Genomic DNA, 115,343 nt, shown 5'->3' with positions numbered 1-115,343 from the left:
AGTTGAAATATTGGTTATATCTGAAACTTCTTTTGTTTTTGCAATGGTTACACAATCATTTGATAAATTTGGTGTACCATAATCATCGCCATTAACACAACTCAATAAGGTTGCAAAAACAGCTGTTGTTAATACTAATTTTAAATTTTTCATAGCTATTTAGTTTTTAGTGATCTTAACATTGTCTAATTGTAAAGTAGTTGTAACACCCGCTTTACTTCCAGTATATTTGAATGCAATTCTTACATTATCGCTTTCATAAGAACTAAGGTCAATATTTCCACTACTTACAAAAACATCATTTACTGTTGGTGCAGTAAACACTAGAGGAGCCCATGTTGCAGTTGCAATTCCACCAGTTGTTCCATCATAATCAGTTGAAATTAAAACCGTTAAAGGATATCCATTTGCAAATCTTGTTTTTGTTGTAAAAGATAAAACTTCACCTGTTGTAGCTGTTAAATCTAGTTCTGGAGTAATTAACCAAGCTACATCATTTGTACCTGTTACAGAATAAAACGAAGAAAATTCTGCGTAAATGTTGTTGCTAAATGTTCTAGCATGCCATAAGCGAACTGATGCTGGAGTTGATGTTGATCCATTATAGTTTACCCATCCTTCCAAAGTAATTGGCACTTCAACTGAACCACTTCCAGTTGTAGAAGTTTCAAATCCTTCGTTAAAAGCATAAGTATATACAGTAGGAATTACATAATCATCATCTCCTACACAACTTGTTAAAACACTTGATGAAAGTGCTAACAAGAACATTGTTTTTAAAAATTTTATTTTCATAGTATTTTTTTTAGAAGTTTATGTAGAAGTTAACAAAGAATGTTCTTCCGTACCCGTAAAAATATTTAGATCCAAAAGAAGGTGTTCCATTAGCTTGATCGGCTTGTAAATCTGGGAAAGTTGCTTTTCTAGATTGTTCAAAACCACCTGTTTTGTATGTAATATCAAAAACATTGTTTACAGAAGCAAAGAAACCAACTGTATTACGATTTGCTTTACTAATTCTCCAAGATTTCCCTCCCGTTAAGTTAACTAATGTAAAGCTATCAAATTTTTCTTGTTTTAAAATATCTCTTACTGTTTCAGGAGTAGCGCCAGAGTAATTGTCTCCAGTTGCTCCATCAATACTAAAATTGTCAGTTCTTAAGATGCTAGCAACATCAATGTAACTATTAGCTAAATAATTCACATTAGCACCAATCCACCAAAAATGAGGGTCACGATACTCTAAACCAAATGAAGCTGCCGTTTGTGGCATACCTGGTTGGTGATAGTTTTTAATATATACTGTTCCAAAATCAGTTAAAGAGTTATTTCCAGTAGCTGCTAATGCGTCATCATTTGTTTTTAAATTTGCATTATCAGAATAAATATACTGACCATAAGAAGCAGCAACAGTTGCTTTAATAGTAGAAGTAATTTGGTATTCTAAACCAAGTTCTGCACCCATATTTTGTTTTTGAATTCCAGTAACTATTTCACTTACAAAAGTGTCTTCGTCTCCACCAGTATCACTTCCAATTCCTTCTCCGTAGAAGAAAGATATTTCAGTTGCATTTTGTACTTTAGAGTAAAAACCTGTTAAACGTGCTTTAAATTTAGGCGCTCTTAAGATATAACTTGCATCAGCACTTGTGATACTTTCGCTTTCTAAATCTGGAGTAATAACATTGTTTAATCTTGCATTTGAAAAAGTACTTCTTAAACTAGGAGCTTTTGTTTGGTATAAACCGTTGAAATCTAAATAATTTCTTCCGTTTAATTTATAAGTTAATCCTCCTTTAAAACCAAAGTTTTCGAAAGTAACGCTTTCTCCTTTTCCAAAAGAATTATCTGCATATATTCCGTTTCTATACAAACCTTCTCTTTGATATTCTGTTCTAGAGAACGATTGTGCTAAATAAAAATCAGCTTTATCATAGGTGAATTTAAACTGCGTAAACCCATCAAAAGTTAATGCGTGTAATAAATAATTATACCCATAAGTTTCATTTTCTCCTATTTGTCTGTTCGGGTTATTTAAATCTGATTGACTAGCATTTCCTGAATAAAAAGGATCGATGTCAAGAAAATATTGACCACCCATTAAATCTAATAGGTTTTGATGATTGTGAGAACGAAGCTTTCTGAAATTTGCTCCAGCAGTTAAACTAATGTTTTCAGAAATACTTGAATTTAAAATACTGTTAGCACTTAATTGGTTATCATCTGTTCTGTCTTCGTATAATACATAAACACTTCTACCAGGAAAAGCACTATTTTGATTAGCTATATACATAGCATTCCAATTGATCTGACTGTTATTTAAGAAATACGTTTCAGCAGATGCAGCACCAGCAGCATCTCCTAAGTTATTGTAGTAACTTGGTAAATTTTTGTAATATGTTGGATCTGGATTGTTACCTAATTGGAAATCTAATCTAGAGTTTCCAATTGAACCTGTTTGAAAAGCAACATTTGTATTTAATGTAGTTCTTTCAGTAATTTTCCAATAGTGAGATAACATTGCAATTGGTTCTTCAACGTCTTTATCTCTTGAATTACGTTTTTTCCCATTTTGCCATCCCCAATATGAATTGTATTTGATTCCCATTAAATCATTTACTTCTTGCGTATTTGGAGACGATTTCCCTCTACTATTTTGAGCGTAAACAGCAGTTAAATTTAAACTGTGTTTGTCATTAATTTTTTTCTCAACACTTGCAAATAATGAATTTGCTCCATAATCAGTTCCTTCAAAGTAACCTTCTTGCGCCCATCTTCTTGAAGCAGAAACTACAAATGCCCATCCGTCTTTGTCCATTCCAGATGCGTGAGTTCCCATCATTCTCCAGCTGTAATTTGTGTTCGTTCCAGACATCGAAATTCTAGATCCTGGACGATAAAAAGAAGCTCTTGTGTTTATTTCTTGAGTTCCTAAAGCACTACCAAATGTATAATCTGATGGTCCAGAACCCATTGTAAATTCTTGATTTCTTGTTGCGTCATTTAAACCACCCCAGTTACTCCATTGTGGTCTACCATCATACAATTTATTCATAGAAATACCATTAATCATGGTAACTCCATATTCATTATCTAAACCTCTAATTCTAAAACGAGCTAAACCCCAATTAAAGGCAGCAGCTTGTTGATAAACATCTCTAGTTGCCTGTAACAGTCCAGAAGTACTTTCTGAACCACTGTTGTCGTCACCTAAATCATTTTCAGTAATGGTTACTAAACTTAATTGTTGTTCTGAAGTAATATCTTCCTCTAAAACAACAACACCTAAATCTAAAGCTTCCCCTAAAGTTGGCTCTAAAACAAATGTTTGTTGAAGATAACCTCCTGTTTTAATCACTAAAACTTGTTCTCCCTCAGGTAGTGTTTCAAATTTGAAATTTCCATCAAAATCAGTTAAAGCAGATTGGTTGGTGCTTTGAATTGTTGCCACAACATTTTGTAAAGGTTTTTGACTTTTAGAATCGATAACCTTACCTTTTAAGGCTGGACTCTGCTGTGCAAAAACAAAAACGGCTTGCAGTACTAGTAAAGTACTTAATACAAGTTTTTTCATAAAGAATATTATTATTAATACTTATTTAACGTTAAGTGGTTAAAAACTTAACAGCCTGCAAATGTATAACTTTTAATAATATTATTTACCTTTGGCACCCAATTTGTAATAAACTTGATATTAATATAACATTTAATTTATGAAAATTAAACACCTTTTGGCTGGATTTATAGTGATTTTGTCAGTAAATAGTGCTTTTTCACAGGATAAAAAATTTAAAGTGCATACTGTAGCATTTTATAACTTTGAAAATTTATTTGACACAATTAACGATCCAGATACGTATGATGAAGAATATACTCCTGTTAAAGGGTGGACATCTAAAAATTACAAAAAGAAATTAGATAACTTAAGTAGGGTACTAGTTGAATTAGGAACTAGCGAAAATCAAAAAAATTCTCCAGTAATAATTGGAGCTTGTGAGATTGAAAACCGAAGAGTTCTTGAAGATTTAGTAAAACAACCTAGACTTATTGATAAAGGGTATAAAATTGTTCACTTCGATTCTCCCGATAAAAGAGGAATTGATGTTGGGTTTTTATATCAAGAAAAACATTTTCAGCCTACAAGTTATATTAATGTTCCTTTATATATATATGATAACGAAACTTCAGCAGACAAAAAAGATAAAAAATCTGACGAGGAAACTGATGATAAAGGAAGTGTTGATGCAAAAACTAAACGAATTTATACTCGTGACCAGCTTTTAGTAACAGGTTTGTTAGATGGAGAAGAAATTAATATCATTGTAAATCACTGGCCTTCTCGTTCAGGAGGAGAGAAAAAAAGCAGCCCATTTAGAGAAGCCGCTGGAAGATTAAATAGAAAAATAATGGATTCAATCATTAAAATTAACCCAAAGGCAAAATTCATTACTATGGGAGATTTAAATGATGGTGCCTATAACAAAAGTGTAAAACAAGGTATTGGTGCAAAATTAAATAAATCAGAATTAAAAGAACCAAGAGATGTTTACAACCCTTTTGAGCAAATGGCGAAAGACGGACATTCTTCTTTATTTTACAGAGACTCAGGTGATATTTTTGATCAAATTATGGTAAGTCAACAATTCATACCAGCAGATAAAAACGATTATAGCACTTTTAAATATTGGAAAGCAGGTATTTATAACAAGCCTTTCCTGATTCAAAAAACAGGTCAGTATAAAGGATATCCATTACGAAATCAAAATGGAGTTCCAGGATTTTCCGATCACTTTCCGGTATACATTTATTTGTTAAAAGAAGTAAAGTAGTTTTTTCTTAAAAATTTAATAAGGTTAGTTTGTAATAAAAAGTACAGCTAACCTTTTTTCTTTTTAGTAACTTTACATTTTAAATGGAAAAAAAAATGGCAATAGGCAAACCTTTTAATTTACAAAAGTGGATTCAGGAAAATAGAGAATTATTGAAACCGCCCGTTAGTAATAAGAATTTATATGTGGAATCGGAAGATTACATTGTAATGATTGTGGGTGGACCCAATGCTCGAAAAGACTATCACTACAACGAAACCGAAGAATTGTTTTACCAATTAGAAGGTGAAATCACAGTTTACATCCAAGAAGAAGGTAAAAAGAAAGCCATGAAACTTTCGGCAGGCGACATGTATTTACATCCTGCTAAAGTGCCACATTCTCCTTCTAGAACTGCCGGATCTATAGGATTAGTTATAGAAAGAAAAAGAGAAGGTAAAGGTTTTAATGATGGATTACTTTGGTTTTGCGACAATTGCAATCATAAATTGCACGAAGTGTATTTCGAGTTACACGACATAGAAAAAGACTTCCTACCTCATTTTAATACGTTCTATAGTTCAGAACAAAAAAGAACCTGTAAACAATGTGGTACAGTAATGGAGAGTAATGCAAAATTTACATCCAAAAAGTAAATAAACCTTCTAATCACATAAAAGCATAGTTTTTAGCATAAGGGAACAATCAACTTACATAATTTTAGGTCTTATAAGTTTAGATTTCTAAAAATTATGTAAATTTGTAAAAATTTAACAAAAATCGATAAAAAAGTTATATAATGTCAACAACAACACAATCATCTGTTGCTCAACAATTTGGAATGCAAGAGGCTTTAGAAATTTTAGGTGTAAAAGCAATAAATGAAGGAACTTCTACAGGAAATGAGTGGTTTTCTAATGGTGAATTAATTGAAAGTTATTCTCCGGTTGATGGTCAATTAATTGGAAAAGTAAAAGCAACTACAGCTGCAGATTACGAAAAAGTAATGCAATCTGCTACAGCAGCATTTAAAACGTTTAGAGCAATGCCAGCTCCACAAAGAGGAGAAATTGTTCGTCAGTTTGGAAATAAATTAAGAGAATTAAAAGAACCGCTTGGTAAATTAGTTTCTTATGAAATGGGTAAATCGTTGCAAGAAGGTTACGGAGAAGTTCAGGAAATGATCGATATCTGTGATTTTGCAGTAGGATTATCACGTCAGTTAAACGGACAAACTATTCCGTCTGAGCGCCCAGGACACGTAATGCGTGAACAATGGCATCCAATAGGAGTTGTTGGAATTATTTCTGCTTTCAATTTTCCAGTAGCCGTTTGGTCTTGGAACACAGCATTAGCTTGGATTTGTGGCGATGTGTGTGTATGGAAAGCGTCTGAAAAAGCACCTTTATGTTCTATTGCATGTCAAAATATTATTGCAGACATTTTAAAAGCTAATAATTTACCAGAAGGAATTTCTTGTATTATTAATGGTGATTACAGAGTAGGAGAAATGATGACAAATGATACACGTATTCCATTAGTATCGGCAACAGGTTCTACAAGAATGGGACGAATTGTTGGTGCTAAAGTGGCAGAACGTTTTGGAAAATCGTTATTAGAATTAGGCGGAAACAATGCCATTATTATTACTCCAACTGCCGATTTAAAAGTTGTGGTTCCAGGGGCTGTTTTTGGCGCTGTAGGAACTGCCGGACAACGTTGTACTTCTACAAGACGTTTAATTATTCATGAAAGTGTGTACGATAAAGTAAGAGATGCTATTGTAGGTGCTTATGGTCAATTAACGATTGGAAATCCGTTAGATCAAAAAAATCACATCGGACCACTTATTGATAAAGATGCTGTAAACACGTATTTAGCTGCAATTGAAAAAGCAAAAGCAGAAGGTGGTAAAGTATTAGTTGATGGTGGTGTTCTTTCGGGAGAAGGATTTGAAAGCGGTTGTTATGTAAAACCAGCCATTATTGAGGCAGAAAATCATTTCGAAATTGTACAACACGAAACATTTGCTCCTGTTTTATACTTAATGAAATATAGTGGCGAAGTTGAAAACGCTATCGAGTTACAAAATGGAGTAGCACAAGGATTATCTTCTGCAATTATGACGAATAGCATGAAAGAAGCAGAAAAATTCTTATCGTTCTCTGGTTCAGATTGTGGAATTGCTAACGTAAACATTGGAACTTCTGGAGCAGAAATTGGTGGTGCTTTTGGTGGTGAAAAAGAAACGGGTGGCGGACGTGAATCAGGTTCTGATGCATGGAAAGTATACATGAGAAGACAAACCAATACGGTAAACTATTCAGATCAATTGCCTTTAGCACAAGGTATTAAGTTTGATTTGTAATATTAAGTGATTAGTGAAAAGTAATTAGTGATTAGTTACTTTTTGGATATAGAGAAACCCTGCAAAATTTAATTTTTGCAGGGTTTTGTTTTATTTTGATGGCACGGAATGCAATTCCGCGCTATCGGGATTAGTGAAAAGTAATAAGGGATTAGTTACTTTTTGGATATAGAGAAACCTTGTAAAATTTAATTTTTGCAGGGTTTTTTGTTTGTAATTTAGTATTTTTGATTCTGTAAACAATAAGAATAGATTCGCATGCGAACTTTTATAAATATTATTTTTTACAATATATAGTACTAGTTATAAAATCCAGCAAGTTAAATATTAATATGATAATTAAGTTTAGTAATAATAAGATGGCAGTTTTTTTATTATTATCATTTATTTTTATAAAGTGCAATACTTATAAAAAGGAAATGCTTGTAAAAGGAGGAGAATCACAAGCCATTGAAAATTGTATTATAGACTATTATCATACTAATAAAAAATACATAAAAGAGTATGATAATTTTTATATTCGATTTATTGATGATGAAAAGTCTAATTATTATCATATAAATGTCTTACCACAAAGAAATAAGATTTCAATAAGAATGAGACACGTTATCGATTCTATTGTTACAGATGAATTTTTTCCTACTAATTATAAGTTATATAATAAAAAACTCTTCATGTGGTATGATAAAGATAAAACTCTACAAAAGGATATTCTAGATGAATTAGATAAAAATAAATTGTTAGATTCTATTTGGTTACGTTATGATTTAGGTATTTATAAGGATGATTGGGATAATCCAAGTAAATATCCTTCTCCTCCAACAATCACTATTGATGAAACTATTGAAGGAGTAGATTATATTGTGTGTAAAGAAAAAATACAAATTTTTACAAGAGTTAAATCGAATAGATATATATCTTATAAAGTTTTACCAAAACCGAAATGTAATTAATTCAGTAAATATTAAACTTAATGTAAACTTATATTAGAAAAAGAAAAGTTGTCAAAAACCAAAAACTCCACAAATCAAATTTGCAAGGTTGGTTACGAAATGAAATTTAGTGCTAATAGGTTTATTTAGGTTAAATAGTTCTTGTAAATATCTTAATCGTTATCTTTCTCAAATGTCCCAGTTTTTTTGTTGAAATAATATTTTTCGATAAGTTTTTGAGGTTTAATACTTAAACTATAACTTTTTGGTTTATTAGTAAATTTACCTTTGTATATTTTAATTGTATCTGTGCATTTATTTTCCTTATTGTAAAGAATATCAATATAGAATACAAAATCCAATTTTTCTTCATCTTTTACCCAACTAAATGATGATATTTCATGCTCAAAAATTGAACTTATCTTTTGGGTTTTAGTATTATATCGCATTATATCCATATAATGATAATTTCCCATTGTACCGCCTCCAGCTGATTCTACGATAAATTCTTTTTGATTGTCATTACAATTAATATCAATAAATTTTAAGTTGCCGCTTCCAGCTAGTTTTGGACCACTTGGGTTAATATATTCTATTTCCTTTTTAGTTTTCCCATCAAAAAAAATATAAAAACCCATTTCAGAAAATATGTATTCAGGAATATTATCAGTATTTAAATTTATCCTTTGTAGGTTGTTTGATTTGATGTAATCTTTAAATAATTTTTGCTTATTTTCTGTAATTTCATTTTTCTTTTCTGTTAACTTTTCTTGGTTTATTTCTTTTTTGCAACCAATGAGAAAGATTATAGATAAGATTAAAGTCGTTTTTTTTAGTTTTTTCATAAAAATGTACGCTAATATTAACCTCTGCTATCGTTCAAATTCTTTTGCTTGAATTTTAATTCTAACAAATATTCCGACCGCGCGAATTTCTCACCGCATAGATAGTGCGGAATTGCATTCCGTGCCCACAACCCACTTCAAAACAAAGCTACTGAAATAATTTTATCTATTTAAATACTTAATTATTTATACCTACAAGGTTAAAAGAATCCGATATCCGAAAATGCTTTCTGTGCTCACAAAGTAAATAAAATAGGATTAGTTAACAGTTTGCAAAAAAATTAAACGGCATTGCTATATAATTCAGAAATGCCGTTTCTTTAGTAGTATAAACAAGAAAACTTAACCTTTACAAGTTTGGATTCTTTTTATGTGAAAAGGTTTTTATATTTTAAGTTATAATTTCTCTATTTTATCAGGGTTTTGATGGCTATTAAAAACTGCATTTAAGAAAACGGTTTTTGAAGATTCATCTACTAAAAAGAAAGCAATAAAAGGAAATTTTTTAAAAGGCAAATACCTGTAATTGTTATCATGAAAAGGATAAAATGGATTTTTTTGTAAGTCTTTATAGGTTTTCTTATAATCATTTAAAAAGTCAAAAGCTACTTTTTTATTAACTTCTTCAGTATAATAAGCCACAGCATTATCAATATTTTGGATTGCTATGGGCGAAATAATAATCTTATAAGCCATATTTGTTTTTTAAATTGGCATATACAGTATCAGCATCAGTGTAGTCTTTTTTATCTAACCCTATTTGACTATCTAATACTTTTTGTTGTTCACTAGATAAAACAAATGTTTTCTCTTTAGAAATTTCAAACTTAATCTTCAAGGCTTTCATAAATGCTTTAACGGCTTCAACTTGAGCATCGTCATTAGGATGAAGAGTGATATTAATTGTTGACATAATCATTTGTTGTTGAAAGGTTCTTTTTTTGTGAAAGATATTTTCTAGCTGTAGAATAACAATGTAAAAATACTAAAAAATTACCTTTGAATTTTTTTGAAGAGTAAAAAATAACAAAATTTACCTTCGTAAATAAAGATGAGAGTCGTTTTACGCATTGTTTATCTTAGTTCACTTTTAATAAATATAATTTTCTACTGCTTTTTAATTATTAAAGTAATCTTGATTAAAAGACAAAAACCCCACAAATCAAATTTGTAGGGTTTTGTATTGTTGCATTGCCGCATCGGCACATTGAAAACTACTTCGTTTTCTTCACGTATTGCGTTAAAATATAAATGTTTTGGTTTTCCACTCTACCTTCAATCAAGTTAGCGTCGTCCCAAACTAATTTAATGTTGTGAACAGCAGCTCCACGTTTTGCAGTAAAAGTAGCGCCTTTTACATCTAAATCTTTAATTAGTACAACTGAGTCCCCATCTAATAAGGTTACACCGTTGCTGTCTTTATGTATAATTTTGTTTTCGTCTTCCTCTTCGCCTTCACCCGTTGCTTTTGCCCATTCTAACGCTTCTTCATCCAGATACATCATCTCTAATAAATCGGTATTTTTTAAACGCGCTAACATTCTCCATGATACAATTTGAACAGGTAAATGCTCACTCCACATACTTTCCGATAAACCTCTCCAGTCTTTTTCATCGGTAGTTTCTGGGTTTTCAATTTGGTCTTTTAGGTGTTTTGCAATTAACACACTATTTTCAACCGTTCTTTCATTTGTTGGTGGCAATACATATACAACTAAGTCATGTTCCGTACCACTAATTTCGCAAACTGAACCACTACGGTCTTTCAGTTTTCTTTCTATTACACTCATTTTGAATGGATTTTACGTAAATAAATAATTTGGAGCAAAGGTATAAATAGTATTAAGATGACATAAAAAAAAGCAATTAATTTCTTCCTTTTTCATTTGGGTATAAATCAGGTAAGGCATCACTTTGCCAAAATTCTTTGGTGTCCACATCCATAATAGATAATTTTCCTTTGAAAGCAGCGCCTGTATCTACATTCCAAACACAAGCTTTATTTACAGGAATGGTTTCGTCAATTTTAGTAACAGGCGTATGACCAATGTAAATTTCTTTATATAATTTTAATCGGTTAGGATAGGAAATGGCGTCTTTCGAAAGTTCATTATCCATAGCCAAAACCATTTCCCATAAAGTTCTATCCCAATAAAATAAAGGTTTAAAAAACTCATGTGTAACACCTCTTAAGTTGGTAAATCCAGCATGAATAAAAAGTCGATTTTCATCATCTAAATAATAATTTTGCAACGATTTTAAGAATTGAATGTGCTTGTTTTTTGTAGCTTCATCTTTATTTTGATAGGATAAAGCTGTTGCTTCACCGCCATGTAAAAACCACATTTTTTCATCAAAACCTTCATGATCTCCGCACAACCATTTTAGTAATAAATCATCATGATTTCCTCTAATAAAAATGCAATTTTGTTGTTGTTTTAGGTGTATCAAAAAATCTAAAACCGCTGGCGATTCGCTCCAACCATCAACAAAATCTCCTAAAAAAATTAAGGTATCTTTTTCGGAAACTTTAGCTCTTTCTAGTACTTGAACTAATGCTTTTAATCCTCCATGAATGTCGCCAATTACTAATTTTCTATTCATTCTTTTTATTATATTTCATTTTTCTTAAAATTCGCATTACTTCTTTGAACGACAAATATACTAACGGATTATCAAATGCTTTCATATTTGCTTTTGCATCAATTAATTTTTGTTTGGCTTCGTCAAATCCATTCAAATAACAAATCATTAAAGTATGAGATACATTTACCAAATCTTTTTTTTCTATGTCTTGTAGTGGTGTTCCTTTATTAAGTTTATTAAGCAAGGTAATGTTTGAATTGTAAATGTGATGCAACATTTTTTTATTGTATTGCGGAGGTTCAAATAACATTTGAGAATCCATTTTATAATATCCATTATCAAAAAAAGTTAAAATTACCTTTTCAAGAGGATAGAAACTCGTTTTATCATTTAGTCCTAAACAAACGTATTCTGTAATAGAAAAAGATTCATTATCATATTCAATACTTACTTCATCTAACGCAGAATAAAATAGTTTTACTTGTTCATTTACCAATTCAATATCCACTCTTGAAAAATAGGTTTTATCACGCACTTTTTTCTTGTTTCCGGCCCAGCAAACCACAAAAAGTTCTTTAAAAACCTTATAATTTGATTCTAAATCTTTGTGCCGGTTATTCATAAAATCCAATACACTTTCTAACGTATACGAAATACTATTTCGCGAATTGTTTTCTAAACTTATAACTGTTTCAATATTTTGTTTGGAATACGGAATTTTATCTTTTGTAGGCGTTGTATTACTTCCTTTTCTAATAAAGGTACTTTTGGCTTCAATAGTGTGAATTCCTTTTTTAAAATAAGAAGTTTTAGATTTTGGTTTTATGGTAACCAACCCCACTACTTTTTCTTTTGGTAAATTAGGAAAAGGCACGTTTTCATATTGAATTTTTGGCGGATTTTCTAAATAGGCATTTACTAAATTTTGAATTTGACTATCATCAAAAAAATCGTCACCCACAATTTCATTGGTTTCATCTTCCACACCAACAACAATATAGGAATTGTTACTCGGATTTGAATTAGAAAGCGCACAAATGTGTTTTAAAAATTTTGCTTTTCCTTCTTTTGTATGTAAATTTAACTGGCGTTTTTTATCATAAAAACTGTTCTCATCGTTGTGAGCTAGTAGATTTTTGATAAGTAGACGTTTGTTTATCATGTTTTTAGTGATGAGTAAATAGTAACTAGTGAATAGCAAAAACTAATTACTAATCACTAGTTACTAATTACTATTTTAAGGCACTTTATTCCCCATACTCTCTGTCCAAATAGCAAACCAATCTTGTTTATCTAAAACCAATGATTTTGCTTTCATTAATTGTTGAATGCGACTTACATTAATGGTTCCGGCTACTGGTAAAATATTGGCAGGATGTTGTAAAATCCAAGCTAATAAAATTAAGTCAGCACCCACATGATACTTATCTACTAATTTAGAAAAGAGTAATTTTAAAGGTTGTGTTTGTTCGGTATTTTCTCTAAAAACAACTCCTAACGGATTCCAAGCCATTGGTGTAATTTTATGCAATTGCATATAATCTAAACTTCCATCTAACATGGCTTCATGGTTGGTTGCAGAAAACTGAATTTGGTTAAACGAGACTTCTGTTTTTTGACGTAATAATTCGGTTTGTGAAGATGTAAAGTTAGAAACCCCAAAAGAAAGAATTTTTCCTGCTGCTTTTAATTTTTCAACCGCCTCAGCAACTTCATCCGCTTGCATTAATGGGCTTGGTCTGTGCAGTAAAAAAACATCTAAATAATCGGTTTGTAAATTTTTTAGTGAATTTTCTACCGACCAAATGATGTATTCCTTAGAATAATCATAATGTTTAATTACATTTTTAGGTCTATTTTCAGAAACATATTGAATACCGCATTTGGTTATCAGTTGAATTTTTTCTCGATCCATTTTACTTGAAGCTAAAGCTTTTCCAAAAGCTGCTTCAGTGGTATAACCACCATATAAATCGGCATGATCAAAAGTAGTTATTCCGTTTTCTAAAAAGAGATGAATTAAATGATTCATTTCGTTTGTATTCAGGTTTTTATCCCAAACACCCCAATTCATAACTCCTGCAATAATAGGTGATAATTTTACTGACATATTGTATCTAATTTCTAAAATTTTCTTAAAATTATAAAATTGAATCATAAAACACTCACAAAACCTACTTTTTTTATTGTTTTTTAACGCAATGTTAACAACTAAAATCTAAAAAAAATTACAATTTGCAGCGTTAAAAAATGTTGTTAATTTCACAGCGCCAAATTAAAACCAAAATGGAAGAAAATACATCGACTTTAGACATTAGAGCTATTAATGAAATGATAGAAAGAGAAAGTGCTTTTATTGATCTACTTACCATGGAAATGAACAAGGTAATTGTAGGACAAAAGCAAATGGTAGAACGATTACTGATTGGATTATTAGGACAAGGACATATTTTATTAGAAGGTGTTCCTGGATTAGCAAAAACCTTAGCAATTAACACGCTATCACAAGCAGTTCATGGTTCTTTTAGCAGAATTCAGTTTACGCCAGATTTATTACCTGCAGATGTTGTAGGTACAATGATTTATAACATCAAACAAAACGATTTTACCATTCGTAAAGGACCTATTTTTGCCAACTTCGTATTAGCGGATGAAATTAACCGTGCTCCTGCAAAAGTGCAATCGGCCTTGTTAGAAGCCATGCAGGAAAAGCAAGTTACAATTGGAGACGAAACGTTTAAATTAGATAAACCATTCTTAGTAATGGCAACTCAAAACCCGGTTGATCAAGAAGGAACCTATCCGTTACCGGAAGCTCAGGTTGACCGTTTTATGTTAAAAGTGGTTATTGATTATCCAAAAATGGAAGATGAACGCTTGGTTATTCGTCAAAATTTAAAAGGCGCATTCGAAAAAGTGAATGAGGTGGTTTCGTTAGAGCAAATTTTAAGAGCTCAAGAAGCCGTTCGTGAAGTGTACATGGACGAAAAAATCGAAAAATACATTTTAGATATTATTTTCGCAACACGTTATCCTGAAAAATACAAATTAGAAAGTTTAAAAGGTTTAATTAGTTTTGGGGCGTCGCCACGTGGAAGTATTAATTTGGCAACTGCTGCTAAATGTTATGCTTTCATCAAACGTAGAGGATATGTAATTCCAGAAGATGTTCGTGCAGTGGTTTATGATGTATTACGTCACAGAATAGGAATTACCTATGAAGCAGAAGCTGAAAATGTAACTACAGAAGACATTATTAGCAAAATCGTTAACGAAATTGAAGTGCCTTAATTTAGTTATCAGTGTTCAGTCTCAGTTTTCAGATACTACTGATTTAATACTGCGACTGTCAACTGCGACTGCCAACTAATAAAAATGGATACCAAAGAAATTCTAAAAAAAGTTCGAAAAATTGAAATTAAAACCCGAAGATTGAGTGATCATATCTTTTCGGGAGAATATCATACGTCTTTTAAAGGTCGCGGAATGACGTTTTCAGAAGTGCGTCAATACCAATATGGAGATGATGTAAGAGCTATTGATTGGAATGTTACCGCACGTTATAACGAACCATTTGTAAAAGTTTTTGAAGAAGAGCGTGAATTAACGATGATGTTGGTTGTTGATATTTCGGGTTCTGAAAGCTTTGGAACTAAAAACCAACAAAAACGCGATATGGTTACTGAAATTGCTGCAACATTAGCTTTTTCGGCAACGCAAAATAATGACAAAATAGGATTGTTATTGTTTTCAGACCAAATTGAATTATTTATTCCGCCTAAGAAAGGAAAATCGCACGTGTTGCGAATTATTCGGGAGTTAATTGAGTTTCAACCTAAAAGTAATAAAACCGATTTAGCTCAGGCGTTAAAATATTTGTCAGGAGTTTTAAAAAAGAAAGCCATTGTGTTTATGATTTCCGATTTTATGGTGAAAGATTATCAACAAACCTTAAAAATTGCAGCTAAAAAACACGATGTTACAGGAATTAGAGTTTATGATCAAAGAGAAGAGAGTCTTCCAAATATTGGAATTGTAAACATGATGGATGCTGAAACAGGAGAAACTTTATTAGTAGACACTAATTCTAAACAAGTTAGAACTAATTATGAAAAGTATTATCAAGAAAATGTAACTTATTTTAAAGATATATTTTCTAAATGTGGCGCCGGAACCATAAGTTCAAGAGTAGATGAAAGCTATGTAACCAAATTATTAGGTTATTTTAAAGCGAGAAATTAAGAAGAAGGAAAAAATGAAAAAGATTTTTTACGTTTATATTTTATTGTGTTTTGGTTTCTTGGGTACTGCTCAAAAAATCACAACTTCTATCGATTCTACACAAATTAAAATTGGTTCACAATTTAATTTAACCATTAAGGCAAAAGTAAACGCTAAAGATAAAGTGGTTTTTCCAAATGCTAAAAATTTTGGAGCTTTAGAAGTGTTAGAATCATATCCAATAGACACGATTAAAAACAATACTGAATTCGAATTAATTAAGAAATATGGTTTAACTCAATTTGATTCAGGAAGATACGTTATTCCAAAACTTTTAGTAAAAATCAATAAAGCAGATTTTAAAACAGATTCTCTATCAATCATTGTTAATGATGTTAAAGTAGATACTACAAAACAACAAATGTATGATATTAGAGATATTATTGCTACAGAAGAAAAACCAAGTAACGAATGGTGGAAGTTGTTGGTTTTGCTTGCTTTAATAGTTGCTTCAGGCTTTGGATCTTATTTTATTATTAAAAGACTTCAAAAAGGTAAAGTTCAAAAAGAAGAATTTTTTGCCTCACCTATTGAAAAAGCTATCGCATACCTTCAAAATTTAGATAAAAAGCAATTGCCTCAAAAAGGAGAAGTAAAAGAATACTATTCCGAAATGACAGATATTGCAAGAACTTATATAGAAGAATCGGTACATATTCCTGCAATGGAAAGCACATCGAGTGAGTTACTAGACTCATTAAAGAAGGCAATTTCTGAAAAGAAAATGTTTGTAAATCGTGAAGAATTAGAAAGGTTTAAAAGTGTTTTAGAGAATTCAGATTTGGTAAAATTTGCAAAATCACAACCACTTCTTTTTGAAATTGAAAAAGACAAAAACACAATTGATAAATTTTTATTAATAATAGATAAAGCGTTACCAAGAACAGAAGAAGAATCAGTAGCTCTTTTTGCAGAAGAAGTGCGTAAAAAAGAATTAAAAAAACAGAAATTCTTTAGAACAATGGCGGCTGTTGGTTTATCATTAGGATTGTTTCTAATATCCGTAATTATATTTATGTACACCATTGGGTTTGATTATTTAAAAGAAAATTATATCGGTTATACAACAGAAGAATTACTTGAAAAAGAATGGATAACTTCTGAATACGGAGAACCAGCTATAATTATTTCAACGCCAAAAGTGTTAAAAAGATTTAACGACGAAAAAATTCAGAACAATCTTCCAGAAAATGTAAAATCTAATAATCGATTTATTAACGGAAGTATTGTAGATGATTTTTCAACTATATTAATTTCAACTGCTTTTAAAGACACTACTCGTTTAGATTTAGACGTAGCTTTAGAAACAAATTTAAAAGAGTTAGAGCGTTTAGGTGCAAAAAACATAGTGGTTAAAACAGCTGATTTTGAAAACGCTAAAGGACTTTCGGGCAAAAAAGCATACGGATCATTTACCGCTTTTAATGAAGTAGAGAAAGAAGATCAAAAAATGTCTTATGAAATCATGGTGTTATCACAAGCAGGTGGTGCTCAAGAATTTTTCTTAATTTATAGAGAAGAAGATGATTATGCTAAAAAAATTATCGAAAAAATTCAGAATTCAATAGAACTAAGAAAAGCTAAGAAATAATGGGAAAAGTAACTTTTTTAAATCCAGAATTTTTGTGGCTATTTGTATTGTTGCCATTTGCAATTGCATGGCTATTTATTAAAAGAAATCAGCTATCGGCAACACTTAAAATGAGTTCGATTACACCTTTTAAAGGAAATCGTACTTTTTTATCTAAAGCAAAACCATTTTTATATGTTTTAAGATTGCTTGCATTAAGCGCAATTATAATTGCAATGGCTCGTCCTAGAAGCGTAGATGTAACTTCAAAATCTAAAACTACCAGAGGAATTGATATTGTAATGGCAATTGACGTTTCTAGTAGTATGTTAGCCAATGATTTAAAACCAAATCGTTTAGAAGCTTTAAAAAAAGTAGCAGCTACATTTGTACAAGATAGAATAAACGACCGAATAGGTTTAGTAGTTTATGCTGGAGAAAGTTATACGCGAACCCCTGTAACTTCTGATAAAACAATTATTTTACAATCGCTTAAATCAGTAGAATTTGACGATTCTATAATTGCAGATGGAACAGGAATTGGAGTTGGTTTAGCAACAGCTATTAATCGAATAAAAGATAGTAAAGCTAAAAGCCGAATTATTATTTTATTAACCGATGGTGTAAATAATTCAGGAACAATTGATCCTAGAACAGCAGCTAGTATAGCAAAAGAATACGGTATTAAAGTGTACACTATTGGAATTGGAACTAACGGAAAAGCTATGTTTCCTGTTGCAAAAGACGCAAACGGAAAATTAGTTTTTAAAATGATGCCAGTGGAAATAGATGAAAAATTAATGCAAGAAATTGCAAAAAACACTGATGCTAAATATTTTAGAGCTACGTCAAATAAAAAATTACAAGCCATTTACGACGAAATAAACAAATTAGAAACCACTGAAATAGATGAGAAAAAATTCTACAACTATGATGAAAAATATAAGCCATTTGTGTTAATTGCTTTTGTTTTATTAGGAGTTGAAATGTTATTGAGAAATTCAGTTTTTAGAGGAATCGTTTAGAAAGAGAGAAAATGTTTGAGTTAGAAAATCCAAAATACTTTTATTTATTACTACTAATACCGGTTATAGTAGCACTTTTTGTATTCAATTTAATTTGGAAAAAACAAAAGCAAGCTGCGTTTTCAGACTTAGAATTATTTCAAAAATTAAGCCCAGAAAAATCGACTTTTAAACCTGTTTTAAAAATCATTATTCTATTATTAGCATTAGTTTGTGTTATAATTGCTATTGTAAACCCAAAAATGGGAACAAAAATGGAAACGGTTAAACGACAAGGTATCGACATTGTTTTTGCAGTTGATATTTCAAAAAGTATGTTGGCAGAAGACATTAAACCAAACCGTTTAGAAAAAACAAAACAACTCGTATCGCAAATTATTAATCAATTAGGGAATGATAGAGTTGGAATTGTAGGCTATGCCGGAAGTGCTTATCCTATTTTACCTATGACAACCGATTATAGTATTGCTAAAATGTATTTGCAAAGCATGAATACGAATATGGTTTCTTCTCAAGGAACGGCATTTAATGATGCTATAAAATTAGCTGTAGATTACTTTGATGTAAAAGATACAAGCAAGCTAATTATATTGGTTTCAGACGGAGAAGATCATGGCGAAGGAGCTTCTGAGGCTATAGATTTAGCCAAAGAAAAAGGAGTTCGCATTTTAACTATTGGTGTAGGAACAGAAAAAGGTGCATTAATTCCTTTAAAAGATAACAAAGGAACTATTTCATCATATAAAAAAGATCAAAATGGTGAAAATGTTATAACAAAATTATATCCCGACGTTTTAAAAAATATCGCAACCAAAACAAAGTCAAAATACATTTTTGGTTCTTCTACAAAAGAGGTAGTTGAAGAAGTAAAAAAACAATTAGATAAAATTGAAAAAACAGAATTCGAATCGCAACAAATAGCCGATTATGAATCGCAATATCAATGGTTTTTAGGTTTAGGATTTTTATTACTTCTTGTAGATGTTTTTCTATTAGAGAAAAAAACAAATTGGGTACAAAAGTTAAACTTATTTAATGAAAAAAAACATGCATAAGATAGTTTATTTAGTAGTTTTATTAGTTAGCGGAATGCTTTTTAGTCAAGAAAGCGATAAAAATTTGTATAATGGAAATCAATCATTTGAACAAAAAAAGTATACAGATGCAGAAGCTGATTATCGAGTAACTGAATCTAAAAAATCTCCCAAAAAAGCAACTGCAGGATATAATTTAGGAAATAGTATTTACAGACAAAATCAGCAAGGCGAAGCGCAAATTAAATACATTCAAGCACTAGAAACGGCAAAAACAAAAACAGAAAAGCACCGAATATATCATAATTTAGGCAATACATTTATGTTAGATAAAAATTATGATGCTGCGGTTGATGCCTACAAAAATGCTTTGCGAAATAATCCATTTGACGAAGAAACGCGTTATAATTATGCTTTAGCTAAAAGAAAGAAAAAAGAAAATCCGCCACCAAAAGGAGGTGATAATGATAAAAACAAAGGTGGTAACGACAAAAAACCACAACCAGAAAACAATAAAAACGACAAAGGAAATTCTGATAAAGACAATAAAAAAGATCAGAATAAAGATAAAGACAAGGGCGACGGAGAGAAAAAAGAAGATGAAAAAGAAAATCCAAAACCTAGTGGTGCCGACAAACAACGTATCGATAATATTTTAGATGCAGTTAACAATGCAGAAAAGAAAGTGCAGGACAAAGTAAATGCTAAAAAAGTAAAAGCGCGTCCGGTTTCAAATGAAAAAGATTGGTAATTCATGAAAAAAACAATTTTAATTTTATTATTCTCATTATTATATAATGCTGTTTCCGCACAAGTAAAATTTGAAGCGCAAACAGAAAGATCTTCTTATGGTTTAAATGAACGAATTCAGTTGGTTTTTTCTATAAATAATGAAGGAGATAATTTTGAACCACCAAAAATTTCAGGTTTCAAAACCGAAGGTCCTTTTATTAACCGAGGAAACCAAACATCTATAACCGTAGTAAACGGAAAAGTGTCTCAAAAAAGAGAAATTTCTACACAAGTAATCTATTATTTAACTCCAATAAAAAAAGGCGTTTTTACAATTGGTGCAGCATCAATTCAATATAACGAAACTACATATAAATCGGCACCCATTAAGATTACCATTACTGATCCTATTCAAATGCCAACTTATCCTGGCCAGCAAAACAATGCAAATTTTGGAGAAGGAATTCATTTAGTAGCCGAGATGTCTACTAAGAATCCGTTTGTAAACGAGCCTGTAACCGTAATTTATAAATTGTATTTTGAGCCAAGATCTACTGTTGGTAATTTTAGAAATTTTATTGCGCCAAAATATGAAGATTTTTGGAGTCAGTATATCGATATGAAACAACTTACGGCTGAACGCGGAAAATTCAACGGGAAAGACTTTAGTATGGTGGTCTTGAGAAAAGTTATACTGTATCCTTTAGAAGCGGGAGCCAAAAAAATAGAGCCTTTTAAAATTGATATTGATGCCGAAGTACCAACAGGTAGAAGAGATTTTTTCGGACAATATGAAATGAGTGTAGTTCAAAAATCACTTTCAACAGGAGTACAAACTATCAACGTAAAACCACTTCCCGAAAACGGAAAACCAGAAGGATTTACCGGTGCAGTTGGAAAATTTGATTTTGTTGTTAAACCATCAAAAACTACTTTAAAAGCCGGAGAATCTCTAGATTTGGAAATAAGTGTTTCTGGAAAAGGAAATTTAAAATTATTCACATTGCCTAAACCGGTTGTGCCAAGTGCTATTGAAATGTACGAACCTGCACATACTGAAAATGTGGAAACACCTGTTACCGGAATGGCAGGAAAAATTTCAGACAAGTATACCATAATACCACAATTTAAAGGAAAATACACGATTAAACCTATTGTTTTTTCGTATTATGACTTAACAACTAAGTCTTATAAAACGATTACATCAAATGAAATAACAATTGATGTTTTAGAAGGTGACGGAACAATCGTTTCCAATCAAAAAGCAACTAATAAGCAAGAAGTTATCAAAAAAGATGTATTTCAATACAATAAATTAAAATCTGAGTTTGCTTCGGTTCATAAAAAAGATTTCTTAGGTTCGGGCTTATTTTATTCATTGTTGTTAGCGCCTTTGTTTTTGATTCCAATTGTAATGATTGCTAGAAAACAAAAAGAAGCTAAAGATGCCGATGCTTTTGGAAACAGAGTTCGAAGAAACAACAAATTAGTTAAGAAATATTTATCAGAAGCTAAAAAACAAATGGGAGATAAAGTACCATTTTATATGGCAATGGAAAAAGCATTACACAATTTCTTAAAAGCCAAATTGCATATTGAAACGGTTGAAATGAGTAAAGAAAATATTATTGAAATATTACAAAATAAAAATGCATCTGAAATCAGTGTCAATCAGTTTATGGAATTAATGAACGATTGCGAATTTGCAAGATATGCACCTGCAACCGACACTGCCATGAACAATGATTTTGATAGAGCTATCGAAATAATTACGGAACTTGAAAAACAAATTTAACCACAAAATAGGAACTTGTCCTGCTGAACTCGTTTCAGCATCTCAAAAAGGATTAATTTAGATACAAGATTGGTTTAACAAATAAATTATGAAAAAATACATTCTCCTTTTCATACTAACATTTCAATTCGCTTTAGCAAACGAATCAATCGACGCTACTTTTAAAAAAGCAAACGATTTGTACAACAAAGGCGATTACGAACAAGCAGTACAATCTTTCGAAAGCATTGTAAATCAAGGCAACGAATCGGCCGATTTGTATTTTAACATGGCCAATTGCTATTACAAATTAGGAAAAGTAGCGCCATCGATTTACAATTACGAAAAAGCATTGCTTTTAAACCCAGATGACGAAGCGATTCTAACCAATCTGTCTTTTGCGCAAAAAATGGCTATTGATGATGTTAAAATTGTTCCAGAAGTCGGTTTTAAGAAAATGGTAAAAGAATTTGTCTCTAAATTGCATTATGATACTTGGGCTTGGACAGCTGTTTTTATTGCGTTTTTGAGTTTACTATCCTTTTTAGGCTATTATTTCGGAAATACCGTGTTTTTAAAACGTACTTTTTTTACTTTTTTTCTGTTGTTTTTAATCGGAATTGGTGTAACCGTTTTTTCTGCTTTTTTACAAAAGAAATACGATTCCAATTACAACCCAGCCATCATTTTTGCAGAAGTTACTACTTTAAAAGCTGAACCAAAAAACAGTTCCGAAGACGTAGTAACCCTTCATGAAGGCACAAAAGTCTTCGTTTTAGAAACGTTAGGCAACTGGAAACAAGTAGAACTTACTGACAAAACAAAAGCGTGGATTGACAAAGATGCAATTAAAGAAGTAAAGAAGTAGTTTTCAGTGTTCAGTTTTTTAGTAATCAGAATTTAGGTTTGTTAGGATGAACTTATAGAAGCTTTTACTCCTCACTTGCAACTTCCGACTTCAAACTATCATACCAACCTTCAATCGTAGGATAAATCGCTTTTGAAATATTCTGAATTGGATTATAAAATATCGAATTCTCTTGTGTTTCTTTAGAAAGCAGCATGTTGTCAATATTAATTTTCTCAAAAATGAAAAGCACAACACTTAATGCTAAAATCGTTTTTAACAAACTAAAAATCACACCAGCCAATTTGTTAATCCAACCTAAAAAAGCAAAATCAGCTAATTTGGTTAAAATTTTTGCACTTAAATGAATACCAATCACCACCAGTAAAAACGTAATGATAAAAGCCGTTATTTCTATGTATTTCGGATTCCAGCTTGGCACATAATCACTAAAGACCCCGCCAATTAAGCTCGAAAATTTAATTGCGACATAAATTCCTAAAATCAAAGCTACAAACGAAGCCACTTCAACAAAAAGTCCGTTTTTTAATCCTTTATAAACCGAAAAACCTAATAAAACTGCAAATACAATATCAATAAAATTCATATAAAAAGAAAATAGAATAAAGAACAAAGATAAAAGAATTGTTGAAACTCGTTTTCTGTTGTTATCTTTGCATGAAATTTGGTAATTGGTTATCAGTAATTGGTCAAAGAAACCCATTGCCCATCACCCATTACCCAAAACCATAGAAAATGTCAAGAGACGAACAATTAAAACAACGCTGGGAAAGCGTTATCAACATATTATCTACTCGATTTTCGAGTGGAGAAGACCTTGATTTAGAAGGAATTATTTATCTAATAGGCGTTCAAGAATTAGGAAAAATTAATGTAGCCTTTAAAAAAGACGAGAAAGTAAACCTGATGCATATTGCTATTTGTAGGTTACTAGAACCTTACGGATATTATGAATTTGATTATTTTGATAATGATGGTTGGCCACATTACAAAATAAAAGAAGAATTACCACCGTTAAAAGCGGGTGAGCAATCTGTTTTAATGAAAGAAGCCATCGTAAGCTACTTTTTAGAGAAAGAGTTGATAGATTAGTTTTCAGTCGCAGTTAGCAAATTTGTAAATTCTGAAAACTGTGACCGAGATTGCTAACTTAAAAAACTCCTAACTTCCAACTTCCAACTCCCAACTTTTTACTAAATTTGCACCTTTATACAACGAGCGATGACAGAAACGATTAAAGCCCATATTGAAGAAGTAAAAGCTTTTCAAACCGATAATAAAGAACAATTAGAAGCCTTCCGAATTAAATATTTAGGAAGTAAAGGCTTGTTGAAAGATTTTTTTGCCGAATTCAAAAATGTTCCAAACGAACAAAAGAAAGAATTTGGTCAAGTAATTAACGAATTGAAAACTTCGGCGGAAGAAAAGGTAAAAGCCATTCAAGACGCTTTAGAAAATAAAGAAGAAGCAAAAGGAATTTACGGCGATACTACGCGCCCGGGAGAAGCTATGAACATTGGTTCGCGCCACCCAATTTCTATTGTAAAAAACCAAATGATTGATATTTTTTCAACCATTGGTTTCAACGTGTCTGAAGGTCCAGAAATAGAAGACGATTGGCACAATTTTACTGCATTAAATTTACCAGAATACCATCCAGCAAGAGATATGCAGGATACGTTTTTCATTCAAACCAATCCTGATGTTTTGTTGAGAACACACACTTCATCAGTGCAAGTGCGTTATATGGAAAACAACAAACCGCCAATTCGTACGATTTCTCCAGGAAGAGTATTTCGTAACGAGGCAGTTTCTTCGCGTTCGCACTGTATTTTCCATCAAGTGGAAGGTTTGTATATTGACAAAGACGTTTCGTTTGCCGACTTAAAACAGACGTTATTGTACTTTACGAAAGAAATGTTCGGAAAATCGAAAATTCGTTTACGTCCATCGTATTTCCCATTTACAGAACCAAGTGCTGAAATCGATATTTATTGGGGATTAAAAACCGAAACCGATTACAGAATTACCAAAGGAACGGGTTGGTTAGAAATTGGTGGTTGCGGAATGGTAGATCCAAACGTATTGAAAAACTGCGGTATCAATCCAGACGAACACACCGGTTTTGCTTTCGGAATGGGAGTAGAACGTATTGCCATGTTGTTGTACCAAATTGGTGATATCCGTATGTTTTATGAAAACGACGTGCGTTTCTTAGAGCAATTCAAATCGAGTATATAATCAATATTCCAACTTTATTAGGAATCACATTAAGAGAATAAAAACTTTGAGCCTTTGTGGCTTCGTGGCAAAATGAAAAAAGACATTATCATCCCAAAAGTAGCAAACGTTCACATTGTTGCTTTTCAAGAATGGAACGACGATTTTATGGAAAATTCTTGGTATGCTTATTTAATAAACGATACCGATGATTTGCTAGAAATGGCTATGGTAGTTTCACGAGCTTATGGTTTAATCAGTGGCGAAGAACGAAAAACAGGAACATTTCGTCATGCGTTTGCCAAAGTTGAACCAAGAACCGCCGTTAAAGTTGAATTGTTAGAAAACAACGTTTTACAATTGAATAACGAATTCATGTTATCGTATTTCTCAAACGGTCAATTATTCGATAAAACCTTCGTTTTTAGAACCAATTCCATCAACGAGAAAGCCACTGCCGATTTACCAATTATCAACAAAAGAGGCGTTTTCGCGAATTAGATTTTAAAAATTTACCGCAGATTCGCAGATTAAATACTAAATCTGCGAATCTGCGGTTTTGATTTTATATAATCTATAAAATGTGAGTTTACTCTCTCTAAAAAAGAAAATATTTTTACCTTTAAGAAATTTTTTCAACAATACAACATGAAACCATTTCTTATTATTTTAGCCTTTTTATCAATTACTTTTTCCCAAGCACAAGATTTTGCCAGACACGTCAACCCATTTATTGGAACAGGCGGTCACGGACATACATTTCCTGGCGCTACCGTGCCTTACGGAATGGTACAACTTTCTCCTGATACGCGTATTGATGGGAGTTGGGATGGCTGTGGCGGGTATCATTATTCAGATAATTTGATTTACGGATTTTCGCACACGCATTTGAACGGAACTGGTGTTTCGGATTATGGTGATATCATGTTGATGCCTACTATGGGTGAGCCTTCGTTTGATAATAAAGTGTATTCTTCTACTTTTTCGCATGCCAATGAAAAAGCTTCCGCTGGATTTTATTCTGTGAAATTAGACAAACATAATATCGATGTGCGTTTAACCACTTCAACTCGCGTAGGTTTTCATGAATATACGTTTAACAAAGAAGGTCAAGCGAATATTATTTTAGATTTGAATCATCGTGATAAATTATTATTTGGTGAAGTCCGAATTGTAAATCCAACAACCATTGAAATTTTGAGAAGAAGCGAAGCTTGGGCAAGAGATCAATATGTTTACGCTCGAATAGAATTTAATATTCCTTTGAAAGTCAATCTGGTTAAAGAAGAAAACAAGGAAAACACAAAGTTAGAAGGAATATACAAAGGAACTGAATTGGCTTTAATTTTCTCAAAACAAGTCAAAAAAGGCGAAAAAATTCTCGTAAAAGTGTCGCTTTCACCAACGAGTTATGAAGGAGCCAAATTAAACAGTTCCGAAATCAAACATTGGGATTTCGATAAAGCACATAAAGCAGCTATCGCACTTTGGAACAAAGAATTATCAAAAATTGAAGTCACTTCCGATGATAAAGATAAGTTAGCGATTTTCTACACGGCTTTGTATCACACGATGATGCAACCGAATATTGCACAAGATTTAGATGGAAAATATCGCGGTAGAGACAATAAAATTCATGTTGCCGAAGGATTTGATTATTACACGGTTTTTTCGTTGTGGGACACGTTTAGAGGCGCACATCCGTTGTACACGTTGATTGATAAAAAACGAACTTCCGATTACATCAATACCTTTATCAAACAATACGAACAAGGTGGCAGATTACCGGTTTGGGAATTAGCTTCCAATGAAACCGATTGTATGATTGGCTACCATTCCGTTTCTGTAATTGCGGATGCGATGGTAAAAGGGATAAAAGGTTTTGATTACGAAAAAGCCTTTGAAGCGAGTAAAGCTTCAGCCATGCGTGATGTTTTAGGTTTGGATGCTTATAAGAAAAACGGCTTCATTTCGATAGATGACGAACACGAAAGTGTTTCCAAAACCTTAGAATATGCTTATGACGATTGGTGTATTGCTCAAATGGCGCAACTTTTAAACAAGCAAGAAGATTACCAATATTTCATGAAACGTTCTCAAAATTGGAAAAACATTTTCGATTGGGAAACCGGTTTCATGCGTCCAAAGAAAAACGGAGGTTGGGACAAACCTTTTGATCCAAGAGAAGTCAACAACAATTTTACCGAAGGGAATTCATGGCAATACTCGTTTTTCGTTCCACAGGATGTTTACGGCATGATTCAAGCTTATGGTGGCCCTGAAAATTTTGAAGCTAAACTCGACGAAATGTTCAACAGCGAAAGCAAAACCACAGGTAGAGAACAAGTCGATGTAACCGGTTTAATTGGGCAATATGCACACGGAAACGAACCAAGTCATCACATGGCTTATTTGTATAATTATATTGGAAAACCAGAAAAAACAAATAAAAAAGTAAAATACATTTTAGATAATTTTTACACCAATACGCCAGATGGTTTAATTGGAAATGAAGACTGTGGTCAAATGAGCGCTTGGTATGTGTTGAGTGTTTTAGGAGAATATCCAGTTTGTCCTGGAAGTATTATTCATCATTATGAAAACGATTTATATTTTGATAAAATAGTATTAAATCTTGAAGGTTTTGAAAAGGTTGAAATTTCAGAAGAACAAAGAATAATCGACAAACAAAAAGCGATTCAACAAGAGAAAGAAATTGAATCTTCTGAAGATATTGATTGGAATCAAATTCTCACATATGAGAGTATTACCCCAGTTCCAGTAATTCAAGCAGAAAGCAAAGCTTTTAAAGATAAATTTAAGATAGAAATGAAATCTCAAAATTCAAATGATGAGATATATTTCATGATTAATGATAAAGATGACCATTTGGCAAAGAAAATGTTCGTTAAATACACAAAATCTTTTGAAATATCGCAAACTTCAACTGTTGAAGCTTATGTAAAAACAAAAGAAGGACAAAGCAACACTATTTCCGCTACCTTCTTTAAAAAACTAAACAACTACAGCATCAACATCAAATCAGTTTATAATCCGCAATATCATGCAGGTGGTCCAGAAGGGTTGTTAGATGGTATTTTAGGAACAGAAAACTGGAGAAAAGGCGATTGGCAAGGCTACCAAAGTCAGGATTTTGAAGCGGTTGTCGATTTAAAAGAAGTGAAAAATATTACTGAAATTTCAGCCCGTTTTTTACAAGACCAACGTTCTTGGATTTTAATGCCAACGAAAGTTGATTATTATATTTCGGAAGATAATGTGAATTTTACGTATTTCGGTTCGGTAAACAATACGTTAGATCCAAAATTAGAAGAAAATACGATTCTAAATTTTACCTCAAACGAAAACAAAGGAAAAAAAGCGCGTTACGTAAAAGTAATCGCCAAAAATTTCGGTAAATTACCCGATTGGCATCAAGGTTTTGGTGGCGATGCGTTTATTTTTGTAGATGAGATTACTATCAAGTAAAAGCTAAAAAGTGACCGCAGATTCGCAGATTTATTAAACTATTTCTGCGAATCTGCGGTTTAATATTGAGTTCAAATATTTAATCCTTATCAGGAAATAACAAAGAAGCGATTACAGACAATAAAAGCGCACAACCTACCACCATTAAAGAAAATGATGTTTCAATATGATAAAAAGGCGCTACAATCATTTTTATTCCTATAAAAGCCAATATAAAAGCCAATCCGTATTTCAATTTGCTGAACATGTACATAAAGTTCGCCAACAAAAAATACAACGAACGCAATCCTAAAATCGCAAAAATATTAGAGGTGTATAAAATAAACGGATCATCTGGTGCGATTGCAAAAATCGCAGGAATACTGTCTACCGCAAATAATAAATCGGTAAGTTCTACAATTGCTACAACAACAAACAAAGGAGTTGCCAATTTAATTCCGTTTTTAACAGTGAAAAATTTATCGCCATCAAAATTTGGGCTTACTTTAAAAAACTTATGTACAAATTTAGAACCAGCACTTTTACTAAAATCTTTACTTCCATCGTCTTCTTCATTACTAAAGCCCGATTTTATTCCGGCAACAATTAGAATAATTCCGAAAATAAATAACAAATAGTTGATTTTAACGACTTGTCCAAAAAGTTCCATTTCGGGTAAATAGGTGTAATTTAGCAACCAAACACCTGTAAAAATAAAAATGGCTCTAAATACCAAAGCACCAATTACACCCCAAAACAATACTTTGTGTTGGGCTTCTTTAGCCACATTGAAATAGCCAAAAACCAAGATAAATACGAATAAATTATCTACTGAAAGTGCTTTTTCAATCCAATAAGCGCCTTGAAACTGCATGAATTTTTCAGCTCCCATGTAGTGGTAGATAATTCCACTGAATCCCATGGAAAGTGAAATCCATATTAGGGACCAAATAGTCGCCTCACGATTAGAAACCACATGACTTTTTTTATTTAAAACCCCTAAATCAAGAATTAGCATTGCTAAAATCACGATAGTAAAAGCAGCAATAATTCCAGGGTGATTTATTAAGTTGTCCATTGTTTTATCCTAATATTCTAATAATATGACGAGTAAAATGAATTAGTTAAAAAAAAATGTAAACAAATAAAAAGCAATTGTTTACATTTTTAAGCAACCTAAAAAGGTAATTTAATTTAATTTATCTGTTAAAGCTTTAAAAACAGTTTTAGCGTCTTTATTTTCGTATAATATTTTATAAACAGCATCAATAATTGGTGTATCGGCACCATATTCTTGGTTTAATTTATAAGCACTTTTTACCGCATAATATCCTTCTGCAATCATACTCATTTCCATTTGAGCCGATTTTACGGTATAGCCTTTTCCAATCATGTTTCCAAACATTCTATTTCTTGAAAATACCGAATATCCTGTCACCAATAAATCGCCCAAATAAGCCGAATTATTAATGTTTCGTTTCATTTTATGCACTTTACGAATGAATTTCTTCATTTCGCGAATACCATTACTCATCAAAACCGCTTGAAAGTTATCGCCATAACCTAAACCATGTGCCATTCCCGCTGCAATAGCATAAATGTTCTTTAAAACGGCAGCATATTCTGTTCCAATAATATCATCCGTAGTTTTTGCTTTGATGTAGTGTGAGCTTAGATTTTTAGCCACATATTTGGCTTTTTTTCTATCGCTACAAGCAATGGTTAAGTACGATAAACGTTCCATAGCCACTTCTTCTGCGTGACATGGACCCGTAATAACCCCAATATTATCAAACGGAATATCGTATTTGGTATGAAAATGTTCACCCACAATTAAACTCGATTCTGGAACAATTCCTTTAATCGCAGAGAAAATGATTTTTCCTTCTAAACTTTCGGTTAAACTTTCTAATTCTTTGCTTAAAAAAGCAGAAGGAACTACAAAAATCACATAATCAGCGTAAGCAACCGCTTCGTTGATGTCGTTTGTAAGTATTAATTTATTGGTATCAAACGCAACCGAACTTAAATAATTTGGGTTGTGTTTTTGATGTTTTAAATGTTCAATAGCATACGTGCTTCGCATGTACCAAGCAATTTCGTCTTGATTTTCACAAAGCATTTTAGCAATTGCAGTAGCCCAACTTCCTCCTCCAATGACTGCAAATTTTGGCTTTTTTTCCATTATGTGTTTCGATTTAGAAAATCAAAAATAATCATTTTAAAAGGATTTACAAAAAACGTCTGCGTGAAGCGATTTTAATAACTCATTTCTACGATTGCTTTTACCTTTTCGATGGTGATATTTTGTTTTTCGCCCAATACTTTCCAACCTCTTTCTTCAAATCGATTGGCAATGAAATCAGCGGTATTTTCGTAATTTTCTGCGTTTTCCGATAATTTGGTTTTCATCCCCATTTTGTGAAAGAATTCAACTGTTTTTTCGATTGCTTTCTCGGCAATTTCTTCAGTTGAATTGCCTTGAATATTCCAAACACGTTGCCCATACTGAGCTAATTTATCTTTTTTCGTATCGAACATTACGCGGTATAAATTTGGACCTATAATTGCCAATGTTCTCGCATGGTCAATTTCGTATAAAGCCGTTAATTCATGACCAATCATGTGCGTTGCCCAATCGGAAGGAACTCCTTTTTGAATCAAGCCATTCAACGCCATGGTAGCACTCCAAACAAAGTTGGAAGCCAATTTATAATCACTCGGATTTTCCACTACATCCGGACCAATTTCGATTAACGTTTGTAAAATACTTTCTGAAATTCGGTCTTGTAATAAAGCATCGTGTGTATACGTTAAATATTGCTCCATAACGTGTGTGAACGCATCCACAACTCCGTTTTGTAATTGTCTTTTTGGTAACGATGTAATTACTGTTGGATCTACAATGGAGAAAACTGGAAACAAAGCGCTCCCGCCTAAGGTTAATTTTTCTTGCGTAGCTTCAATCGTAACTACAGCGCCTGAATTCATTTCTGAGCCTGTTGCTGGCAAGGTTAAAACGGTTCCAAAAGGAATTACTTTAGAAACATCTTTGAATAAAATACGTTTTTTTAAAATATCGGCTTCATCGCCTTCAAAATTAACGGCTGCCGAAATAAATTTCACACCATCAATTACACTTCCGCCACCAACAGCTAAGATAAAACCAATTTTTTCAGCACGAATAATTTCTACTGCTTTCATCAAAGTTTCAAAACGCGGATTCGGTTCGATACCACCAAATTCCACAATATCATGGTTGGGTAAAGCCGCTTTTACTTGGTCGTAAACACCATTTTTAAAGATACTTCCACCACCATAAGCGATAAGAATTTTAGTGTTTGTTGGAACTAAATCAGTTAGTTTTTCAATCTGTCCTTTTCCAAAGACATAATTTACAGGATTGTATAATTCGAAGTTTAGCATAATAATTGTCTTTTGTCCCGAAGCTTCGGGATTAGTTTAGCATATTGACAAAGATACGCAATGGGATTGGGAACGAATGGTAAAGGAATGTTAAGTCTTTAAAAATTTAGCAACTTCAGAGTGATTATTTGTAATGTAAGTTATCAAATATTGATGCTCTTCATTTTCAAAAAAGACATACCAAGTCGTTCTTGAATTACTATTATAGAATATGTATTTTGAACCTAATGAATAAAGAGGTAAAGGTGTATTCTTGTATGGAAAATTTGCGATATTTTCTTCAACAAAATCAATGATTTTATCTTTGTAATCAATAGCATTTTCCAAATAAGAAAAGTAATTTTCTTTGTAAAGAATATAAATTAATTCGTTTAAAAAATGTTCTACTTCGGGTTTGTAGAAAACTTCTATTTCTTCCATTCTAAAGATTTAAGAAAAGAAGTGGTTCTTTTTTTTAATTCTTCAGCGGTAATCGCAGTTTCTAATTCCTTTTGGAAATTAAATGTTTTGTGTTGTTTTCTAAAATTATCCAATTGGTTAATAGTGGTTTCATCCTCTACAGAAGATAACCATTTTAATAATTCTGATTTTTTAGTTGCAACACTCATGTTTTCAATTGTTTATTCAAAAATACAAAAAAATTCAAAACTTTTTACTTCTTATAAAACAAATTATGTTCCACGTATTCCCAAACTTTATTCGGTAACATTGGAATCACATTTTTACCTTTTTTAATGCTTTCGCGAATGAAAGTAGAAGACAATTCAATCACAGGTGCGCCAACTCTATGAATTTTTGCATGATTTACAAATTGGTCGTCAATTTCACCTGAATTTAGTCGCGGATAGACATAAATATCATGGTTTTGCAGAATAACTTCGTAGTTTTTCCATTTGTGGAGTGAGTTCAAATTGTCTTCACCCATGATTAAGGAAAATGCGTGTTTTGGAAATTTTTCTTGTAAATGCGCTAAGGTATTTACGGTATAATTCGGCTGCGGTAATTTGAATTCTATATCCGAAGGTTGGATTTTTGGGTAATCTTCGGTGGCTAAATGCACCATGTGTAAACGATGGTAATCATCTAACAACGTATTTTTCTGCTTGTGAGGATTGTGTGGTGTAACGACCATCCAAATTTGATCCAAATCAGAATGCTCTGCCATGTGATTGGCAATAATTAAATGCCCAATGTGAATGGGATTAAACGTTCCGAAATACAATCCGATTTTCATTATTTTAGTGATTAGTAAAAAGTGATTAGTGATTAGCTTTAAGTGTTTTAGAAAAAGCGTTAATCATCTTTGACTCTTCTTCAATTTGGTTTAATAATTCTTGAAATAATTCGAAATTTGTAATAAACCCTAATTCTTTCGCAATAATTAATTGTGTTTCAATTTCAAATAAAGAACCTCTAGCAATGTCTAAAAAGTGACTAAATGATTTATCTGTATTTCTACCATAACCTTCGGCAATATTTGAAGGGATTGATACAGAAGCTCTTTTTAATTGACTTGAAAGCGCATACATTTCTTCTTGAGGAAAAATTTTTACAAGTTGATAAACTAATTTTACAATTGTAATTCCTTTTTTCCAAATTAATAAATCTTTATATGATTTTATTTCATTCATTTTAAGCTAATTACTAATCACTTTTTACTAATTACTCTTTATTTATAAAATCCTTTACCAATTTGTATGCATCTTCTTTTGCCACATCTAAATCATAATTTTTTATGATAGTGTCAAATTGAGGTGCGGTTGCTAATTCTACAGAAGCTTTTGCAATGCGCATGTTGATTTTGTCTTCACTTTCTGTAGAACGTTGTTTTAGGCGACGTTTTAATTCGTCAACGCTTGGCGGTTTTACAAAAACAGCTAAGGTTTCGTTTGGAAATTTGCTTTTTATTCGCAATCCGCCTGCTACGTCAATATCAAAAATTACGTGTTTTCCTAAAGCCCAGATGCGTTCTACTTCGGCTTTTAAAGTACCGTAGAAATTATCGGTATATACTTCTTCCCATTCCACGAAATCTTCCGCTTTAATATGCTTTTTGAATTCGTCCCAAGCAATAAAGTAATAATCTTTTCCATGTACTTCTTCGCCGCGTGGTTCGCGTGTTGTACATGAAATTGAAAATTCAAGATTCAAATCAGGTTGGGCTAATAAATGTCTTACTATAGTGGTTTTTCCTGAACCTGATGGCGCAGAGAATACTAATAATTTTCCTTTAGTCATTGTGTTGTTATTTTTGCCACGGATTATAGGATTATAACGATTTTAATCCGTGAAAATTCGTGTAATCTGTGGCTTAAACTATAAAACGTTTAATACTTGTTCCTTAATTTTTTCCAATTCATCTTTCATCATCACCACCAATTTTTGCATTTCGGTATGGTTGGATTTAGAACCCATGGTATTGATTTCTCTTCCCATTTCTTGGGTAATGAAACCTAATTTTCTTCCGTTGGCTTCTGTTCCATTTAAAGTTTCTAAGAAATAGTTCAAATGGTTGCCTAAACGCACTTTTTCTTCGGTAATGTCGTATTTTTCTAAATAAAAAATCAATTCTTGTTCGAAACGATTTTCATCTACATTTACTTTTAGTTCGTCTAAAGCGGTGCGTAAACGAGTTTTTACAGTTTCAACGCGTTCAGCATCGTAAGAAACCGCTTCGTTCATTAAATTATTGATATTACCAATACGCAATTGGAATTCTTTTTCTAAAGAAGCACCTTCATCTTTTCTAAAATTAGCGATGTTTTCTAGGGCTTCATCAATCACGGTTTGGATTTGCTTCCATTCGTTTTCATCGATTTCGTCGCGCTCTGTTTTTAAAGCATCGGGCATACGAACCGCCATTTTCATTAATTCCGTTTCATCTGCTGTTGGAATAACCGCTTTCATTTGGTTGATATACCCTTTTATAATTGGCACATTGATTTTTGAAGTCGTTTCTTCGCCAGTTACTTCTACATAAAGCGAAAAATCAACTTTTCCACGCTCTAAACGTTGCGAAATTTGATTGCGTAAACCTAATTCCATTTCACGAAAAACCGATGGCATACGTGTATTTAAGTCTAAACCTTTACTGTTTAGCGATTTGATTTCTACGGTAATTTTTTTGGTTGGTAATTGCAAAGAAGCTTTCCCAAAACCCGTCATGGATTGTATCATATATTTTATAAAAATGTCTTCAAAGATAAGAAAAAGTTTTCAGTCACAGTCGCAGTTTTCAGTCCTATACTGTGACTGTCAACCGAGACTGCCTACTTTTTCTGCGTTACTAAATAAACACCAACAAATATCAACACAGCTGATATCAATTTCACTAAACTCAAATCGTCTTTTCCTAAACTTACGGCGAAAATGGTGGCGAAAAGAGGTTGTAAATATATAAAAACAGCTACGGTTGTTGGTTTTAGTTCGCGCATGGAAATTAAATTTAGTAAATAAGTTAAGAAGGTTGAAAACACAACTACAAAGCCTATTTTCCAAAAAATATCCATTGGTAAATTAGCAAAATCTATGGCTTGAAATTCGTTCCAACCAAAAGGTAAGACCATCAAAAAACCAAATGTATAAATCCATTTTACGAAAGTAAATGCGTTGTATTCATCCATTAATTTCTTCACGATGATGAGGTAAAACCCGTAAGAAACCGCATTAACAAAAACCAATAAATTTCCTAATGATGCATTAGGAGCATTTACCATTGATTTTCCATAGAGAATTAATGTTGTTGTTCCGGCTAAACCTAAAATAATCCCTATAACTTTACGGTTTTCCATCCGTTCTTTCATAATGAAAGCTGATAAAACAAGTACAATCATAGGAGTAGTTACCATTAAAACGGCTCCCATAATAGGAGAAGTGTAACTTAATCCTTTGAAAAAAGTCAGCATATTGAAAGCTACGCCGAAGAATGCAGCAGCAACAATTCGAGGGAAATCTTCTTTGGCGATTTTTTCTTTGGGTCCAAAAAATGAAATTAACCAAAACAATACCACCGAACCGCCAACACGCATTACAATAAATCCGAAAGCGTCAACGTATTTAGGCATAACATCTTTAGCAATTGTAAATGTTACACCGTAAATGATGGAAACTAAGGTAGCGGCAAATAACGCCCAACTTCTTTTAGACACTTTGAAGGGCTTTTGTTAATTTAAGAACATTGGGTTGCGTGTTCCCAATAAAAATTTCATCATTAAAAAGAACGACAGGACGACTCAAAAACGTGTAATGTTCTAAAAGGTATTTTTTGTAATCGGCTTCAGTTAGATTTTTATCTTTTAAACCTAACGATTTATACAATTGTGCTTTTTTGCTAAAAAGCGCTTCGTAACTTCCCGAAAGTTGGTACATTTCTTCCAAATCACTTTCCGAAATTGGATTTTGGCGAATATCAATAAACGTTAATTTATTAGAGTTCGGCAATGATTTGATGATTTTTCGACACGTATCACAAGAAGCCAAATAGTATATTTTGTTCATTTTATTAGTTTTTCATTTTCTGGCACAAAAATACAGCCTTTTGAATTCTAAAAATCAGTAATTTTATAAAAAAATTAGAAATGGAAGCAACTTTTAGAATTTGGGAAACCAGTCGGAACTTATACAAGAATTTTTTAGACAATTATTCGTTAGAACAGTTGAATACAATTCCAACCGGAATGAGCAATAATTTGATTTGGAACATTGGTCATATTATTGTTTCCCAACAGAAATTGGTTTATGCTTTATCAGGTTTGCCAATGCATATTTCGGATTCACTTTTTGAGAAATATCAAAATGGTTCGCGCCCAGATGGAAAAACTACTAAAGCCGAAGTAGATGAAATTAAAAAATTCCTTTTAGAAATGGTTGAAAAAACAAAATCTGATTTTGAAGCCGGAATTTTCAAAGAATTTCATCCGTATCAAACCAAAACCGGATTTTATTTAGGCACTTTTACAGAAGCCATCGCTTTTAATAATTATCATGAAGGTGTTCATTTAGGAATTATGATGTCGATTAAGAAATATATTTAGCGAATTGTTAACGATTCAAGAAGCAGCATCAAACAACTTTTATTTACCTTTGTAAAAATTTTTTTAAAAGATGAAATTCAATACAAAAACGATACATGGTGGGCAACATCATGAAAAAGTAACGGGAGCCGTAATGCCTCCTGTATTTCAAACATCGACTTATGTGCAAACAAGTCCAGGGAAACCAGTGGGTGATTACGAATATAGTAGAGCAGCAAACCCAACAAGAACGGCTTTAGAAGACGCTTTAGCAAGTATAGAAAATGGAGCAAAAGGTTTGGCTTTTTCATCTGGTTTAGCCGCAACTGATTGTTTATTACGCATGTTCAAAGCTGGTGACGAAATCATTGCAATGGATGATTTATATGGCGGAACGTACAGATTGTTTACAAGATTATATAAAGATAGCGGTATCAAATTTCATTTTGTGGATATGAATGATTTGGAGAAATTCCAATCGTTAATCAATGAAAACACAAAATTGGTTTGGGTAGAAACACCAACAAATCCATTAATGAAATTAGCAGATATTGCTGCGATTGCTCAAATCACTAAAAAGCATACTATTTTGTTTGCTGTTGATAACACATTTGCAACGCCTTATTTACAAAAACCATTAGATTTAGGTGCTGATATTGTAATGCATTCAGCAACCAAATATTTAGGAGGTCACTCTGATGTTATTGCAGGCGCTTTAATTATTAAAGACAAAGCATTAGGCGAAGAATTACATTTTAAACAATTCGCAACCGGAGCAACTTTAGGGCCAATGGATTCTTTCTTGGTTTTAAGAGGAATCAAAACATTGCACTTACGTGTACAACGTCATTGTGAAAACGGTGAAAAAGTAGCGGCATATTTAGATAATCATTCTTTAGTGGAAAGAGTCTATTATCCTGGTTTAGCTTCTCATCCGTTTCATGAAATTGCTAAAAAGCAAATGAGTGGTTTTGGAGGAATGGTAACATTTACTTTTAAATCAGGTAAAAAAGAAGATGCGATTAAATTCTTAGAAAATTTAAAAGTATTTACTTTGGCAGAATCATTAGGCGGAGTAGAATCTTTAGCAAATCATCCTGCTTTAATGACACATGCTTCTATTCCAGAAGATAAGAGAAAGGAAGTTGGGATTTCAGATGATTTAGTTCGTTTGAGCGTAGGAATTGAAGATATTGAAGATTTGCTAGCCGATTTAGAACAAGCGTTTAAATTATAGTAAATCTATAATGCAAAAAATCCCGATTCATAAGAATCGGGATTTTTTATAATGGTTTGATTTTTATTAATTTAAATAATAAATATAACCAAAGTGGAACCATAAGTTCCAATCGTTCGCTTTGTTTTCTGTATAAATTTTAGGATCAGGATTTAAACCATCTACCCAGTCAGAAAAATAGTATTGCCATCTTAATTCTACAAATAAATCAGAAAGCTCAGTTAATTTATATCGTGTACCAACACTAGAAACTACAGACCAAGTGCTTCCGCCTTCTTTAGACCATGCGCCATAGTATTTTATAGGAGTTGATAAAGGAGTATCCATTGGACCAAGTTCTGAATAAGTTCCGTTTTGAAAGAAAGAGTAGTGAGCACCTAATCCAATAAATGGAGCCCAAGCACCATCAGTAGCTGTAAATTCTCTAATACTTAATGGAAAAAATTCTAATTGCATACCAATATCAGTAACTTTAGCTTCTCCTTTCATAGCTCTTAATTGAGCTGCAGTTAAAGAATTTCTATCTACCCATTTACCAAAGTGTTGCAATTGAGTGCTATTATATGAAAGTTCAGAACGTACTTTAAAGTGATCGTTAAAATATGTTTCGGGAGTGTAACAGTTACATTCTGCACGATAAGCAAAATTCATGTAGTGAACTAACCCAACACCAAAACCGGTATTTCCTGCATTAGTTTCAAAATCATGTCTAACACCAAAATCAGATTGCATTGCCACTCCTCCTACAAAAGCACCAACTTCGTGAGAGAAGCCAAATTGCGCCATCATGGAGAAATTTACTCCTAAAAGCATTATAAGTAGGGTTTTAATTTTTTTAGTCATTTGTAAAAAATTTCCATTATCGGACAAATATATAAAAACTAAACACACTTCAAAAAAAAAAAGACTATTTTTCTTGAATTATAAAATTTTAAACACAAGAAATGACAAATATTTTATCACATAAATTATAATTTTTTATTAAAAATATAACAACTAACTTTTATAATGTATATTTGTCGACTTAAATTTTAGGAAAAATAGAATTTAAGTAAAAAAACATAATTATTGAATTAGTTTATTTACAAGTTTTATAGAATAATGGAACAAAAAATCAATGATTTTATGGCTCTTATTGAAGCCAAAAATCCAAATGAGCCTGAATTTTTACAAGCAGTAAGAGAATTTGCTGAAACAGTTATGCCTTTTATTGCAAATGAAAAAAAGTATGACGGGAAGAATGTGTTATTAAGAATGGCTGAGCCAGAGCGTTCAGTTATTTTTAGAGTGCCATGGGTAGATGATAAAGGAGAAATCCAGGTTAACAGAGGATTTCGTATTCAAATGAATTCTGCTATTGGTCCTTATAAAGGAGGAATTCGATTTCACCAGACTGTAAATTTATCAGTTCTTAAGTTTTTAGCTTTTGAGCAAGTATTTAAAAACAGTTTAACAACACTTCCTATGGGTGGTGGTAAAGGTGGTTCTGACTTTGATCCTCAAGGTAAATCAGATGCTGAAGTTATGCGTTTTTGTCAATCATTCATGACGGAATTATGTCGTCATATTGGTCCAGATATCGACGTTCCTGCAGGAGATATTGGTGTTGGAGCAAGAGAAATTGGCTTTATGTTTGGTCAATATAAAAGAATAAGAAACGAATTTACTGGTGTGTTAACTGGAAAAGGTTTGGCATACGGAGGTTCATTAATTCGTCCTGAAGCTACTGGTTACGGAGTGGTTTATTTTACGCAACAAATGTTAAAGACTATTGGGCAATCAATAGAAGGAAAAACAGTTGCGATTTCTGGATTTGGAAATGTAGCTTGGGGAGTTGCTTTAAAAGTAAATGAATTAGGAGGTAAATTGGTTACTATTTCTGGTCCTGATGGATATATATATGATGCTGATGGAATTTCTGGAGAAAAAATCGAGTTCATGCTAGAAATGAGAGCAAGCGGAAATAATAGAGCAGAAAGTTTTGCTGAAAAATTCCCAAGTGCGGTTTTTCATAAAGGAAAAAGCCCATGGGAAGCTAAAGTTGATGTTGCTATTCCATGTGCTACACAAAATGAACTAAATGAAAAAGATGCAATGCAACTAATTGCAAATGGTGTTTTGTGTGTAACTGAAGCAGCAAATATGCCATGTACATTAGATGCTATCAAACAATTTTTAGATGCAAAAGTATTATTTGCTCCAGGTAAAGCAGCTAATGCTGGTGGAGTAGCAGCTTCTGGTTTAGAAATGACTCAAAACTCAATTCGTTTAAATTGGACAAGTGAAGAAGTTGATGCTCGTTTAAAAGATATCATGACAGGTATTCACAGTCAATGTAAAAAATACGGTACTGAAGAAGATGGATATGTAAATTATGTTAAAGGAGCCAATATTGCTGGTTTCGTTAAAGTTGCAGACGCCATGTTAGCACAAGGTGTGGTTTAATAACTATACTTTTAAATTTATTAAGCTCTTTTAGGAAACTAAAAGAGCTTTTTTTTATCAAAAATATATCAAAATTAAAATTAAAACGTTTATAGTATATTTGTATCAAACACTTGCAATGAAAAAAGCGATTTTAATTTATATTTTTTATATTTCTCAATTCTGTTTTGCTCAACAAAGCAATCAGATGTGGAAAGGTTATTTTTCTTATAATGAAATTGTTGATGTAGAATCAGCTTCTCAAACTGTTTTTGCAGCAACACAAAATGCTCTTTTCTCTAAAGAGACCTCGTTAAGCGATTTAAATATTTACAATTCTATTTCAGGATTAAAATCTGATGTTATTACTTCAATTCATCATTCTAACGATTATAATAAAACTTTTGTTGGCAACAGTAATGGATTAATATTAATACAAAATGCAGATGGTTCAGTTACTACTAAAGTTGATGTTATTGAAGAAGTTCCGGTAGCTCCAAATAAAAAGAAAATAAATGATTTTTATGAATTTAATGGTCGCTTGTATGTAGCAACAGATTACGGAATTTCAGTAATTGATTTAGCAACTTCAGAATTTATAATAACGTATTTTATTGGTCCATCAGGAGAAGAAACAGAAGTATTACAAACTACAGTTTTAAATAACGAAATATATGCTGTTACCCGAAATTATGGAATTAGAAAAGGTAATTTAAACAATCCAAATTTATTCGATTTTAGTCAGTGGCAAACTTTTGATGTAAATTATTGGAGCGGAATAGTAACATTTAACAATCAATTGGTTGCTACTAATACCAATGCAAGAACCTATCGATATAATGGTGCTGTTTTTCAGGAAATTCTAAACCACAATCAAACAGGTTTAAAATTAAAGACAAATGGAACTGAGCTTATTGTAACAACTCAAAACAATGTGTATGTTTTAAATCAATCATTTTCTGTTTTAGCTCACATAACACAAATCCCAGATTTTAATGTGCAATTTACAGCCGCATCTGTTGTAGACGGAATAATATACTTAGGTACTCAAAAAAATGGTTTGTTTTCAACAACTTTAACAAATCCAACAGTTTTTACCGAAATGTCTCCAAACGGTCCGCTTCAAAATTATACTTTTAGAGTAAAGAAAGCACCAAATAAACTATGGATGGTTCATGGCGATTACACACAACAATTTAATCCGTATCCATTAGATGAATTAGGAATAAGTACTTATAATTCAGAAACAGGCTGGGTAATTAAGCCATACGAAGATTTATTAGGTGCTAAATCATTATCAGATATTGCAATAAATCCATCTCGACCAAATGAAGTTTTTATTACTTCTTATTTCTCAGGAATGTTAAAATTTCAAGGAGACGCAATAGAATTGTTAAACAATACAAATACAGGACCTAACGGACTGGAGTCTTTATTTTTGCCAGGGAATCCATCTTATGTAGATATCCGAATTAATAGTCCGGCGTTTGATAAAGATGGAAATTTATGGGTAACAAACGGATTAGTTAATAAAGGAATAAAAGTATTAAGAGCAAACGGACAATGGCAATCGTATGATTTAACAGGAATAACAGCAAATCTCGATTCGGGGCGCTACGGAGCAATGGCTATTGATAAAAACAGTACCAAATGGATTGCTGCATATAATGACGGTGTGTTAGCTTTTAATGAAAACTATAATAATAAGTTTATTGTTATTACTCAAGATAATGCAGATCTTCCTACATCAGTTGTTAATTGCGTAGCAATAGACAATCGTAATCAATTATGGATTGGAACTGTAGCTGGATTAAGAATTTTATCAAGCGTTGATCGTTTTATTACTGAAACAGAATTAAATGTTTCTTCAATAATTATTCAAGAAGGAGATTTAGCTCAAGAATTATTTTATCAGCAGCCTATTTTAGATATCGCAGTTGATGGAGCAAATAGAAAATGGGTTTCTATTGCCGATGGAGGTGTTTTTTTAGTTTCTCCTAACGGACAACAAACTATTTATAGATTTGATAAAAGTAATTCGCCTTTGCCAAGTAATAATGTTGTAGATATTGAAATTGATGGAGTTTCAGGAGAAGTGTTTTTTGCTACAGATAAAGGAATGGTATCGTTTTTAGGCACTTCTACAAAACCAAGCGATAGTTTAAGCGATGTTTATGTGTATCCAAATCCTGTTCGACCAAATTTTGTAGGAACAGTTAAAATAAGTGGATTAACAGATAAAGCCAATATAAAAATTACCGATATAGAAGGAAATTTGGTTTATGAAACTACGTCTTCTGGAGGAACAATTGAATGGGATGTTACTGCTTTTGGAAAATATAAAGTTGCTTCTGGAGTTTATATGATTTTTGTAGCTTCTGAAGATGGTTTAGACACTACAGTAAAAAAAGTAATGGTAATTAGATAATGCTAGTAAAAACTAAAGCCATCGTTCTTTCTTCATTAAAATTTCAAGAAAAAAGCTTAATTGTCAAATGCTTTACAGAAAGCGATGGGTTAAAAAGTTATTTTGTTCAAAGTGCTTATTCTAACAAAAAAGCCAATCAAAAAATCGCTTATTTTCAGCCGTTAACCATTATTGAAATTGAGGCGAACCACAAAAACAAAGGCACGCTCGAACACTTTAAAGAAATCCGATTAGCGCACAGCTATTATACCATAAATACCGATATTGTTAAAAGCACAATAGTAATTTTTCTCTCCGAAATTTTGCATCACGCCATCAAAGAAGAAGAAAAAAACCAAAACTTATTCTCTTTTTTAGAAACGGCGCTTCTTTGGTTAGACACACACGATGAAATGGCAAATTTTCATCTAATTTTACTATTAGAAGTAACTAAATATTTAGGTTTTTATCCTGATGTTTCTGAAATGGATTTTGATTTTTTTGATACTAAAGAAGCTTCTTTCTCGCCTTTTCAATCTGTAAATACTCTTTCGGCACATGAAACACAATTATTCAAACAACTTATCGATTTAAAATTCGACTCAAATCAAAAAGTTTTTGCCGGAATTGAGCGTCAAATTTTATTAAAAATCTTATTAGATTTTTACACACTTCATTTGGAGGGCTTTAAAAAACCAAAATCGTTAGACATTTTAAAAGAAGTTTTTTCCTAACGCTTAACTTTTGCCTTTTACCTTTTGCCTTTTACCTTTAAATCATTACTTTCGCAACTTGATATAAGAAAGCGACAAAATGAGTACAAAATTTACTGAATACAAAGGACTTGACTTGCCAACTGTAGCGTCTGAAGTTCTTGATTTTTGGAAAAAAAACAACATCTTCGAACAATCGGTAACTTCTCGCGAAGGAGCTACACCTTATGTGTTTTTTGAAGGGCCACCATCTGCAAATGGTTTGCCTGGAATTCACCACGTGATGGCGCGTGCAATTAAAGATATTTTTTGTCGTTATAAAACTCAAAAAGGTTACCAAGTTAAGCGTAAAGCAGGTTGGGATACACACGGTTTACCTGTAGAATTAGGTACAGAAAAAGAATTAGGAATCACAAAAGAAGATATTGGAAAAACTATTTCGGTTACCGAATACAACGAAGCTTGTAAAAGAACCGTAATGCGTTACACTGATGTTTGGAACGACCTTACCGAAAAAATGGGATATTGGGTTGATATGGAAGATCCATATGTGACGTACAAATCCAAATACATGGAATCGGTTTGGTGGTTGTTAAAACAGATTTATAACAAAGATTTACTATACAAAGGATACACTATCCAACCGTATTCTCCAAAAGCGGGAACTGGTTTGTCTTCGCACGAAGTAAATCAACCCGGAAGTTATAGAGATGTTACCGATACAACGGTAGTAGCTCAATTTAAAGCAAAAGAAGAAACATTACCAAGTTTTTTACAAGGTTTTGGTACGGTTCATTTCTTAGCTTGGACGACAACTCCTTGGACGTTGCCATCAAATACAGCGTTGACAGTTGGTCCTAAAATTGATTATGTTTTAGTAAAAACGTTCAATCAATATACTTTTGAGCCTATAAATGTGGTTTTAGCAAAAAATTTAGTTGGAAAACAATTCAGTGGAAAATTTTTCGTTGCCGAAAGCGATGCCGACTTTTCTAATTATAAATCAGATGATAAAAAGATTCCGTACCAAATTTTAGCCGAAGCAAAAGGCGCTGATTTAGTAGGAATTCGTTACGAACAATTATTACCATTAGCGTTACCATATCAAAATCCAGAAAATGCTTTTAGAGTAATTTCAGGTGATTTCGTTACTACAGAAGATGGAACTGGAATTGTGCATACAGCGCCTACTTTTGGTGCTGATGATGCTAAAGTTGCCAAAGAAGCAACACCTGAAGTTCCTCCAATGTTAGTAAAAGATGCGAATGATAATTTAGTGCCATTAGTAGATTTGCAAGGGAAATTTATTCAAGGTTTAGGCGATTATTCAGGGAAATATGTTAAAAACGAGTATTATAACGAAGGTGAAGCTCCAGAACGCTCAGCGGATGTAGAAATCGCTATCCAATTAAAAGAAGAAAATAAAGCCTTTAAGGTTGAAAAATACGTGCACAGTTATCCACATTGTTGGAGAACCGACAAGCCAATTTTATATTATCCATTAGATTCTTGGTTCATTAAAGTTACGGAAGTAAAAGAACGTATGTTCGATCTTAATGAAACCATCAACTGGAAACCAAAAGCAACTGGTGAAGGCCGTTTTGGAAATTGGTTAAAAAATGCCAACGACTGGAATTTATCACGTTCAAGATATTGGGGAATTCCATTACCAATTTGGAGAAACGAAGAAGGAACAGAAGAAATATTAATAGGCTCTGTAGAAGAATTATACAACGAAATAGAAAAAGCTATTGCGGCTGGTTTTCAAAAAGAAAATCCTTTTAAAGGGTTCGAAATTGGAAACATGACGGAAGAAAACTACGATTTAGTTGATTTACATAAAAATGTAGTAGATGATATCGTTTTAGTTTCGCCATCAGGAAAACCAATGAAACGCGAAAGTGATTTAATTGATGTTTGGTTCGATTCAGGCTCAATGCCTTACGCTCAATGGCATTATCCTTTTGAAAACAAAGAAAAAATAGACGGAAATCAAGATTTTCCAGCCGATTTTATTGCAGAAGGAGTGGATCAAACACGTGGTTGGTTTTATACGTTACACGCTATCGGAACTTTAGTTTTTGATAAAATTGCCTACAAAAACGTGGTTTCAAACGGATTAGTTTTAGACAAGAACGGGCAAAAAATGTCAAAACGTTTAGGCAATGCAGTAGATCCATTTACTACTTTGGCTGAATATGGTCCAGATGCTACACGTTGGTACATGATTTCCAATGCGAATCCTTGGGATAACTTAAAATTTGATATTGAAGGTGTTGCAGAGGTTAGAAGAAAATTCTTTGGAACTTTATATAATACGTATTCGTTCTTTTCTTTATACGCTAATATAGATGGATTTAAATACAATGAAGCGGAAGTTCCATTGCAAGAAAGACCCGAAATTGACCGTTGGATTTTATCCGAATTAAATACTTTAATTCAAGTAGTAGACGAAGCATATGCAGAATACGAACCAACAAAAGCGGCTCGTGCTATTTCTGATTTTGTTCAAGAAAACTTGAGTAACTGGTACGTTCGTTTGTGTAGAAGAAGATTCTGGAAAGGCGAATATGCGCAAGATAAAATTGCTGCTTACCAAACACTTTATACGTGTTTGTTAACTGTTGCGAAGCTTTCCGCTCCAATTGCTCCATTCTTTATGGATAAACTTTACAGAGATTTAACACAAGCTACAGGTTCTGAGTCGTTTGAAAGTGTACATTTGGCGGAGTTTCCAAAAATGGTTGAAAACTTTGTTGATAAATCATTAGAAAGCAAAATGATGAAGGCACAAACGGTTTCTTCATTAGTTTTATCACTAAGAAAGAAAGAGATGATTAAAGTGCGCCAACCATTGCAAAAGGTAATGATTCCAGTACTTGACGATAATCAACGTGCAGAAATTGAAGCGGTATCAGACTTAATTAAGGCTGAGGTAAATGTAAAAGAAATTGAATTATTAGACGATGCTTCGGGTATTTTAGTAAAGCAAATTAAGCCAAATTTCAAGACTCTTGGACCGCGTTTTGGTAAAGATATGGGGTTGATTTCCAAAGAGATACAAGGTTTTAATCAAGAACAAATTGCAGAATTAGAACGAAAAGGGGAGTTGGTTATTGATTTATCAGGAAAAAGTATAACTTTATCACTAGAAGATGTTGAAATTTCTTCTCAAGATATTGAAGGCTGGTTAGTAGCAAATTCTAACGGAATAACGGTGGCATTAGACATTACCATTTCAGATGAATTAAGAAAAGAAGGTATTGCGAGAGAATTAATAAACAGAATTCAAAATATTAGAAAAGATTCTGGTTTTGAAGTTACAGACAAAATCGTAGTTAAAATGGAAAATAATCCTCAAGTAGAGGAAGCTGTTTTAGCTAATGAAACCTATATCAAGTCAGAAACACTAACGGAAACGTTAATTTTTGTTCCAGTACTTGAAAATGGTACGGAAATTGAGTTTGATGATATTAAAACAAGTATATTAATTTCAAAATAAGAATCGCAAGATTTATAATCGACGTTTAACTAAAAAAATATTGAAATTATGGTAGAGGAGCAAATTAGATATTCAGACGCTGATTTGGCAGAATTTAAAGCATTAATTAATGCTAAATTAGAAAAGGCTAAAGGTGATTTAGAGCTTATAAAAAGCGCTTATATGAATGATTTAAATAACGGAACAGATGATACATCTCCAACATTTAAAGCTTTTGAAGAAGGTAGCGAAACTATGAGTAAAGAAGCCAATTCGCAATTAGCTATTCGTCAAGAAAAGTTTATTAGAGATTTAAAAAATGCCTTAGTTCGTATCGAAAACAAAACCTATGGTTTGTGTAAAGTTTCAGGCAAATTAATAAGTAAAGAGCGTTTAAAAATCGTTCCTCATGCAACTATGAGTATCGAAGCAAAAAATATGCAACGTTAATCTTTTTACAAAATTTTACTAACGCTCCGTTTGGAGCGTTTTTTATTTAATAAATTCCACTATTTTTGCAAAAAAATTGAACATGTCGTTAAAGAAAGCCTATATTTTAATCCTAGCTATTTTATTAATCGATCAGATTTCTAAAATCTACATTAAAACGCATTTTTTTATTGGAGAATCCATAAAAGTAATGGGTTTAGAATGGTTTCAAATTCACTTTATAGAGAATGAAGGTATGGCTTGGGGTGCTGAAATTCCGGGCGAATATGGGAAATTAATCTTAACCTTATTCAGAATTTTAGCTGTTGGCGGAATTGCATGGTGGTTGTGGGATTCAGTAAAAAAGAAAGTTTCTAATTACTTAATTGTAGCTATTGCTTTGATTTTTACAGGCGCTTTAGGAAACATTATCGATTCGGTTTTTTACGGTGTCATTTTTAACGATAGTTATCATCAAGTAGCAACAGCTTTTGCTGACCAACCTTATGGTACTTGGTTTCACGGGGAAGTTGTAGATATGTTTTATTTTCCAATGTGGGAAGGCAATTTACCTTCTTGGTTACCAATTTGGGGTGGCAAACACTTCACTTTTTTCAATGCTATTTTTAACGTAGCCGATGTAGCAATTTCTACTGGTGTTGGGATTTTAATCGTCTTCAACAAAAGAGCTTTTGCTCATGCTGATAAAGAGGAAGATTCGGCTGAGTTGTAGTTTAATTTTCTTTTACCCATTCTTTTTTACCGATTTCTAAAGTGTCGATGTCATATTCGATAAAATATCGAAACGGTCCAAAGTCATAAACTCTATTATTTGTTGGAACAGGCTTATTTGATTTCCAATTCACATAATATTGAGAAATAATTTTGTCATTCTTATGATTTTTATTTCTGTAAATAGTAGCAATGTCAAAGAATTGAGTTTGGGGATCAATTTTGTTTGAGTAAATATAAAAGTTAAGTAGTGCTCCGAGCAGAAAAATAAAATTCAAAATAGCACAAATAATAGTCGTCCATTTGTTTTTGATTGTTCTGATTTTTAAAAATAGTAGAACAGAAAAAAAGATACAAAAAATATTAAAAAATGTTCCAAATGCTCTATTAAATTCAGGTTTGCAAAATTCAAGTTTAGGTATTGCAAAATGAATAAGTACGACTATCAAAAAGAATACTATAAAACTTCTGAAAAGTAATTTAAAATTGAAATTCATTTTCTTTGATTTAAAATTCAATAATCCCCTCAGGCGTCACGCAAAAATCCAATTTTACATCATTTTCTGAAACATCCTTAATTTTTTCTTCTGGAGGGAAAAACGACAACCCAATTTTAATAGTTTCAGGCTTGCATTTGCTTAGAAAGTTGTCGTAAAAACCTTTTCCGTAGCCTACACGATTTCCTTGCTTGTCGTAAGCTAAAAGTGGCACAAAAACCACATCAATTTTTGCATCAGGAACTTCTAAACCATCAACAGGTTCTGGAACGTTGTAACTGTTTTTTTTGATTTTGGTATTATCAGTCAATAAAAAATGCGTCATTCCTAAAGTGGCAAAGTCGCACTTCGAAATGACGATTTCTTTATCTTTTCCCGCTAAAATCTGAAGTATATATTCGGTATTGATTTCTTTTTGCTCCTCAATCGTTAAAAACAAATGATAATACAATTTGTCCCAAACCAACCTGAGGCTAGGCACAGCATCCATACGCAACAATTGGTTCGCAATCGCCAAACTTTTGTCTTCGATTTCTTCATAAGTTAACTTTTGCCTTTCAGCTTTTGCCTTTTGCCTTAACGATTTTTTATCCATTTACAGACGCTTTCAATTCGTCTATAAAAGTAGTTAAATGTTCTATTTCTACGTGATCCATCACCACAATTTTATACCATCTGTTGTTTTCATTGTGTTGTTGAGGTACTAAATCATACTTTTCAGCAATTTTTTCTGGAATCGATTCCGAATGAATGGTTACGATATTCATAAAAGGTTCGCGGAAGTATTTGATGTTTAAACTATCTAGTTCATTACATAAAAATTGGGTTCGCATTTGTAAAATACTTACTTTTTCAAACCAGCCAAAAGCACCATAAGTAAATAATATCATCCAAACACCAACGGCATTTGCCCCTGAACGACTTCCGCAAAGGGTTAAATCCATTCCTTCTACATATTCGGCTTCTTTGGTTAATACGTTTTCGATTAATCCTTTTCGGCAAACAAAAATTCCGGTTCCATAAGGAGCTTGCAACATTTTGTGTGCATCAATTGTAATGGAACTAATTTTTGGATTACTAAAGTTTATGTTTGAATTTTGATTACTAAACGGATACACAAATCCGCCATAAGCGCCATCAATATGCAAACGATACATTGCATTATGTTTTTCCAATGCCGAAGTATACACATCCGGATTATCAACCGAACCAAACATGGTAGTTCCCATATTAGACACAGCAATAAAGTATTTTTTACCTTTATTTTTAGCATCTGAAAGAATCGTATCTAAAGCTTCTTCGTCAATTTCACGGCTTTCAAAACCAACCGGAATTTTTAACCAATCGATTTGTAATAAATTTGAAGCTTTTGGAATCGAATAATGCGTGTCTTCTGATGCTAAAATGGCAATTTCGTCTAGTTTTGCATCGAATTTATGCAGGAATTCATTTCTAAAAACCCAAATTGCCTGAATATTGGCTTCAGTTCCGCCTGGAGCAATATATCCATCAAATTCGTTTTCTTTTATTTTAAAAATGTCCACTGCGATTACGTTTAAAACTTCGCGTTCTATTTCTTGAGTTCCATAAAACGCTTTTTCAGAAGTACCAAAAGTATGACATCCAATGTTATTTGGATTTGCTACATAGGTTTGAAGTGTTGGTGCATCTTTTAAAAATGGCGCATCATCATAAAAAACACGACTATCTAACTTAGAAGCAGGATAGCCTAATGAAGCATCTTTTGAGAAGTTAACATTATCGTGTAAGGCTTTATCAATTCTTACCTTTCTTTCTTCGTGTGTAAGTTTTTTCCAAAAATTCATGTCTAAAAATTTTCACGAAAATACAGTAAGCCAAATCAATAAAACATGATAATTGTTAGCTTTTCAATTCTAAATGGGTAGAAATATGGAAAATAGCATCCCCTTGATAAATAATTGGCGCATCATTTACATTAATAATATATCCTTCATGCGGCGCTTTGACTTTGTGTTCAACTTTTCCATAGGGGTCAGAAATAGTGGCTAATAAATCCCCTTTTTTAACAAAACTGCCAATAATTGCTGTTCCATGAAACATACCTGAATATTTGGCTCTAACCCAACTCGATTTTTCAATATATATGGTTTTGTGGGTTGGAATTGTAACTTTTTTTCTTGGATTTAGCATGCCTAAATGATCTAAAAAGCGTTTGGTTCCTTCCAAAGCTTCTTGTGTAACGTTATCATTTAAGTCTAAAGATTTTCCGCCTTCGAAAAGCAACATTTTTACGTCCAATTTATCGCAAGAATTTCGAAACGTACCCGAAATATTCTTCGAATACAAGGTAAAAGGAGCGTTAAAGACATCGGAAAGTTCTTTTAATTCTGAGTTTTCTGGAACAATTCTAATCTGAGGCGCATTAAATCGACTCGCACCACCAGCATGAAAATCGATGGCATAATCTACATGCGGCATAATTTCTTTTAGAATATAAAAGGCAAATCGACTGGCTAGCGAACCTGTTTTACTACCTGGAAACACACGATTTAAATCACGACCATCAGGAAATTCTCGGGTCTTATTAATGAATCCGAAAATATTGATGATGGGAATACAAATAATGGTTCCCCGTTTCGGCTTATTTATTTTTTGAATAATTAATTGACGCACAATTTCGGTTCCGTTGATTTCGTCGCCATGCAAACAAGCAGTGAATAAAACCGTTGGACCATCAAGTTTTGAACGTTCCACAATAATGGGAATTTTCAATTTATTCATGGTGTGCAACTTAGCAATTTCCATATTAATGGTTTTGCTTTCACCCGCTAAAATGGTTTCTTTAAGAATGGTTAAGGGTTTTGAGGCTGTCATTTGGTTGATTCTAAGGTGTTAAAAATACGAAAAGTTCAAGAACAAGGGCAAGTTCAAGTTCAAAAATCAATTTTTTATTGGAATATAAATTGAAGAAATGAAAAGTTTAAAAGTAAAACGTCTCTGTGTACCTCTTTTCAACAGCATCAAAATCAAAAAAAGCTCCGTGAATCTCTGTGTAAAAAAAACTCAAATCAGAGTTGTAAAGCATCCGCTTAATCCGCATGTCAATTCAAACAATTCTTTTATCTTTGTTCTATCATCTTTCTAAAAAAATGCAAACACCATTAGAACTTCAAATCCAAACTTTGCCTGATAATCCAGGTGTGTATCAGTATTATGATAAAGATGGAAAAATTCTATATGTTGGGAAAGCGAAAAACTTAAAAAAACGCGTTCAATCGTATTTTACCAAGAATCATGATAATTATAAAACTTCGGTTTTAGTTAAGAAAATTGTTACGATTAAGCACATTGTCGTTCCTACGGAAACCGATGCTTTGTTGTTGGAAAATAATCTGATAAAAAAATTACAACCGCGTTATAATGTGTTGCTTCGCGATGACAAAACGTATCCTTGGATTTGTATTAAAAACGAACGATTTCCTAGAATATTTTCTACCCGAAAAATGATTAAAGATGGTTCAGAATATTTTGGACCGTATACCAGTTTTAAAACCGTTCACACTATTTTAGATTTGATTAAAGAGTTGTATCCGTTGCGAACTTGTAATTATGATTTATCAAAACCCAATATCGATTCTGGGAAGTTTAAAGTGTGTTTAGAATATCATATTGGGAATTGTAAAGGACCATGTGAAGATTATGAATCGGCTGAAAATTATCAGAATCAGGTAGAAAAAATCCGTCAAATTTTAAAAGGAAATTTCAAAGAGAGTTTGAAAGATTTCAAGAAATTAATGACTGATTTAGCGATGGAAATGAAGTTTGAAGAAGCACAAAAAATCAAAGAAAAAATCGAGGTTTTAGAAAATTACCAATCGCGTTCCACAATATTAAATCCGAAAATCACCAATTTGGATGTATTTTCTATTATTTCCGATGAAACTATGGCGTATGTGAACTTTTTACAAATTTCGCATGGTGCTATTGTACGTTCACATACATTGGAATTAAAGAAAAAATTAGATGAAACGAACGAAGAATTATTAGAATTAGCTGTAGTTGAATTGCGCGAACGGTTTCATTTAAATGCAAGAGAAATTGTAGTTCCTTTTCCAATAGATTTAGGTGATCCCGAAGTGTCGGGAATTAAAGTCACAGTTCCTCAATTAGGGGATAAAAAGCAAATTTTAGAATTATCAGAACGCAATGCCAAATATTACCGATTAGATCAATTAAAGCAAATCCAAATCGTAGATCCAGAACGTCATACGAATCGAATTATGGCACAAATGCAAAAAGATTTGCGCTTATCGGTTGAGCCTCGTCATATTGAATGTTTTGACAACTCAAACATTCAAGGAACGAATCCAGTTGCAGCTTGTGTAGTTTTTAAAGACGGAAAGCCAAGCAAGAAAGATTATCGACATTTTAATATTAAAACCGTTGAAGGGCCAAATGATTTTGCATCCATGGAAGAAGTCGTTTACCGAAGATACAAACGCATGTTAGACGAAAATCAACCGTTACCGCAATTGATTATTATAGATGGCGGAAAAGGACAATTGTCTTCGGCTTTAAAAAGCATTGATGATTTAGGCTTGCGAGGAAAAATTGCGATAATCGGAATTGCTAAACGCTTGGAAGAATTGTTTTATCCGGGCGATTCGGCACCTTTGTATTTGGATAAAAAATCGGAAACTTTAAAAGTAATTCAGTTTTTACGAAACGAAGCGCACCGATTTGGAATTACGCATCATCGCGATAAGCGAAGTAAATCGGCTTTAACCAATAGTTTGGAAAGTATTCCCGGAATTGGCGAAAAAACCATGATTACATTAATGAAACATTTCAAAAGTGTTAAAAGATTGCAAATCGCTGACGAAAAAGCAATTTCTGAGGTTGTGGGTCTTTCAAAAGCCAAAAAAATTTCCGACTTTTACAAGACAATTCAATCAGAAAAAAAGTAATGAAAAAACTATTCTTGTTTATAAGCCTACTAATTTGCACCCAAATCAGCTTAGGACAAGAAAATTCACGACCAAAAGTAGGACTTGTACTTAGTGGTGGTGGAGCTAAAGGTTTGGCTCATATTGGTGTGCTAAAAGTAATCGATTCGTTAGGAATTAAAGTAGATTATATTGCAGGAACTAGTATGGGTGCAGTTGTTGGTGGTTTGTATGCATCAGGATATAGTGCTAAACAGCTAGACTCTATTTTTTCAAATATTGATATAGATGCTTTATTACAAGACTACACTCCAAGAGAATCTAAAACGTTTTACGAAAAGCGAAATGATGAAATTTATGCTTTAACACTGCCTTTTAATAAATTTAAATTAGGATTGCCATCAGGATTATCAAAAGGGCTTTATAATTTTAATTTAATTTCTTTATTAACGCAACATGTAAGTAATATTCGTGATTTTAATCAATTGCCAATTCCTTTTTTATGTATTGCTACAGATGCTGAAACAGGAGAGAAAATTGTTTTAGATAAAGGTGTTTTGGCTCAAAGCATTATTGCCAGTGGTGCTCTCCCTACATTATATAGTCCAGTTGAAATTGATGGCAGATTGTTAATTGATGGCGGTGTTGTAGATAATTATCCCGTAGAAGAATTAAGAGCAAGAGGTGTTCAAGTTATAATTGGTGTTGATGTTCAGGACGGATTAAAAACAAGAGATGAATTAAAAGAAGTAACGTCGGTTTTAGCACAAATTAATAATTTTTCCATGATTGAAAAAATGGAAGGAAAGCAAAAAGAAACGGATATTTACATAAAACCAGATATCAAAGGATATTCTGTTGTAGATTTTGCAAAAGGAAAAGAAATTATTTACAAAGGGAATCAAAAAGCAAATGAGTTTATTAGAGAACTTGCACCTTACGGAAATCCAAAAATAAAAAAAATTCAAGAAACGGTTGTTCAAGATTCTATTTACATTAAAGAAGTTAGTTTTAATAAGCTAGATAATTATACTAGAGCCTATATTTTAGGGAAGTTAAAATTTAAAAGAAATATAAAAATTTCTAACAAACAATTACAAAAGGGAATTTCAAATTTAAATGCTACTCAAAATTTTAGTGCCATAAATTATTCTTTTGAAAAAATGCAAGATGGAGATAATCTTATTTTAGAACTAAAAGAAAACGAAAACAATACATTTTTGAAATTTGGATTGCATTATGATGATTTATTTAAAAGTGGAATTTTGTTGAATTATACCAAAAAAAAATTATTAGTAAAGAATGATGTTGCTTCTTTAGATTTAATTTTAGGAGATAATATTCGTTATAATTTTGATTATTATTTGGATAATGGTTTCTATTGGAGTTTTGGTTTAAATTCTAAACTAACAACATTTAATAAAAACATAACAAGTGCTATTACCAGAGATTTAGCAATTGGATCCAATATAAATAATTTAAATATCGATTTTTTAGATCTAAGTAATCAAGCTTATTTACAAACAATATTTGCTCAAAAGTTTTCTATAGGAGGAGGTTTGGAATTTAAATATTTAAGATTAAGGTCTGAAACCCTACAAAACACAAATTCGGTTTTTGAAAGCAGTAATTATTTATCACTTTTTGGATTTGTAAAATACGATTCATTTGATAAAAAATACTTCCCAAAAACAGGGTGGAATTTTAACTCTGAAATACGTTCGTATGTTTACTCATCTGATTATATGAATAATTTTGAACGATTTTCAATCGCTAAAGCAGATTTTGGATTTGCGCAACCTGTTTTCAAACACATGACTTTTAAACTTCAATCTGAAGGCGGATTTGCTATTGGAGAACGAAGTATATCTTATTTTGATTTTATTTTAGGAGGATATGGTTTTCAGCAAGTAAACAATATAAAGCCATTTTTTGGATATGATTTTTTAAGCATTGCAGGAGAAAGTTACTTAAAATTATCATTAACAGCAGATTATGAGTTTATTAAGAAGCATCATTTTAATTTTATTGCTAATTTTGCAAACATAGGAAATAATATTTTTGACACATTAGACACCTGGTTTGCAAATCCTAAATATTCGGGTTATTCCTTAGGATACGGGATGGAAACAGTAATAGGGCCATTGGAAATTAAACACTCATGGTCGCCAGAAACTAGAAATCATTATACATGGTTTTCAGTTGGTTTTTGGTTTTAATTATTTTTTTACGATATTTGTAATGATGAAAAATTGGACAGACTTACTTTCGCATTTAAAGTTCCTCATCAAGAGAAATCCTGAGTGAGCAAAACTTCTTTTGATTTATAGCAAGATTTTTAATCTTGTTTAAAATTTTAATTAAGAACTTTTAAAAAAAGAAAAAATGCCAATATATCATAAATTAGGGGCAATTCCTCCCAAACGTCATACACAATTCCGTAAACCAAACGGAGATTTGTATTATGAGCAATTGTTTGGAACAGTGGGTTTTGACGGTATGTCAACAAATTCCTATCACGAACAAAGACCTACACAGGTTAAAGAAATCAGAAAACAATATAGCGCTGCACCTAAAATTGCAAAAGCAAACAACATTCAATCTTATAAATTAAGAGGATTTGATGTTGCACCGCAAGACGATTTTTTAGAAAGTAGAAAAATTGTATTAACTAATTCGGATTGTCATATCGTTTTGGCGGCGCCAAGAAAATCAACGACCGATTATTTTTACAAGAATACAGATTCTGATGAAGTAATTTTTATTCATCAAGGAACAGGAAAACTAAGAACCATGTTAGGAAATTTAGATTTCAAATATGGAGATTACTTAGTAATTCCTAGAGGAATGATTTATAAAATGGATTTTGATACCGAAGATAACCGTTTGTTTATCGTAGAATCACATTCGCCAGTTTATACACCAAAACAATATAGAAATTGGTTCGGACAATTATTAGAACATTCACCATTTTGTGAAAGAGATATTCGTCGTCCTGAAGAATTAGAAACCTATAATGAAAACGGAGATTTCGTAATTAAAGTTAAGAAAAAAGACGAAATTTTTGAAATGGTGTATGCCTCGCATCCGTTTGATGTTATTGGATACGACGGATATAATTATCCATATGCGTTTTCAATTCACGATTTCGAACCAATTACAGGTAGAATTCATTTACCACCACCCATTCACCAAACTTTTGAAACAAATGCATTTGTAATTTGTTCATTTGTTCCAAGATTATACGATTATCACCCATTGTCAATTCCAGCTCCATATAATCATAGTAATATTGATGCCGATGAGGTGTTGTATTATGTTGATGGTGATTTTATGAGTAGAAACGATGTAAAACCAGGAAATATTTCGTTACATCCTGCGGGAATTCCTCACGGACCACACCCAGGAGCAGCAGAAAGAAGTATTGGTAAAAAAGAAACGTTAGAGTTAGCCGTAATGGTAGATACTTTTAAACCTTTAATGGTTACAGAAGAAGCTATGAATATTGCTGATGACACCTATTATCAATCTTGGTTAGACTAAATGAATTATAATAAATTATCAGCCGACCCAACAGCGTTAATACTTGGAGTAATTGCTTTAGTACTTATGTTTTTAGGATTTTGTTGTGGATTAATAGTTTTTATTTCGTTAATTTTAGGAATTGTAGGGCTAGTTCTCTCAGTAAAAAGTCTTAAAGAATACGATGTAGATCCAAGTATATATTCGCCACAAAGTAGACAAAATGTATATATCGCAAAGATTATTTGTTTAATTACAACAATTTTATCTTCATTATATTTTATCGTAATTGTGTTTGCGGTTTTTATTTATCAAGTTAGTTTTTCAGACCTGGTTAATAATAAAATAGAAGAAATAAAAAATCAAAAGTTTAACGATTCCATTTATTTGGAAGAACAAACAGAACAAAATTATAGTAACGATTCTCTTTATATAGATTCTACTTTTGTAGATTCTATCAAATAGAAAAAAAATAAAAACAAAATGGCACAAGAAATAAAATCAGTAGAATACGGATTAGAAAAAATCTTTGAAGGAGCACAAGACTTTTTACCTTTAATGGGAACAGATTATGTAGAGTTTTACGTAGGTAATGCAAAACAAGCGGCTCATTTTTACAAAACAGCTTTCGGGTTTCAATCATTAGCGTATGCGGGATTAGAAACTGGAGTTAAAGACAGAGCTTCTTATGTATTAAAGCAAGATAAAATACGTTTGGTATTAACTACCGCTTTAAACAGTGATTCTTTAATTGGCGAACACGTAAAAAAACACGGAGATGGTGTTAAAGTTATTGCCCTTTGGGTAGAGGATGCACGTCTTTCTTTTCAAGAAACTACTAAACGTGGTGCAAAACCATATTTTGAACCAGTGGTTGAAAAAGACGAAAATGGAGAAGTGGTTCGAGCAGGTATTTATGGCGCATACGGAGAAACAGTATTTATTTTTGTTGAACGTAAAAATTATAACGGAATCTTTTTACCAGGATATAGTGAATGGAAATCAGATTACAATCCAGAACCAGTTGGTTTAAAATTTATCGACCATATGGTGGGTAATACAGGATGGAATAGAATGAATGAAGCCGTAAAATGGTTTGAAGACGTTATGGGATTCGTGAACTTCCTTTCATTTGACGACAAACAAATTACTACTGAATATTCCGCTTTAATGTCTAAAGTAATGAGTAATGGTAACGGAAGAATTAAATTTCCTATCAATGAACCAGCGGAAGGAAAAAAACGTTCTCAAATTGAAGAATATTTAGATTTTTATGAAGGAGAAGGTGTGCAACACATTGCTGTAGCAACCGATGATATTTTAACAACCGTTGCTCAAATGCGTGCAAGAGGTATCGAGTTTTTAAGTACTCCGCCTCAAGCGTATTACGATGCAATTCCTGATAGATTAAAAGATCACATGGATAAATTTAAGGAAGACATCCATGAACTTCAAAAATTAGGTATCATGATTGATGCGGATGAAGAAGGTTATTTATTGCAAATTTTTACAAAGCCTGTGGAAGATCGTCCAACACTTTTCTTCGAAATTATTCAAAGAATGGGTGCAAGAGGTTTTGGTGCTGGAAACTTTAAAGCCCTTTTTGAGTCGATTGAACGTGAGCAAGAATTGCGAGGTACGTTATAAAAATCAAAATTTATTATCAATTCATTTAACAAAAGTGTTTTCAAGGCAGTTTTTTTGATAAAAATATGTTAAAGTTTAAATTTAACTAAGAATATCATAAAACATTAATACCTTTGCACTCGCAAAACAGGGAGGTAGTTTGCCTTGTTTTGTAATAAATTTTCATAATTTATAGTTTTTTGGTTGGTTAATAGCATAAAAACTCAGTCATATTTTTGACTGGGTTTTTTTGTTTTACTATTTTTGGAACAGAATTTGCTTTTTCATTAAAAAATGAACTAAATATGAAATCGCAAAAAACAAAAAGTTTGCTTAATCAAACGCAAATTATTAATAGCGATATCATATGTTACCGCTAAAAATAAAACTTAAACATATGAAAAAAATTATCTTGCTTCTAGTTCTTTTTGTGTTTACAAATTCATTTGTACAAAAAGAAAATGCCTTTACAACAGGAGAATGGGTAAAGCTAAGAATTCACTACGGCATGGTCAATGCTGGCTATGCAACTCTAGAAATCAAAGACGCTGTTAAAAACAACAAAAAAGTGCATCACGTTGTTGGTAAAGGATGGACAACAGGTATGGCAAAATTCTTTTTTGAAGTGGAAGATAACTATGAAAGTTATTTTGATAAAGAAACCGGAAAACCGTATCAATTTGTTAGAAAAATTGATGAAGGTGGTTATACTAAAAATCAAGAAGGCTTTTTTAATCAAGAAAAAAATACCGTTTTAGTAAAAGATTATAAAAAGAAAACTGAAAAAACGTTCTCTACACCAGAGCAAGTTCAAGATATTGTTTCTTCATTTTATTATTTAAGAAATCACCCTTCAATTGATAAACTAAAAGTGGGCGAATCTATAGCAATAGATATGTTTTTTGATGATGAAACCACGAAGTTTAAGTTAAAATTTTTAGGCCGAGAAGATATTAGTACTAAATTTGGAAAAATTTCTTGTATGATATTCAGACCCTATGTTCAGGCTGGTAGAGTTTTTAAAGAAGAAGAAAGTCTAACGGTTTGGATATCAGATGACGATAATAAGATTCCAATACGTATAAAGGCTAGTTTAGCCATAGGTTCTATAAAAGCTGATTTAGAAGCTTTTAAAGGTTTAAAAAATTCATTCAAAGTTAAAGTAGAAAAATAATGGAAGTAACTCCTAAAATTCAGGATCAATTAAATCAACTTCACGATAAATTTGAAGCCATCAATCAAAATACCGCTACTCATTTAGAAGGGTTGCTTTGGGCTAAACCCATTACATATTGGGACTATATTCAAACAGATGCGCTTTTAAGCCTTCAAACACAAAGAACCACTTTGCCAGACGAAATGGTATTTGTAATGTACCATCAAGTAAATGAGTTATTGTTTAAAATGATTCTGTGGGAAATGAATCAATTGTGCCATAATGAAAAGCCAACAACTGCTTATTTTACTGAAAAATTAGGCAGAATTAGTCGCTATTTTGACATGTTAACGACTTCTTTCGATATCATGAAAGACGGAATGGAGCCAGAACAATATCTAAAATTCAGAAATACTCTTACTCCAGCTAGTGGTTTTCAATCGGCTCAATATCGTTTAATTGAATTCAGTTCAACAGATTTAATTAATTTAATTGATAATCGTTTTAGAGCTACAATTGATAGAAATACGCCATATGATCATGCTTTCGAACATTTATATTGGCAAGCAGCAGGAAAAGATTATCATACGGGAGAAAAATCGTATTTAATTTTAGAATTCGAAAGAAAATATAAAAAAGTGTTCTTAGATTGGATGGAAGAATACAACACAATTAACTTGTGGAGAAAATTCAAACAATTACCAGAAGTTGATCAAAAAAATCCGGAATTAGTTGCAGCCATGCGTCATTATGATGTAACGGTTAATATTACTTGGGTTATGGGACATTTTAATGCAGCTAAAAAATACATTGAAAGTGTGCCAGGAAATCATGAAGCAACAGGTGGAAGTGATTGGAAAAAATACATGCTACCAAAATACCAAAAAAGAATTTTCTTCCCAGAATTATGGACAAAAGAAGAAATAGATAACTGGGGAGAATAACCGCAATTTGCATAAAACAACATACATTGAGATATTTCGTATTAGCCATTATATTTGTCACATTTTTTACAGCCTGTAATTCGAAAGATGAAACAGAAAAAACTAAAAAAACAGTAGTTAAAAAGGAACCCATTATTAAAGAATATGGATTTACTTTTAATGACTACAAAGTGGTACGAGATACAATTCGTTCTGGTGATACTTTTGGAAAAATATTAGAAAAATTCCCGCTCAAAGACAGTTTAAGAATTTATGATGTAACTAAAAAAGTAAAAGATTCTTTTAATGTTAGAAGAATTAAAGCAGGCAAACCTTATATTTTATTTCTAGATAAAATGAAACCGAACACCTTAAAGGCATTAATTTATATAGAAGATAAAATTAATTATACGGTTATTGATTTTAGAGATTCAATAGTTGTGTCTAATAAACAAAAACCTACAACATTAAAAAGAAGAATTGTTGCTGCTGAGATTGAAGGCTCTTTGTCTGAAACATTAAGTAATGCTGGAGTTAATGCTGGTTTAGCTAATAAATTAGCTAATATTTATGCCTATACAGTAGATTTCTTTAAAATACAAAAAGGAGATAAATTTGCAGTTACAATAAACGAACGTTTTATAGATGATACTATTTATGTTGGTGTAGAAAGCATAGAAGCGTCTTATTTTGAACACAAAGGGAAAAAGATTTTCGCATTTCCATATAAAATTTATGAGAATCAGAAATATGCAGATTTTTATGATGAAAATGGAAAAGGATTAAAAAGCGTGTTTTTAAAAGCGCCATTAGATTATTTTAGAATCTCCTCCCGTTTTTCTGGAAAACGTTTTCATCCTGTTCAAATGCGTTTTAAAGCACATAACGGAACAGATTATGCGGCTCCTCATGGAACGCCAATTAAAACAACTGCTTCTGGTGTTGTAGAGCGAACAGGTTACACTTCTGGAAACGGAAACTTTGTAAAAGTAAGACACAGTTCTACTTATTCTACTCAATATTTACACATGTCTAAAATTTTAGTAAAAAATGGGCAACGTGTAACTCAAGGACAAGTAATTGGAAAAGTAGGAAGTACCGGATTAGCAACAGGACCTCATGTTTGTTATCGATTTTGGAAAAACGGAGTTCAAGTTGATCCTTTAAGACAACAATTGCCAAATGCAGAGCCAATGAATGAATCTCACAAGAAAAAATATTTATCACATATTGCCCCCCTAAAGAAAGAATTAGACAGTATAACAGCATTAAAATTTAAAGAATAATGACACTATCAAAAGTAAATCCTTCTCAAACGGAAGCATGGCAAAAATTACAATCACATTTCGAAAAAATGCAGCAAATTTCAATGAAAGAATTGTTTGCATCGGATACAAATAGAGCAGAAAATTTTCACATTCAATGGAATGATTTTTTAATAGATTATTCTAAAAACATTGTTGATGAACAAACACTAGATTTATTATTAAATTTAGCAAATGAAGTCCATTTAAAAGAAGCAATCTCAAGTTATTTCGAAGGAGATTTAATAAATCAAACAGAAGATAGAGCTGTTTTACATACTGCATTACGTGCAAAAGAATCAGATAAGGTTTTGGTTGATGGTATTAACGTTATTCCAGAAGTATATTCGGTAAAAAATAAAATCAAAAACTTTTCTAACGAAGTTATTTCAGGAAATAGAAAAGGATTTACAGGAAAACCATTTACTGATGTTGTTAATATTGGAATTGGAGGATCTGATTTAGGTCCGGCGATGATTGTTGAAGCTTTACAGTTCTACAAAAATCATTTAAACGTTCATTTTGTTTCTAATGTAGATGGAGATCATGTAAATGAAGTAATTAAAAAATTAAATCCAGAAACCACATTGTTTGTAATAGTTTCTAAAACCTTTACAACACAAGAAACATTATCAAATGCAGAAACCATAAGAAGTTGGTTTTTACAATCGGCAACTCAAGAAGATGTAGCTAAGCATTTTGTGGCGGTTTCAACTAATATTCAAAAAGTAACTGAATTCGGAATTAATCCAGACAACGTTTTCCCAATGTGGGATTGGGTTGGAGGACGTTTTTCATTATGGAGTGCTGTAGGTTTGTCTGTAAGTTTAGCGGTAGGTTTTGATAACTTTGATAAGTTATTGAAAGGCGCTAACGAAATGGACGAACATTTTAAAAATGAATCTTTCGATAAAAATATCCCAGTAATTTTAGCTTTATTGAGCATTTGGTACAATAACTTTTTTGGAGCCGAAAGTGAAGCTTTAATTCCTTATACACAATACTTACAAAAATTAGCGCCTTATTTACAACAAGGTATTATGGAGAGTAATGGAAAAAGTGTAGGAAGAGATGGAAAACCAGTAAATTATCAAACAGGAACTATTATTTGGGGAGAACCAGGAACCAACTCCCAACATGCGTTTTTTCAATTAATTCACCAAGGAACTAAATTAATTCCTACAGATTTCATTGGATATAAACATTCGCTATACGGAAATAAAGACCATCATGACAAATTAATGTCAAACTTCTTTGCACAAACAGAAGCCTTATTAATGGGTAAAACGGAAGCACAAGTAAAAGCAGAATTCGAAAAGCAAGGTGTTTCAAGTGAAAAAGCCGATTTTCTTTTGCCATTTAAAGTGTTTACAGGAAATAAACCAACTAATACCATCCTTATTAATAAACTAACTCCAGAATCCTTAGGAGCATTAGTTGCAATGTATGAACACAAAATATTTGTACAAGGAATTATTTGGAATATTTTTAGTTATGATCAATGGGGTGTTGAGTTAGGAAAACAATTGGCTAATTCAATATTAGATGAAATCAAGAATAAGCAAGTGAAAAATCATGATAATTCAACATCATTTTTACTTAAACAATACATAAAGTAACTAAAAGCATTAAATAATTATTAAAATCCTCGAAATTTATTTTGAGGATTTTCTTTTTTCTTCCTTTTCTACCGATTAAATACTATAATAAACGTTAAAATTCAGGTTATTTTTTTTTATTTAATGGTTTGGTTTATGTTGATATTTTCTTAACATTCAATACAAATTCTTGTATGAAATTTGCCCAAAATATTTTAATATAAAATCAACAAAAATGAAAATTTTTAAAAATGTATTACTTATTGGGTTTATGTTTTTATCAACCCTGACTGCTTTCTCACAGTCTAAAGTAACAGGTACTGTAATTGATGGCGATTTAAATCAGCCTTTAGCAGGTGCCAATGTAGTAGTTAAAGGAACTTCAACAGGTACTGTTACAGATTTTGATGGAAAATTTGAGATTTCAACAACTGAAAAATCAGGCCAAATTGTTATTTCTTATTTAGGATTTGTAACAAAAACAATTTCTTTTACAGTTACTGGAAATTCAGTTAATGTAGGAAACATTGTTGTTGATCCTGATGCAAGCCAACTTGAAGAAGTGGTTGTAATTGGTAAAGGAATTATTGACGTTGCTAAAGAGCGTAAAACTCCTATTGCAGTTTCTACAATAAAAGCAGTAGAAATTCAAGAAAAAGTAGGTACTTCAGATGTAACACAAGCAATGGTTAACACACCATCTGTTTATGTTGCTGGACAATCTGGTGGTTATGGAGATTCTAGAATTACTGTTAGAGGTTTTCAACAAGACAACACAGCTTTTTTATTAAATGGACAGCCTATTAATGGTATGGAAGATGGTAAAATGTATTGGTCAAACTGGTCAGGTATGTCTGATATTGCAAATTTCATTCAAATACAAAGAGGTTTAGGTTCTTCTAAGTTAGCTATATCTTCTGTAGGAGGAACTGTTAACTTTGTAACTAAAGCAACTGATAAAAAAGAGGGTGGTTTTGTATCTATGGGAGTAGCTAATAGCGATTACTTTAAATCGACAGCAGCTTACAATACTGGAATCATGAAAAATGGTTTTGGTGCGAGTGTAATGCTTTCTCATTGGCAAGGTGATGGTTACAACCAAGGAACTAGAGGAGAAGGACAAAACTATTTTATCTCTTTTGGATATAAACCAAATGATAAGCACAATTTCAATTTCTTAATCACAGGTGCTCCACAACAACATGATCAAAACTTTACAAAAAGAATTTCTGATTATTTAGGTTTTGGAAGAAAGTACAATAACAATTTTGGTTATTTAAACGGACAATATCTTTCAGAAAGAACTAATTTTTATCACAAACCAGTAGCAAACTTAAACTGGGATTTTAAAATTAATGAATCTACTGAGTTGTCAACAGTATTATATGCGTCTTGGGGACGTGGTGGAGGAACTGGAAATTATGGTAGTGGGAAAAGAAGTATTTCTCAATTTAATCCTTACACAGGAGCTAATCAAAATACTTACATAGATTACGACCAAATTTATGCTAACAATTTAGCTGATGCTGATGGTATTGGTACTTCTTCAAATTATTTAATTAGAGCTTCTATGAATAACCATGCTTGGTATGGTTTAGTAACAAACTTTAAAAAAGAATTAAATGAAAACTTAAATTTAAATTTTGGTTTAGATTTAAGAACGTATAATGGAGACCACTATCGTCAAGTTGCTAATTTTGTTGGATTAAATGGATGGACTGAATCAAGAAGATTAAGAGATAATACTCACTTTTCAAGTAATTCATTACCACTAGCAACTAATACAGTTAATCAATCTTATAATATTAACCCTTGGTATGCATTCTTCAATACTGCAGATGATGCTCAAAAAATTGATTATGATTACAGTGAAACTATTTCTTATGGTGGAGTTTTTGGTCAATTGGAGTATTCAAAAGAAAATTTCTCAACATTCTTCCAAGGAGCAATTTCTAATCAAACTCACCAAAGATTCGATTATTATGATTATCAAAATCAATACCAAGATTCTGACAAAGTGTCTAACGTAGGTTATAATGTTAAAGCGGGGGGAGCTTATAATTTTGCAGAAAAACATGCTGTTTATGCTAATGCAGGATACTATTCTCGTCAACCATATCATGATAATATCTATTTGAACTTTACTAATCAAGTTAATCCATTAACTGAGAATGAAAAAGTATTGGGATTAGAAGCTGGTTATACTTTCAAATCAAAAATATTTTCAGGAAGTTTAAATGCATATAGAACTACTTGGGAAGATAGAGTTGTAACAACTTCTACAGTTCAAGCTGCTGATGGAGTTATTGGTTCTACACCAGTTTTAGCTGGAGATGTAATTTTTACTTCAAATCAAGGTGTAAAACAAGTTCACTCTGGAATTGAGTTAGATTTTGTTTTAAAACCAATGAATAAATTAGATATTAAAGGATTTGCATCTTTTGGAAATTGGGAATATGACGGAAAAGCAATAAGCAGAAAATTTGATGAAAACCTTAATCTTTTAGTTGAAACTGAAACAGATCTTAAAGGAGGAAAAGTAGGTGATGCTGCTCAAACTACATGGGGATTAGGCGCTAAATATGAAATTTTTGAACGTTTTACAATTGATGCAGATTGGAGAAATTATGATAATTTGTACGCAAATGTAGTTGCAAAAGATAATTTGGAATTACCTAGTTATGATTTAGTAGATGCTGGAATTTCATATAAAATGTTGGTGGGTAAAAACAAACAAAATTCTGTTAATTTTAGATTTAACATGAATAACGTTTTTAATGAGATATATTTATCTGAATTAACTTCAAACATCAAAACAACAGATAATATTAGTTCTTCAAATCCAGCTTTAGGTACATATCAATCTAACAATAGAGTGTATAATGGAATCGCAGATGGAAACTTTGGATTCTTTGGTTTAGGTAGAACTTGGAACTTTACAATGCGTTATAACTTCTAAGAAAAATTAAAGTTAATTACTAAAAACCTCTTATTCATTTTTTTGGATAAGAGGTTTTTTATTTTCCTTATATTTGTAATTCACTTTAATAAAAATTAGGTATGTACGAAACTATTAAAAATGTTCACTCTATTTTAGCTTATGCAGCTTTAGGATTATTGTTGCTAGCTTCATTAAATGCCATTTTTGGTTTAAGATCAAAAAAAATATTTAAAGACAAAGATTTACGTCTTTCTTTATTTACATTGATTATTTGCCACATTCAATTATTAGTTGGATTAATTCTGTATTTTCTTTCTCCAATTGGCGCAGGACAATTAGGAAACATGAAAGATGCTGCAATCCGATTAACTTCTTTAGAACATCCATTAATTAATATTATTGCTTTAGCATTAATTACAATCGGATGGTCTAAACATAAAAAAGAAGAAAGTAATAATGGTAAATTCAAAAAAATTGCTGTTTTTTATACTTTTGGATTGATCTTAATTTTGTCAAGACTTCCTTGGACAAATTGGTTTAATTAATCGTTTTCTTTATAGTAATAAGTGAACTAAAACTGTAAATTATGAAAAAAAATATCAAGATAGTTTCTTTTTTGATGCTTATTACAATATTATTAAGCTTTTCTAATGCACCTAAATCGGGTTCTGTTAGAAAAGCTTTTTTGTTAGATAGTATAAAGAAAAAGGATTCCATACGTACCTTAGATTCTATTAATTCAGAAGATTCTTTGGCTAATTTTAAATCTAAATTATACAAGAAAAACGTTGAAGCTTCTTATTATTCTGACAAACTAAACGGAAGAAAAACGGCTAGTGGACAAGTTTTTAGCAATAAAAAATATACTGCTGCACATAAAAAGTTGAAATTTGGTACTAAAGTAAAGGTTACTAATTTAGCTAATAATAAAAGTGTTATCGTAACTATTAACGATAGAGGACCTCACACCAGAAAAAGAGAAATAGATTTAGCTAAACGCCCTTTTTTAGATATTTCACATAATAAAGGTCGCACACCCATGCGCGTAAGTCTAGAAATAATAGAATAGCTTATTTCCAACTAGTATAAGGGTAATTACTTAAATAAGCATTGTAGTATTTTTCTTCAGATGTAACTTCTTCTCCTAACCAACTTGGTTTGGAGAAGATTTCATTTTCAGATTGCAATTCTATTTCTGCCACGATTAAACCATCATTTTCGCCCGTGAATACATCTATTTCAAAAAGATGATCGTCAAACATAACGTTGTATCGTGTTTTGTCAATTACTCCATTTTCGCATAGTTGCAATAAAGCTTCTGCTTCTGAAATAGCAATTTCTTTTTCCCATTCAAAACGTGTTAAGCCCGATTCGTTACCTTTTCCTTTTATGGTAATGTATCCTTTTTCTCCTTTAATTCTAACTCGTACTGTTCTCTCTGGATTAGAATTTAAATAGCCTTGAACTATTCTAAATTTTTCAGAGCTTTCTGCAATAAAATTAGTATTTACTACTAAAAATTTGCGTTCTATTTCTACCAAAATATTGTGTTTAATATTAGATGACTAAAATACGAAAAAATCCATTCTATTCGTATCTTTACTTCTGTTAGTTCAGTGAAGTAAGAATTGGAAAATTGATACTAACTTTTGCTATTCTTATGATTTTTAATAAAACCCATGAGTTTCTTTTTTCCAATAGAATAATTTATGAGCGAACACTTCCGAAAAATAATTCATATCGATATGGATGCGTTTTATGCATCGGTAGAACAAATGGATAATCCTAATTTGAAAGGTAAGCCATTAGCAGTTGGCGGAAGCGAAATAAGAGGTGTTGTTAGTGCAGCAAGTTACGAAGCTAGGAAATTTGGAGTACGAAGTGCGATTAGTGGAATTCAGGCAAAAAAATTATGTCCGGATTTAATTTTTGTTCCACCACGTTTTGATCGTTACAAAGAAATTTCGAAGCAAATTCGCAAAATTTTCCTCGATTATACCGATTTGGTTGAACCTTTATCTCTTGATGAAGCCTATTTAGATGTTACAGAAAATAAAAAAGGAAATCCAAGTGCCACTTTAATTGCACAAGAAATTAGAAAGCGCATTTTTGAAGAAGTTGGATTAACGGCCTCTGCAGGAATTTCTGCAAATAAATTTGTAGCAAAAATTGCTTCTGATTACAATAAACCAAACGGTCAAAAAACAGTAAATCCAGATGAAATAGAACCCTTTTTAGAAAAATTAGATGTAAAAAAGTTCTATGGTGTAGGCAAAGTTACAGCTGAAAAAATGTATCAGTTAGGCATTTTTACGGGTTATGATTTAAAACAAAAATCGGTAGAGTATCTCGAAAATCATTTTGGAAATAGCGGTTTACATTATTTCCAAATTGTAAGAGGCATTCACAATAGTGCGGTAAAACCCAATCGAAAAATTAAATCGGTAGGAGCAGAGAGAACGTTTGGTGAAAATTTATCCTCTGAAATTTTCATGGAAGAACGTTTGCAAAGTATTGCTAAAGAATTAGAAAAGCGCCTACAAAAAAACAAGATTTCAGGAAAAACCATCACCTTAAAAATAAAATATTCCGATTTCACCTTACAAACCCGAAGCAAAACGCTTCCGTATTTTGTGAGTGATAAAAACATTATTGTTGATTTTGCAAAAGATTTACTTTATCAAGAGCGATTAAAAAACTCGGTTCGATTACTAGGTATTTCTGTTCATAATTTAAATAACGAAGAAAAAACTAAAATTCCTTTAACTCAAAAAAGTGTTTCGGTGCAATTAAAGTTTGAGTTTTAGTAACTTAAACAAGCGTTAAAGTTCGTTTTAAATACTTGTTGGTTTGTTTTTCTTTTTAGTTTTGACAAAAATAACATGGAATATGGAGTTCAAAGTTTACGATGCTGCGTTTGCAAAACAACATGAAAAATATGCGATTAAAGCAATGCCGTTGATTTCATGGGATATTTATTCTCAATATTTATATCAAACTAATGTGTTGCTTCATGATGTATCTTCTTTAAATCAAATTGCCAATAAAAATCTATGGAAAACAGTTTGGGATTTTAAAGAAAGTATTCAAGATGAAACAGTTATTGTAGTAACCGATGCTAATTTGAAAATAGTATTTGCTACTAATAATATTGAAAAAATGAATGGTTATAAAGTTGAAGAAGTAATAGGGAATTCCCCTAAAATGTTTCAAGGTCCGTCAACTAATCTGCAGGTGAGTTCAGAAATAAGACAAGCTATTTTAAATAAAGTGCCATTTGAGAAAAATGTAATCAATTATTGTAAAGATGGCTCGTTATACAAATGCAGCATCAAAGGATTTCCTGTGTTCAATTTAAAAGGAGATGTTGTAAACTTTATTGCTTTTGAAAAAATAGCCGCTTAAAACGAGGTAAAACATATAAATCACCTCTTTTGTCAAGCTGAGCTCGTTTCAGCTTCTGTCAAAATAAGAGATTCTGAAATCGAAGATTCAACGAAGTTAAACAAATTCAGCATGATAGCTGAAATAAAACAAAAACGAGTACTAAATTATTTTAGTACTCGTTTTTTATTATTTAAAACAAAATTATTCTATTTCAGAAACGCGCATAGTGTTAACCATTCCTTTAGCTACAATTGGCATAGCCGCTAAGTTAACTACCATATCACCTTTTTTTACATATTTCTTTTCTTTACAAATAGTATTGATGTCATCAATAGTGTCATCTGTACTTACTAATTTGTCATAAAAGAAAGCTCTTACTCCCCATAAAAGATTTAACTGTGTTAAAATTCTATGGTTAGATGTAAATACTAAAATATGTGATTTTGGTCTCCAAGCCGATATTTGAAATGCTGTGTAGCCAGAATTTGTTAATGTAGTAATTGCTTTTGCATTAATTGCGTCTGCCATTGACGCTGCATGATAACAAATAGACTTGGTAATAAAACGTTGATTTTTTACTTGAGGTTGTGAAATTGGCACTTTGATAAGTGGCGAATCTTCTACGCTTTCAATAATACGAGTCATAGTTTCAATTACTTCAACAGGATAGTTTCCTACCGAAGTTTCACCAGATAACATAACCGCATCGGCACCATCCATTACAGAGTTTGCAACGTCATTTACTTCTGCTCTTGTAGGAGTTAATGAAGTTATCATAGTTTCCATCATTTGTGTTGCTACAATTACAGGAATACGAGCCGTTTTAGCTCTATGAATCAATTTTTTCTGAATTAAGGGCACTTCTTCTGCCGGAACTTCCACACCTAAATCGCCACGAGCAACCATTAATCCATCACAAAAAGCAACAATTTTATCAATGTTTGCTACTGCTTCTGGTTTTTCAATTTTAGCAATAATCGGAATTTTGTGGTCAGAATGTTCAGCTATTAAATCTTGTAAATCTTCTAAATCTTGAGAGGTTCTTACAAACGATAATGCAATCCAGTCTACTTTATTTTCAATTGCAAATTTAGCATCGCGAATATCTTTTTCTGTTAAAGCCGGTAACGATACTTTTGTATTAGGTAAGTTAACTCCTTTTTTAGATTTCAATGGTCCGCCTTGAATTACAACTGCTTCAACTTCTGTGTTTTTATCTGTTTTTGTAACTTCAAAAATCAATTTTCCGTCATCAAGTAATATTCTTTCGCCAGGATTTACATCTTTTGGAAATTCTTTATAATTCATGTAAACACGAGAAGCTGTTCCTAAAATATCTTCAGCTGTTGTGAAAGTTATTTTATCTCCTTTGCTTACTACTACATCTTCTTTCATAACGCCTACGCGTAATTTTGGACCTTGTAAATCTCCTAAGATTGAAGTAGTGTAACCATATTCATCATTTAATTCTCTAATGATTTTTATACGTTCAGAAACATCTGTATAGTCAGCGTGCGAAAAGTTAATTCTAAAAACATTAACTCCTGCATCTATCATGTTTTTAATTACTTCTTTTGTACTACAGGCAGGGCCTAGTGTAGCAACAATTTTAGTTTTTTTGTTTGTTGGCATCTTAATTAAAAAATTAAATTATTTTTAGATTTTAAGTTCGTTATATCAATTGTGTAAGCCATAGTTACATTTTTAATTTCCTGAATTTTCTCAATTATTGATTCTGACTCAAACCCGTAATCGATATTTTCAATTTTAATAAGGTAATCGGCTTTTTTAAATTCGGGTAGTAAAAAAACAGTAATATCAACTTGCTCAAATAAAGAGGTTGTTTGTTTATTGGAATTGATAATCGTGGTTTTGTTTTCGATTAGCGTCCAAATTACATCGTTTTTTTCATCATCAAAAATGTAATTACTAAAAGCACTTTTTCCTTCAGGAATGGCAATTTCTACATAAGCAAGATTTTTGCTCAATTGAATGCCCAATGCCTTATTTAGCGTATAAGCTAATTTGTAATCATCTAAAGACGAATGAACGGCTATTAGTTCATAATCATCTGAAACAAAATCGTTTATTTGAATTTTATGAATGGCCATCACCAGAATTTAAGTTGTAAATATAAGACTAAAATCTATTAAAAAACATCCATTTGCGTGTTCTTAACGTTAATTTAGTAACGAAAACGTTTTAGTACTGCATTATTTTTTTGAAATTTTTTCTTGTAATGCAAAATAAGCTCGTTGAGATGCTTTTTCTTCTGCTTTTTTCTTAGAAGTAGCTCTTGCGCGAGCAATAATTTTTTGGTCAATAAGTAGTTTTACCCCAAAATATTTTTGCCCTTCGATTCCATTATCTTCTACAAAATCAAAAAAGAATGAAATTTTTTCTTTCTGACACCATTCAATAATTAAACTTTTATAGCTGATAACTTTACCTTCTAATTTAGCAATATCTACATATTGTTTAATGATTTTTGTACGAATAAATTTTTCGCAAAATTCAAATCCTCTATCTAAATAAATTGCACCAATAAAGGCTTCAAATAAATTACCATGAATATTTTCGCCAAATTGACTCGAATTAACTTTGCTTTCTACAAAGCTCACTAAATTAAAATCGCGGCCTAATTCGTTTAGGTGTTCTCTACTTACAATTTTAGAGCGCATTTTTGTTAAATAACCTTCGTCTCCCGATGGTACTTCATTATATAAATGTGCAGCAATAACACTTCCAAGCATGGCGTCACCCAAGAATTCTAAACGCTCATAATTAAACGGGTTTCCTTTTTCGTCTACTTTGTTGGTAGAACGGTGCGTAAATGCTTTTTTGTAATATCTTAATTCTTTAGGTTCGAAACCTAGTATTTTGGTAATTTTTTCAAAAAAAATCCCGTCTTCTGGAGAACGGGAGTTTTTTCTTATTTTATTAAATAATCGACGCATGTAGTTAGTCTTCCAATTTTTTAAATAATACACAAGCATTGTGACCTCCAAAACCGAAGGTATTACTCATTGCTACTTTAATTTCGCGTTTTTGCGCTTTATTTAAAGTTAAATTTAATTCAGGATTAATGTTTTCGTCAACTACTGTATGGTTAATCGTTGGAGGAACAATACTGTGTTGCATAGCTAAGATAGAAGCAATTGCTTCAATTGCACCAGCAGCACCAAGTAAGTGTCCTGTCATTGATTTTGTAGAGTTAATATTAATGTTTTTAGCATGATCACCAAAAACATGACTTATAGCTTTTAATTCTGCAACATCGCCAAGAGGTGTAGAAGTTCCGTGCGTATTAATGTGGTCTACTTGATCAGGAGTCATTCCAGCATCACGTAACGTGTTTTCCATAACAGCAATAACGCCAATTCCTTCTGGATGTGGAGCTGTTAAATGGTATGCGTCCGAAGACATTCCACCACCACCAACTTCACAATAAATCTTAGCACCACGCGCTTTAGCATGTTCGTATTCTTCTAAAACTAAAGCACCTGCACCTTCCCCTAAAACAAAACCATCACGAGTAGCATCAAAAGGTCTTGAAGCTGTTTCTGGACTATCATTTCTAGTTGATAAGGCGTGCATAGAATTAAATCCACCCATTCCTGCAATAGTTACAGCTGCTTCAGAACCACCTGAAATGATAACATCACACATTCCTAATCGGATGTAGTTGAATGCATCAATTAAGGCATTGGCAGAAGAAGCACAAGCAGAAACAGTAGTATAATTTGGACCCATATAGCCATTTCTCATAGAAATATGAGCTGGAGCAATATCGGCAATCATTTTAGGAATAAAGAAAGGATTAAACTTTGGAGTTCCATCGCCTTTTGCATAATACATAACTTCGTCTTGGAAAGTTTCTAAACCACCAATACCAGCACCCCAAATAACACCTACTCTGTGCTTGTTTACGTTGTCTTTAGTTAATCCGGCATCTTTTATAGCCTCATCACTAGCAGCAATGGCGTATTGAGCAAATTTATCCAATCGGCGCGATTCTTTACGATCCATGTAATCTTCGATGTTGAAGTTTTTAACTTCACAAGCAAATTTTGTCTTATGTTTTTCAGTATCGTAATACGTTATGGGTGCAGCACCACTTTTCCCATTTATTAAACCATCCCAGTATTCTTGAATGGAATTTCCAATTGGGGTTAATGCTCCAAGGCCAGTTACAACAACACGCTTTAATTGCATATTCTTATTTTTAAATATCGTTTAAACAAATAATACCCGTGTTTTCTTTAATTTATTATAGTAAAGAGACAAGGGTATTTCAATATATTGTGATTGAAATTCAATCAAAAATAGTCTAATTTTTTTAAAATAATAAAAACCCGCATGCAAATAAATGCACACGGGCGTTTTATTTATTATTTTTTAGCTTCTTCGATGTAAGAAATAGCTTGACCTACAGTAGCAATGTTTTCCGCTTGGTCGTCTGGAATTTGAATATCAAATTCTTTTTCGAACTCCATAATAAGCTCAACAGTGTCTAATGAATCAGCTCCTAAATCGTTAGTGAAGCTAGCTTCTGTTACAACTTCGTTTTCGTCAACACCTAATTTGTCTACGATAATCGCTTTTACTCTTGATGCAATGTCTGACATAATCTTTAATTTTTAATTTAATTTGTTGGCAAAAATAAAAAACTTTATTTTAAAACAACATTTTTGTTACTAAATGTGACCACGAAAATAAAAAAAATAATTCATAAAGGCTTCTTTTTTTTATTTTTTACCAATTTTTATTCTTTTTTTTGTGGGAAGAAATCAATTCAAATGAAAAATATTGTCCTTTTTGCTTCCGGTAACGGTTCTAATGCAGAAGAAATTATTAAATATTTTAAAAATAACAACCAATCAACTGTAGTAGCTGTTTTTTCAAATAAGCAAGAGGCTAAAGTTTTGGATAGAGCTAAAAATCACAACTTGCCTGCTGTAGTTTTTAACAAAGAGCAATTAAATGATGGTTTTGTTTTGGAAAAATTACATCAGTTGCAACCTGATTTAATTGTTTTAGCCGGATTTTTACTAAAATTTCCCGAATCTATTCTTAAGGAATATCCAAAAGTGATTAACATTCATCCTGCTTTATTACCAAAATACGGAGGAAAAGGAATGTATGGCATGAATGTGCATCAAGCGGTTTTAGAAAATAAAGAAAAAGAAACAGGAATAACTATTCATTATGTAAATGAACATTATGATGAAGGTGAATTTATTTTTCAACAATCGGTAAATATCGAAGATTGCAAATCGGCAGAAGAAATTGCAAATAAAATCCACGAATTAGAACATCAATATTTTCCTGAAGTAATAGGAAAGCTAATCACTAATCACTAATTACTATTCACTTGAGTCACGAAGTTCACATATACACAGATGGCGCTGCCAAGGGAAATCCAGGTCCGGCTGGCTATGGCGTGGTGATGGAAATGGTAGGAACTCCGTATAAAAAAGAATTTTACGAAGGTTTTCGATTGTCTACTAATAATAGAATGGAATTGTTGGCGGTAATTGTAGGTTTAGAAAAATTAAAAAATCCAAAAACCAAAGTTTTAGTGGTTTCCGATTCAAAATATGTGGTGGATTCAGTAGAAAAGCGTTGGGTGTTTCAGTGGGAAAAAATAAACTTCAAAGCCAAGAAAAATCCCGATTTATGGATGCGTTTCTTGAAAATTTATCGCCAACACCAAGTTGATTTTCAATGGGTAAAAGGACACAACAGTCATCCTCAAAACGAACGTTGCGATGAGTTAGCCGTTATGGCATCGCAACAAGAGAAATTGTCTATTGACGAGTTTTACGAAAGAGAAGAAGAGAAGTTGTTGTAGAGTCATAAAAAAAGGAGCTTTTCAGCTCCCTTTATTTTTATTTTTGCTCTTTTGTTAAATCAAATCGATAAATAGCATCAAACCCTAGATATAAAGAAGAATCAAATTCCGAGTTAAGTCGGTTTCTCTTGTCTGAACTCAATGGAAACGTTAATACTTGCGCTCCTACTTTTTCATTGCTGTTATAAACGGCATAATCTGTAGTATCAAAACCAACTTTTCCTCTAAGAATAATTGAATTATCCATTAAACTAAGCGCTGCATATAAAGCAAATCGAATAGATTCTTCTTGAGTATAAAAATCAGAGTTGAATTCCGATAAATTATAAGATTTAATTGAAGTAAGCAAGTCGGTACCTACACTGAACTTTTTAGATAAAGCATAATTTGCATCCATACGAATGGGTAAAGTAGCGTTTATGTAAAATTTATTGTCTTTAGATCGGTGCCAAAGACCAATCAAAGGCGTAATGGTTGAGCCATGATTCTCAGAAGAAGCATATAATCCAAACTTTATTTTATACCCTTCGCTATATTGATAATCTAAAACGGCTAATCCACCAAATTGGAAATCGTTTGACCCAATATTGTCAAAATCAGATGCTATTTTAGGAAGAAAAACATAAGTTCCAGACCATTTTTCTGAATGTTGGTATTTCATACCTAGATTTAATCGAGTCATGGTCAAACTGCTTCTTTCTGCGCCTTCAGAAAAATTTAATCGTGTGTTTTCAACTGTAAAACCGGTTAACAAAACTGCTTTTTCAGATAGTTTTTTAGGAAAGTAAACTTCCATGTTAAGATTGTTTACACTTGTTTCGTAATCACTGTCTACATTTCCTAATGTTGCATTATTTATAGACAATTTAAAAATATCAACATAGTCTTGCGCATTTACACCAACTGTAAAAAGAGTAAAAAGCACTAATAATTTCATTTTTTTCATGAATTTTCTATTTTTTGTTTGTAATTTTTTTCAAAAATATTCTTTAGCTACTAAAAATGTTAAAAAAATAGAAAGTATTAAATTATGATAACCATAAAATTAATTTATGTATTTGGTTTTTAATCATAAAACGATACAAAACACTAGCATTCAAAACTTTTATCCTGAAGTTTCGGAATTTAAACTTTTAAACTTCTAAACAAAAACTTATCTTTGCACCTTTAATTTGAGATTGCTTCAAAATCTCGTAATGACAATTTAATGAACAAATTATTAATAGTAGGAACAGTAGCTTTTGATGCTATTGAAACACCTTTCGGAAAAACAGATAAAATTTTAGGTGGAGCAGCAACTTATATTGGGTTAGCCTCTAACTTTTTTAATGTAGATGCAGCTATAGTTTCTGTAGTAGGAGAAGATTTTCCAAAGGAATATTTAGATTTATTAGAAAATAAAGGAGTAAATATCGAAGGAATTGAAATCGTAAAAGGAGGAAAAACCTTCTTTTGGAGTGGAAAATACCACAACGACTTAAATTCTCGCGATACTTTAGTAACAGAATTAAACGTTTTGGCCGATTTTAATCCGGTTGTGCCACAAGGATATAAAAATTCAGATGTTGTATTGTTAGGAAACTTACATCCAATTGTACAATCTGGAGTTTTAAACCAAATGGCTGAAAGACCAAAATTAGTGGTTTTAGACACCATGAATTTTTGGATGGATTGTGCCTTACCAGAATTATTAGATGTAATTAAACGTGTAGATGTAATCACAATAAATGATGAAGAAGCACGTCAGTTATCAGGAGAATATTCTTTGGTAAAAGCAGCGGCTAAAATTCACACAATGGGACCAAAATATGTAGTAATCAAAAAAGGAGAACACGGAGCGTTATTGTTCCACAACAAAGAAGTATTCTTTGCTCCAGCATTACCATTAGAAGAAGTTTTTGATCCAACAGGAGCTGGTGATACATTTGCAGGAGGTTTTGCAGGTTACATTGCACAATCTGAAAACATTTCGTTTAACAATCTGAAAAACGGAATTATTCATGGTTCAAACTTAGCGTCTTTCTGTGTGGAAAAATTTGGAACAGAAAGAATGGTTGACCTTGATAAAAAGGAAGTTAATGCGCGTTTAAAACAATTTAAAGCGTTAACACAATTTGAAATAGAATTAGAAGAATAAAAACGTGCCTCGAATTTTCGGGGCATTTTTTGTTTCAAAAATAAATATAAAAACACATAGGCACATAGTTTAATTTTCTGTGAATCTATGTGTTAAAAAAAGAAAATACAACAACCTACAACAACACAACAACTTATGAGTGACGCTATACAACACGAATGTGGAATTGCATTACTACGATTAAAAAAACCGTTAGAATTCTATAAAGAAAAATACGGAACCGCTTTCTACGGAGTACAAAAAATGTACTTATTAATGGAAAAGCAACACAACCGCGGTCAAGACGGAGCCGGATTAGCAAGTATTAAATTAGATGTAGATCCAGGAGAACGTTACATAAGCCGAATTCGTTCAAATGACGCACAACCTATAAAGGATATTTTTGCTCAAATTAACGATAGAATTACTCGTGAGTTAGATGAGCATCCAGAATATCAAAACAATGTGGCGCTTCAAAAACAAAATATTCCATACATTGGAGAATTGTTTTTAGGACATGTTCGTTATGGTACTTTTGGTAAAAACAGTATCGAAAGTGTGCATCCTTTTTTACGTCAAAATAACTGGAAACACCGTAATTTAATTGTTGCCGGAAACTTTAATATGACAAATGTTAAAGAGTTATTCCAAAACTTAATTGACTTAGGACAACATCCAAAACAAATGGCCGATACCGTTACCGTAATGGAAAAAATAGGGCATTTTTTAGATGACGAAGTTACCGATTTATACAAACAATGTAAATTAGAAGGGTTTTCTAAACAAGAAGCTTCGCCAATTATTGGGGAACGATTAAATGTACAACGCATTTTAGAACGCGCTTCTCGTAATTTTGATGGAGGTTATGCAATGGCTGGTCTTTTTGGACATGGCGATTCTTTTGTAATGCGTGATCCAGCCGGAATTCGTCCAGCATTTTTTTACGAAGATGATGAAATTGTAGTGGTTGCTTCAGAACGTCCGGTAATTCAAACAGTATTCAATGTTCCATTTGAAAAAGTACAAGAATTAACACCAGGTAGCGCCATCATTATCAAGAAAAACGGAAATGTTTCTGTTGAAGAAGTAAGAATGCCATTAGTAAAAAAAGCATGTTCGTTTGAACGTATTTATTTTTCTCGTGGTAGCGATGCCGAAATTTATAGAGAAAGAAAAGAATTAGGAAAACTAATTTTTCCAAGTGTTTTAAAAGCTATTGATAACGATACCGATAATACCGTTTTTTCTTTTATTCCAAATACGGCAGAAACTTCTTTTTACGGAATGTCTGAAGCGGCTCAAGATTTCTTAAATCAAAGAAAAGCAAAGGCAATTATAGAACAAAAAGACACGTTAACAGAAGACAGTTTAAAAGAATTACTTTCAGTTAAAATTAGAACAGAAAAAATTGCAATTAAAGATGCTAAATTAAGAACTTTTATTACAGAAGATAGTAGTAGAGATGATTTGGTAGCACACGTATATGATGTAACTTACGGTGTGGTTAAACCAACCGATAATTTAGTAATTATTGATGATAGTATTGTAAGAGGAACTACCTTAAAACAGAGTATCATAAAAATGATGGATCGTTTGCATCCAAAGAAAATTGTAGTAGTTTCATCTGCTCCTCAAATTCGTTACCCAGATTGTTACGGAATTGATATGGCTAAATTGGAAGGGTTAGTGGCTTTTAGAGCTGCTTTAGGGTTGTTAAAAGATCGAAACTTATATCATATAGTTGATGAGGTTTATAAAAAATCAAAAGCACAAGAAGATTTTAATGATTCAGATGTTGTAAATTATGTAAAAGAAATTTATGCGCCTTTTTCTGATCAGGAAATTTCTGATAAAATTGCCGAAATGCTTACTCCAGAAAACACAAAAGCAGAAGTTACTATTATTTATCAAACTGTAGCCGATTTACATATTGCTTGTCCTAAAAATTTAGGTGACTGGTATTTTACAGGAGATTATCCTACAGATGGAGGTAACAGAGTGGTAAACCGTGCATTTATGAATTTTTATGAAGGAAAAGACGCTAGAGCATACTAAAAAACGCATTTCATCGGTTTTTTATTCCGTATAACAATTATTTAATGAATTATAAATTTCTCGTTATACATTTGACTCACGAAATAAAATTAGTAGGTTAAGTTTTATCGTAGATTTGGGGCAAAAAGGGTGAAAGAAATTTCACCTTTTTTTTTGTTTAAAACGGAAATAGTTTTTCTTAAAAAGATAATTTCATTGGTTTTGTTTTGTAAAAACGCATTTCGTCGAGTATTTAGGTTTTTCAACAAGTTTTTTGTATTAATAAATAAGCTAGCTATACTTTAGCACTACCAGAAAATTAGTAGGTTAAGTTTTATGGTAGATTTGGGGCAAAAAGGGTGAAAGAAATTTCACCTTTTTTTCATTTAAGAAATTGGTAAAATACAAAAAAGCCGAAGAGTTGCCATACTCTTCGGCTTTTTTATTTATTGTTCTTAGATTATTTTGACGCAGCAAAACGTTTTGCTACTTCAGTCCAATTTATTACATTGAAGAAAGCTTCCATATAGTCAGGACGACGGTTTTGATAATTTAAGTAATAAGCATGTTCCCAAACATCCATTCCTAAAATTGGTTGTCCGCCACAAGCAACACCTGGCATTAATGGGTTGTCTTGATTTGGAGTAGAACAAACTTCTAATTTTCCATCTTTTACACATAACCAAGCCCAACCAGAACCAAAACGAGTAGCTCCAGCTTTAGAAAATTCTGCTTTAAAAGCATCAAATGAACTAAAAGCAGCATCAATAGCAGTTGCTAATTCACCTGTTGGCAAACCACCACCGTTTGGCGACATAATTTCCCAAAATAAAGTGTGATTAAAATGTCCACCACCATTGTTACGAACTGCCATATTGTTCATATCAAGATTTTTCATGATATCTTCAATAGATTTTCCTTCTAATTCAGTTCCAGCAATAGCTGCGTTTAAGTTAGTAACGTAAGCATTGTGATGTTTTGAATGGTGAATTTCCATTGTTTTTGCATCAATATGTGGTTCTAATGCGTCATACGCATACGATAATTGTGGTAATTCAAAAGCCATAATATTTTATTTTTAGATTAGTAATATTTTCACCAAATTTACAAATTAAACTTCGGATTCAAAAATAGATAGTTTCTATATCACTATTATTAAGATAAATATAACATTTGAACACAACAGCTTTTACCATATATGACGCTTCGGCTGGCTCAGGAAAAACCTATACACTAACAAAAGAATATCTAAAAATTCTTTTCTTGGCCACGAATGATGATGCCTATCGAAAAATTTTGGCCATTACGTTTACCAACAAAGCAGTGGAAGAAATGAAAAGCAGAATTGTATCGAGTTTGTACGAGTTTTCAATTGATACGACTTCTGATAAAGCGATGGAATTGCTAAAAGATGTCTCGACTGAAACCAAACTGAGTATCGCCACTTTAAAAGATAAATCGAAAGCCATCATCAAAAATATCATTCACAATTATGCGGCGTTTGATATTTCTACAATTGATAAATTCACGCACAAAGTCATACGAACGTTTGCGCAAGATTTAAATTTGCCTCCGAATTTTGAAGTTTCATTGGAAACCGATTCGCTTTTGCAAGAAGCTATCGATTTGGTAATTTCGAAAGCTGGAGACGATGTAAATTTGACTAAATTACTAATTGAATTTTCAAAAGAAAAAACCGACGACGATAAAAACTGGGACATTTCAGCTGAATTATTAAAGGTGGCCCAATTGATTACTAACGAAAACAATTCGGAAGAAATCAAAGAAATGTCCGATAAGAGTTTGGATGATTTTGGTGTCATCAAAAAGAAATTACAAGAAGAAGTTAAGCAATTAAAATCGGAATGTAAAGCTATTGCTAAAACTGTTTTGGATAAAATTGATACGAATGGCGTTTCTCGAAAATCGTTTTATTCGAGTTATGTTACTAATCATTTAGAAAAAGTTGCAGCGGATAAAATCGCTATTAACGAAACGGTAATTAATTATTTAGACGGAACAAAATCGCCTTATTCAAAGTCGGTTCCACAATCTGATAAGGATTTTATCGATGAAAATGCATCCGAAATTTTAGCTTCGGTTGTTGCAATCAATGAAAAAGCAGGAAAAATTTCAATGTACGAAGCTTTTCTGCAAAATCTAAATCCACTTTCGTTATTAAACACGATTTATCAAGAATTCAAACAAATTCAAGAAGAACAAAATTTAGTTTCCATTTCCGATTTCAATAAAATTATTCACAACGAAATTCAAAACCAGCCAGCGCCCTTTATTTATGAGCGTTTGGGCGAAAAATACCGTCATTATTTTATTGATGAATTTCAAGATACATCGGTAATGCAATGGCAAAATTTAATTCCGTTAATCGATAACGCACTTTCTGGTCAAGACGATTTTGGTCAGCAAGGAACGTTGATGTTGGTTGGTGATCCAAAACAAGCCATTTACCGTTGGCGCGGAGGAAAAGCCGAACAATTTATTGATTTGGCAAAAGAAGATAAAAAGCACAATCCGTTTTCCAATAAAGATAAAGAAACGCTTCGTTTAGGTACAAATTACCGCAGTTTTAGCGAAGTGATTCATTTTAATAATGCGTTTTTTTATCAATTATCAGATAAATTTCAGAACGAAGATTATAAAAATCTGTACGAAAATCTTTCGCATCAAGAAGTAAACTCGAAAAAAGGAGGTTATGTAAATTTATCGTTTATTGAAGTGCCAGAAGATGAAGCCGAAGTTGAAGGATTTGATTCAGACAACGATTCGATTTCTGTAAAAGATAAATTTTACTTGAATCAAACCTTAAAAACTATTGAAAAATGTATTGCTAATGGATTTGAATACAAAGATATTGTTTTGCTTACGCGAACGAAAGCACCCGGAATTAAGTTGGCGAATTTCTTAACCGAAAACAGTGTTCCGATTTTATCTTCGGAAACTTTATTGATTCAAAATGCGACCGAAGTGAAGTTGTTGATTGCGTTGCTTCGCTATTTGAAAAATCCAAAAGACGATGAATCGAAAGTGTATTTTCTCTATTTCATTGCGAAATATTTGCAATCGGAAGTAGCAATTCATGATTTTATTTTGGCTGCAAAAGATAAAAATTCGGAAGAATTAGAATCGTTTTTAAAAACCATCGGAATAGAAATTTCGTTTAAAAATTGCAAGAAAAAATCCTTGTATGAAGCGGTTGAAATTTTGATTGCTACTTTTTTAAATGATAAAGTGAATACTTCGTATTTGCAGTATTTTTTGGATTTGGTGTTAGAAAAAGACGTAAAAGTGCAATCTAGCATTTCGGATTTCTTGGAATATTGGGATAAAATTGGGTATCAAAAAAGTATTCCGTCACCAGAAGGAACCAACGCTGTTCGGATCATGACGATTCATAAATCGAAAGGATTAGAGTTTCCAGTGGTAATTTTTCCGTTTGCCGAAGAAGATTTTTCGAGAAAAATTAAAGATAAACTTTGGATTCCGTTAGAAGATTCGAATATCGATTTGCCAAAAGCATTAATTAATAATCGGAAAGAAGTAGAAACATACGGAAACGAAGCAAAAACCATTTTTCAAACTAAAAATCAAGAAGAAGTTTTAGATATAATTAATGTTTTGTACGTGGCTTTAACACGTGCAGAAGAACAATTGTATGTAATTTCAAATAAATTAGTAACCAAAAAAGGGGATTTGGTCACCAATAATTTATCCTATTATTTCTTAGAGTTTTTACAGATTTGTGAGAAATATGAAGAAACAAAATTAGAATACGAATTCGGAAATCCAACCCGAATATCAGTCAACAAAGCGCACCAAGGAAAAAATAACCAAATTGGTATTGTAAAGCATAAGTTAAACCCTAAAAACATCAAAATTGCACAACGCGAAGCTTTAATGTGGGGAACATTGCAACAAGATGCTATTAATTTTGGAAACATTCTTCACGAAATTATGGCATTTATTCATACCAAAGAAGATGTGGATTTAGCAATTCAAAAGGCTACAGAATTAGGTTTGATTACGTTTTCTCAAAATGTAATTTTTAAAGAAACAATTGATAAAATCGTCAATCATGAAGAATTGATTTCTTTTTTTGATGCAGATGCCAAAGTATTCAACGAACAAAACATAATCAAAAAAGCCACAAAAAACAGCAAACCAGATAGAGTTGTGATTAAAGACAATTTGGCGTATTTATTAGATTATAAAACGGGAGAAAAACACAATAAACACAAAGCACAATTGGAAGAATATGAATTAGCTTTGCAAGAAATGAATTATACGGTTGTAAAAAAAGTACTTATATATATAGGAGAAAGTATAGAAATAGTAACTTTGTGACCATAAATTAATAACAACAAACAACAATAATATGTACGGAAAAATCCAACAACACCTACAAAATGAATTAAATACGATTCAAGAAAACGGATTATTTAAAAAAGAACGCATTATTACTTCGCCTCAAGGAGCAGAAATTACGATCTCAACTGGAGAAACGGTTTTAAATTTTTGTGCCAATAATTATTTAGGATTATCATCGCATCCAGAAGTAGTTCAAGCGGCAAAAGACGCTTTGGATTCTCACGGTTTCGGTATGTCATCAGTACGTTTTATTTGTGGAACTCAAGATATTCATAAAGAATTAGAACAAAAAATCGCAAATTTCTACGGAACAGAAGATACTATTTTATATGCAGCTGCTTTTGATGCTAATGGAGGCGTTTTCGAACCTTTATTAGGAGAAGAAGATTGTATTATTTCCGATAGTTTAAACCATGCGTCAATTATTGATGGAGTTCGTTTGTGTAAAGCAGCTCGTTATCGTTATGATAATAACAATATGGAAGACTTAGAGCAACAATTGATTAAAGCTACTGAAGCTGGTCATCGTTTTAAGCTTATTGTAACTGACGGAGTTTTTTCAATGGATGGATTAGTAGCGCCATTAGATAAAATTTGCGATTTAGCAGATAAATATGATGCTTTAGTAATGGTAGATGAATGTCACGCTGCTGGTTTTATTGGAGCTATAGGAAAAGGAACATTAGAAGCAAAAGGAGTAATGGGAAGAGTTGATATCATTACAGGAACACTAGGTAAAGCTTTAGGTGGAGCAATGGGAGGTTATACAACGGCAAAAAAAGAAGTAATCGAAATCTTACGTCAACGTTCTCGTCCTTATTTATTTTCAAATTCTTTAGCACCATCTATTGTTGGCGCCTCATTAAAAGTTTTTGAATTATTAGAAAAGGATACTACTTTAAGAGATAAACTAGAGTGGAATACGAATTATTTCAAAGCAGGATTAAGAAAAGCGGGTATTGATTTTATCGATGGTGACTCAGCAATTGTGCCAGTTATGCTTTATGATGCCAAATTATCGCAAGTAATGGCTGAAGAGTTATTAAAGAAAGGAATTTATGTTATAGGTTTTTTCTTTCCAGTTGTACCAAAAGACAAAGCACGTATTCGTGTGCAATTATCGGCCGCACATACGCAAAATCATTTAGATAAAGCGATAGAAGCTTTCACAGAAGTTGCAAAAAAATTAGGAATAATCAAGTAAAAATAGATAAACAAGTATTTTTTTTTAACAAAACTTTTGTATTTAAAAAAAACATATTACTTTTGCTCCAATTATAACGCATTGTAATTAAATAAATCACGTATGAAACATTTAAAAAAATTATTTGCTGCCGCTTTATTGTTTGCAGGTATGACATCTCAAGCACAAGACAGCAACAACCCGTGGGCAATCTCTTTTGGAGCTAACGGAGTAGACACTAAAGTAAGTGCTGTTGGAAACGATAGTCCAAAGTGGATTCAATTAGGTAATGCAAGAGATAACTGGAATTTTATTCCTTCAGTATCTTATTTAAACGTATCTAGATACGTTGGAGATGGTTTTTCATTTGGTGTAACAGGATCTGTTAACAAAATTGACAAAATGGTTTTCAGAGTTCCTGGAACTGGTTCAACAGATGTAGTAGTAAATCCTGGAGATTTATCTTACTATGCTTTTGATGCTACAATCAAATACAGCTTCATGGAAATGATTGGTACTAAATGGTTTGATCCATCTCTTAACATTGGAGGAGGTTATAATTTCTTTGGTGATGCATCTGCAGGAACAGTTAACGGAGGTTTAGGATTAACTTTTTGGTTTTCTGAGCAAGTTGGTTTACAATTACAATCTGTTTACAAACATTCATTTGATGATAACAGAGTTGCTGATTTAGACGTTCCAAGTCATATTCAACATTTTGTTGGTTTAACTTTCAAATTTGGAGGTAAAGATACAGATGGTGATGGAATTTACGATAAAGATGATGCATGTCCAGAAGTTGCTGGTTTACCAGAATTCAAAGGATGTCCAGATACAGATAAAGACGGAATCCAAGATTCAGAAGATGCTTGTCCAGAAGAAGCAGGTACTAAAGAATTAAACGGTTGTCCAGATAACGATGGAGACGGAATCATCAATTCAGAAGATGCTTGTCCAGAAGAAAAAGGAACCAAAATGATGAACGGCTGTCCAGATGCTGATGGTGATGGTGTTGCTGATAAAGATGACAATTGTCCTACTGTAGCTGGTGCAAAAGATAACGCTGGTTGTCCTTGGCCTGATACTGACGGAGACGGTGTTGCTGATAAAGATGACAAATGTCCTACTGTAGCTGGAACTGTTGCTAACAACGGATGTCCAGAAGTATCTGACGATACAATGAAAAAATTAAATGATTACGGTAAAACTATCTTGTTTAACTCTGGTAAAGCTTCTTTCCAAAAACAAACAATCCCAGTTTTACAAGCTATGACAGCTATCTTAAAAGAGTACCCAACAGCTAAATTCTCATTAGAGGGTCATACTGATAGTACTGGAGCTGATGCTTTAAATCAAAAATTATCTGAAGAAAGAGCTGCTGCTGTTAAGAACTTCTTAGTTGAAAACGGTATCGATGCTTCAAGATTATCTTCTAAAGGTTTTGGTGAGTCTATGCCAGTAGATTCTAACAAAACTGCTAAAGGTAAAGCTAACAACAGAAGAGTAGAAGTTAAATTAGTAAAATAATTTCTTTCTAAAATATATTAAGAAACGTCCCGATATATCGGGACGTTTTTTTATTTTTATAAAATGAATTCAACTACTTTTTTAGATAAATTAAGCCAAACCATTCTTTCACAATCGGATATTGAATTATCGAATTGCCTAATTGTTTTGCCAAACAAAAGAGCAAAGGTTTTTCTTTTAGAAAGCCTTAAAGAAAGAATTAATTCTACTTCTTTTGCTCCATCTATAATAAGTATTGAAGATTTCATTAAAGATATTTCAGGTCTTCGTACCATTGATCCAATTGAATTATTGTTTGAATTCTATGAAGTTTATCTTTCCGTTACAGAAAAAGCCAAGCAACAAACGTTTGAAGAATTTGCTACTTGGGCAAAAACAGCCATTCAAGATTTTAATGAAATAGACAGGTATTTGTTAGATCCAAATCATGTGTTTTCCTATCTAAAAGATATTGAAGCTTTGAAAAGATGGAATTTAGAACCAACAAATACTACAAAATTAATTGACACTCATTTAGAGTTTTGGGCAAAATTACCTTTGTACTACGAGTCGTTTTATAAACATCTATTAGAAAAAGGAATCGGTTATCAAGGTTTATTATACAGAGAAGCAGTTAAAAATTTAGCTTCTTTTACTAAAACAATTACCAATCAAATCTATTTTGCAGGTTTTAATGCCTTAAATCAAGCAGAGGAAAAAATATTCAAACATTTAGCCAACGAAAACAAAGCCAAAATGTATTGGGATATAGATGAGGTGTTTCTTAACGATTCTTATCATGATGCAGGTTTGTTTATTAGAAAGTTTAAAAAAGAATGGAAACCCTTTGTAAATCAAGATTTCGAATGTGTCGTTAATCATTTTAGTGAAGAAATGAATATCGAAATCATAGGCACTCCTAAAAGTATCGGTCAAGCTAAAATTGTTGGAACTATTATAGAAAAAATTCAATCTGAAAACCCAAATTTAGAAAAAACCGCTGTTGTTTTAGGAGACGAAAATTTGTTACTACCCGTTTTATATGGATTACCTGAAACGGTAGATGCTTTGAATATTACTATGGGTTATCCTAGTAAAAATAATCCTGCCCAATTGTTAATTAGTAAGTTGTTTAAAATGCATTCAAATGCCAAACAACGAAACGAAAAGAGTTACACATTCTACTACAAAGAAGTTTTAGACATCCTTAATCATCCTCTGGTGGAACCCTATTGTAAAGTTAACGATGTGGTTAATGTGATTCAGAATAACAATTTTACCTTTTTTTCGAACCAAAAATTATTTAGTTTATACGATGAGAAATATCCTAATTCAGAAAACAAATTTTTTCAATTGTTGTTTACGAGATGGGATGATGCTATATCGGATATTTTAGCAAATTTAAATGCAATTTTACTTACCATAAAATCCTATTTAAGCAATGATGATGACGAAGAGAAAGTGACTAAAGCTTTTGTGTATTCTGTTTTTAAAACGATAAATAAATTAACCAATTATCACGAAACGTATAATCAAATCGAAAGCTTGCCATCACTTCAGGCGATTTATAAGCAAATCATCGATTTAGCGGAGGTTTCTTTTGAAGGCGAACCATTATCGGGTCTTCAGGTAATGGGTGTTTTAGAAAGCCGCGTATTGGATTTTGAAAACGTAATTATTACTTCGGTAAACGAAGGAAAATTTCCTGCTGGAAAATCACAGAATTCATTCATTCCTTATGATGTAAAGAAAGAACTAGGCTTACCAACGTACAAAGAAAAAGATGCAATTTATTGCTATCACTTTTATCATTTGTTGTTGCGTGCGAAAAACGTTTGGTTGCTTTATAATACCGACAACGAAGGAATTGATGCTGGCGAAAAAAGTCGTTTCATTACTCAATTAGAAATCGAGAAACAACCAAAACACGCAATTACTAGTACAATTTATAACGCTGTTTTACCTGAAAAAGCATACGAACCTGTAACGATTCCTAAAACAGATAAAATTCTAACGCGTTTACAAGAAATTGCTTCAGAAAAAGGATTTTCTCCTTCATCTTTGACCAATTATATTAGAAATCCGCTACAATTTTATATGCAACGTATTTTGCGTATTAACGAGGCAGAAGATGTTGAAGAAAATATTGCGGCTAATACCCTAGGCACAATTATTCACAATGCATTAGAGGAATTGTATACACCATATTTGAATCAGTTTTTGGCTTTGCATCATATTGAAGCGATGGAGACAAAAATTGACGAGGTAATTTTAAAACATTTCAAAGAAATTTACAAAGAAGGCGAAATTACCAAAGGGAAAAACCTATTGGCTTTTGAAGTTGCCAAACGAAATGTTTACAATTTTTTACAAGTAGAAAAGAAAGATATCGAAGCAGGTCAAGCTATAAAAGTGCTTTTGTTAGAAGCGAGTTTGTCATGTGAAATAGAAGTAAAATCGTTACCCTTTCCAATAAAAATTGCTGGTAAAGTCGACCGAATTGAAGAACGAAACGGTGCTATTAGAATCATCGATTACAAAACCGGAAAAGTAGATGGAAATAGTTTAAAAGTTCTTGATTTTACTGATTTGACTTCCGATATTAAAAATGAAAAGATAATTCAGTTGTTATGCTATGCTTTAATGTTTGAAAATCACGAATTAAAACAAAACCGAGAAGTTTCAGCCGGAATAGTTTCTTTTAAAAACATGAAAAGTGGGTTTTTGCCTTTTGGCTTAGGAAAAGGAAAAGAGGCTGAAATTGTTATTTCAACCAATACTTTAGAAGATTTTAAATCCGAATTAGAAACGTTGATTGTGGAAATTTTTAATGTTGAAATTCCATTTAAGGAAAAAGTATAGTTCGCCGATGATTAAATAATTTTTATTGATTTAAAATCCTTATAATCTGAGAAATCTGTGGCAATTTTAGTTTGTGTTCATTGTGTCTTCTTAGTGGTCCCGAAGTTACTGGATTAGTGGTTAAACCCTTTTTAAAAAACCATTCAAAACGGTTAACAATTCTTCCTTGTTTTCAATATGACTCATGTGCCCATCAGGAAAAGTGTGCAATTTCACATCGGTTCCTTCAATTTGGTCGACGTTTTCATCATAATTTAAAACAGGGTCTTCTTTCCCTAAAATTAGCAGCATTGGATAATTGGCAAAATGCAAAATAACTTCTCGATCTTTTCTGATTTTCATGCCTTCCTGACAAGCAACAATGCCTTGAAGAGGTGTTTTTAATGCTTCCATCTTTACATATTCAATTTCATCCAATAGAATTTCCCGATTTTTTTCACTGAATAAATTGGCAACACTCATTTTGATACAAACCACATAATTCTTTTTTACAGCAATAATTGCTCGGTCACGATTAGCTTTTCGTTCGTCACTATCAGCTCTTGATGTGGAGTTTAAAAGAACCAAACCTTTCATAGCGTCTGGATACAATTCGGCGAAAGCCAAAGCAATATATCCACCCATTGAATGACCAACTAAAACCGCTTTTCTAATTTTCAATTCGTTTAAAACATGATGTACCATATCGGCTTGATCTTCCATCGTGTGCACGTAACCCAAGCATTCTGTTTGTCCGTGACCTAGTAAATCAATAGTAATAACGCGATGTTTTTTTGAAAACTCTGGCACAAAAGCATTCCACATTTCTTTATTTTCATAAAAACCATGCAATAAAACCACAGCCGTTCCTTTTCCTTGGTCGGTGTATGCAATTTTAGTGTTTTTAAAGTGGGTGGTTTTCATGATGGCAAAAATATGTTTTTAGCTACGATTTCTCGAATTAATTTTAAGCTTTATTAAAAAAATTAGGAACACAGATTTAAGAAATTATATAAATTTTAAAAATTTCGCCAATCTGTGTTCCAAAAAAAAAACGGCTTACATTTCTGCAAGCCGTCTATACTGTAAACTGAGACTGAGACTGAAAACTAACTATTCATTATCGCTTCAATTTCTTCAATTTCAATTGGAATATTGCGCATTAAATTAAATGCGGCTCCTTTTTCTTGAATTACCATATCGTCTTCTAAACGAATACCAAAACCTTCTTTCGGAATGTAAATCCCTGGTTCAACGGTAAAGACCATGTTGGCTTGCATTGGTTCGTGTAATAATCCGTAATCATGTGTGTCTAATCCCATGTGGTGACTAGTTCCATGCATGAAATATTTTTTATACGCGGGCCAATCTGGATTTTCGTTTTGCACGTCGGCTTTGTCGATTAATCCTAATCCTAATAATTCCGAAGTCATAATTTTACCCACTTCTACATGATATTGTTTCCAAAAAGTACCTGGAACCAACATTTTAGTCGCTTCGTTTTTCACATTTAAAACCGCTTGATAAACCGCTTTTTGTCGATCTGTAAAACGACCAGATACCGGAACCATACGAGTCATATCACTTGAATAATTCGCATATTCTGCACCAACATCTAATAAAATTAAATCACCAGCTTTACATTGTTGGTTGTTTTCAATATAGTGCAATACATTTGCGTTGTTTCCAGAAGCAATAATTGGCGTATAAGCAAAACCTTTCGAACGATTTCTTAAGAATTCATGTGCAAATTCTGCTTCAATTTCATATTCCATTACACCAGGTTTCACAAATTGTAAAATTCTGCGAAATCCTTTTTCTGTTATATTACATGCTTGTTGAATTAAATCTAATTCTTCACTTTCTTTAACCGAACGTAATCTTTGTAAAATAGGATTTGATTTTTCTACTTTATGTGCTGGATAATTTTCCTTCCACCATTTTACAAAACGGGCTTCACGCGTTTCGGTTTCAACAACCGCACGATAATGTTCATTTGTGTTAATGTACATTGTATCGGTATACGCCATAATTTCTTTTAAAGTTTTGTGGAAATCTTGCAACCAAATCACTGATTTAATTCCCGAAACTTCAAATGCGCGTTCTTTGGTTAGTTTTTCACCTTCCCAAATTGCAATATGTTCGTTAGTTTCTTTTAAAAATAAAATTTCTCTCAAATGTTCGTATGGAGCATCTGGAAAAAGCAATAAAATACTTTCTTCTTGATCAACGCCCGATAAATACAAAATATCTCTGTGCTGAGCAAATGGTAAAGTACTATCTGCACTTACCGGATAAATATCGTTTGAATTAAAAATCGCAACACTGTTTGGTTTCATTTGAGCTGAAAATTTAGCTCTGTTTTTAATATACAAATCGCGATCTATTTGATGGTATTTCATGTTGTAAATATTTTTTAATGTTTAAATTTTAACCACATAGATACATAGGTTTGCCTGTAAAGTTTTAGAAAAATATAGCATTTCATTTTCAGATAGTTTTAACTATGTTAACTAAAATAAATAAAATGCCTTTTCTAAAGAATCAAAATTCTATGTTTTTATGTGGTAGATAAAAATGTTCTCAAAAATAAAAAGATAAAAATGAAAAAGTTGTTAAATACTTTAGAAATTTTGTAGAAGTGCAATGTTTTGGCTAATTTTCAACAAAAATTCATACAATGAAGCAATTTACTATACTCTTTTTATTGATTTTGCAATCTTCGGTTGCTCAAGTTTCATTATTTAAAGCAGTCGAGGCTAAAAATATTGGCCCAACTATTATGAGTGGTCGCGTGGTTGATTTGGCGATTAATCCAGAAAACCCAACTGAATTTTATGTAGCGTATGCAACAGGCGGACTTTGGTATACCAATAATAACGGAACTTCGTTTTCTCCTGTGATGGATTCGGCTGAAACGGTTAATTGCGGAACTGTGACTGTAGATTGGAATTCAGGAACTATTTGGGTAGGAACTGGTGAAGTAAATGCATCTCGTTCTTCGTATGCTGGTGTTGGTGTTTTAAAATCATCGGACAAAGGCAAAACTTGGGAAAATTTAGGATTGAAAGATTCGCATCATATTAGCAGAATTTGGGTCAATCCAACTAATTTAAACGAGATTGTAGTAGCTACTGTTGGACATCTTTATACTACGAACAAAGAACGCGGAATTTACAAATCAACTGATGGAGGAAAAACTTGGAAACAAACTCTATTTGTGTCGGATGATGCTGGAATTATAGATTTAGCGGCTTCCAAAAGTAATCCAAAAATTATGTTTGCTGCGTCTTGGCAAAAAGATAGAAAAGCATGGAATTTTGATGGAGATGGTGAAAAATCGGGGATTTATAAAAGTGAAGACGGAGGAACATCTTGGAAATTAATTTCAACGAAAGAAAGTGGTTTCCCTGCAAATGAAGGCGTGGGAAGAATTGGTTTAGCGCTGTTTAATGAAAATATAATTTACGCGGTTGTAGATAATCAAAATAAAAGGCCAAACAGCAAAGCAGATAAGCCTAAAGATGCTAATGAAGCTTTATTTCAAACCGAAGTAATAGGTTGTGAATTATACAAATCAGAAGATTCGGGAAAAACATGGAATCGCACACATGAAAAGTATATTGATGATATGTTTTATTCTTATGGGTATTATTTTGCTAATATTTCAGTCGATCTAAAAAATCAGAATCGTATTTATATGGGCGGAGTTCCATTAATTTTTTCTGAAGATGGAGGAAAATCATTTTCAGCTATTAGCAAAGAAAATGTACATGCAGATCATCATGTAACTTGGATAAATCCAGAAAATCCAAATCATATTATCAATGGGAATGATGGTGGAGTTAATATTTCGTATGATAATGGTGAAAATTGGATTAAATGCAACAACGAAGCGCTAGGTCAATTATATGCTGTAAATGTTGATGACGAAGAAGAGTATAATGTGTACGGTGGTTTGCAAGATAATGGAGTTTGGGTAGGAAATCATAATTATGAAAAAAATGTTTCTTGGCATCAAGAAGGAAAATATCCGTACGAAGAATTAATGGGTGGCGATGGAATGCAAATTCAAATCGACAATAGAAATTCTAATATTGTTTATACGGGCTTTCAATTTGGCAATTACTACAAAATAGATAGAAAAAATAATAGTTCAGAATCAATAACACCAAAAAGTCCTAAAGGAGAAAAACCATATCGTTTTAATTGGCAAACACCTATTTTGTTATCTTCACACAATCAAGATGTAATTTATTTAGGTTCTAATTTTTTACATCGTTCTATGAACCAAGGCAAAACATGGACAATTATTTCTGATGATTTAACTTTTGGCGAGAAAGAAGGAAACGTTGCATTTGGAACAATTACAACAATTTCTGAAAGTAAATTTCAGTTTGGTTTACTTTATGTAGGTTCAGACGATGGTAAAATTCATGTTTCAAAAGATGGAGGAAATTCTTGGCAAATGATTTCAGGTTCTGAAACTTCTAGATTACCTCAAAATTTATGGATTTCTAGAGTGGTGGCTTCTGCTCATAAAAAAGAAAGAGTATATGCTACTTTGAACGGTTATAGAAATGATAATTTTTCAAGTTATGTTTATGTTTCTGAAGATTTTGGAGCAACATGGATTTCTATTTCAAACGGATTAACTCAGGCTGTAAATGTAATTGTTGAAGATTCTGAAAACGAAAACGTATTATATGTTGGAACAGATAATGGCTTATTTGTTTCTTTAAACAAAGGCAATACTTGGCAAGATTTTTCAAACGAAATACCAAATGTAGCAATACACGATTTAAAAATTCAAGCAAAAGCAAAAGAACTAATTGTTGGAACGCATGGTCGATCTATTTATAAAATCGATATTTCAAAAGTTCAGCAACTTAAAAGTAGTGTTTTAGAAAAACCAATTTACCTATTCGATATAAATAACAGAACAAAATCTGAGCGTTGGGGAACTCAAAATTATGCTTGGGGAAAAGTTATGGAGCCTTCTCAACAAATTTGGTTTTATTCTGATTCCGACGACGAAGGAGTTATATTAGTTTCTAGCGAAACAGGAATTGAAGTTTTTTCTGAAAAAATTTCAATTAAGAAAGGTTTAAATAGCTTTACTTACAATTACACCATGTCTAAAAATGCGGCGGCTGAATGGAATAAAAAGCACAAAAAACACACCATTTCTGTCTCGCAAAATAATAGCTACTATTTACCTGTTTCAAAATATAATTTCAAAATTGTAAAAGGGAAAACGTCTGCAACTAAAACATTTGAATTAACAGCTCCAAAAAAATAAACAATGAAAAATTTTCTATTAACTCTAATGGTTTTTGGTACTTTTTTGAGTTTTTCTCAAGATAAAAAATCCTATCAAATTTTTGATAAAAATGGCAAAAAGTCATCGTATGAAAAGATTTTAAAAGCAGGAGAAAAAACAGATGTTATATTGTTTGGAGAATATCACAATAATTCTGTGGTGCATTGGCTACAGCTCGAATTAACCAAAGATTTAGCCGAAAAGAAAAATTTGGTTTTAGGTGCCGAAATGCTAGAAGCTGACAATCAAACTCAAGTGAATCAATATTTAAATGATGAAATCAATCAAAAAGGCTTAGATTCTTTAGCTAGATTATGGAATAATTATAAAACAGATTATAAACCTTTAGTAGATTTTGCCAAAGAGAAAAAATTTAATTTTATAGCAACAAATATTCCTAGAAGATACGCCAGCATGGTTTTTAGAAAAGATTTGATTGCATTAGATTCGCTTTCGTCTGAAGAAAAATCTTGGATTGCGCCATTGCCTATCGAATTTGATATTAATTTACCAGGTTATCAAAGCATGATGCAAATGCAAGGCGGGCATGCTGGAGATAAAATGCCAAAAGCACAAGCAATTAAAGATGCAACAATGGCTTATTTTATTCATAAAAATAGAAAAGAAAATAGTGTTTTTGTTCATTACAACGGAACCTATCATTCTGATAATTATGAAGGAATTAATTGGTATTTAAAAAAATGGGATAAAGAGATAAAAATTGTAACTATTGCAACGGTGGAACAAAAAGATATTCAAAAATTAGAAACGGAATATTACAATAAAGCCGACTTTATTCTCGTTATAGATGAAGATGTAACAAAAACGTATTAAGTTGTTTTACATCGTTATAATTTCAATTTACAAAGGTTATGTAGTAAAATTATAATGGAAATTGATTACAATTGCTTATTATTCTAAAGTTTCAAAATAATTATTTCGCAAAAAAGATATACATATTACTTTTTTGTTGTTCTAACTTACTGGTATTCAACAACAGTTAAATTATTTTAAATTCATTATAAATTAGTGCTAAAAGGTTGTAGTTAATTTCAAATAGCTGTATTTTTGTTTTGATTTTTATAAAACTAGTACAATCAAATAAAATTATGGCAAAATCAGCACTATTAAAGTCATCTATAGTAAAAAAATACTGGATGGCTCTTACAGGTTTATTTTTATGCTTGTTTTTGGCGGGTCACTTGGCAGGAAATCTTCAATTGATTTTTGGAACAAGTAAGCAATTTAATGAATATGCATTATTCATGACCACCAATCCGGCAGTTAAGTTACTATCTTATCTTACTTACATTTCTATTTTATTCCATGCTATTGATGGAATTATGTTAACCATTCAAAACAAAAAAGCTAGACCAGTAGGTTATGCTAAAACAGACGGTTCTTCTAGTAGTTTTGCTTCAAGAAACATGGCGGTTTTAGGAACTATCATTTTAGTTTTTATTGCAACACACATGGTGAATTTTTGGGCTAAAATGCATTTTGATAAAAATATGCCTTTAGTTGCAAAAGAAATTCCTAATGGAATGGGGCAAAAACAACTGCAGTTAGTTGGTACTAAAGAATCTCCAATGCCATTTTTAGCTGCCAAAGGAGCTAATGTTATTACTTCAGAATTTATTAAAGAAGTAAAAGATCAAACCCAAGGCAAATATGATTTGGAATTAAAAAACGGAACCACTTTAATTAACAAAGTAGATGGAGAAATTGTTTTCATTGGCTACAAAGACTTGTATAAATTAACAGCTGATTTCTTTAAAGATGCTAAATACGGATTGTTCTTTACGATTGGGTATGTATTAGCAATGTTGGCTTTAGCGTTCCATTTATGGCATGGTTTTCAAAGTGCTTTTCAGTCACTTGGAGCAACTAGTTCTAAATTTACGCCTTCAATCAAGTTTTTCGGAAAAGCATTTGCAATAATAGTTCCTTTATTGTTTGCAATTATTCCAGTTTTCTTACATTTCAAAAAATAATCAACACATATATATTATGAAGTTAGATTCTAAAATACCAGGAGGTCCGTTAAAAGATAAATGGACCGATTATAAAGATCATTTAAAATTAGTTGCTCCAAATAATAGACCTAAAATCGATATTATTGTAGTAGGAACTGGTTTGGCAGGTGCTTCTGCAGCCGCTTCTCTTGGAGAAATGGGCTATAATGTAAAAGCATTCTGTTTTCAAGATTCGCCACGTCGTGCTCACTCTATTGCTGCGCAAGGAGGAATTAATGCTGCTAAAAATTATCAAAATGATGGTGATAGTATTTACCGTCTTTTTTATGACACTATTAAAGGTGGTGACTACCGTGCTCGTGAAGCAAATGTTCATCGTTTAGCAGAAGTTTCAGGTAATATTATTGACCAATGTGTAGCGCAAGGTGTTCCTTTTGCTCGTGAGTATGGTGGAATGTTAGATAACCGTTCATTTGGTGGTACACAGGTACAACGTACTTTTTATGCTGCCGGACAAACAGGACAACAATTATTATTAGGAGCATATTCAGCTTTGTCTAGACAAATAGGATTAGGTAGAGTGCAAATGTTTAACCGTCACGAAATGCTAGATTTAGTAAAAGTAGATGGTAAAGCACGAGGAATTATTGCTCGTAACTTAATTACAGGAGAAATTGAAAGACATTCAGCTCATGCAGTAGTAATTGCTTCTGGAGGTTATGGTAATGTTTATTTCCTTTCTACAAATGCAATGGGAAGTAACGTAACTGCTGGATGGAAAATTCACAAACAAGGAGCTTTATTTGCTAATCCTTGTTATGTTCAAATTCACCCAACATGTATTCCTGTTCACGGAACCAATCAGTCTAAATTAACGTTGATGTCTGAATCGTTACGTAACTCAGGTCGTATTTGGGTTCCTAAGAAAAAAGAAGATGCTGAAGCTATTCGTGCTGGTAAATTAAAACCAACACAAATTGCAGAAGAAGATAGAGATTATTATTTAGAGCGTAAATATCCAGCTTTTGGAAATTTAGTACCTCGTGATGTGGCTTCAAGAGCAGCTAAAGAAGTTTGTGACGCAGGTCATGGTATTGAAGCAAATGACACTAACGAAGGCGTTTATTTAGATTTCTCAACTGAAATTCAAACTAAAGGAAAACAATCAGCTTACGCAAAAGGAAATCATAATCCTACACCAGAAGAAATTACAGCTTTAGGAAAACAATGGTTAGAAGAAAAATATGGTAACTTGTTTACTATGTATCAAAAAATCACTGACGAAAATCCATATGAAACACCAATGAAAATTTATCCAGCGGTGCATTATACGATGGGTGGTGTTTGGGTAGATTATAACTTACAATCTACAATTCCAGGTTGTTTCGTTGCTGGTGAAGCCAACTTTTCTGACCACGGAGCTAACCGTTTAGGAGCTTCTGCATTAATGCAAGGTTTAGCAGATGGATATTTCGTACTGCCTTACACTATTTCTAATTATTTAGCTGATGAAATTAGAACTGGAAAAATCGCTACTGATTCTCCAGAATTCATAGAAGCTGAAGCAAGAGTGAAAGATTCAATTAGCAATTTCTTAAACAATAACGGTACCAAATCGGTTGATTATTTCCATAAAAAATTAGGTTTAATTATGTGGAATAAAGTAGGTATGGGACGTAATGAACAAGGTTTAAAAGAAGCGATTGCAGAAATTTCTGAATTAAAAGAAGCTTTTTATAAAGATGTTTATGTGCCAGGAAGCGCAGATGAATTAAATCCTGAACTAGAAAAAGCATTACGTGTTGCCGATTTCATCGATTTAGGTCAATTAATGGCAATGGATGCTTTACAACGTAATGAATCTTGTGGAGGTCATTTCCGTGAAGAATATCAAGATGCTGAAGGAGAAACATTACGTGATGATGTAAACTTTTCTTTCGTAGGAGCTTGGGAATACAAAGGAAACGATATTACTAAAGAAGACCTTCATAAAGAAGAGTTGAAATACGAAGAAATAAAAATTGCAGCTAGAAATTACAAATAAAATATTATGAGTGCATCAAAAAACATCAATATAAACCTTAAAATTTGGCGTCAAAAGAACGCTGGTTCTAAAGGAAGCATGGAAACTTATAAATTAGATAATGTTTCTACTGCAAGTTCGTTTTTGGAAATGTTAGACCAATTAAACGAGCAATTAATTAACGAAAGAAAAGAACCGGTAGCATTTGATCACGATTGTCGTGAAGGAATTTGTGGTTCTTGTTCATTATACATTAACGGACGTGCTCACGGACCAGATACTGGAATTACAACGTGTCAGTTACACATGAGAATGTTTAACGATGGAGATACAATTTTTATCGAACCATGGAGAAGTAAAGCTTTCCCTGTAATTAAAGATTTAGTTGTTGATAGAACAGCTTTTGATAGAATTCAACAAGCTGGAGGTTTCGTATCGGTAAATACTTCTGGTAACACAATTGACGCTAACTCAATTCCAGTTCCTAAAGATGATGCTGATAAAGCTTTTGAAGCAGCAGCATGTATTGGTTGTGGAGCATGTGTGGCTACTTGTAAAAATGGTTCTGCTATGTTATTTGTAGGAGCAAAAGTATCGCAATATGCATTGTTACCTCAAGGTAAAGTAGAAGCTACACAACGTGTAATGAATATGGTTCGTCAAATGGACGAAGAAGGATTCGGAAATTGTACGAATACTGGAGCATGTGAAATTGAATGTCCAAAAGGTATTTCATTAGAAAACATCGCTCGTATGAACAGAGAATTTTTAAAAGCATCTGTGAAGTAATTCATAGAATCTTAAAAATAATAAAAACGCATTCATTTATTTGGATGCGTTTTTTGTTTTAATTATTTTTTCTAACATTCTTAAATGAATGAATAAAATGGTATTTTTAACCTCATAAATTAGTCAATATGAAACACCTATTTCTTTTGTTTTTCTTTCTTTTTTCAATTACTGTTTTATCACAAAATAATACGTTAGTAATTCAAAAGATAAACTCTAAATTTACTAAAGAAATTAAGGAAAATAAGCGTATTAAAGTGTGGACAAAAGAGGGGCAAAAACTATATGGAAGATTTACAATAAAAGATTCTAGCAGTATTATAATTGAAGAAAAAGTGGTGCTATTAGAAGACATTATTAAAATGAAGAAAAAATCACTTTTTGGAACCATTGCAAATCCAATTTTCATTGTTTATGGTTCTGTTATGATAATCGCAGGTGTGGCTATAGTAGGAACTGGAGCATGGGGAGCCATTATTGGAGGAAGTTTCATCATTGGTGGAATACCAATGGTTTTAATACCGTCAATTTCAAATAATCACCCAAAACAAGATTGGGAGTATTCAATAAAAATAAGATAAATGAAAATTGCACTTTTTCAAACCAAATTAGCTTGGGAACAACCTGAAGTAAATCTAAAATTCATAGAAGAATATTTTCTTAATGAAGATGAATCGTTTGATTTATTTGTCTTGCCCGAAATGTTTACTTCAGGTTTTACCATGAATCCAGCAGAAGTTGCCGAAACTATGGATGGCAAAACAATAAATTGGTTGAAAGAACTGGCCAAAAAGAAAACTTGTGCTATTACAGGTAGTTTAGTCATCAAAGAAAATGATGATTTTTATAACAGAATGGTTTTCGTTTATCCGTCTGGAGAAGTTGAGTTTTACAATAAAAGACATTTATTTACTTTAGCTGGAGAAGAAAAAGTGTACACAAAAGGAACTGAAAAAGTAATCGTAAACTATAACAATTGGAACATTTGCTTACAGGTGTGTTACGATTTACGTTTTCCGGTTTTTTCACGTAACACCGAAAATTACGATTTACTGCTTTATGTTGCTAATTGGCCAAAACCACGTATTAATGCTTGGGATGCTCTTTTAAAGGCACGTGCTATAGAAAACATGTGTTACACCATTGGTGTAAATAGAGTAGGAGAAGACGCTAACCAATTAGAATATCCTGGGCACTCTAAAGCAATGGATTATTTAGGAAATACTATCGTAGATTGCGAACAAGAACTAGGTGTTTTTATTTTAGAATTAGATAAAAATGCCCAGCAAGTAATGCGAGAAAAATTAAATTTTCTTAACGACAGGGATGATTTTACTATTATTAACTAGTCTAAAATAAAATCTTGTTCCACATCCCAGTTGGCTCTTACATCTATGAGTTTAGGAAAATAAATAATTTCTTCGGCTTGTTTTTTAGCCAAGTAATCTCCTGTATCCCATTCGTTGTTTGCATTATCGTCAAAAATGATTCGAAGCGTGTATAGTTTAGGTTCAATGGTTTCAAAATAAATACTCGTTTCTTTAGTTGAAGTGGCTTTATATAACACTTCATTTTTATCTAGTAATTCTATAATAAAAGGAAAGCGTTTTACATTGCTGAGATTAATTTTCAAATTACCATAATCGGAAAGCTGTTTGGTTGAAAAATTATATTTTAACGAATCATTTTCTGTATCATAAAAATCTTTTATGGCGCCAGGTAGCAATTCTATAGTGTATTTTTCTTCTTCATCTTTCTTAAAATCAAAAACAATTTCTTCATCAAATTCTATATGTTTTGAAGTAAATTTTATTGCTACAGAATCTTTATTTCGAAGTGTAATTTTCGATTCGTCTATAGAAACTATAGGCGTTTTTGACTTTATAACAAATGCATCTCTAAAAGGCAAAATACTTCCCGATTTTTTCTCAATTTTTAAGGTGTCTGATTCTTTTAGATCTTTAAGTTTCGAGGTAAATGTTTTAGAATATAAGCCATTTGTAATCGAAATTTGTAATGAATCCATTTTTATATTGGGATAAAAAATTTGGACAGAATCTTTATTTTTTTCAGGAAATTTAGTTATCCTTATTGGGACTTCCTTATTGTCATAAGAAGCTGTAATTTTCGAATTTTTAAAATCGCCCTCATATCCTAAAAAAAGTTTATTATTACTTTCTTGTGTAGGTTTATCTGCTTTAAATGGCTTTTTTTCTTCAAATAATTCCAATTCAAACATGTCAGATGTTGGCAATGTAATGGTGTAATCTAAAAAGCCTATTTTATCAATAGAAGGATTGTAAATATTGTTGCTAGATTTATCTTTCATGGCAACCATTTTATAAGTTCCTTCTTTAAGATTTTCAAGAGAAAATACTTTTAAACTATCTAATGTATTGGTAACATATAAAGGTGTTTCTTTATAAACGGTAGAATCTGTAAATGTTTTTGCATCATACAACATTATAGAAACAAAATTATCAGGTTTTTGATAGAATGCATCTTTTACTTTTCCAACTACTGTTAATGAATCTACATAACTTCCTGTAGAAAAAACATATTTAAACTGAGAATAAGGGTTGCCTTCATTGTTATCTGTAATACTTTGTCCAAAATTAAAACTATATGTAGTGTTGTCTTGTAAAGTGTCTAAAATTTTAATTGAAATAAATTTACTAGCGCTTCCTTGAGGAATAATTACAGGTTGTTTCTTCATGGGTGGCGAAATAATCAACTGTTTATTAATGTTTTTAACCTTAATTAGTTCGTCAAAATTGATTTTGATTTCGTTTCCTTTAAAATTGGTTGAAAAATTCTCCGGATAACTACTAACTATTTTTGGTGCAATAGTGTCTTTATCGCCACCAGTAATTGTGCCTCTTTTGGCGCAATTTGTTAATAATAAAAGGCTTGCCAATAAAAAGGCTATGTTTTTTAATTTTATCATCTTATCAAATAATGGTGCTACAAAATAACAACTATAATTAGTGCAAACATACAATTTTTAATAATTTTTATGATAGTGTATACGCTATGGTAACAATGCTAACCTTGCTATTTGGTATTTTTAACAATGCTTTTGCACAAGCTTCTAATGTGGCGCCAGATGTCATTACATCGTCTACAAGTAGGAAATGTTTGTTATGGTCTGTTTCGCTAAAAGTAACATCAAATAAAGCATTAGAAACCTCTTTTCTTTTTTCTTTATCTTTTTTTGTTTGCGTTTTCGAATACCTACTTCTATATAATAAGGAAGTATTGTAGGGTAAGTCTAGTTCATTTGATAAGGCTTCGCAAAAAGTGGTAACTTGATTATAACCTCGTTCTTCAAGTCTTTTTTTGTGAAGTGGTACGGGAATAATTTCAGAAAACATTTTTATTTTTGAAATATTTTTCAGATCTTTAGCATACCATTTCCCTAAAATCGTTCCTATTTCTTGATGATTTTTGTATTTTAAATTGTGAATTAAATTTTGAACAATTCCTTTTTGATGAAAATACAACATTGCAGCACTAAATTCAATTGGAATTATTCCGTAAAATTTTTTTGTTGTATCATTGCTTTCTAAATGATGATGATTGGTAAAAGGTAAGTTGTGATTACATTCACTACAAATGTTTTTTTCATTTGTTAGTAAAAGCGCATTACAACCCAAACAAAGTTTCGGATAAAGTAAGTTAATCAGGTATTTTAGCATTTTATCGGTTAATTATACTTGCATTAAGATTTTTAAATAAATTTATAAAAATTTTTATAAAATGGCATACAGTAAAAACAAAATAGCAAAAATAAGTATCATAGTATTGATGCTTCTATCCTTGTTTTTTAGTATCAAATATTATAAAGTTTCTGATGAATTTGAAAATTTTATCGAAATATCTGAATTAGAGAATAAAGTTTTAGATAGTCAGCTTACAGAAATTCTTCACAAATACGATTCTATTAGCGTTAAAAATAAAATAGATAGTGTCCGATTTAATGAGCAAATTCAGTTGCTTCAATCAGGTAGTTTAACATCAAATAATACAAAATTTAATTCTACTGAAGATTCAATTGTTTTTTATGCTAAAGAACAACAATCAAAGAAAACTAGTATAGTAAATAACGCTACAGCTGTAGTTAAATCAAATTCTAAAGTAGTTCCAAAAACAGACAGACTTTATGCTTTAAACATTAATGCTAAAGGTGTAAAAATTTATTCAGACAACTATAATTTAAAAGATTCAAAAATTCAACAGTTACGAGTGTGTTTTACTCTTGAAGAAAATCAATTAGTAAAGTCGGGAGAAAAAACTATTTATGTTCAAATCGTAAATCCTAAAAATCAAATTATTTCTGCAGGGAACACTTCTATTGAGTCTGATTTAAATGTAAAATTGCAATATAGTGCTTCTGTAGATACAAACTACAAGAAAGAAGATACTGATGTTTGTACTTATGTTAATTTAGAACAAAAGAAAACGATAAAAGGTAAATATAAAATCAATATTTATCACGATTTTGTTAAAATTGGCACAACAATTTTCGAATATTAATAATTCTTATTTTTATTCCTCAATTTCTTTTCTTTATTCCATTCCTATTTTTACTTTTGCATTATGGCAAAACAAGATGATATATTTAAGAATGTAGTTTCGCATGCAAAAGAATACGGATTTATATTTCCGTCAAGCGAAATTTACGATGGACTTAGTGCGGTTTATGATTACGCACAAAATGGTGTTGAACTTAAGAAAAACATTCGCGAATATTGGTGGAAATCAATGGTGCAAATGCATGAAAACATTGTAGGTTTAGATGCTGCAATTTTAATGCATCCAACGACATGGAAAGCTTCAGGTCACGTTGATGCATTTAATGATCCATTAATTGATAATAAAGATTCTAAAAAAAGATACCGTGCCGATGTTTTAATTGAGGATTATGCCGAAAAATTAAATCAAAAAGCGCAAAAAGAAATAGACAAAGCACGTGAGCGTTTTGGTGCTTCATTTGATGAAGAACAATACAAAACAACCAATCCTCGTGTAATGGAATATTTGTCTAAAAAGAAGGAAATTCTGGAAAGAATGGCGCGTTCTTTAGAGACCGAAAACCTTGCCGATGTAAAAGCTTTAATCGAAGAATTAGAAATTGCTTGTCCGGATAGTGGTTCAAAAAACTGGACAGATGTTAAGCAATTTAACTTAATGTTTGGAACAAAATTAGGCGCTTCGGCTGAAAACGCAATGGATTTATATCTTCGTCCAGAAACTGCACAAGGAATTTTTGTTAATTTCTTAAACGTTCAAAAAACGGGTCGTATGAAAATTCCTTTCGGAATTGCTCAAACAGGGAAAGCGTTCAGAAATGAAATTGTGGCAAGACAATTTATTTTCCGTATGCGCGAGTTTGAACAAATGGAAATGCAATTTTTTGTAAAACCAGGCGAAGAAATGAAATGGTATGAATACTGGAAAACTACACGTTTGGCTTGGCATCAATCGCTAGGATTAGGAAAAGAAAATTACCGTTTTCACGACCATGAAAAATTAGCGCATTATGCAAATGCAGCAGCCGATATCGAATTTAATTTCCCATTCGGATTTAAAGAATTAGAAGGTATTCATTCTCGTACTGATTTCGATTTAAAAGCACATGAACAATTCTCAGGTAAAAAATTACAATATTTTGATAACGACACCAATTCAAACTACACGCCTTATGTGGTGGAAACTTCGGTTGGTTTAGACAGAATGTTTTTAGCGGTTTTCTCAAAATCATTACAAGAAGAAACATTAGAAGATGGTTCAACTAGAACAGTTTTACGTTTACCTTCGGTTTTAGCACCAACAAAAGCGGCAGTTTTACCTTTAGTTAAAAAAGATGGTTTGCCAGAAGTAGCTCAAAGTATTATTAATGAATTAAAATGGGATTTCAACGTAGCATATGATGAAAAAGATGCGGTAGGAAGACGTTACAGAAGACAAGATGCTCTAGGAACGCCATTCTGTATTACCGTGGATCATCAAACCTTAGAAGATGAAACGGTAACGATTCGTCACAGAGATTCTATGCAACAAGATAGAGTGAAGATTTCAGCATTACGCGATATTATCAATAATGAAGTTTCGGTTAGAAACTGGTTGATGAAAATGTAGTTTAAGTACTGAGATTTTAGTATTAAGAATTAAGACAAAACCCGAAATTTCAATTGAAATTTCGGGTTTTTATATTTTCTGAACTCTCGGTTTTCTACTTTCGTCATTTCGAGTGTTTGTCATAAAATTGCCTTAGCTATTTTATGAAAAATGTATCGAGAACAACTGAAAACAAATCGTTATTGTAGTTCTCGATACAATTTTACAAAGCAAAAATTAGCATTTTTCCTTCATAAAATCACTCGAATTGACGGTTGGGTTAATTTGTTACTGTAGATTTATGAAACTAGAAAAAATTAAATAAGAAATCCTAAATGTCAGTTCGAGCGCAGTCGAGAACCTGTTTTTCCTTTTTATATTTTATTGACTTCCGGTTTTCTACTTTCGTCATTTCGAGTGTTTATCATAAAATTGCCTTAGCTATTTTATGAAAAATGTATCGAGAACAACTGAAAACAAATCGTTACTATAGTTCTCGATACAATTTTACAAAGCAAAAATTAGCATTTTTCCTTCATAAAATCACTCGAATTGACGGTTGGGTTAATTTGTTGCTATTTTTTTACTGTAAACTACTCACTCAAAGCATTCCAACCTCTGGCTTTCAATTCAATTTTTGTATTGGCTCTTGTAACTAAATGCATACCCTCACTAGCTTGTGTCATGTGACCAATTACAGTAAAATTTGGATTTCCTTTTAACTTATCGTAATCCTCCATTTTTACGGTAAATAACAATTCATAATCTTCTCCACCACTTAAAGCAACAGTAGTAATATCCAAATTAAACTCTTCACAAACGTTTATTAGTTGTGGATCAACCGGAATTTTCTCTTCGTATAAATTACAACCTACGCCACTTTGTTTGCATAAATGCATAATTTCAGAGGATAAGCCGTCTGAAACATCAATCATGGCAGTTGGTTTTATTTCTAATTTTTCTAACAATTCTTTTATATCAGCACGAGCTTCAGGCTTTAATTGACGCTCAATTAAATAGGTGTAAGGTTCTAAATCGGGTTGGTTGTTTGGATTCACCTGAAAAACCTGCTTTTCACGTTCTAATATTTGCAAGCCCATATAAGCCGCACCTATATCGCCAGAAACCACCAATAAATCAGTAGTTTGGGCGCCACTTCTATATGTTATGTCCTCTAAATTAGCTTCTCCAATGGCAGTAATACTAATAATTAATCCTTTTTGAGAAGAAGTAGTATCGCCACCTATAACATCTACATTATAGTATTTAGATGCCATTGAAATTCCATCAAATAATTCTTCTAATGCTTCAAGCGGAAAACGGTTAGAAACAGCAATAGAAACCGTTATTTGAGTGGGTGTTGCATTCATAGCGCAGATATCAGAAATATTAGCAACAACGGCTTTATAGCCCAAATGTTTTAATGGCATATAACCCAAATCAAAATGAACGCCTTCTACTAATAAATCAGTAGAAATAACTGCTTTTTTTGAACCAAAATCCAATACCGCAGCATCGTCTCCAATACTTTTTAAAGTCGATTCTTGATTAATTGTAAAACGCTTTGTTAAGTGCTCAATAAGCCCAAATTCTCCTAATTGCGCTAAACTGGTTCTAGATTGGTCTTTATTTTCTAACATGAATTATTTTTTTGCAAAGATAGGGTTAATGTGTCAATTTGACGATATGCGAATGAGTCAATTATTTTAATTGGCACATTGATAAATTGCTTCATTTCTTTATTGCCAAATTGGCTCATTAATTATTATCCAATTCTCTCAATTTATCATAAATCAAACTCGTTTCATATCCTTTACGAAGTAAGAAATCGACAAATTTTTTATTCTTTTTTTGACCTTTTGGAGCTGCGATAGCTTCCCAATTTTTCTCGGCTAATGCATGAAAATTATGCAAATAAGTTGCTTCTGGAATTTCTTTAAGTGCAGTTTGAATATTTCGAGAAGAGACATTTCGAAATTTCAGTTCGTTTACAATACGGTTTTTACCCCAAAATTTATAATTGTGCTTGCCTCGAACAAAACTTTGTGCAAACCGTTCTTCATTGATGAAATTATTTTCGATAAGATAGGTTAGAATTTCATCTTTTTCAGAGGGATTAATAGAAAACGAATACAATTTCTCTTCCACTTCCTTATAACAACGCTCCTGATAAGCGCAGTAATATTCCATCTTAGCATAGATTTCTTTTAAGGAAAATGACGTTTTATTAGTTTTCAATTCGTTAACAATTTAATAATGGTGTAAATATTTTAAAATCAAAAAATTATGCTTTATCTTTGTAGGCTTTTTTAGTTTTTAACAACTATGCAAGCATATAATTTTAGCTATAAAAATATGAAATTAAAATTAAAATTATTGATCGGTGCTTTATTTTGCTCGATTTTGGGGTGGGGACAGGCAACTTTGCCGGTTACAAGAACTGTATGGAATTCAACTCCTACAGGTTGGACTGATACACCAATGGATTCATACCTGACAACATTTGCATGTTCAGGAAGTAATGGCGCTAAGTTTGATACATCTGGTGATAGAAAAATAGTAGATCTAGATTCAGCTCCCGATCAATTAAGTTTTGTTGTAAAATCCAATTCTTCAGCATCAACTTCGGTTTTATTAGTAGAAGAGTCAATTGATGGAGTATCTTATACTACAGTGGTTAGTTTAACAGGAACTGTTGGACTTCCTACAACATGTTCAACAAAAGGACCTTATACTTTAAGTTCTTCTTCAAGATATGTTAGATGGACTTTTACAAAAGGTTCATCAAATATGACTATGGATGATGTAAACATCACAAAATCAGCAGTTACAGACGCTGTAGATTATTGTAATTTACAATCGCCAGCAAGTGGTACCATTACACAAGATGGAGTTTTTAATGTATATGCACAAGCTTATGAGCCTGGTGTTACTGAAGCAGCAGGAATAGGAACAGGAATACTAGGATGGATAGGATATAGTTCAGCAAACACAGACCCAAGTACAGGAGGTTGGACATGGGTTGCAGCAAGTTTTAATACACAAATAGGAAATAATGATGAATTAGTAGCAGATATAGGGTCAGGACTTGCTCCAGGAACCTATTATTATGCGTCACGTTTTCAATTAAATGGAGGTCCTTTCAGATACGGAGGATATAATGGAGGTTTTTGGGATGGTACTTCAAATGTAAACGGTGTTTTAACGGTTAATCCGTCTGTGGTAGATTTTTGTAACGTACAATTTCCGGCAAGTGGAACAATTACGCAAGGAGGAACATTTATTGTTTATGCACAAGTCTATGAGCCAGGTGTTACTGAAGCAGCTGGTCAAGGCGCAGGAATACAAGGATGGATAGGATATAATACTACAAATAACGACCCTAGTTTAGCGGCTTGGACATGGGTTCCGGCAACTTTTAACACACAATCAGGAAATAATGATGAATATCAAGCAGAAATTGGTTCGCTATTACCAGCAGGAACGTATTATTATGCTTCAAGATTTCAATTAGGGAGTGGGGCTTACAGATATGGAGGATATAATGGAGGTTTTTGGGATGGAACAACTAATGTAAATGGAGTGCTTACAGTAACAGCTCCACCAGTAATCACCAGTTCACTAACCGCTTCAGGAAATGTTGGTTCAGCATTTACTTATGACATTGTGGCAACAAATACACCAACAAGTTATAATGCAACAAGTTTGCCATCAGGACTATCAATAAATACAACAACAGGACAAATTTCAGGAACTCCTACAGGAGCAGGTGTTTTCAATGTAACAATTTCAGCTACAAATGCTTATGGTACAGACACAGAAACTTTAGAAATCACTTTTGTAGTAGGACCTTGTTTGAGTGAGAGTTTCGAAAGTGGAAATCCTTCAGGTTGGTTAATTAATGGTACAGTTTTAGGAGGACAGTTTTGTGAAGGAGCTCAAGGATTAGTTTTTAATAATTCTGGGGATAATGTCATTACAACAGCAATTGCTAATCCGCAAACTTTAACTTTTTATAAAAAAAGAAGTAGTGGTACTGATGCATGGAGCATGAATGTGGAGGTTTCGACTTCATCTTCAGGTCCTTGGACAAATGTGGTTACAATTTCTACGATTTCTACATCTTGTCAATTAGAGACAGTTGATCTAAGTGCTTATGTAGGCGGAACTTATTTTATAAGATTTATTGACGCTAGACCATCAGGAACTCAACAAAGAACAATTGACGACGTTAAGGTGTATTGTGGTACCCCTCTAGACGTAGAAATTGACGTTGAAGGAAATAGTGTTTCAATTGTTGATGGAGACACTACGCCGAGCGCAACAGATGATACGGATTTTGGTTCAACTTTAGTAGGAGTTGATGTTTCACATACCTTTACAATTACTAATGCAGGGCCAGATGATTTAGACATTTCAGGTGTAACTATTACAGGTGTTGATGCAGCAGACTTTTATGTTTCTATTGCTCCTGCAAGTACAGTTGCTGCAGGAGGTTCAACTACTTTTGAAATAACATTTAATCCTACTGTAATTGGGGTTAGCAATGCGACAATTAACATTGCAAATAACGATAGTGATGAAAATCCGTATACATTCGATATTACTGGTGAGGCAATAACATGTACACCAACAACTTCTGTGAGTTCAATAACGCCAACTTCCGGACCAATAGGAACAATTGTTACAATTAATGGTAGTGGTTTTGCAACCGCTACTTCAGTTCATTTTGGTATATATTCAGCTGCATTTACAGTTGTTTCTGGGTCTCTTATTCAGGCTACAGTACCTGCTAATGCAACTACTGGAAATATTGTAATTCAAGATGCTGGCGGATGTGATTTATCTTATTCATCTTTTACTGTAATTGAACAGGATAATTCAACATGTGATCCTACAGCAATTGGAATTGGAGATTTATTTATTTCTGAAGTTACTGATGCATCTACAGGTTCTTTAAGTTACATTCAAATTTTTAATGCAACAGGAGCAACAATTGATATGTCTGATTATGAAGTCCAGATTAGAAATAATGGAAGTGGAACTGGAGACGATATCCCATTAACTGGAATATTATTAAATGGAGGTACATTTGTTTTGGCTACAAGTGCCGGAACGGAATGTGCTGTTCCTGGTGGAGATGGAAGTTATGCAGATCAAAACGATGTTTCAAGTGGTGTAAATAATAACGATTGTATTCATTTAGCTAAACTTGGAGTGGTTATAGATACTTGGGGAGTTTGTAATGGAACAAACTGGATTAATGCTTTAGGTTTAGGTTCAGCAGGATACGATTTTAAAAGAAATCCAACAGCAACACCATTACCTTCAACTACATTTGTATCAACAGATTGGTCTATTTCCGATTTTAATGCATGTAATGATAATTATGACTTAATTAATTCTTATGAAGGAATTAGAGTACCTCCTACAGCTACTTCATTAGGAGCAACTTATGGTGCTGGTTGTAGCTCTGCTACAGTTAGTGTTACTGGGACAGAGGCTATTGTTGGTGGTGCACCTTTAACATATCAATGGTACTATAGTGCGCCTGGTGATATAGGTTGGACAATGGTGACAAATGGTGGAATATTTTCTGATGCAACAACAGATACTTTATCTATTTCAGATATTACAGGATTAGTTGGTTATCAATATTATTGTCAGGTAATGGAAGATACTGCAACGTGTTTTATAGCTTCAGCTGCAGTGCAAATTGGAGGAGGAGCAACAACTACTTGGGACGGAACAGTATGGTCAAATGGTATTCCTAACTCAGGGATGTTAGCAATTATTGATGGAGATTATGATACTTTGACAGATGGAGATTTCTCATGTTGTAGTTTATTAGTAAATCCAACCTATACTTTAGATATCCAAGCAAACAATTATGTAGAAATTCAATATAACTTAACAGTCAATGGGGTTTTAAATGTTTGGAATAATGGTTCTTTGGTTCAAGTAGATGATTCTGGAGTTAATACTGGAAACATTTCATATAGACGAGCTACTACAGGTGTTGCTTTAGATTATGTATATTGGTCATCTCCAGTAAATGGTGTTAATACGCCATCGGGATATATTTATACATGGTCTCCAGTAGTTACTAATCCTAATGGAGGTCAAGGAAACTGGGCGGCTGCAGCTAATACAGCAATGCAATCTGGAATTGGGTATATCATGCGTGGCATATTATCTAGAAACTTTGTTGGAGTACCAAGAAATGGTGTTTATACGCCTACAATAAAAAGAGGAAGCGATTTAGGTGCAGGTTCTATAGGTCCAAACGGTATAATGAGAACAGTTACAGATGATAACTGGAATTTATTAGGAAATCCTTATCCATCTGCAATTAGTATCAATTCATTTTTAACAGCAAACACTGAATTAGACGGGTTTGTACGTTTGTGGACACATGGAACATTGCCTAGTTCATCTGTTGCAAATCCTTTTTATGATAATTTTGTTTACAATTATACAGCTTCAGATTATATTGCTATTAATGGTTCAGGAGCTACAAGTGGAGCAGGAACTTTAAGTGTAATTGGAAGTGGACAAGGTTTCTTTGTTCTTATGAATCCAGGAGCAGCAACTACAAGTACAGCTTTATTTAATAACTCAATGCGCGATAAAGGCTATTCTAATAGTCAATTTTATAGAAATTCTAATAGTATTGAAAACAATTCAGTAGGTGGGAATTTAGAACGTCATAGAATTTGGTTAGACTTTGTTACACCAAGTCAAACAACTCGTACTTTAGTTGCTTATGTTGAAGGTGCAACTACAGGTAAAGACAGAATGTTTGATGCTTTTACAGATTATAAATCGGCACAAAATTTTTATTCTTTAATAGATAATGATATCATGACAATTCAAGGAAGATCACTTCCGTTTGATGTAAATGATCAAATTCCAATGGGATTCAAAACAAGTGTTTCAGGAAATTTCTCAATTGCTATTGCTGAGGTTGATGGTTTGTTTACTGCCAATCAAAAAATTTATATAGAAGATAAAGAATTAGGTATTATACATGATTTAAAAACCAATCCGTATAGTTTTACAGCAACTAGCGGAGTTAATAATACAAGATTTGTATTGAGATATACAAATGAAACATTAGGAAGTGAAGATTTTGAAAATGATGCTACTGTTTTAGTGTCTTCAACAGATGTAATTTCTATTTCTGCTCCTCATGAAAGAATTCAAAGTGTGCAAATTCATAACGTTTTAGGACAGTTATTAGTTAATGAAACAGCAATAAGCGCTTCTTCGTTCCAAGTTAATTCTTTACAAAAAAATACAGTGCCTTTAATTGTTCAAATAACACTTGAAAATGGAGTTAAAGTAACTAAAAAAATAGTTTTTTAAAGTAAAAGAACATTATTTTTAAAAGCCCAATCAAATAAAGATTGGGCTTTTTCTATTTTCATTTCAAATCAATTTTGTATTTTTGAACTTTATCAAATCAACACAATGGACAATATAAAACAATACGTTCAAGAAAATAAAGAACGTTTCTTAAATGAATTAATAGAACTTTTAAAGATTCCTTCGGTAAGTGCAGATAGTGCTTATGCGCATGATGTAGTTCTAACAGCCGAAGCGGTGAAAGTAAGTTTAGAAAAAGCAGGTTGCGATTTCGTAGAACTTTGTGAAACTCCTGGTTATCCTATCGTTTATGGTGAAAAAATCATCGATAAGAACTTGCCAACGGTTTTAGTTTACGGACATTACGATGTACAGCCGCCAGACCCAGTTGAGTTATGGACCTCTCCACCTTTTGAACCTGTAATTAAAACTACAGAAATTCATCCAGAGGGAGCAATTTTTGCTCGAGGAGCGTGCGATGATAAAGGACAAATGTACATGCATGTTAAAGCTTTTGAATATATGATTCAAAACAATTGCTTGCCTTGTAATGTAAAATTCATGATTGAAGGTGAAGAAGAAGTGGGCTCTAAAAGCTTAGGTTGGTTCGTAGAAAGAAATCAAGAAAAACTAGCAAATGATGTGATTTTGATTTCGGATACGGGAATGATTTCTAACCAACAGCCATCAATTACTACGGGTCTCCGTGGTTTAAGTTATGTTGAGGTTGAAGTTACAGGTCCAAATAGAGATTTACATTCGGGTTTATACGGAGGAGCGGTTGCAAATCCAATAAACGTTTTAACCAAAATGATTGCTTCATTACATGACGAAAATAATCATATTACCATTCCTGGTTTTTATGATAATGTTGAAGAATTATCTTTAGAAGAACGTGCAGAAATGGCAAAAGCGCCATTTTCATTAGAAAAGTACAAGCAATCTATAGCTATTGGTGATATTTATGGAGAGAAAGGTTATACAACCAATGAACGTAATTCTATACGCCCAACTTTAGACGTTAATGGAATTTGGGGAGGCTATACAGGCGAAGGTGCTAAAACAGTAATTGCTAGTAAAGCGTATGCTAAAATTTCAATGCGTTTAGTACCAAACCAAGATTGGGAACAAATTACGGAATTATTTAAAAATCACTTTGAAAGTATTGCTCCAGCTGCAGTAAAAGTTAAAGTAATGCCTCATCACGGAGGACAAGGTTATGTTACACCAATTGATAGCGTAGGATATAGAGCTGCTAATAAAGCCTATACTGAAACTTTTGGAGTTCCTGCCATTCCAGTTCGTTCAGGCGGAAGTATTCCTATTGTAGCTTTATTTGAAAAAGAATTAAAGTCTAAAACTATATTGATGGGATTTGGTTTAGATAGTGATGCCATTCACTCGCCAAATGAACATTTTGGTGTTTTCAATTATTTGAAAGGAATTGAAACCATTCCATTATTTTACAAGTATTTTGTAGAGATGAATAAATAAAAAAAAATTCCCGATTTGCGTGAGGGCACTGAAAAAGTTCCTTTAAATAATAATTGCAATAATTTAAGGAGTAGAA

Annotated in this window: 98 protein-coding genes (1 of these 98 running past the window's edge); 57 read left to right on the top strand and 41 right to left on the bottom strand. The window is 32.2% G+C overall.

Features of this window, described 5'->3' with window-relative positions:
* The 3 genes in view from GFJ99_RS00485 to GFJ99_RS00475 are tightly spaced (at most 10 nt apart) and all read right to left on the bottom strand, a layout consistent with a single transcriptional unit that may run on beyond the window.
* On the bottom strand, positions 1-153 hold the start of the coding sequence (locus GFJ99_RS00485; protein ID WP_153207068.1) for a DUF5689 domain-containing protein. It extends 1,221 nt beyond the left edge of the window; 153 of the gene's 1,374 nt are visible here — the first part of the coding sequence; the start codon lies at positions 151-153; its stop codon lies beyond the left edge, outside the window.
* 6 nt (positions 154-159) lie between these two features.
* Complete coding sequence (locus GFJ99_RS00480; protein ID WP_008255271.1) at positions 160-795, bottom strand: choice-of-anchor J domain-containing protein; 636 nt, start codon at positions 793-795, stop codon at positions 160-162.
* A 10-nt stretch (positions 796-805) separates the two neighbouring features.
* Positions 806-3,574: a carboxypeptidase-like regulatory domain-containing protein gene (locus GFJ99_RS00475; protein WP_153207067.1), complete on the bottom strand. Its 2,769-nt coding sequence runs from the start codon at positions 3,572-3,574 to the stop codon at positions 806-808.
* A 139-nt stretch (positions 3,575-3,713) separates the two neighbouring features.
* Here GFJ99_RS00475 and GFJ99_RS00470 point away from each other — a divergent pair, with 139 nt between their 5' ends.
* The 4 genes from GFJ99_RS00470 to GFJ99_RS00455 all read left to right on the top strand — a co-directional run bounded on the left by GFJ99_RS00470 (position 3,714) and on the right by GFJ99_RS00455 (position 8,129).
* Complete coding sequence (locus GFJ99_RS00470) at positions 3,714-4,829, top strand: endonuclease/exonuclease/phosphatase family protein (protein ID WP_153207066.1); 1,116 nt, start codon at positions 3,714-3,716, stop codon at positions 4,827-4,829.
* 95 nt (positions 4,830-4,924) lie between these two features.
* Positions 4,925-5,464 (top strand): 3-hydroxyanthranilate 3,4-dioxygenase, encoded by a 540-nt coding sequence (locus GFJ99_RS00465; RefSeq protein ID WP_153207065.1) that lies wholly within the window; start codon positions 4,925-4,927, stop codon positions 5,462-5,464.
* A 143-nt stretch (positions 5,465-5,607) separates the two neighbouring features.
* Positions 5,608-7,176: an aldehyde dehydrogenase family protein gene (locus GFJ99_RS00460; RefSeq protein WP_008255267.1), complete on the top strand. Its 1,569-nt coding sequence runs from the start codon at positions 5,608-5,610 to the stop codon at positions 7,174-7,176.
* Between the two features lie 419 nt (positions 7,177-7,595).
* On the top strand, positions 7,596-8,129 hold the full coding sequence (locus GFJ99_RS00455) for a hypothetical protein (protein ID WP_040470330.1): 534 nt from the start codon (positions 7,596-7,598) through the stop codon (positions 8,127-8,129).
* A gap of 152 nt (positions 8,130-8,281) precedes the next feature.
* On the opposite strand, the gene GFJ99_RS00450 is transcribed toward GFJ99_RS00455, so the two are convergent.
* The 7 genes from GFJ99_RS00450 to GFJ99_RS00420 all read right to left on the bottom strand — a co-directional run bounded on the left by GFJ99_RS00450 (position 8,282) and on the right by GFJ99_RS00420 (position 13,649).
* The gene (locus tag GFJ99_RS00450) at positions 8,282-8,953 is read right to left on the bottom strand and encodes a hypothetical protein (RefSeq protein ID WP_008255265.1); all 672 of its coding nucleotides are present in this window, start codon (positions 8,951-8,953) and stop codon (positions 8,282-8,284) included.
* A 396-nt stretch (positions 8,954-9,349) separates the two neighbouring features.
* On the bottom strand, positions 9,350-9,649 hold the full coding sequence (locus GFJ99_RS00445) for a hypothetical protein (protein WP_008255263.1): 300 nt from the start codon (positions 9,647-9,649) through the stop codon (positions 9,350-9,352).
* Entirely contained in the window at positions 9,639-9,866 is a 228-nt protein-coding gene (locus GFJ99_RS00440; RefSeq protein ID WP_008255261.1) for a DUF2683 family protein, read from the bottom strand. Before GFJ99_RS00440 ends, GFJ99_RS00445 begins: the two co-directional genes overlap by 11 nt.
* A 301-nt stretch (positions 9,867-10,167) precedes the next feature.
* Positions 10,168-10,743, bottom strand: a complete 576-nt coding sequence (locus GFJ99_RS00435) for an alkylphosphonate utilization protein (protein ID WP_153207064.1) — start codon at positions 10,741-10,743, stop codon at positions 10,168-10,170.
* A gap of 76 nt (positions 10,744-10,819) precedes the next feature.
* On the bottom strand, positions 10,820-11,557 hold the full coding sequence (locus GFJ99_RS00430) for a metallophosphoesterase family protein (RefSeq protein ID WP_153207063.1): 738 nt from the start codon (positions 11,555-11,557) through the stop codon (positions 10,820-10,822).
* Entirely contained in the window at positions 11,550-12,701 is a 1,152-nt protein-coding gene (locus GFJ99_RS00425) for an ATP-binding protein (RefSeq protein ID WP_153207062.1), read from the bottom strand. Before GFJ99_RS00425 ends, GFJ99_RS00430 begins: the two co-directional genes overlap by 8 nt.
* Positions 12,702-12,776: 75 nt before the next feature.
* Entirely contained in the window at positions 12,777-13,649 is an 873-nt protein-coding gene (locus tag GFJ99_RS00420; RefSeq protein ID WP_153207061.1) for an aldo/keto reductase family oxidoreductase, read from the bottom strand.
* A gap of 176 nt (positions 13,650-13,825) precedes the next feature.
* Between GFJ99_RS00420 and GFJ99_RS00415 the strand changes: the two genes are divergently transcribed.
* From GFJ99_RS00415 to GFJ99_RS00380, 8 genes are all read left to right on the top strand, one after another.
* Positions 13,826-14,830: a MoxR family ATPase gene (locus tag GFJ99_RS00415; RefSeq protein WP_153207060.1), complete on the top strand. Its 1,005-nt coding sequence runs from the start codon at positions 13,826-13,828 to the stop codon at positions 14,828-14,830.
* Positions 14,831-14,914: 84 nt separating this feature from the next.
* Positions 14,915-15,781, top strand: coding sequence for a DUF58 domain-containing protein (locus GFJ99_RS00410; RefSeq protein WP_008255250.1), 867 nt, complete (start codon positions 14,915-14,917; stop codon positions 15,779-15,781).
* 13 nt (positions 15,782-15,794) lie between these two features.
* Entirely contained in the window at positions 15,795-17,411 is a 1,617-nt protein-coding gene (locus GFJ99_RS00405) for a BatD family protein (RefSeq protein ID WP_153207059.1), read from the top strand.
* Positions 17,411-18,415, top strand: coding sequence for a VWA domain-containing protein (locus tag GFJ99_RS00400; RefSeq protein ID WP_153207058.1), 1,005 nt, complete (start codon positions 17,411-17,413; stop codon positions 18,413-18,415). Before GFJ99_RS00405 ends, GFJ99_RS00400 begins: the two co-directional genes overlap by 1 nt.
* An 11-nt stretch (positions 18,416-18,426) precedes the next feature.
* Entirely contained in the window at positions 18,427-19,470 is a 1,044-nt protein-coding gene (locus tag GFJ99_RS00395) for a VWA domain-containing protein (RefSeq protein ID WP_008255236.1), read from the top strand.
* The gene (locus GFJ99_RS00390; protein ID WP_040470482.1) at positions 19,463-20,200 is read left to right on the top strand and encodes a tetratricopeptide repeat protein; all 738 of its coding nucleotides are present in this window, start codon (positions 19,463-19,465) and stop codon (positions 20,198-20,200) included. The genes GFJ99_RS00395 and GFJ99_RS00390 overlap by 8 nt, the downstream gene beginning before the upstream one ends.
* Before the next feature lie 3 nt (positions 20,201-20,203).
* Positions 20,204-21,976, top strand: coding sequence for a BatD family protein (locus GFJ99_RS00385; RefSeq protein WP_153207057.1), 1,773 nt, complete (start codon positions 20,204-20,206; stop codon positions 21,974-21,976).
* An 88-nt stretch (positions 21,977-22,064) separates the two neighbouring features.
* Positions 22,065-22,823 (top strand): tetratricopeptide repeat protein, encoded by a 759-nt coding sequence (locus tag GFJ99_RS00380; protein WP_153207056.1) that lies wholly within the window; start codon positions 22,065-22,067, stop codon positions 22,821-22,823.
* A 64-nt stretch (positions 22,824-22,887) separates the two neighbouring features.
* On the opposite strand, the gene GFJ99_RS00375 is transcribed toward GFJ99_RS00380, so the two are convergent.
* Positions 22,888-23,409: a CvpA family protein gene (locus GFJ99_RS00375; RefSeq protein WP_153207055.1), complete on the bottom strand. Its 522-nt coding sequence runs from the start codon at positions 23,407-23,409 to the stop codon at positions 22,888-22,890.
* A 149-nt stretch (positions 23,410-23,558) separates the two neighbouring features.
* On the opposite strand from GFJ99_RS00375, the gene GFJ99_RS00370 reads away from it, so the two are divergent.
* The 4 genes from GFJ99_RS00370 (at position 23,559) to GFJ99_RS00355 (ending at position 28,532) form a co-directional block, all read left to right on the top strand.
* Positions 23,559-23,915, top strand: a complete 357-nt coding sequence (locus GFJ99_RS00370; protein ID WP_153207054.1) for a hypothetical protein — start codon at positions 23,559-23,561, stop codon at positions 23,913-23,915.
* Between the two features lie 129 nt (positions 23,916-24,044).
* Positions 24,045-25,064, top strand: a complete 1,020-nt coding sequence (gene pheS / locus GFJ99_RS00365) for a phenylalanine--tRNA ligase subunit alpha (protein WP_153207053.1) — start codon at positions 24,045-24,047, stop codon at positions 25,062-25,064.
* A 72-nt stretch (positions 25,065-25,136) separates the two neighbouring features.
* Positions 25,137-25,544: a hypothetical protein gene (locus tag GFJ99_RS00360; protein ID WP_153207052.1), complete on the top strand. Its 408-nt coding sequence runs from the start codon at positions 25,137-25,139 to the stop codon at positions 25,542-25,544.
* A 147-nt stretch (positions 25,545-25,691) separates the two neighbouring features.
* Positions 25,692-28,532, top strand: a complete 2,841-nt coding sequence (locus tag GFJ99_RS00355; protein WP_153207051.1) for a GH92 family glycosyl hydrolase — start codon at positions 25,692-25,694, stop codon at positions 28,530-28,532.
* Positions 28,533-28,611: 79 nt separating this feature from the next.
* Here the strand turns inward: GFJ99_RS00355 and GFJ99_RS00350 are convergent, their stop codons facing one another.
* The 11 genes from GFJ99_RS00350 to GFJ99_RS00300 form a co-directional block, all read right to left on the bottom strand.
* A complete protein-coding gene (locus tag GFJ99_RS00350) occupies positions 28,612-29,589 on the bottom strand; it encodes a TerC family protein (protein ID WP_153207050.1) in 978 nt (325 codons plus the stop codon).
* Between the two features lie 111 nt (positions 29,590-29,700).
* Positions 29,701-30,696, bottom strand: coding sequence for an NAD(P)H-dependent glycerol-3-phosphate dehydrogenase (locus GFJ99_RS00345; RefSeq protein ID WP_153207049.1), 996 nt, complete (start codon positions 30,694-30,696; stop codon positions 29,701-29,703).
* A 74-nt stretch (positions 30,697-30,770) separates the two neighbouring features.
* Positions 30,771-31,937 (bottom strand): iron-containing alcohol dehydrogenase, encoded by a 1,167-nt coding sequence (locus tag GFJ99_RS00340; RefSeq protein WP_153207048.1) that lies wholly within the window; start codon positions 31,935-31,937, stop codon positions 30,771-30,773.
* Between the two features lie 90 nt (positions 31,938-32,027).
* Positions 32,028-32,357, bottom strand: coding sequence for a hypothetical protein (locus GFJ99_RS00335; protein ID WP_008255208.1), 330 nt, complete (start codon positions 32,355-32,357; stop codon positions 32,028-32,030).
* Entirely contained in the window at positions 32,345-32,545 is a 201-nt protein-coding gene (locus GFJ99_RS00330; protein WP_008255207.1) for a hypothetical protein, read from the bottom strand. Before GFJ99_RS00330 ends, GFJ99_RS00335 begins: the two co-directional genes overlap by 13 nt.
* A gap of 44 nt (positions 32,546-32,589) precedes the next feature.
* The gene (nadD, locus tag GFJ99_RS00325) at positions 32,590-33,171 is read right to left on the bottom strand and encodes a nicotinate (nicotinamide) nucleotide adenylyltransferase (RefSeq protein ID WP_153207047.1); all 582 of its coding nucleotides are present in this window, start codon (positions 33,169-33,171) and stop codon (positions 32,590-32,592) included.
* A gap of 25 nt (positions 33,172-33,196) precedes the next feature.
* Positions 33,197-33,568, bottom strand: coding sequence for a four helix bundle protein (locus tag GFJ99_RS00320; RefSeq protein WP_153207046.1), 372 nt, complete (start codon positions 33,566-33,568; stop codon positions 33,197-33,199).
* A gap of 31 nt (positions 33,569-33,599) precedes the next feature.
* Positions 33,600-34,175, bottom strand: a complete 576-nt coding sequence (gmk, locus tag GFJ99_RS00315; RefSeq protein WP_153207045.1) for a guanylate kinase — start codon at positions 34,173-34,175, stop codon at positions 33,600-33,602.
* A gap of 78 nt (positions 34,176-34,253) precedes the next feature.
* Positions 34,254-35,114 (bottom strand): YicC/YloC family endoribonuclease, encoded by an 861-nt coding sequence (locus tag GFJ99_RS00310; RefSeq protein WP_153207044.1) that lies wholly within the window; start codon positions 35,112-35,114, stop codon positions 34,254-34,256.
* A 92-nt stretch (positions 35,115-35,206) separates the two neighbouring features.
* Positions 35,207-36,085 (bottom strand): DMT family transporter, encoded by an 879-nt coding sequence (locus tag GFJ99_RS00305; RefSeq protein ID WP_162523900.1) that lies wholly within the window; start codon positions 36,083-36,085, stop codon positions 35,207-35,209.
* On the bottom strand, positions 36,078-36,434 hold the full coding sequence (locus GFJ99_RS00300) for an arsenate reductase family protein (RefSeq protein WP_133610246.1): 357 nt from the start codon (positions 36,432-36,434) through the stop codon (positions 36,078-36,080). Before GFJ99_RS00300 ends, GFJ99_RS00305 begins: the two co-directional genes overlap by 8 nt.
* Positions 36,435-36,514: 80 nt before the next feature.
* On the opposite strand from GFJ99_RS00300, the gene GFJ99_RS00295 reads away from it, so the two are divergent.
* Together GFJ99_RS00295 and GFJ99_RS00290 are read left to right on the top strand one after the other, a co-directional pair.
* Positions 36,515-36,970 carry a DinB family protein gene (locus tag GFJ99_RS00295; RefSeq protein ID WP_153207043.1) on the top strand — a complete coding sequence of 152 codons (456 nt, stop codon included), beginning with the start codon at positions 36,515-36,517 and terminating at the stop codon, positions 36,968-36,970.
* Positions 36,971-37,040: 70 nt separating this feature from the next.
* Positions 37,041-38,186, top strand: coding sequence for a cystathionine gamma-synthase (locus GFJ99_RS00290; RefSeq protein WP_153207042.1), 1,146 nt, complete (start codon positions 37,041-37,043; stop codon positions 38,184-38,186).
* Positions 38,187-38,252: 66 nt separating this feature from the next.
* On the opposite strand, the gene GFJ99_RS00285 is transcribed toward GFJ99_RS00290, so the two are convergent.
* A complete protein-coding gene (locus tag GFJ99_RS00285; protein WP_040470480.1) occupies positions 38,253-39,029 on the bottom strand; it encodes a hypothetical protein in 777 nt (258 codons plus the stop codon).
* 258 nt (positions 39,030-39,287) lie between these two features.
* On the opposite strand from GFJ99_RS00285, the gene gdhA reads away from it, so the two are divergent.
* The 6 genes from gdhA to GFJ99_RS00255 all read left to right on the top strand — a co-directional run bounded on the left by gdhA (position 39,288) and on the right by GFJ99_RS00255 (position 48,373).
* Positions 39,288-40,631 (top strand): NADP-specific glutamate dehydrogenase, encoded by a 1,344-nt coding sequence (gdhA, locus tag GFJ99_RS00280; protein WP_153207041.1) that lies wholly within the window; start codon positions 39,288-39,290, stop codon positions 40,629-40,631.
* 118 nt (positions 40,632-40,749) lie between these two features.
* On the top strand, positions 40,750-43,038 hold the full coding sequence (locus GFJ99_RS00275; protein WP_153207040.1) for a two-component regulator propeller domain-containing protein: 2,289 nt from the start codon (positions 40,750-40,752) through the stop codon (positions 43,036-43,038).
* The gene (gene recO / locus GFJ99_RS00270; RefSeq protein WP_153207039.1) at positions 43,038-43,751 is read left to right on the top strand and encodes a DNA repair protein RecO; all 714 of its coding nucleotides are present in this window, start codon (positions 43,038-43,040) and stop codon (positions 43,749-43,751) included. Before GFJ99_RS00275 ends, recO begins: the two co-directional genes overlap by 1 nt.
* Before the next feature lie 79 nt (positions 43,752-43,830).
* On the top strand, positions 43,831-47,232 hold the full coding sequence (ileS, locus tag GFJ99_RS00265; protein ID WP_153207038.1) for an isoleucine--tRNA ligase: 3,402 nt from the start codon (positions 43,831-43,833) through the stop codon (positions 47,230-47,232).
* Positions 47,233-47,280: 48 nt separating this feature from the next.
* The gene (locus tag GFJ99_RS00260) at positions 47,281-47,661 is read left to right on the top strand and encodes a molecular chaperone DnaK (RefSeq protein ID WP_008255178.1); all 381 of its coding nucleotides are present in this window, start codon (positions 47,281-47,283) and stop codon (positions 47,659-47,661) included.
* Positions 47,662-47,743: 82 nt separating this feature from the next.
* Entirely contained in the window at positions 47,744-48,373 is a 630-nt protein-coding gene (locus tag GFJ99_RS00255) for a lipoprotein signal peptidase (protein ID WP_153207037.1), read from the top strand.
* Between the two features lies 1 nt (position 48,374).
* Here GFJ99_RS00255 and GFJ99_RS13860 read toward each other — a convergent pair whose 3' ends face one another.
* The 4 genes from GFJ99_RS13860 to GFJ99_RS00240 form a co-directional block, all read right to left on the bottom strand.
* The gene (locus GFJ99_RS13860; protein WP_255473848.1) at positions 48,375-48,506 is read right to left on the bottom strand and encodes a hypothetical protein; all 132 of its coding nucleotides are present in this window, start codon (positions 48,504-48,506) and stop codon (positions 48,375-48,377) included.
* 373 nt (positions 48,507-48,879) lie between these two features.
* Entirely contained in the window at positions 48,880-49,464 is a 585-nt protein-coding gene (locus GFJ99_RS00250) for a 5-formyltetrahydrofolate cyclo-ligase (protein WP_153207036.1), read from the bottom strand.
* Entirely contained in the window at positions 49,457-50,695 is a 1,239-nt protein-coding gene (locus GFJ99_RS00245; protein WP_153207035.1) for a pyridoxal-dependent decarboxylase, read from the bottom strand. Before GFJ99_RS00245 ends, GFJ99_RS00250 begins: the two co-directional genes overlap by 8 nt.
* Before the next feature lie 55 nt (positions 50,696-50,750).
* Complete coding sequence (locus GFJ99_RS00240) at positions 50,751-51,725, bottom strand: succinylglutamate desuccinylase/aspartoacylase family protein (RefSeq protein WP_153207034.1); 975 nt, start codon at positions 51,723-51,725, stop codon at positions 50,751-50,753.
* Positions 51,726-52,000: 275 nt separating this feature from the next.
* Here GFJ99_RS00240 and uvrC point away from each other — a divergent pair, with 275 nt between their 5' ends.
* From uvrC to GFJ99_RS00180, 12 genes are all read left to right on the top strand, one after another.
* Entirely contained in the window at positions 52,001-53,818 is a 1,818-nt protein-coding gene (gene uvrC, locus GFJ99_RS00235; protein ID WP_153207033.1) for an excinuclease ABC subunit UvrC, read from the top strand.
* The gene (locus GFJ99_RS00230) at positions 53,818-56,016 is read left to right on the top strand and encodes a patatin-like phospholipase family protein (RefSeq protein ID WP_153207032.1); all 2,199 of its coding nucleotides are present in this window, start codon (positions 53,818-53,820) and stop codon (positions 56,014-56,016) included. The genes uvrC and GFJ99_RS00230 overlap by 1 nt, the downstream gene beginning before the upstream one ends.
* A 166-nt stretch (positions 56,017-56,182) precedes the next feature.
* Positions 56,183-57,340: a homogentisate 1,2-dioxygenase gene (locus GFJ99_RS00225; RefSeq protein WP_008255161.1), complete on the top strand. Its 1,158-nt coding sequence runs from the start codon at positions 56,183-56,185 to the stop codon at positions 57,338-57,340.
* Entirely contained in the window at positions 57,341-57,784 is a 444-nt protein-coding gene (locus GFJ99_RS00220) for a hypothetical protein (RefSeq protein WP_008255159.1), read from the top strand.
* Between the two features lie 18 nt (positions 57,785-57,802).
* A complete protein-coding gene (gene hppD / locus GFJ99_RS00215; protein ID WP_008255156.1) occupies positions 57,803-58,966 on the top strand; it encodes a 4-hydroxyphenylpyruvate dioxygenase in 1,164 nt (387 codons plus the stop codon).
* Between the two features lie 376 nt (positions 58,967-59,342).
* Positions 59,343-60,119, top strand: coding sequence for a DUF3108 domain-containing protein (locus GFJ99_RS00210; protein ID WP_008255152.1), 777 nt, complete (start codon positions 59,343-59,345; stop codon positions 60,117-60,119).
* A complete protein-coding gene (locus tag GFJ99_RS00205) occupies positions 60,119-61,045 on the top strand; it encodes a tryptophan 2,3-dioxygenase family protein (protein WP_153207031.1) in 927 nt (308 codons plus the stop codon). The genes GFJ99_RS00210 and GFJ99_RS00205 overlap by 1 nt, the downstream gene beginning before the upstream one ends.
* 26 nt (positions 61,046-61,071) lie before the next feature.
* Entirely contained in the window at positions 61,072-62,310 is a 1,239-nt protein-coding gene (locus GFJ99_RS00200) for a peptidoglycan DD-metalloendopeptidase family protein (RefSeq protein WP_153207030.1), read from the top strand.
* The gene (gene pgi / locus GFJ99_RS00195) at positions 62,310-63,947 is read left to right on the top strand and encodes a glucose-6-phosphate isomerase (RefSeq protein ID WP_153207029.1); all 1,638 of its coding nucleotides are present in this window, start codon (positions 62,310-62,312) and stop codon (positions 63,945-63,947) included. The genes GFJ99_RS00200 and pgi overlap by 1 nt, the downstream gene beginning before the upstream one ends.
* A 214-nt stretch (positions 63,948-64,161) precedes the next feature.
* Positions 64,162-66,885 (top strand): TonB-dependent receptor domain-containing protein, encoded by a 2,724-nt coding sequence (locus tag GFJ99_RS00190; RefSeq protein ID WP_153207028.1) that lies wholly within the window; start codon positions 64,162-64,164, stop codon positions 66,883-66,885.
* Between the two features lie 101 nt (positions 66,886-66,986).
* Positions 66,987-67,412, top strand: a complete 426-nt coding sequence (locus tag GFJ99_RS00185) for a hypothetical protein (RefSeq protein ID WP_153207027.1) — start codon at positions 66,987-66,989, stop codon at positions 67,410-67,412.
* Positions 67,413-67,453: 41 nt separating this feature from the next.
* A complete protein-coding gene (locus GFJ99_RS00180; RefSeq protein ID WP_203228761.1) occupies positions 67,454-67,936 on the top strand; it encodes a septal ring lytic transglycosylase RlpA family protein in 483 nt (160 codons plus the stop codon).
* Between the two features lies 1 nt (position 67,937).
* Here the strand turns inward: GFJ99_RS00180 and GFJ99_RS00175 are convergent, their stop codons facing one another.
* On the bottom strand, positions 67,938-68,408 hold the full coding sequence (locus GFJ99_RS00175; RefSeq protein ID WP_153207026.1) for a CYTH domain-containing protein: 471 nt from the start codon (positions 68,406-68,408) through the stop codon (positions 67,938-67,940).
* A 168-nt stretch (positions 68,409-68,576) separates the two neighbouring features.
* On the opposite strand from GFJ99_RS00175, the gene dinB reads away from it, so the two are divergent.
* A complete protein-coding gene (gene dinB, locus GFJ99_RS00170; RefSeq protein WP_153207025.1) occupies positions 68,577-69,674 on the top strand; it encodes a DNA polymerase IV in 1,098 nt (365 codons plus the stop codon).
* Between the two features lie 82 nt (positions 69,675-69,756).
* Positions 69,757-70,272: a PAS domain-containing protein gene (locus GFJ99_RS00165; RefSeq protein ID WP_153207024.1), complete on the top strand. Its 516-nt coding sequence runs from the start codon at positions 69,757-69,759 to the stop codon at positions 70,270-70,272.
* A 183-nt stretch (positions 70,273-70,455) separates the two neighbouring features.
* Here the strand turns inward: GFJ99_RS00165 and pyk are convergent, their stop codons facing one another.
* From pyk to GFJ99_RS00140, 5 genes are all read right to left on the bottom strand, one after another.
* Entirely contained in the window at positions 70,456-71,886 is a 1,431-nt protein-coding gene (pyk, locus tag GFJ99_RS00160) for a pyruvate kinase (protein WP_153207023.1), read from the bottom strand.
* A gap of 5 nt (positions 71,887-71,891) precedes the next feature.
* Entirely contained in the window at positions 71,892-72,365 is a 474-nt protein-coding gene (locus GFJ99_RS00155) for an IPExxxVDY family protein (protein WP_008255127.1), read from the bottom strand.
* Between the two features lie 102 nt (positions 72,366-72,467).
* Complete coding sequence (rnc, locus tag GFJ99_RS00150) at positions 72,468-73,211, bottom strand: ribonuclease III (protein WP_238990057.1); 744 nt, start codon at positions 73,209-73,211, stop codon at positions 72,468-72,470.
* 4 nt (positions 73,212-73,215) lie between these two features.
* On the bottom strand, positions 73,216-74,469 hold the full coding sequence (fabF, locus tag GFJ99_RS00145) for a beta-ketoacyl-ACP synthase II (protein ID WP_153207021.1): 1,254 nt from the start codon (positions 74,467-74,469) through the stop codon (positions 73,216-73,218).
* Positions 74,470-74,645: 176 nt separating this feature from the next.
* Positions 74,646-74,882, bottom strand: coding sequence for an acyl carrier protein (locus GFJ99_RS00140; RefSeq protein WP_007137004.1), 237 nt, complete (start codon positions 74,880-74,882; stop codon positions 74,646-74,648).
* A 171-nt stretch (positions 74,883-75,053) separates the two neighbouring features.
* Between GFJ99_RS00140 and GFJ99_RS00135 the strand changes: the two genes are divergently transcribed.
* Positions 75,054-75,617, top strand: coding sequence for a phosphoribosylglycinamide formyltransferase (locus tag GFJ99_RS00135; RefSeq protein ID WP_040470326.1), 564 nt, complete (start codon positions 75,054-75,056; stop codon positions 75,615-75,617).
* A gap of 11 nt (positions 75,618-75,628) precedes the next feature.
* Positions 75,629-76,108, top strand: coding sequence for a ribonuclease HI (rnhA, locus tag GFJ99_RS00130; protein WP_008255116.1), 480 nt, complete (start codon positions 75,629-75,631; stop codon positions 76,106-76,108).
* A 37-nt stretch (positions 76,109-76,145) separates the two neighbouring features.
* Here rnhA and GFJ99_RS00125 read toward each other — a convergent pair whose 3' ends face one another.
* Positions 76,146-77,054: a DUF6268 family outer membrane beta-barrel protein gene (locus GFJ99_RS00125; protein WP_008255114.1), complete on the bottom strand. Its 909-nt coding sequence runs from the start codon at positions 77,052-77,054 to the stop codon at positions 76,146-76,148.
* A gap of 261 nt (positions 77,055-77,315) precedes the next feature.
* On the opposite strand from GFJ99_RS00125, the gene GFJ99_RS00120 reads away from it, so the two are divergent.
* Positions 77,316-78,245 (top strand): PfkB family carbohydrate kinase, encoded by a 930-nt coding sequence (locus tag GFJ99_RS00120; protein ID WP_153207020.1) that lies wholly within the window; start codon positions 77,316-77,318, stop codon positions 78,243-78,245.
* A gap of 135 nt (positions 78,246-78,380) precedes the next feature.
* Complete coding sequence (locus tag GFJ99_RS00115) at positions 78,381-80,279, top strand: amidophosphoribosyltransferase (protein WP_153207019.1); 1,899 nt, start codon at positions 78,381-78,383, stop codon at positions 80,277-80,279.
* Between the two features lie 439 nt (positions 80,280-80,718).
* Here GFJ99_RS00115 and GFJ99_RS00110 read toward each other — a convergent pair whose 3' ends face one another.
* Complete coding sequence (locus tag GFJ99_RS00110; protein WP_153207018.1) at positions 80,719-81,324, bottom strand: superoxide dismutase; 606 nt, start codon at positions 81,322-81,324, stop codon at positions 80,719-80,721.
* A gap of 107 nt (positions 81,325-81,431) precedes the next feature.
* Between GFJ99_RS00110 and GFJ99_RS00105 the strand changes: the two genes are divergently transcribed.
* From GFJ99_RS00105 to GFJ99_RS00090, 4 genes are all read left to right on the top strand, one after another.
* On the top strand, positions 81,432-84,620 hold the full coding sequence (locus GFJ99_RS00105; RefSeq protein ID WP_153207017.1) for an exodeoxyribonuclease V subunit beta: 3,189 nt from the start codon (positions 81,432-81,434) through the stop codon (positions 84,618-84,620).
* Between the two features lie 31 nt (positions 84,621-84,651).
* The gene (gene kbl, locus GFJ99_RS00100; RefSeq protein ID WP_153207016.1) at positions 84,652-85,848 is read left to right on the top strand and encodes a glycine C-acetyltransferase; all 1,197 of its coding nucleotides are present in this window, start codon (positions 84,652-84,654) and stop codon (positions 85,846-85,848) included.
* Positions 85,849-85,950: 102 nt separating this feature from the next.
* The gene (locus tag GFJ99_RS00095) at positions 85,951-87,354 is read left to right on the top strand and encodes an OmpA family protein (RefSeq protein WP_008255103.1); all 1,404 of its coding nucleotides are present in this window, start codon (positions 85,951-85,953) and stop codon (positions 87,352-87,354) included.
* 63 nt (positions 87,355-87,417) lie between these two features.
* Positions 87,418-90,195 carry a PD-(D/E)XK nuclease family protein gene (locus GFJ99_RS00090; protein ID WP_153207015.1) on the top strand — a complete coding sequence of 926 codons (2,778 nt, stop codon included), beginning with the start codon at positions 87,418-87,420 and terminating at the stop codon, positions 90,193-90,195.
* Between the two features lie 120 nt (positions 90,196-90,315).
* Here GFJ99_RS00090 and GFJ99_RS00085 read toward each other — a convergent pair whose 3' ends face one another.
* Positions 90,316-91,098, bottom strand: coding sequence for an alpha/beta fold hydrolase (locus tag GFJ99_RS00085; RefSeq protein WP_008255101.1), 783 nt, complete (start codon positions 91,096-91,098; stop codon positions 90,316-90,318).
* A 185-nt stretch (positions 91,099-91,283) separates the two neighbouring features.
* Positions 91,284-92,576 carry an aminopeptidase P family protein gene (locus GFJ99_RS00080; protein ID WP_153207014.1) on the bottom strand — a complete coding sequence of 431 codons (1,293 nt, stop codon included), beginning with the start codon at positions 92,574-92,576 and terminating at the stop codon, positions 91,284-91,286.
* A gap of 278 nt (positions 92,577-92,854) precedes the next feature.
* On the opposite strand from GFJ99_RS00080, the gene GFJ99_RS00075 reads away from it, so the two are divergent.
* The 7 genes from GFJ99_RS00075 to GFJ99_RS00045 all read left to right on the top strand — a co-directional run bounded on the left by GFJ99_RS00075 (position 92,855) and on the right by GFJ99_RS00045 (position 101,634).
* On the top strand, positions 92,855-95,476 hold the full coding sequence (locus tag GFJ99_RS00075) for a sialidase family protein (protein WP_153207013.1): 2,622 nt from the start codon (positions 92,855-92,857) through the stop codon (positions 95,474-95,476).
* 3 nt (positions 95,477-95,479) lie between these two features.
* A complete protein-coding gene (locus GFJ99_RS00070) occupies positions 95,480-96,331 on the top strand; it encodes a ChaN family lipoprotein (RefSeq protein ID WP_238990058.1) in 852 nt (283 codons plus the stop codon).
* Positions 96,332-96,606: 275 nt separating this feature from the next.
* Positions 96,607-97,491 (top strand): succinate dehydrogenase cytochrome b subunit, encoded by an 885-nt coding sequence (locus GFJ99_RS00065; RefSeq protein ID WP_153207012.1) that lies wholly within the window; start codon positions 96,607-96,609, stop codon positions 97,489-97,491.
* Positions 97,492-97,507: 16 nt separating this feature from the next.
* Positions 97,508-99,517 carry a fumarate reductase/succinate dehydrogenase flavoprotein subunit gene (locus GFJ99_RS00060; RefSeq protein WP_153207011.1) on the top strand — a complete coding sequence of 670 codons (2,010 nt, stop codon included), beginning with the start codon at positions 97,508-97,510 and terminating at the stop codon, positions 99,515-99,517.
* A 6-nt stretch (positions 99,518-99,523) separates the two neighbouring features.
* Entirely contained in the window at positions 99,524-100,285 is a 762-nt protein-coding gene (locus GFJ99_RS00055; RefSeq protein WP_008255092.1) for a succinate dehydrogenase/fumarate reductase iron-sulfur subunit, read from the top strand.
* A 128-nt stretch (positions 100,286-100,413) separates the two neighbouring features.
* Positions 100,414-100,866, top strand: a complete 453-nt coding sequence (locus GFJ99_RS00050; protein WP_008255090.1) for a hypothetical protein — start codon at positions 100,414-100,416, stop codon at positions 100,864-100,866.
* Positions 100,867-101,634, top strand: a complete 768-nt coding sequence (locus GFJ99_RS00045) for a nitrilase family protein (RefSeq protein ID WP_008255088.1) — start codon at positions 100,867-100,869, stop codon at positions 101,632-101,634.
* Here GFJ99_RS00045 and GFJ99_RS00040 read toward each other — a convergent pair.
* Both GFJ99_RS00040 and GFJ99_RS00035 read right to left on the bottom strand, forming a co-directional pair.
* Entirely contained in the window at positions 101,631-103,232 is a 1,602-nt protein-coding gene (locus GFJ99_RS00040) for an Ig-like domain-containing protein (protein ID WP_153207010.1), read from the bottom strand. The two genes, GFJ99_RS00045 and GFJ99_RS00040, sit on opposite strands and share 4 nt — an antisense overlap.
* Before the next feature lie 67 nt (positions 103,233-103,299).
* Positions 103,300-103,983, bottom strand: coding sequence for a ComF family protein (locus GFJ99_RS00035; RefSeq protein ID WP_203228760.1), 684 nt, complete (start codon positions 103,981-103,983; stop codon positions 103,300-103,302).
* Between the two features lie 61 nt (positions 103,984-104,044).
* On the opposite strand from GFJ99_RS00035, the gene GFJ99_RS00030 reads away from it, so the two are divergent.
* Positions 104,045-104,821 (top strand): hypothetical protein, encoded by a 777-nt coding sequence (locus GFJ99_RS00030; protein ID WP_153207009.1) that lies wholly within the window; start codon positions 104,045-104,047, stop codon positions 104,819-104,821.
* A gap of 63 nt (positions 104,822-104,884) precedes the next feature.
* A complete protein-coding gene (locus tag GFJ99_RS00025; protein WP_153207008.1) occupies positions 104,885-106,426 on the top strand; it encodes a glycine--tRNA ligase in 1,542 nt (513 codons plus the stop codon).
* Positions 106,427-106,998: 572 nt separating this feature from the next.
* On the opposite strand, the gene thiL is transcribed toward GFJ99_RS00025, so the two are convergent.
* Complete coding sequence (gene thiL, locus GFJ99_RS00020) at positions 106,999-108,045, bottom strand: thiamine-phosphate kinase (RefSeq protein WP_153207007.1); 1,047 nt, start codon at positions 108,043-108,045, stop codon at positions 106,999-107,001.
* 118 nt (positions 108,046-108,163) lie between these two features.
* Complete coding sequence (locus GFJ99_RS00015) at positions 108,164-108,595, bottom strand: regulatory protein RecX (protein WP_153207006.1); 432 nt, start codon at positions 108,593-108,595, stop codon at positions 108,164-108,166.
* Between the two features lie 165 nt (positions 108,596-108,760).
* On the opposite strand from GFJ99_RS00015, the gene GFJ99_RS00010 reads away from it, so the two are divergent.
* Both GFJ99_RS00010 and GFJ99_RS00005 read left to right on the top strand, forming a co-directional pair.
* Positions 108,761-113,773, top strand: a complete 5,013-nt coding sequence (locus GFJ99_RS00010; RefSeq protein ID WP_162523901.1) for a choice-of-anchor D domain-containing protein — start codon at positions 108,761-108,763, stop codon at positions 113,771-113,773.
* A 105-nt stretch (positions 113,774-113,878) separates the two neighbouring features.
* Positions 113,879-115,267, top strand: a complete 1,389-nt coding sequence (locus tag GFJ99_RS00005; RefSeq protein ID WP_153207004.1) for a dipeptidase — start codon at positions 113,879-113,881, stop codon at positions 115,265-115,267.
* The last annotated feature ends 76 nt before the right edge of the window (positions 115,268-115,343 follow it).

This window comes from Flavobacterium sp. LMO6 (genome assembly GCF_009495795.1).
Lineage (GTDB): Bacteria > Bacteroidota > Bacteroidia > Flavobacteriales > Flavobacteriaceae > Flavobacterium.
Note: the sequence above shows the minus strand (reverse complement) of the source record. Positions and strands in the feature narration are given on the sequence as shown.

Excerpts from the sequence above, each read along its gene's own strand:
- GFJ99_RS00320 (WP_153207046.1), bottom strand. The coding sequence starts at position 33,568 with ATGAATGAAATAAAATCATATAAAGATTTATTAATTTGGAAAAAAGGA.
- GFJ99_RS00475 (WP_153207067.1), bottom strand. The coding sequence starts at position 3,574 with ATGAAAAAACTTGTATTAAGTACTTTACTAGTACTGCAAGCCGTTTTT.
- GFJ99_RS00030 (WP_153207009.1), top strand. The coding sequence starts at position 104,045 with ATGGCATACAGTAAAAACAAAATAGCAAAAATAAGTATCATAGTATTG.
- GFJ99_RS00460 (WP_008255267.1), top strand. The coding sequence starts at position 5,608 with ATGTCAACAACAACACAATCATCTGTTGCTCAACAATTTGGAATGCAA.
- GFJ99_RS00115 (WP_153207019.1), top strand. The coding sequence starts at position 78,381 with ATGAGTGACGCTATACAACACGAATGTGGAATTGCATTACTACGATTA.
- GFJ99_RS00415 (WP_153207060.1), top strand. The coding sequence starts at position 13,826 with ATGGAAGAAAATACATCGACTTTAGACATTAGAGCTATTAATGAAATG.
- GFJ99_RS00015 (WP_153207006.1), bottom strand. The coding sequence starts at position 108,595 with ATGGAATATTACTGCGCTTATCAGGAGCGTTGTTATAAGGAAGTGGAA.
- GFJ99_RS00055 (WP_008255092.1), top strand. The coding sequence starts at position 99,524 with ATGAGTGCATCAAAAAACATCAATATAAACCTTAAAATTTGGCGTCAA.
- GFJ99_RS00410 (WP_008255250.1), top strand. The coding sequence starts at position 14,915 with ATGGATACCAAAGAAATTCTAAAAAAAGTTCGAAAAATTGAAATTAAA.
- GFJ99_RS00220 (WP_008255159.1), top strand. The coding sequence starts at position 57,341 with ATGAATTATAATAAATTATCAGCCGACCCAACAGCGTTAATACTTGGA.
- GFJ99_RS00480 (WP_008255271.1), bottom strand. The coding sequence starts at position 795 with ATGAAAATAAAATTTTTAAAAACAATGTTCTTGTTAGCACTTTCATCA.
- fabF (WP_153207021.1), bottom strand. The coding sequence starts at position 74,469 with ATGCAATTAAAGCGTGTTGTTGTAACTGGCCTTGGAGCATTAACCCCA.
- GFJ99_RS00025 (WP_153207008.1), top strand. The coding sequence starts at position 104,885 with ATGGCAAAACAAGATGATATATTTAAGAATGTAGTTTCGCATGCAAAA.
- GFJ99_RS00355 (WP_153207051.1), top strand. The coding sequence starts at position 25,692 with ATGAAACCATTTCTTATTATTTTAGCCTTTTTATCAATTACTTTTTCC.
- GFJ99_RS00205 (WP_153207031.1), top strand. The coding sequence starts at position 60,119 with ATGGAAGTAACTCCTAAAATTCAGGATCAATTAAATCAACTTCACGAT.
- GFJ99_RS00465 (WP_153207065.1), top strand. The coding sequence starts at position 4,925 with ATGGCAATAGGCAAACCTTTTAATTTACAAAAGTGGATTCAGGAAAAT.
- GFJ99_RS00225 (WP_008255161.1), top strand. The coding sequence starts at position 56,183 with ATGCCAATATATCATAAATTAGGGGCAATTCCTCCCAAACGTCATACA.
- GFJ99_RS00260 (WP_008255178.1), top strand. The coding sequence starts at position 47,281 with ATGGTAGAGGAGCAAATTAGATATTCAGACGCTGATTTGGCAGAATTT.
- GFJ99_RS00080 (WP_153207014.1), bottom strand. The coding sequence starts at position 92,576 with ATGAAATACCATCAAATAGATCGCGATTTGTATATTAAAAACAGAGCT.
- GFJ99_RS00420 (WP_153207061.1), bottom strand. The coding sequence starts at position 13,649 with ATGTCAGTAAAATTATCACCTATTATTGCAGGAGTTATGAATTGGGGT.
- GFJ99_RS00065 (WP_153207012.1), top strand. The coding sequence starts at position 96,607 with ATGGCAAAATCAGCACTATTAAAGTCATCTATAGTAAAAAAATACTGG.
- ileS (WP_153207038.1), top strand. The coding sequence starts at position 43,831 with ATGAGTACAAAATTTACTGAATACAAAGGACTTGACTTGCCAACTGTA.
- GFJ99_RS00180 (WP_203228761.1), top strand. The coding sequence starts at position 67,454 with ATGAAAAAAAATATCAAGATAGTTTCTTTTTTGATGCTTATTACAATA.
- GFJ99_RS00110 (WP_153207018.1), bottom strand. The coding sequence starts at position 81,324 with ATGGCTTTTGAATTACCACAATTATCGTATGCGTATGACGCATTAGAA.
- pyk (WP_153207023.1), bottom strand. The coding sequence starts at position 71,886 with ATGCCAACAAACAAAAAAACTAAAATTGTTGCTACACTAGGCCCTGCC.
- GFJ99_RS00255 (WP_153207037.1), top strand. The coding sequence starts at position 47,744 with ATGTCGTTAAAGAAAGCCTATATTTTAATCCTAGCTATTTTATTAATC.
- GFJ99_RS00335 (WP_008255208.1), bottom strand. The coding sequence starts at position 32,357 with ATGGAAGAAATAGAAGTTTTCTACAAACCCGAAGTAGAACATTTTTTA.
- GFJ99_RS00380 (WP_153207056.1), top strand. The coding sequence starts at position 22,065 with ATGAAAAAATACATTCTCCTTTTCATACTAACATTTCAATTCGCTTTA.
- GFJ99_RS00165 (WP_153207024.1), top strand. The coding sequence starts at position 69,757 with ATGGAGTTCAAAGTTTACGATGCTGCGTTTGCAAAACAACATGAAAAA.
- GFJ99_RS00470 (WP_153207066.1), top strand. The coding sequence starts at position 3,714 with ATGAAAATTAAACACCTTTTGGCTGGATTTATAGTGATTTTGTCAGTA.
- GFJ99_RS00370 (WP_153207054.1), top strand. The coding sequence starts at position 23,559 with ATGTCAAGAGACGAACAATTAAAACAACGCTGGGAAAGCGTTATCAAC.
- GFJ99_RS00285 (WP_040470480.1), bottom strand. The coding sequence starts at position 39,029 with ATGACTAAAAAAATTAAAACCCTACTTATAATGCTTTTAGGAGTAAAT.
- kbl (WP_153207016.1), top strand. The coding sequence starts at position 84,652 with ATGTACGGAAAAATCCAACAACACCTACAAAATGAATTAAATACGATT.
- nadD (WP_153207047.1), bottom strand. The coding sequence starts at position 33,171 with ATGAAAATCGGATTGTATTTCGGAACGTTTAATCCCATTCACATTGGG.
- GFJ99_RS00435 (WP_153207064.1), bottom strand. The coding sequence starts at position 10,743 with ATGAGTGTAATAGAAAGAAAACTGAAAGACCGTAGTGGTTCAGTTTGC.
- GFJ99_RS00085 (WP_008255101.1), bottom strand. The coding sequence starts at position 91,098 with ATGAAAACCACCCACTTTAAAAACACTAAAATTGCATACACCGACCAA.
- GFJ99_RS00395 (WP_008255236.1), top strand. The coding sequence starts at position 18,427 with ATGTTTGAGTTAGAAAATCCAAAATACTTTTATTTATTACTACTAATA.
- GFJ99_RS00390 (WP_040470482.1), top strand. The coding sequence starts at position 19,463 with ATGCATAAGATAGTTTATTTAGTAGTTTTATTAGTTAGCGGAATGCTT.
- GFJ99_RS00430 (WP_153207063.1), bottom strand. The coding sequence starts at position 11,557 with ATGAATAGAAAATTAGTAATTGGCGACATTCATGGAGGATTAAAAGCA.
- GFJ99_RS00345 (WP_153207049.1), bottom strand. The coding sequence starts at position 30,696 with ATGGAAAAAAAGCCAAAATTTGCAGTCATTGGAGGAGGAAGTTGGGCT.
- GFJ99_RS00445 (WP_008255263.1), bottom strand. The coding sequence starts at position 9,649 with ATGGCTTATAAGATTATTATTTCGCCCATAGCAATCCAAAATATTGAT.
- GFJ99_RS00155 (WP_008255127.1), bottom strand. The coding sequence starts at position 72,365 with ATGGCCATTCATAAAATTCAAATAAACGATTTTGTTTCAGATGATTAT.
- GFJ99_RS00125 (WP_008255114.1), bottom strand. The coding sequence starts at position 77,054 with ATGAAAAAAATGAAATTATTAGTGCTTTTTACTCTTTTTACAGTTGGT.
- gdhA (WP_153207041.1), top strand. The coding sequence starts at position 39,288 with ATGGAACAAAAAATCAATGATTTTATGGCTCTTATTGAAGCCAAAAAT.
- GFJ99_RS00075 (WP_153207013.1), top strand. The coding sequence starts at position 92,855 with ATGAAGCAATTTACTATACTCTTTTTATTGATTTTGCAATCTTCGGTT.
- GFJ99_RS00185 (WP_153207027.1), top strand. The coding sequence starts at position 66,987 with ATGTACGAAACTATTAAAAATGTTCACTCTATTTTAGCTTATGCAGCT.
- recO (WP_153207039.1), top strand. The coding sequence starts at position 43,038 with ATGCTAGTAAAAACTAAAGCCATCGTTCTTTCTTCATTAAAATTTCAA.
- GFJ99_RS00300 (WP_133610246.1), bottom strand. The coding sequence starts at position 36,434 with ATGAACAAAATATACTATTTGGCTTCTTGTGATACGTGTCGAAAAATC.
- GFJ99_RS00140 (WP_007137004.1), bottom strand. The coding sequence starts at position 74,882 with ATGTCAGACATTGCATCAAGAGTAAAAGCGATTATCGTAGACAAATTA.
- gmk (WP_153207045.1), bottom strand. The coding sequence starts at position 34,175 with ATGACTAAAGGAAAATTATTAGTATTCTCTGCGCCATCAGGTTCAGGA.
- GFJ99_RS00425 (WP_153207062.1), bottom strand. The coding sequence starts at position 12,701 with ATGATAAACAAACGTCTACTTATCAAAAATCTACTAGCTCACAACGAT.
- GFJ99_RS00385 (WP_153207057.1), top strand. The coding sequence starts at position 20,204 with ATGAAAAAAACAATTTTAATTTTATTATTCTCATTATTATATAATGCT.
- GFJ99_RS00135 (WP_040470326.1), top strand. The coding sequence starts at position 75,054 with ATGAAAAATATTGTCCTTTTTGCTTCCGGTAACGGTTCTAATGCAGAA.
- GFJ99_RS00060 (WP_153207011.1), top strand. The coding sequence starts at position 97,508 with ATGAAGTTAGATTCTAAAATACCAGGAGGTCCGTTAAAAGATAAATGG.
- GFJ99_RS00070 (WP_238990058.1), top strand. The coding sequence starts at position 95,480 with ATGAAAAATTTTCTATTAACTCTAATGGTTTTTGGTACTTTTTTGAGT.
- GFJ99_RS00440 (WP_008255261.1), bottom strand. The coding sequence starts at position 9,866 with ATGTCAACAATTAATATCACTCTTCATCCTAATGACGATGCTCAAGTT.
- GFJ99_RS00005 (WP_153207004.1), top strand. The coding sequence starts at position 113,879 with ATGGACAATATAAAACAATACGTTCAAGAAAATAAAGAACGTTTCTTA.
- hppD (WP_008255156.1), top strand. The coding sequence starts at position 57,803 with ATGGCACAAGAAATAAAATCAGTAGAATACGGATTAGAAAAAATCTTT.
- GFJ99_RS00290 (WP_153207042.1), top strand. The coding sequence starts at position 37,041 with ATGAAATTCAATACAAAAACGATACATGGTGGGCAACATCATGAAAAA.
- GFJ99_RS00050 (WP_008255090.1), top strand. The coding sequence starts at position 100,414 with ATGAAACACCTATTTCTTTTGTTTTTCTTTCTTTTTTCAATTACTGTT.
- GFJ99_RS00350 (WP_153207050.1), bottom strand. The coding sequence starts at position 29,589 with ATGGACAACTTAATAAATCACCCTGGAATTATTGCTGCTTTTACTATC.
- thiL (WP_153207007.1), bottom strand. The coding sequence starts at position 108,045 with ATGTTAGAAAATAAAGACCAATCTAGAACCAGTTTAGCGCAATTAGGA.
- GFJ99_RS00090 (WP_153207015.1), top strand. The coding sequence starts at position 87,418 with ATGAATTCAACTACTTTTTTAGATAAATTAAGCCAAACCATTCTTTCA.
- GFJ99_RS00250 (WP_153207036.1), bottom strand. The coding sequence starts at position 49,464 with ATGGATAAAAAATCGTTAAGGCAAAAGGCAAAAGCTGAAAGGCAAAAG.
- GFJ99_RS00330 (WP_008255207.1), bottom strand. The coding sequence starts at position 32,545 with ATGAGTGTTGCAACTAAAAAATCAGAATTATTAAAATGGTTATCTTCT.
- dinB (WP_153207025.1), top strand. The coding sequence starts at position 68,577 with ATGAGCGAACACTTCCGAAAAATAATTCATATCGATATGGATGCGTTT.
- GFJ99_RS00240 (WP_153207034.1), bottom strand. The coding sequence starts at position 51,725 with ATGACAGCCTCAAAACCCTTAACCATTCTTAAAGAAACCATTTTAGCG.
- rnc (WP_238990057.1), bottom strand. The coding sequence starts at position 73,211 with ATGCGTCGATTATTTAATAAAATAAGAAAAAACTCCCGTTCTCCAGAA.
- GFJ99_RS00295 (WP_153207043.1), top strand. The coding sequence starts at position 36,515 with ATGGAAGCAACTTTTAGAATTTGGGAAACCAGTCGGAACTTATACAAG.
- GFJ99_RS00045 (WP_008255088.1), top strand. The coding sequence starts at position 100,867 with ATGAAAATTGCACTTTTTCAAACCAAATTAGCTTGGGAACAACCTGAA.
- GFJ99_RS00455 (WP_040470330.1), top strand. The coding sequence starts at position 7,596 with ATGCTTGTAAAAGGAGGAGAATCACAAGCCATTGAAAATTGTATTATA.
- GFJ99_RS00120 (WP_153207020.1), top strand. The coding sequence starts at position 77,316 with ATGAACAAATTATTAATAGTAGGAACAGTAGCTTTTGATGCTATTGAA.
- GFJ99_RS00010 (WP_162523901.1), top strand. The coding sequence starts at position 108,761 with ATGAAATTAAAATTAAAATTATTGATCGGTGCTTTATTTTGCTCGATT.
- GFJ99_RS00275 (WP_153207040.1), top strand. The coding sequence starts at position 40,750 with ATGAAAAAAGCGATTTTAATTTATATTTTTTATATTTCTCAATTCTGT.
- GFJ99_RS00230 (WP_153207032.1), top strand. The coding sequence starts at position 53,818 with ATGAAAAAACTATTCTTGTTTATAAGCCTACTAATTTGCACCCAAATC.
- GFJ99_RS00190 (WP_153207028.1), top strand. The coding sequence starts at position 64,162 with ATGAAAATTTTTAAAAATGTATTACTTATTGGGTTTATGTTTTTATCA.
- GFJ99_RS00310 (WP_153207044.1), bottom strand. The coding sequence starts at position 35,114 with ATGATACAATCCATGACGGGTTTTGGGAAAGCTTCTTTGCAATTACCA.
- GFJ99_RS00400 (WP_153207058.1), top strand. The coding sequence starts at position 17,411 with ATGGGAAAAGTAACTTTTTTAAATCCAGAATTTTTGTGGCTATTTGTA.
- GFJ99_RS00245 (WP_153207035.1), bottom strand. The coding sequence starts at position 50,695 with ATGAATTTTTGGAAAAAACTTACACACGAAGAAAGAAAGGTAAGAATT.
- uvrC (WP_153207033.1), top strand. The coding sequence starts at position 52,001 with ATGCAAACACCATTAGAACTTCAAATCCAAACTTTGCCTGATAATCCA.
- GFJ99_RS00095 (WP_008255103.1), top strand. The coding sequence starts at position 85,951 with ATGAAACATTTAAAAAAATTATTTGCTGCCGCTTTATTGTTTGCAGGT.
- GFJ99_RS00210 (WP_008255152.1), top strand. The coding sequence starts at position 59,343 with ATGAAAAAAATTATCTTGCTTCTAGTTCTTTTTGTGTTTACAAATTCA.
- GFJ99_RS00360 (WP_153207052.1), top strand. The coding sequence starts at position 25,137 with ATGAAAAAAGACATTATCATCCCAAAAGTAGCAAACGTTCACATTGTT.
- GFJ99_RS00375 (WP_153207055.1), bottom strand. The coding sequence starts at position 23,409 with ATGAATTTTATTGATATTGTATTTGCAGTTTTATTAGGTTTTTCGGTT.
- GFJ99_RS00340 (WP_153207048.1), bottom strand. The coding sequence starts at position 31,937 with ATGCTAAACTTCGAATTATACAATCCTGTAAATTATGTCTTTGGAAAA.
- pheS (WP_153207053.1), top strand. The coding sequence starts at position 24,045 with ATGACAGAAACGATTAAAGCCCATATTGAAGAAGTAAAAGCTTTTCAA.
- GFJ99_RS00450 (WP_008255265.1), bottom strand. The coding sequence starts at position 8,953 with ATGAAAAAACTAAAAAAAACGACTTTAATCTTATCTATAATCTTTCTC.
- GFJ99_RS00040 (WP_153207010.1), bottom strand. The coding sequence starts at position 103,232 with ATGATAAAATTAAAAAACATAGCCTTTTTATTGGCAAGCCTTTTATTA.
- GFJ99_RS00035 (WP_203228760.1), bottom strand. The coding sequence starts at position 103,983 with ATGCTAAAATACCTGATTAACTTACTTTATCCGAAACTTTGTTTGGGT.
- pgi (WP_153207029.1), top strand. The coding sequence starts at position 62,310 with ATGACACTATCAAAAGTAAATCCTTCTCAAACGGAAGCATGGCAAAAA.
- GFJ99_RS00405 (WP_153207059.1), top strand. The coding sequence starts at position 15,795 with ATGAAAAAGATTTTTTACGTTTATATTTTATTGTGTTTTGGTTTCTTG.